At 64.1% G+C, this 115,343-nt stretch carries 99 protein-coding genes, 1 tRNA gene, 1 other RNA gene, 1 pseudogene and 1 riboswitch (1 of these 103 running past the window's edge); of the genes and pseudogenes, 28 read left to right on the forward strand and 74 right to left on the reverse strand.

Annotated elements, in window-relative coordinates; genetic code table 11:
* Positions 1-51: 51 nt before the first annotated feature.
* Together J2S71_RS02385 and J2S71_RS02390 are read right to left on the reverse strand one after the other, a co-directional pair.
* Positions 52-549 carry a PTS sugar transporter subunit IIB gene (locus J2S71_RS02385; RefSeq protein WP_021725710.1) on the reverse strand — a complete coding sequence of 166 codons (498 nt, stop codon included), beginning with the start codon at positions 547-549 and terminating at the stop codon, positions 52-54.
* A 73-nt stretch (positions 550-622) separates the two neighbouring features.
* Entirely contained in the window at positions 623-1,045 is a 423-nt protein-coding gene (locus J2S71_RS02390) for a PTS sugar transporter subunit IIA (RefSeq protein WP_021725720.1), read from the reverse strand.
* 334 nt (positions 1,046-1,379) lie between these two features.
* Here J2S71_RS02390 and J2S71_RS02395 point away from each other — a divergent pair, with 334 nt between their 5' ends.
* The 3 genes from J2S71_RS02395 (at position 1,380) to J2S71_RS02405 (ending at position 5,087) form a co-directional block, all read left to right on the forward strand.
* Positions 1,380-2,744 carry a PFL family protein gene (locus J2S71_RS02395; protein ID WP_021725723.1) on the forward strand — a complete coding sequence of 455 codons (1,365 nt, stop codon included), beginning with the start codon at positions 1,380-1,382 and terminating at the stop codon, positions 2,742-2,744.
* 271 nt (positions 2,745-3,015) lie between these two features.
* Positions 3,016-3,999 carry a serine hydrolase gene (locus J2S71_RS02400; RefSeq protein WP_021725742.1) on the forward strand — a complete coding sequence of 328 codons (984 nt, stop codon included), beginning with the start codon at positions 3,016-3,018 and terminating at the stop codon, positions 3,997-3,999.
* 32 nt (positions 4,000-4,031) lie between these two features.
* Entirely contained in the window at positions 4,032-5,087 is a 1,056-nt protein-coding gene (locus tag J2S71_RS02405; RefSeq protein ID WP_307388540.1) for a serine hydrolase, read from the forward strand.
* A gap of 294 nt (positions 5,088-5,381) precedes the next feature.
* Here J2S71_RS02405 and murB read toward each other — a convergent pair whose 3' ends face one another.
* Positions 5,382-6,314, reverse strand: a complete 933-nt coding sequence (gene murB / locus J2S71_RS02410) for a UDP-N-acetylmuramate dehydrogenase (protein ID WP_021725714.1) — start codon at positions 6,312-6,314, stop codon at positions 5,382-5,384.
* Positions 6,315-6,608: 294 nt separating this feature from the next.
* Here murB and J2S71_RS02415 point away from each other — a divergent pair, with 294 nt between their 5' ends.
* The 7 genes from J2S71_RS02415 (at position 6,609) to J2S71_RS02445 (ending at position 16,312) form a co-directional block, all read left to right on the forward strand.
* Positions 6,609-7,724 (forward strand): 5-methyltetrahydropteroyltriglutamate--homocysteine S-methyltransferase, encoded by a 1,116-nt coding sequence (locus J2S71_RS02415; protein ID WP_021725727.1) that lies wholly within the window; start codon positions 6,609-6,611, stop codon positions 7,722-7,724.
* A 450-nt stretch (positions 7,725-8,174) separates the two neighbouring features.
* Positions 8,175-8,322: riboswitch (FMN riboswitch) on the forward strand.
* Between the two features lie 5 nt (positions 8,323-8,327).
* Positions 8,328-8,906 (forward strand): ECF transporter S component, encoded by a 579-nt coding sequence (locus tag J2S71_RS02420; protein WP_307388543.1) that lies wholly within the window; start codon positions 8,328-8,330, stop codon positions 8,904-8,906.
* Between the two features lie 30 nt (positions 8,907-8,936).
* Positions 8,937-10,697 (forward strand): ABC transporter ATP-binding protein, encoded by a 1,761-nt coding sequence (locus tag J2S71_RS02425; RefSeq protein WP_307388546.1) that lies wholly within the window; start codon positions 8,937-8,939, stop codon positions 10,695-10,697.
* Positions 10,697-11,509, forward strand: a complete 813-nt coding sequence (locus J2S71_RS02430; RefSeq protein ID WP_307388548.1) for an energy-coupling factor transporter transmembrane component T family protein — start codon at positions 10,697-10,699, stop codon at positions 11,507-11,509. Before J2S71_RS02425 ends, J2S71_RS02430 begins: the two co-directional genes overlap by 1 nt.
* 194 nt (positions 11,510-11,703) lie before the next feature.
* Complete coding sequence (locus tag J2S71_RS02435; RefSeq protein ID WP_307388550.1) at positions 11,704-15,435, forward strand: phosphoribosylformylglycinamidine synthase; 3,732 nt, start codon at positions 11,704-11,706, stop codon at positions 15,433-15,435.
* A 67-nt stretch (positions 15,436-15,502) separates the two neighbouring features.
* Positions 15,503-16,012: a hypothetical protein gene (locus J2S71_RS02440; RefSeq protein WP_307388552.1), complete on the forward strand. Its 510-nt coding sequence runs from the start codon at positions 15,503-15,505 to the stop codon at positions 16,010-16,012.
* Positions 16,013-16,093: 81 nt separating this feature from the next.
* Positions 16,094-16,312 (forward strand): hypothetical protein, encoded by a 219-nt coding sequence (locus J2S71_RS02445; RefSeq protein ID WP_021725708.1) that lies wholly within the window; start codon positions 16,094-16,096, stop codon positions 16,310-16,312.
* Between the two features lie 127 nt (positions 16,313-16,439).
* Here J2S71_RS02445 and J2S71_RS02450 read toward each other — a convergent pair whose 3' ends face one another.
* The 4 genes from J2S71_RS02450 to yqeB form a co-directional block, all read right to left on the reverse strand.
* Positions 16,440-16,580, reverse strand: coding sequence for a molybdopterin-binding domain-containing protein (locus J2S71_RS02450; RefSeq protein WP_307388553.1), 141 nt, complete (start codon positions 16,578-16,580; stop codon positions 16,440-16,442).
* Position 16,581: 1 nt separating this feature from the next.
* Positions 16,582-16,908 carry a type 2 periplasmic-binding domain-containing protein gene (locus J2S71_RS02455; RefSeq protein ID WP_307388554.1) on the reverse strand — a complete coding sequence of 109 codons (327 nt, stop codon included), beginning with the start codon at positions 16,906-16,908 and terminating at the stop codon, positions 16,582-16,584.
* A gap of 308 nt (positions 16,909-17,216) precedes the next feature.
* Entirely contained in the window at positions 17,217-18,329 is a 1,113-nt protein-coding gene (locus J2S71_RS02460; protein ID WP_307388555.1) for an XdhC family protein, read from the reverse strand.
* Positions 18,330-18,413: 84 nt separating this feature from the next.
* Entirely contained in the window at positions 18,414-19,220 is an 807-nt protein-coding gene (yqeB, locus tag J2S71_RS02465; RefSeq protein WP_040651383.1) for a selenium-dependent molybdenum cofactor biosynthesis protein YqeB, read from the reverse strand.
* 168 nt (positions 19,221-19,388) lie between these two features.
* Between yqeB and yqeC the strand changes: the two genes are divergently transcribed.
* Entirely contained in the window at positions 19,389-20,087 is a 699-nt protein-coding gene (gene yqeC / locus J2S71_RS02470; protein WP_232204439.1) for a selenium cofactor biosynthesis protein YqeC, read from the forward strand.
* Here yqeC and hydA read toward each other — a convergent pair.
* From hydA to ssnA, 10 genes are all read right to left on the reverse strand, one after another.
* Entirely contained in the window at positions 20,077-21,459 is a 1,383-nt protein-coding gene (hydA, locus tag J2S71_RS02475) for a dihydropyrimidinase (protein ID WP_021725755.1), read from the reverse strand. The two genes, yqeC and hydA, sit on opposite strands and share 11 nt — an antisense overlap.
* 1 nt (position 21,460) lies before the next feature.
* Positions 21,461-22,411: an NTP transferase domain-containing protein gene (locus J2S71_RS02480; protein ID WP_198009583.1), complete on the reverse strand. Its 951-nt coding sequence runs from the start codon at positions 22,409-22,411 to the stop codon at positions 21,461-21,463.
* A 73-nt stretch (positions 22,412-22,484) separates the two neighbouring features.
* Positions 22,485-23,426: a carbamate kinase gene (arcC, locus tag J2S71_RS02485; RefSeq protein ID WP_040651400.1), complete on the reverse strand. Its 942-nt coding sequence runs from the start codon at positions 23,424-23,426 to the stop codon at positions 22,485-22,487.
* Between the two features lie 5 nt (positions 23,427-23,431).
* Positions 23,432-24,634: a knotted carbamoyltransferase YgeW gene (ygeW, locus tag J2S71_RS02490; protein ID WP_021725735.1), complete on the reverse strand. Its 1,203-nt coding sequence runs from the start codon at positions 24,632-24,634 to the stop codon at positions 23,432-23,434.
* A 75-nt stretch (positions 24,635-24,709) separates the two neighbouring features.
* Positions 24,710-26,092 (reverse strand): YgeY family selenium metabolism-linked hydrolase, encoded by a 1,383-nt coding sequence (locus tag J2S71_RS02495; RefSeq protein ID WP_021725754.1) that lies wholly within the window; start codon positions 26,090-26,092, stop codon positions 24,710-24,712.
* Positions 26,093-26,331: 239 nt separating this feature from the next.
* Positions 26,332-27,714: a uracil-xanthine permease family protein gene (locus J2S71_RS02500; RefSeq protein ID WP_021725729.1), complete on the reverse strand. Its 1,383-nt coding sequence runs from the start codon at positions 27,712-27,714 to the stop codon at positions 26,332-26,334.
* A gap of 125 nt (positions 27,715-27,839) precedes the next feature.
* Positions 27,840-29,030 (reverse strand): diaminopropionate ammonia-lyase, encoded by a 1,191-nt coding sequence (gene dpaL / locus J2S71_RS02505; protein ID WP_307388562.1) that lies wholly within the window; start codon positions 29,028-29,030, stop codon positions 27,840-27,842.
* Positions 29,031-29,208: 178 nt separating this feature from the next.
* The gene (xdh, locus tag J2S71_RS02510) at positions 29,209-31,992 is read right to left on the reverse strand and encodes a selenium-dependent xanthine dehydrogenase (protein ID WP_040651386.1); all 2,784 of its coding nucleotides are present in this window, start codon (positions 31,990-31,992) and stop codon (positions 29,209-29,211) included.
* Positions 31,993-32,072: 80 nt separating this feature from the next.
* A complete protein-coding gene (gene ygfK / locus J2S71_RS02515; protein WP_307388563.1) occupies positions 32,073-35,063 on the reverse strand; it encodes a putative selenate reductase subunit YgfK in 2,991 nt (996 codons plus the stop codon).
* A 114-nt stretch (positions 35,064-35,177) separates the two neighbouring features.
* Positions 35,178-36,533: a putative aminohydrolase SsnA gene (gene ssnA, locus J2S71_RS02520; RefSeq protein ID WP_307388565.1), complete on the reverse strand. Its 1,356-nt coding sequence runs from the start codon at positions 36,531-36,533 to the stop codon at positions 35,178-35,180.
* Between the two features lie 653 nt (positions 36,534-37,186).
* On the opposite strand from ssnA, the gene J2S71_RS02525 reads away from it, so the two are divergent.
* Positions 37,187-37,837: a helix-turn-helix transcriptional regulator gene (locus J2S71_RS02525; protein WP_021725744.1), complete on the forward strand. Its 651-nt coding sequence runs from the start codon at positions 37,187-37,189 to the stop codon at positions 37,835-37,837.
* A gap of 118 nt (positions 37,838-37,955) precedes the next feature.
* Here the strand turns inward: J2S71_RS02525 and J2S71_RS02530 are convergent, their stop codons facing one another.
* On the reverse strand, positions 37,956-38,120 hold the full coding sequence (locus tag J2S71_RS02530; RefSeq protein ID WP_156900999.1) for a hypothetical protein: 165 nt from the start codon (positions 38,118-38,120) through the stop codon (positions 37,956-37,958).
* On the opposite strand from J2S71_RS02530, the gene J2S71_RS02535 reads away from it, so the two are divergent.
* On the forward strand, positions 38,121-38,297 hold the full coding sequence (locus J2S71_RS02535; protein ID WP_307388568.1) for a M20/M25/M40 family metallo-hydrolase: 177 nt from the start codon (positions 38,121-38,123) through the stop codon (positions 38,295-38,297).
* Between the two features lie 61 nt (positions 38,298-38,358).
* Here J2S71_RS02535 and J2S71_RS02540 read toward each other — a convergent pair whose 3' ends face one another.
* From J2S71_RS02540 to modA, 7 genes are read right to left on the reverse strand one after another with little or no spacing between them, the layout of a single operon-like run.
* A complete protein-coding gene (locus J2S71_RS02540) occupies positions 38,359-38,898 on the reverse strand; it encodes a MogA/MoaB family molybdenum cofactor biosynthesis protein (RefSeq protein WP_307388570.1) in 540 nt (179 codons plus the stop codon).
* Positions 38,899-38,903: 5 nt separating this feature from the next.
* Positions 38,904-39,977 carry a molybdopterin-binding protein gene (locus J2S71_RS02545; RefSeq protein WP_307388571.1) on the reverse strand — a complete coding sequence of 358 codons (1,074 nt, stop codon included), beginning with the start codon at positions 39,975-39,977 and terminating at the stop codon, positions 38,904-38,906.
* A complete protein-coding gene (moaC, locus tag J2S71_RS12225) occupies positions 39,974-40,936 on the reverse strand; it encodes a cyclic pyranopterin monophosphate synthase MoaC (RefSeq protein ID WP_370873200.1) in 963 nt (320 codons plus the stop codon). The genes J2S71_RS02545 and moaC overlap by 4 nt, the downstream gene beginning before the upstream one ends.
* 3 nt (positions 40,937-40,939) lie before the next feature.
* A complete protein-coding gene (gene moaA / locus J2S71_RS02560; protein WP_307388572.1) occupies positions 40,940-41,887 on the reverse strand; it encodes a GTP 3',8-cyclase MoaA in 948 nt (315 codons plus the stop codon).
* Positions 41,880-43,001 carry a sulfate/molybdate ABC transporter ATP-binding protein gene (locus tag J2S71_RS02565; protein WP_307388574.1) on the reverse strand — a complete coding sequence of 374 codons (1,122 nt, stop codon included), beginning with the start codon at positions 42,999-43,001 and terminating at the stop codon, positions 41,880-41,882. Before J2S71_RS02565 ends, moaA begins: the two co-directional genes overlap by 8 nt.
* Complete coding sequence (gene modB, locus J2S71_RS02570) at positions 42,998-43,705, reverse strand: molybdate ABC transporter permease subunit (protein ID WP_307388576.1); 708 nt, start codon at positions 43,703-43,705, stop codon at positions 42,998-43,000. The genes J2S71_RS02565 and modB overlap by 4 nt, the downstream gene beginning before the upstream one ends.
* Entirely contained in the window at positions 43,692-44,579 is an 888-nt protein-coding gene (gene modA / locus J2S71_RS02575; protein ID WP_307388578.1) for a molybdate ABC transporter substrate-binding protein, read from the reverse strand. Before modA ends, modB begins: the two co-directional genes overlap by 14 nt.
* 390 nt (positions 44,580-44,969) lie before the next feature.
* Here modA and galE point away from each other — a divergent pair, with 390 nt between their 5' ends.
* From galE to J2S71_RS02620, 9 genes are all read left to right on the forward strand, one after another.
* Entirely contained in the window at positions 44,970-46,025 is a 1,056-nt protein-coding gene (gene galE, locus J2S71_RS02580; protein WP_021725737.1) for a UDP-glucose 4-epimerase GalE, read from the forward strand.
* Positions 46,026-46,031: 6 nt separating this feature from the next.
* Complete coding sequence (locus tag J2S71_RS02585; protein ID WP_021725716.1) at positions 46,032-47,084, forward strand: polyprenyl synthetase family protein; 1,053 nt, start codon at positions 46,032-46,034, stop codon at positions 47,082-47,084.
* Positions 47,085-47,172: 88 nt separating this feature from the next.
* Positions 47,173-48,504, forward strand: a complete 1,332-nt coding sequence (locus J2S71_RS02590; protein ID WP_307388580.1) for a serpin family protein — start codon at positions 47,173-47,175, stop codon at positions 48,502-48,504.
* Between the two features lie 219 nt (positions 48,505-48,723).
* Complete coding sequence (locus tag J2S71_RS02595; RefSeq protein ID WP_307388581.1) at positions 48,724-49,635, forward strand: peptidoglycan-binding domain-containing protein; 912 nt, start codon at positions 48,724-48,726, stop codon at positions 49,633-49,635.
* Positions 49,636-50,547: 912 nt separating this feature from the next.
* Complete coding sequence (locus J2S71_RS02600) at positions 50,548-51,246, forward strand: hypothetical protein (protein WP_307388583.1); 699 nt, start codon at positions 50,548-50,550, stop codon at positions 51,244-51,246.
* The gene (locus J2S71_RS02605; protein ID WP_307388584.1) at positions 51,222-52,226 is read left to right on the forward strand and encodes an ABC transporter ATP-binding protein; all 1,005 of its coding nucleotides are present in this window, start codon (positions 51,222-51,224) and stop codon (positions 52,224-52,226) included. The genes J2S71_RS02600 and J2S71_RS02605 overlap by 25 nt, the downstream gene beginning before the upstream one ends.
* Positions 52,223-52,963, forward strand: a complete 741-nt coding sequence (locus tag J2S71_RS02610; protein WP_021725706.1) for an ABC transporter permease — start codon at positions 52,223-52,225, stop codon at positions 52,961-52,963. The genes J2S71_RS02605 and J2S71_RS02610 overlap by 4 nt, the downstream gene beginning before the upstream one ends.
* A gap of 122 nt (positions 52,964-53,085) precedes the next feature.
* Positions 53,086-53,754 carry a hypothetical protein gene (locus J2S71_RS02615; protein ID WP_156901000.1) on the forward strand — a complete coding sequence of 223 codons (669 nt, stop codon included), beginning with the start codon at positions 53,086-53,088 and terminating at the stop codon, positions 53,752-53,754.
* 93 nt (positions 53,755-53,847) lie between these two features.
* A tRNA-Gln gene (locus J2S71_RS02620) sits at positions 53,848-53,922 on the forward strand.
* Between the two features lie 222 nt (positions 53,923-54,144).
* Here J2S71_RS02620 and J2S71_RS02625 read toward each other — a convergent pair.
* Both J2S71_RS02625 and J2S71_RS02630 read right to left on the reverse strand, forming a co-directional pair.
* Positions 54,145-54,963: an HAD hydrolase family protein gene (locus J2S71_RS02625; protein ID WP_307388587.1), complete on the reverse strand. Its 819-nt coding sequence runs from the start codon at positions 54,961-54,963 to the stop codon at positions 54,145-54,147.
* Positions 54,964-55,076: 113 nt separating this feature from the next.
* A complete protein-coding gene (locus J2S71_RS02630) occupies positions 55,077-56,690 on the reverse strand; it encodes an alpha-glucoside-specific PTS transporter subunit IIBC (protein WP_021725036.1) in 1,614 nt (537 codons plus the stop codon).
* A gap of 291 nt (positions 56,691-56,981) precedes the next feature.
* Between J2S71_RS02630 and J2S71_RS02635 the strand changes: the two genes are divergently transcribed.
* The gene (locus tag J2S71_RS02635; protein WP_021725048.1) at positions 56,982-57,701 is read left to right on the forward strand and encodes a GntR family transcriptional regulator; all 720 of its coding nucleotides are present in this window, start codon (positions 56,982-56,984) and stop codon (positions 57,699-57,701) included.
* A 183-nt stretch (positions 57,702-57,884) separates the two neighbouring features.
* Here the strand turns inward: J2S71_RS02635 and J2S71_RS02640 are convergent, their stop codons facing one another.
* The 4 genes from J2S71_RS02640 to J2S71_RS02655 all read right to left on the reverse strand — a co-directional run bounded on the left by J2S71_RS02640 (position 57,885) and on the right by J2S71_RS02655 (position 61,742).
* Positions 57,885-58,226: a PTS sugar transporter subunit IIA gene (locus J2S71_RS02640; protein WP_307388589.1), complete on the reverse strand. Its 342-nt coding sequence runs from the start codon at positions 58,224-58,226 to the stop codon at positions 57,885-57,887.
* Between the two features lie 81 nt (positions 58,227-58,307).
* Positions 58,308-58,610 carry a PTS sugar transporter subunit IIB gene (locus J2S71_RS02645; protein ID WP_021725053.1) on the reverse strand — a complete coding sequence of 101 codons (303 nt, stop codon included), beginning with the start codon at positions 58,608-58,610 and terminating at the stop codon, positions 58,308-58,310.
* Positions 58,611-58,826: 216 nt separating this feature from the next.
* Positions 58,827-60,296, reverse strand: coding sequence for a PTS sugar transporter subunit IIC (locus J2S71_RS02650; RefSeq protein WP_021725039.1), 1,470 nt, complete (start codon positions 60,294-60,296; stop codon positions 58,827-58,829).
* 39 nt (positions 60,297-60,335) lie between these two features.
* Positions 60,336-61,742 (reverse strand): glycoside hydrolase family 1 protein, encoded by a 1,407-nt coding sequence (locus J2S71_RS02655; protein ID WP_021725041.1) that lies wholly within the window; start codon positions 61,740-61,742, stop codon positions 60,336-60,338.
* A gap of 223 nt (positions 61,743-61,965) precedes the next feature.
* Here J2S71_RS02655 and J2S71_RS02660 point away from each other — a divergent pair, with 223 nt between their 5' ends.
* On the forward strand, positions 61,966-62,685 hold the full coding sequence (locus J2S71_RS02660; RefSeq protein WP_021725033.1) for a GntR family transcriptional regulator: 720 nt from the start codon (positions 61,966-61,968) through the stop codon (positions 62,683-62,685).
* Between the two features lie 20 nt (positions 62,686-62,705).
* On the opposite strand, the gene J2S71_RS02665 is transcribed toward J2S71_RS02660, so the two are convergent.
* Together J2S71_RS02665 and malQ are read right to left on the reverse strand one after the other, a co-directional pair.
* Positions 62,706-64,964 carry a glycogen/starch/alpha-glucan phosphorylase gene (locus J2S71_RS02665; RefSeq protein ID WP_307388593.1) on the reverse strand — a complete coding sequence of 753 codons (2,259 nt, stop codon included), beginning with the start codon at positions 64,962-64,964 and terminating at the stop codon, positions 62,706-62,708.
* A 56-nt stretch (positions 64,965-65,020) separates the two neighbouring features.
* Complete coding sequence (gene malQ, locus J2S71_RS02670; protein WP_307388594.1) at positions 65,021-66,526, reverse strand: 4-alpha-glucanotransferase; 1,506 nt, start codon at positions 66,524-66,526, stop codon at positions 65,021-65,023.
* A 277-nt stretch (positions 66,527-66,803) separates the two neighbouring features.
* Here malQ and glmU point away from each other — a divergent pair, with 277 nt between their 5' ends.
* The 3 genes from glmU to J2S71_RS02685 all read left to right on the forward strand — a co-directional run bounded on the left by glmU (position 66,804) and on the right by J2S71_RS02685 (position 70,698).
* Positions 66,804-68,192 (forward strand): bifunctional UDP-N-acetylglucosamine diphosphorylase/glucosamine-1-phosphate N-acetyltransferase GlmU, encoded by a 1,389-nt coding sequence (gene glmU, locus J2S71_RS02675; RefSeq protein WP_307388596.1) that lies wholly within the window; start codon positions 66,804-66,806, stop codon positions 68,190-68,192.
* Between the two features lie 5 nt (positions 68,193-68,197).
* Positions 68,198-69,193, forward strand: a complete 996-nt coding sequence (locus J2S71_RS02680; protein WP_021725050.1) for a ribose-phosphate diphosphokinase — start codon at positions 68,198-68,200, stop codon at positions 69,191-69,193.
* 428 nt (positions 69,194-69,621) lie between these two features.
* Complete coding sequence (locus J2S71_RS02685; RefSeq protein ID WP_307388598.1) at positions 69,622-70,698, forward strand: zinc-ribbon domain-containing protein; 1,077 nt, start codon at positions 69,622-69,624, stop codon at positions 70,696-70,698.
* Between the two features lie 188 nt (positions 70,699-70,886).
* Here the strand turns inward: J2S71_RS02685 and ssrA are convergent.
* The 24 genes from ssrA to J2S71_RS02805 all read right to left on the reverse strand — a co-directional run bounded on the left by ssrA (position 70,887) and on the right by J2S71_RS02805 (position 93,030).
* Positions 70,887-71,256, reverse strand: a transfer-messenger RNA (tmRNA) gene (gene ssrA, locus J2S71_RS02690).
* A gap of 77 nt (positions 71,257-71,333) precedes the next feature.
* Positions 71,334-72,044 (reverse strand): YoaK family protein, encoded by a 711-nt coding sequence (locus tag J2S71_RS02695; protein ID WP_021725056.1) that lies wholly within the window; start codon positions 72,042-72,044, stop codon positions 71,334-71,336.
* Positions 72,045-72,627: 583 nt separating this feature from the next.
* A complete protein-coding gene (locus tag J2S71_RS02700) occupies positions 72,628-73,305 on the reverse strand; it encodes a DUF421 domain-containing protein (protein WP_307388600.1) in 678 nt (225 codons plus the stop codon).
* A 1-nt stretch (position 73,306) separates the two neighbouring features.
* On the reverse strand, positions 73,307-73,756 hold the full coding sequence (locus tag J2S71_RS02705; protein WP_021725055.1) for a DUF3290 domain-containing protein: 450 nt from the start codon (positions 73,754-73,756) through the stop codon (positions 73,307-73,309).
* Positions 73,757-74,257: 501 nt separating this feature from the next.
* Complete coding sequence (locus J2S71_RS02710; RefSeq protein ID WP_021725059.1) at positions 74,258-74,398, reverse strand: rubredoxin-like domain-containing protein; 141 nt, start codon at positions 74,396-74,398, stop codon at positions 74,258-74,260.
* Between the two features lie 124 nt (positions 74,399-74,522).
* The gene (gene smpB, locus J2S71_RS02715) at positions 74,523-75,014 is read right to left on the reverse strand and encodes an SsrA-binding protein SmpB (RefSeq protein ID WP_021725043.1); all 492 of its coding nucleotides are present in this window, start codon (positions 75,012-75,014) and stop codon (positions 74,523-74,525) included.
* A complete protein-coding gene (locus J2S71_RS02720) occupies positions 74,998-75,861 on the reverse strand; it encodes a tetratricopeptide repeat protein (RefSeq protein WP_307388605.1) in 864 nt (287 codons plus the stop codon). Before J2S71_RS02720 ends, smpB begins: the two co-directional genes overlap by 17 nt.
* A gap of 39 nt (positions 75,862-75,900) precedes the next feature.
* Positions 75,901-77,946, reverse strand: a complete 2,046-nt coding sequence (gene rnr / locus J2S71_RS02725) for a ribonuclease R (RefSeq protein WP_307388607.1) — start codon at positions 77,944-77,946, stop codon at positions 75,901-75,903.
* 107 nt (positions 77,947-78,053) lie between these two features.
* On the reverse strand, positions 78,054-78,977 hold the full coding sequence (gene ftsX / locus J2S71_RS02730) for a permease-like cell division protein FtsX (protein WP_040650755.1): 924 nt from the start codon (positions 78,975-78,977) through the stop codon (positions 78,054-78,056).
* A complete protein-coding gene (gene ftsE, locus J2S71_RS02735; protein ID WP_307388610.1) occupies positions 78,964-80,055 on the reverse strand; it encodes a cell division ATP-binding protein FtsE in 1,092 nt (363 codons plus the stop codon). Before ftsE ends, ftsX begins: the two co-directional genes overlap by 14 nt.
* Before the next feature lie 218 nt (positions 80,056-80,273).
* A complete protein-coding gene (locus tag J2S71_RS02740) occupies positions 80,274-81,077 on the reverse strand; it encodes a hypothetical protein (RefSeq protein ID WP_307388612.1) in 804 nt (267 codons plus the stop codon).
* Positions 81,077-81,814 (reverse strand): hypothetical protein, encoded by a 738-nt coding sequence (locus J2S71_RS02745; protein WP_307388613.1) that lies wholly within the window; start codon positions 81,812-81,814, stop codon positions 81,077-81,079. Before J2S71_RS02745 ends, J2S71_RS02740 begins: the two co-directional genes overlap by 1 nt.
* Positions 81,814-82,548 carry an ABC transporter ATP-binding protein gene (locus tag J2S71_RS02750; RefSeq protein WP_307388616.1) on the reverse strand — a complete coding sequence of 245 codons (735 nt, stop codon included), beginning with the start codon at positions 82,546-82,548 and terminating at the stop codon, positions 81,814-81,816. The genes J2S71_RS02745 and J2S71_RS02750 overlap by 1 nt, the downstream gene beginning before the upstream one ends.
* A gap of 24 nt (positions 82,549-82,572) precedes the next feature.
* The gene (locus J2S71_RS02755) at positions 82,573-83,550 is read right to left on the reverse strand and encodes a helix-turn-helix domain-containing protein (protein WP_307388617.1); all 978 of its coding nucleotides are present in this window, start codon (positions 83,548-83,550) and stop codon (positions 82,573-82,575) included.
* Between the two features lie 399 nt (positions 83,551-83,949).
* On the reverse strand, positions 83,950-84,888 hold the full coding sequence (locus tag J2S71_RS02760; RefSeq protein WP_307388618.1) for a transketolase family protein: 939 nt from the start codon (positions 84,886-84,888) through the stop codon (positions 83,950-83,952).
* Positions 84,889-84,890: 2 nt separating this feature from the next.
* Positions 84,891-85,712 carry a transketolase gene (locus J2S71_RS02765; RefSeq protein ID WP_307388620.1) on the reverse strand — a complete coding sequence of 274 codons (822 nt, stop codon included), beginning with the start codon at positions 85,710-85,712 and terminating at the stop codon, positions 84,891-84,893.
* A 40-nt stretch (positions 85,713-85,752) separates the two neighbouring features.
* Positions 85,753-86,436, reverse strand: a complete 684-nt coding sequence (locus J2S71_RS02770; RefSeq protein ID WP_307388622.1) for a transaldolase family protein — start codon at positions 86,434-86,436, stop codon at positions 85,753-85,755.
* Between the two features lie 52 nt (positions 86,437-86,488).
* On the reverse strand, positions 86,489-87,349 hold the full coding sequence (locus J2S71_RS02775) for an L-ribulose-5-phosphate 3-epimerase (protein WP_307388624.1): 861 nt from the start codon (positions 87,347-87,349) through the stop codon (positions 86,489-86,491).
* 95 nt (positions 87,350-87,444) lie between these two features.
* Positions 87,445-88,158, reverse strand: coding sequence for an L-ribulose-5-phosphate 4-epimerase (locus J2S71_RS02780; protein WP_307388626.1), 714 nt, complete (start codon positions 88,156-88,158; stop codon positions 87,445-87,447).
* Between the two features lie 12 nt (positions 88,159-88,170).
* Complete coding sequence (ulaG, locus tag J2S71_RS02785; RefSeq protein ID WP_307388627.1) at positions 88,171-89,289, reverse strand: L-ascorbate 6-phosphate lactonase; 1,119 nt, start codon at positions 89,287-89,289, stop codon at positions 88,171-88,173.
* Positions 89,290-89,361: 72 nt separating this feature from the next.
* Positions 89,362-90,420: a hypothetical protein gene (locus J2S71_RS02790; protein ID WP_307388629.1), complete on the reverse strand. Its 1,059-nt coding sequence runs from the start codon at positions 90,418-90,420 to the stop codon at positions 89,362-89,364.
* Positions 90,421-90,449: 29 nt separating this feature from the next.
* On the reverse strand, positions 90,450-90,761 hold the full coding sequence (locus tag J2S71_RS02795) for a PTS sugar transporter subunit IIB (RefSeq protein WP_040650826.1): 312 nt from the start codon (positions 90,759-90,761) through the stop codon (positions 90,450-90,452).
* Between the two features lie 120 nt (positions 90,762-90,881).
* Positions 90,882-92,531 carry a PTS sugar transporter subunit IIC gene (locus J2S71_RS02800; protein ID WP_307388632.1) on the reverse strand — a complete coding sequence of 550 codons (1,650 nt, stop codon included), beginning with the start codon at positions 92,529-92,531 and terminating at the stop codon, positions 90,882-90,884.
* Positions 92,532-92,565: 34 nt separating this feature from the next.
* Positions 92,566-93,030: a PTS sugar transporter subunit IIA gene (locus tag J2S71_RS02805; RefSeq protein WP_021725141.1), complete on the reverse strand. Its 465-nt coding sequence runs from the start codon at positions 93,028-93,030 to the stop codon at positions 92,566-92,568.
* A gap of 297 nt (positions 93,031-93,327) precedes the next feature.
* Here J2S71_RS02805 and J2S71_RS02810 point away from each other — a divergent pair, with 297 nt between their 5' ends.
* Positions 93,328-94,101, forward strand: a complete 774-nt coding sequence (locus tag J2S71_RS02810) for a DeoR/GlpR family DNA-binding transcription regulator (RefSeq protein WP_307388633.1) — start codon at positions 93,328-93,330, stop codon at positions 94,099-94,101.
* Positions 94,102-94,169: 68 nt separating this feature from the next.
* Here J2S71_RS02810 and J2S71_RS02815 read toward each other — a convergent pair whose 3' ends face one another.
* The 17 genes and pseudogenes from J2S71_RS02815 to mfd all read right to left on the reverse strand — a co-directional run.
* Entirely contained in the window at positions 94,170-94,475 is a 306-nt protein-coding gene (locus tag J2S71_RS02815; RefSeq protein ID WP_021725129.1) for a PTS sugar transporter subunit IIB, read from the reverse strand.
* 145 nt (positions 94,476-94,620) lie between these two features.
* On the reverse strand, positions 94,621-94,806 hold the full coding sequence (locus J2S71_RS02820) for a PTS sugar transporter subunit IIA (RefSeq protein ID WP_051332867.1): 186 nt from the start codon (positions 94,804-94,806) through the stop codon (positions 94,621-94,623).
* Positions 94,807-94,988: 182 nt separating this feature from the next.
* Entirely contained in the window at positions 94,989-97,499 is a 2,511-nt protein-coding gene (locus J2S71_RS02825; RefSeq protein WP_307388636.1) for a phosphoketolase family protein, read from the reverse strand.
* Between the two features lie 197 nt (positions 97,500-97,696).
* A complete protein-coding gene (locus tag J2S71_RS02830; protein WP_307388638.1) occupies positions 97,697-98,572 on the reverse strand; it encodes a YitT family protein in 876 nt (291 codons plus the stop codon).
* Positions 98,565-99,680, reverse strand: coding sequence for a peptide chain release factor 2 (prfB, locus tag J2S71_RS02835; protein WP_307388640.1), 1,116 nt, complete (start codon positions 99,678-99,680; stop codon positions 98,565-98,567). Before prfB ends, J2S71_RS02830 begins: the two co-directional genes overlap by 8 nt.
* A complete protein-coding gene (gene secA / locus J2S71_RS02840; protein WP_307388642.1) occupies positions 99,681-102,458 on the reverse strand; it encodes a preprotein translocase subunit SecA in 2,778 nt (925 codons plus the stop codon).
* A gap of 158 nt (positions 102,459-102,616) precedes the next feature.
* Positions 102,617-105,625: an AfsR/SARP family transcriptional regulator gene (locus J2S71_RS02845; protein ID WP_307388643.1), complete on the reverse strand. Its 3,009-nt coding sequence runs from the start codon at positions 105,623-105,625 to the stop codon at positions 102,617-102,619.
* A gap of 311 nt (positions 105,626-105,936) precedes the next feature.
* The gene (locus J2S71_RS02850) at positions 105,937-106,656 is read right to left on the reverse strand and encodes a GntR family transcriptional regulator (RefSeq protein ID WP_040650817.1); all 720 of its coding nucleotides are present in this window, start codon (positions 106,654-106,656) and stop codon (positions 105,937-105,939) included.
* An 86-nt stretch (positions 106,657-106,742) separates the two neighbouring features.
* On the reverse strand, positions 106,743-107,393 hold the full coding sequence (locus tag J2S71_RS02855) for an HAD family hydrolase (protein WP_307388645.1): 651 nt from the start codon (positions 107,391-107,393) through the stop codon (positions 106,743-106,745).
* A gap of 76 nt (positions 107,394-107,469) precedes the next feature.
* Positions 107,470-108,453 carry an SIS domain-containing protein gene (locus J2S71_RS02860; protein WP_307388647.1) on the reverse strand — a complete coding sequence of 328 codons (984 nt, stop codon included), beginning with the start codon at positions 108,451-108,453 and terminating at the stop codon, positions 107,470-107,472.
* A gap of 49 nt (positions 108,454-108,502) precedes the next feature.
* Positions 108,503-109,360 carry a PTS system mannose/fructose/sorbose family transporter subunit IID gene (locus J2S71_RS02865; protein WP_021725135.1) on the reverse strand — a complete coding sequence of 286 codons (858 nt, stop codon included), beginning with the start codon at positions 109,358-109,360 and terminating at the stop codon, positions 108,503-108,505.
* Between the two features lie 13 nt (positions 109,361-109,373).
* Positions 109,374-110,183, reverse strand: coding sequence for a PTS mannose/fructose/sorbose/N-acetylgalactosamine transporter subunit IIC (locus J2S71_RS02870; RefSeq protein ID WP_307388649.1), 810 nt, complete (start codon positions 110,181-110,183; stop codon positions 109,374-109,376).
* A 53-nt stretch (positions 110,184-110,236) separates the two neighbouring features.
* Entirely contained in the window at positions 110,237-111,154 is a 918-nt protein-coding gene (locus J2S71_RS02875) for a PTS sugar transporter subunit IIAB (RefSeq protein ID WP_307388651.1), read from the reverse strand.
* A 126-nt stretch (positions 111,155-111,280) separates the two neighbouring features.
* The gene (locus tag J2S71_RS02880; RefSeq protein ID WP_021725125.1) at positions 111,281-112,261 is read right to left on the reverse strand and encodes an SIS domain protein; all 981 of its coding nucleotides are present in this window, start codon (positions 112,259-112,261) and stop codon (positions 111,281-111,283) included.
* A 226-nt stretch (positions 112,262-112,487) separates the two neighbouring features.
* Positions 112,488-112,769: pseudogene (locus J2S71_RS02885) on the reverse strand (type II toxin-antitoxin system RelE/ParE family toxin); the annotation flags it as partial.
* Between the two features lie 26 nt (positions 112,770-112,795).
* The gene (locus tag J2S71_RS02890; protein ID WP_307388653.1) at positions 112,796-113,068 is read right to left on the reverse strand and encodes a type II toxin-antitoxin system Phd/YefM family antitoxin; all 273 of its coding nucleotides are present in this window, start codon (positions 113,066-113,068) and stop codon (positions 112,796-112,798) included.
* Positions 113,069-113,156: 88 nt separating this feature from the next.
* Positions 113,157-115,343 carry the 3' portion of a transcription-repair coupling factor gene (gene mfd / locus J2S71_RS02895; RefSeq protein ID WP_307388654.1) on the reverse strand. It continues 1,272 nt past the right edge of the window, so the window shows 2,187 of its 3,459 coding nt (coding positions 1,273-3,459); its start codon lies off the right edge, out of view; it ends in the stop codon at positions 113,157-113,159.

The raw sequence follows: 115,343 nt of genomic DNA on the forward strand, positions 1-115,343 counted from the left end.
ACCACCTTTCTCATTGTCACTCCCACACGGGACGTGCGGGAACACGCCTGCTTAGCGAAGGTCGAAGCGATCGCGGAACTTGGGCCACTCGCCGATGGAGTTGTCGGTGAGCAGGGAGAAGTCCACCGTGTAGCCCGCCTTGGAGATGTCCTCGAGCGCCTGGGCCTCCTCGGGGGTTATGGACTGGTTGTTACCCAGCTTGACGGCGCCGGGACGGTCGTTGCACGGCCCGATGACGACACGTTTGACGTCGGAGGGCACGAAGCCGAAATCGATGAGGATCTTCCTCATATCAAGCGGGTTCTTGGTGATCAGGAAGTAGCGGGTCTTGCTGGAGAGGACCTTCTCCATGCTCTCCTTGAAGTGCGCGAGCGTCCAGATGAAGGTCTTCTTGTCGGGAGCCGCACCCTTGTAGGCCGCCTTGAGCACCGGGTTGGTCGCCGCAGCGTCATTGACGGCGATGATGCCGTCGCAGGGGTACTCGAGAGCCCAGCGCGTCACCGTCTGGCCGTGGATCATGCGATCGTCCACGCGTACGAAAGAGATCATGTCATTCCTTTCTCCTGTTGCCTATGATGTGCCTGATACGGTGAATGCACCAGACAGCCGTGCCAAGGTGCGCCTAGAGGTCGTCCTCGTCATCATCGAGGTCGAGCACGAACTCGCGGATGGCAGTCCGCCCCTCGTTGATGATGCTCTCCTTGAGGGTGGCGTCGTCCTCGTCCGACTCGAGGGCCGCCGTGATGAGCATGGGTACGTTGGCCCCGCCAAACACCGTGGTGTTGGCGATATGGCCCGTCTCGGTGAGGACGTTCATCGCATTGGTAAGCGGCGAGCCGCCAATGAGGTCGCCAAACAGGAAGATGGTGTCATCCGTATCGATCCTGGAGATGGTCTCCTTGAGCTTTGCCGTATAGGCATCCGCGCCCATCCCATCCTCCATGCCGCAGCCGAGGACGTCATCCCGACTGCCTACCAGCATGCTCACCACGCTCTGAAGGCCTGAGGCAAACGTACCATGACTCACGATCAGAAGATACCGCATGCAAAACCTCCCAAGACGATGTCTGCGGCGATACCGCACGCGCACACCTGCACCATGGGGCAAGCCGATGCTGCGACACGCCAACGCTCGCACAATATGGCTAAATTATGGACGATTTGCTAAGGTTGTGTGTGCACGCCGCTGAGTGAGCCGTGAACGGTCATCACTCGCACCTCAAGGGAACCCTCGGACAGAGACATGAGACGTATGATACCATTGCTTTTTCCACACATCGCTACACCTCTGTCACGGCTCGCACGATCCGTCCGCAGGCACGCCCTGCCACCATACTAGAATCATAGGCAGCGAGCGGATTCGACAGCGGAGGACGAGCATGGCCATCACCCCCGAAGAGATAGCCGAGACCCACTCGATGGTCTCCCAGCGCAACCTTGACCTGCGCACCATCACCATGGGTATCTCACTGTGTGGCTGTGCGGACGAGGATATGGGCCGCATGTGCACGAAGGTGTACGACCGCATCACGCACACGGCGGAGCATCTGGTGGAGGTGGCGGGTACCCTCGAGCGCGAGTACGGCATCCCCATCGCCAACAGGCGCGTTTCCGTGACGCCCATCGCCCAAATTGCAGCCACCTGTTCCGACGAAGACCTCACGCCACTTGCCCATGCCATGGACCGTGCGGCCGAGACCCTGGGCGTCGACTTCATGGGTGGCTTCTCGGCCCTCGTGCAGAAGGGCATGGGCAGTGCCGACCGCCGGCTCATCGACGCCATCCCCGAGGCCGTGGCCTCAACCGACCGCGTGTGCGCCAGCGTCAACGTAGCCAGTCTGCGCGCTGGCATCAACATGGATGCCGTGCTGCTCATGGCCCAGAGGATGATCGATGCCGCCAGGCTCACCACCGACGTCGACTGCTATGGAGCCGCCAAGCTCGTGGTGTTCGCCAACATGGTCGAGGATTCCCCCTTCATGGCGGGTGCCACCCACGGCTCCGGCGAGGCGGATGCCGTCATCAATGTGGGCGTCTCAGGTCCCGGTGTCATGGCCGCAGCGCTCGAGCAGCTGCCGCGGACGGCCAGCCTCATGGAGGTCGCCGAGAGGATCAAGGAGACCGCCTTCAAGATCACCCGCGCGGGCGAGCTCATGAGCCGCGAGGCGGCCCGCCGCCTGGGCGTGGAGAAGGGCATCGTGGACCTCTCGCTGGCACCCACCCCCGCTGCTGGTGACTCCGTGGCCAGGATCCTGGAGATCATCGGCGTGGGCGAGTGCGGCGGTCCCGGCACCACCTGCGCCCTCGCCCTGCTCAACGACTGCGTCAAGAAGGGCGGTGTCATGGCCAGCTCCAGCGTGGGAGGCCTCTCGGGCGCGTTCATCCCCGTCTCGGAGGATGCGGGCATGATCCACGCGGCCGAGGACGGTGCGCTCTCCCTGGAGAAGCTCGAGGCCATGACCTGCGTGTGCTCCGTGGGCCTGGACATGATCGCCGTCCCCGGCGACACCCCCGTAGAGGCCATCGCCGGCATCATCGCCGACGAGATGGCCATCGGCGTCATCAACGCCAAGACCACGGCCGTGCGCCTCATTCCCGCCATCGGCAAGCAGGAGGGCGAAACCCTGGAGTTTGGTGGCCTCTTCGGCTCCGCCCCCGTGATGCCCGTCAACCGATTTGCCGGCAGCGTGCTCGCCCACCGCGGCGGGCACTTCCCCGCTCCGCTCAACTCGCTCAAAAACTAGCGGACAGCTCTTGGGGAGGGCACCGTCACAGCAGCATCACGGGAACCGTCGCTCGGGGCGGAGGTTGGCCCAGAACGCGCAGCTGCGCCAGCGCGAGCGGCGTCGTCCCCCAGGGTGGCAACGCCCCCGCGGAAGCGCCTCTCGCGCACCGCGCCCGAACCGGCACCCCACGCGCCCGCAGCACGCTGGCCACACCCCGCGACAACGCGGCCGCGCCCCTCTGCCCCGGACCCTACGGTATGGCCAGCGCGTCCTGCGCCATGGCATGCGCATGCCATGGCCGGAAAGGGCCCTGGTCTTCCTGGTTACCCTCGTCCTGGCGCTCGGCGTGGGCGCCGGCGTCAGGCGCTGCTTGGCACAACCTACGGACTATGGTCCGGATGTCATAACTCCCACGGACAGCGTGACAGATGGCACGGCCCCAGACGATCAGGGCGCTGCGACCGATGCGGCATCAAACGCCCCCACCTCCCTCACCGCCGAGGCGGATGGCGGCGCCCTCGTGCTCTCTGGGGATGTCGGCAGCCGCACGGTCGACGACCTCTCTGCCGTCGTGCAGGAACTGGACGCCCTGCAGGATGGGGGCATCCAGGCAGGCGTGGCGGTGACGTCACTCGACGGCAGCATCACCCTCACCTACCAACAGGATCAGAGCTTCTATGCGGCCAGCACCATCAAGGCGCCCTATGTCTGTGCCGTGCTCGAGGAGGACCTTCCCGCCGGAACGACAAGCATGGCATCGCTGCGCGATGCCATGAGCTCCATGCTCCTCTACTCGGACAACGACTCCTATAGGCAGCTGCGTGACAGCTATGGCGATGACGTGTTCCTCACCTGGCTGCAACGGCACGACGTCACAGCGGGAACCTATGGCTCGCTGTCGGACTACGCCCGCGACCACTACCCCTTCAGCACGCCCGAACAGCTCACGCAGATGTGGCAGGCCGTCTGGGCCTTCGTGTCAGGCGACGCACAGGGCGCCTCGTACCTGAAGGACCTCCTCGCACGCAGGGAGGAGAGTCCCATCGCCAACGCATTGGGACCCCAGACCGAGACCTACTCCAAGGCGGGCTGGTATCCCGAGACCGACGGCAGCGACGCCGCCCCCGCCTCAAACGACGCGGGCGTCGTGATCCATGGCAGTGCCTCGACGTCCTACGTCATCTCCGTCATGTCCACCGCACCCTCCGAGCTCGATAGGCTCGAAGGGCTCATCTCGGCAATCGATCACCTCATGGACGCAGATGGCGCCTAGACACCGCCATCATCATCGAAGGGGGCATGGGCATGACGGATCAGGCTGACCGCGCGCACTACAAGGGCGGCAGGCGCACCGCTCCTGGACAGACCGGCCACGGGTGTCCCCGTGCCATCGCAGTGGCCCTGATGGCGACCCTCGTCATTGCCTCCACCTGGTGGGGCGTCTCGCACATACCGAGCCAAGGGGGACCAGCCCAGCCTGCCGCACAGGAGACGCAGGTGGATGCCGGCGCCCCGGCTGCCACCGAGGAGGCACCCGAGGGGGAGACGTCCTCCGTACCGGCCGTACCAGAGGAGCCACCCGTGGAGGCCCGAGGCCTGAGGGACGCCATCCAGATGGAGGGAACACCCGACTCGCTGCCCTCGTCCCAGGGGTACGCCAAGCTCACACGGGCCATTGGCGCCCTGGAGGACCAGGGCCACGGCGTGGGCGTCTACCTCTGCGACCTCTCGAGTGGGGCCACCGTCACCTACCGCAAGGACGTGCGTTTCTATCCCGCGAGCTCCTTCAAGGGTCCCTTTGCCGTCGCCCTCTACGAGATGCTCGTGGACACGGGCCAGGTGAGCTCGGGCGACATCGACGACCTCGTAAGCTCCATGATCGTCAACTCCGACAACAACGCCTACACGACCCTGCGCAAGCGTTACGGCATGCAGATGTTTGGCTCGTGGCTCAAGAGCTTTGGCTTTGACCCCTCAGACTACGGCGGGCAGCACACCTACCGCGTCTACAACTACCCCTACACCACGCCGGACGAGTTCGCACGCATGTGGGCGCACATGTATGCCTACCTCTCCTCGGAAAGCCCCTCGGCCAGCTACCTCTCATCCCTCTTCGAGCAGCGCAGCGTCTCGGCCATTTCCAACGCCGTGGGCGACAACTACAGAAGCTGGGGCAAGGCCGGCTGGTATCCGCATGCCGAGAGGGATGGGGCGACGGCCGCAACCGTCGATGCCGGCATCGTCTTCTCCGATACGGGTACCTACCTGGTGGTTGCCATGTGCGACGCCCCTGAGGACTTCGACGCCCTCACGCAGGTGTGCTCGGCGCTTGACGCAACGCACGACGCCATGGTGGCATAGCGAGGCGCCCACCCAGGGGGGTCCCAGCACACGGATCCAGGACGCCTGCGGGGACTCGTGCCGAACCCGTTTTTGCCCAAGCGGTGGGCGCTGATGCGCGTTTGGGCCCCAAGTGCGCGATGGCATACGCCAAAGTCGGTCCTCTGAGAGGCCATATCCCAGGACAAATGACACATTGCAAGGATAAGGGGTGCCATATGGGGGCACGACGAGCCCAAACGGGCGTATGCCATCGCGCACTTGGGGCCCAAACGCGCATCGGGCGCACGAAGTCAGCCTCGCCCACGCCGGGTGTCAGCCCAAAAAGCGCACCTCGGGCTCCAGACGCACGCCAAACTGGCGCTCGACCTCGTCCTGCACGTGCTCGATGACCGCATGGACATCGGCCGCCGTGGCGCCACCATTGTTGACCACGAAGCCCGCATGCTTGGTGGACACGCCCGCGCCGCCCACGGTGTAGCCCCTGAGCCCCGCATCGGTGACGAGCTTGCCGACAAAGTGCCCCTTGGGCCGCTTGAAGGTGGAGCCGGCACTGGGGAGCTCGAGCGGTTGCCTCTCCTCGCGACGCTGTGTGAGCTCATCCATCCGCGCACGAATCGCCCCACGCTCCCCCTCACGCAGCTTGAAGGTGGCCGAGAGCGTCACCAGTCCATCCGTGCGGACGCGGCTCGTGCGGTAGCCCAGGGCAAGCTCGTCGGCCACAAGGGTCTGCTGGGTGCCGTCCGACATGAGGCAGCGCACCGACTCCAGCACGTCGGCTATGCAGCCATCGTAGGCCCCCGCGTTCATGAAGCAGGCACCACCCACCGAGCCAGGAATACCGCAGGCAAACTCCAGTCCCGTGAGACCCAGCTCGCAGGCCATCTCGGAGGCCTCGCACAGCTGCACACCCGCCTGACAGGTAAGGCGATCACCGTCGGAGGTGACATTTACCAGCCCCTCCACACACGACACGATCACGCCATGGTACCCCTCATCCGCCACGAGCAGGTCGCTGCCACAGCCCAGCACGAAGTGGGGAACGTCCGCAGCGACGCAGGCAGCGATGACATCCCTGACCTCGTCCGCGTCATCCGGCATCACGAAGAGGTCCGCGGGGCCACCGATCCTGAACGTGGTGTGCTCGCTCATGGGCTCCCGCTCGCGAACGTTCTCCTCGCCCACGATGCTCCGTAGCCTCCAGGTGAGATCCTGCATGACGCTTGACGCAAGCGTGCTCTCGAGCATGCCCTGGTCACTCTCCCTTGTCCGACATAGGCGCAGCCACAGTGACAAGTCGCTACACGGCTGCCAAGTATACCAGCTAGGGTGCTGGGATTCTCAGAGGGACGCACGAGGCGACCAAGACCCCGTTGCCTGTGGCCCATGCCTATGATGCGAGCTCATGCGCGGGTTATATCCAACGGTTATGGCCACATATAGCATTTGGGTAACGCCCCGCGAGGGGAAGCACCCCTATACTCTTCAATCAGCAGCTGTGACACACGCGACTATGGCAGGACGAAGAGCGGGAGGTTTGGCATGGCGGGTCTACACGCGCCCTTCAGGTTTGACTATGTGGGAAGCTTCCTGAGGCCGGAGGCCCTCAAGAGGGCCCGCGCCGACTTCACGGCAGGCTCCATCACGGCCGAGGAACTCACGGCTGTCGAGGACGATGCGATACGCGACCTTGTCGCCAAGCAGAAGGCAGCCGGCTATCACGTGATAACGGACGGCGAGTTCCGGCGCAGCTACTGGCACCTCGACTTCATGTGGGGGCTCGAGGGCATCGAGCACATCGAACTCGACCATGGCTATCGGTTCCATGGCGAGGAGACGACACACGGATCCGCTCGCGTGACGGGCAGAATCGGTGGTGCGGACCATCCGTTCGTCAGGCACTACCAGTTCATGCGCCAGTTCGAGGAGGAGGGGGTCATAGCCAAGCAGACCCTGCCCGCACCGGCCCAGACGCTGGCGGAGCTGTTCCGCGAGGACAACGGGACGCAGACCACGCGAGTCTACCCCGACCTTGACGAGCTGATCCGTGACGTCGCCATCGCGTACCGCATGGTCATCCGCGACCTCTATGACGCGGGATGCCGCACCGTCCAACTTGACGACTGCACCTGGGGCATGATTGTGGACGCCTCGTACTGGAAGCATAGGGAGGGAGCCGGCCTCACCGTGGAGAACGAGGCCGAAAGGTATCTGCGCATCAACAACCTTGCCCTTGAGGGCCTGCCTGACGACCTGACCGTCACCACCCACATCTGCCGCGGCAACTATCACTCCACCTACGCGTGCGAAGGCTCCTATGACGCCGTCGCCCCCTATGTGTTCGCCCGCGAGAACGTTGATGCGCTCTACCTCGAGTACGATGACGAGCGCTCCGGTGGCTTCGAACCCCTGGCCCAGGTGCCGCCTGACAAGAAGGTCGTGCTTGGCCTCATCACCACCAAGAGCCCCGTCCTCGAGGACAGGGACGCCGTCATCCGCCGCATCCACGAGGCAGAGCGCTACGTCCCCCTGGACCGGCTCTACCTGAGCCCGCAGTGTGGGTTTGCCTCCTGCGAGATCGGCAACAAGCTCACCGAGGAACAGCAGTGGGCAAAGCTCGCCCTCGTGAGACAGATCGCCCAGGAGGTCTGGGGATAGCCACCGACATGGAAGTGAGACATGGAAGTGAGACTCCAGTCACGCCATCGTGGTCGCCATGTGCCATCGTGTGATCATGATGGCGCGAGAGGATGACATGACCACGGGATCGACTTCTGCTGTATGCGCGTGACCGAATGGTACGTACCCGTGATGGAGCTGGACAAGAACAGGATCGGCCTGTCCGGGACGGCAGCTGCGACGTCATAAACCTGGGGTGCACTCCCGAGGATGTCACGGCCCTTCGCCTGAGCCTGCCTGTGAGCTGCCCGGCGCCAGCTTCCGATTGGCATCGTAGGCCCCATCCTCGGCACATGCGCTCCTGCGCCATCCCATGTCGACGGTCGATGACGTGGGCGGGCTCCACCAGGAACCCCCATTGGCGTATGCGGCGCTGACTTTTTTGCCGCGCACGTCAATGCATCCGACTAGCAGGGGTATAGTGGGAGACATCAGTTTCAGGGCGGGGTGAGAGTCCCCACTGGCGGTAAGTGGCCGCACGCCGTGAGCCACGAGTCCGCGCACCGCGATGAAAAGAGCGGTTGACCTGGTGAGAGTCCAGGACCAACGGTCATAGTCCGGATGAGAGAAACGGAGGCCATCATGGCACGACCCACCACGCGTCACGACACCCACTCCACCACGAGCCAGTCGCACGGCTGGTCGACCAAGCGCATCGCCGTCACGGCACTGTTCTGCGCGCTCATGGCCATCTCGACGCTCCTCATCGAGATCCCCCTCCTGCCAGCCGTGCCCTGGCTCAAGTACGACCCCTCGGGCGTCTTTGGCCTCGTCGGGGGCTTTGCCTTTGGGCCCGCCACGGGGGCGGTCATCTCCATCATCCCGTACCTCCTGCACATTGCCACCAGCTCAGGCGTCTACGGCACGATCATGGCCATCCTCGCGACGTTCTCGCTCGTCGTGCCCGCATCCCTCATATACAAGCGCGTGCCCACCATGTGGGGAGCCCTGTTGGGCATGCTCGTCGGCGCCATCGTGTGCCTGGCCGCCTGCATCGCGGGCAACCTGATCATCACCCCCCTCTATGCGCACATGACCACCGAGCAGGTCGTGGCCCTCATCGTGCCGGCGCTGCTGCCGTTCAACCTCTTCAAGGTCATCATCAACTGCGCGCTGGCGCTGCTCATCTACAAGCCCGTCTCCAAGGCGTTGGGCAACTAGCCCGCCATCCGCCCCGTGCAAGGACATGCCGTGCAACACCTTGGCCCCATCGCACACCTTGCGCACGTCACCCTCGCCTACGAGGGTGACGTGCGCGCCCTCGATGACGTCTCCCTGGAGGTGCGTGCCGGGGAGCGGCTCTGCGTCCTGGGGGCCAACGGATCGGGAAAGTCCACGCTTGCAGGCGTGCTGGCGGGGCTCATCGCACCCGACGGGGGCTCCGTCGATCTGGTGGGCAGGCGCGTGCTCACGGACGGGGTCCCCGACTATGATGCCTATGTGCAGGCCCGCCGTATGCTGGGCCTGGTGTTCCAGAACCCCGACGACCAGATCGTGACGTCCGTCGTCGACGAGGACGTCGCCTTTGGCCCCGAGAACCTGGGGGTTCCCCCTACCGAGATCGACGTCCGCGTGCGGCGGGAGCTCCATCGCACTGCGATGGAGGCCTATGCCAAGGCTGACCCCACGCGTCTCTCGGGCGGACAGAAGCAACGCGTCGCCATCGCCGGCGCGCTGGCGATGGAGCCGGCCCTGCTCGTGCTGGACGAGCCGGGCGCCCTGCTGGACGTGCGTGGACGCACCTCCATCATGAGGGTCATGGGCAAGCTCAAGGCCCTGGGGACGACCGTGGTACATATCACGCACTTCATGGAGGAGGCCCTCGAGGCGGATCGCGTGATCGTGATGGGCCAGGGACGCATCGTGCTCTCCGGCTCCCCCTCCGAGGTGTTCTCGCACGACGAGGCCATCCGCGCCCTGGGCCTCGAGGAGCCCTGGACCGCACGACTGGCCACGCGCCTCCAGGAGTATGGCACCCGGGTGCGTTGGACGTGCGACGCTCCCTCACTTGAGCGTGACATCGTGGCCACCTGCACGGATGTCAGCGAACCCGCCCCCATGACCCCGCCGGGCCCCGTCGCCCCGCACGGCCCCATCGCCCTTGAGGCGTCTCACGTCTCCTACTCCTACGAGGACGGCGATGCCCGCGCCGACAGGCACGCGGCCCTGGATGACGTCAGCCTCGCCGTCCGCCAGGGCGAGCGCTGCGCCATCATCGGGCAGACGGGTTCGGGCAAGTCGACCCTGCTGCGCCTCCTGTGCGGACTCGAGGTGCCCGACGGTGGCACCGTCAGCGTGGGGGGCGTGGGCACCGCCACCAAGGAGGGGCGTCGCCAGGTGCACCAGCTCGTGGGGTACGTAATGCAGCATCCCGAGCGACAGCTCTTTGCCGAGACCGTTCGCGAGGACGTCTCGTTCGGCCCACGCAACAGGGGTCTTGCGGAGGACGAGGTCGCACGGCGCTGCGAGGGGGCACTGAGGCTCGTGGGACTCGCGGGGCTTGAGGATGCCTCCCCCTTCGAGCTGTCCGGAGGCCAGCGGCGCCTGTGCGCCATCGCCGGCATCCTCGCCATGCGCCCGCGCATCCTGGTGATGGACGAGCCCACGGCCGGCCTCGACCCACGGGGGCGCACGGAGCTCGGTCGCATCCTCGGGAGCCTACACGAGCGGGGCGTGACCATCATCGAGGTCACGCACTCGCGCTTCATTGCCGTGCGCGTGCAGCGCGTCTTCGTGCTCGACCAATCGCATCTGACCATGAGCGGCACGCCACGCCAGGTGTTCTCCTACCCCAACGAGGGGCGGCTCCACGAGGCGGGGCTGGGCCTTCCCACGGCGCTCGAGTGGGCGCGCCGACTGCGAGCCGATGGCGTGCCCTGCACCGAGGCGCCGCTCACGCTCGAGGAGCTCGCGCGGTCCCTTGCGCCCCAGGCACGGAAGGGTGACGCCTGATGGCACTGCGCATCTCCATGGGACAGTACCTGCCAGGAGACTCCCCCCTGCATCGCCTGGACCCACGCGTCAAGCTTGGCGGAACCCTTATCCTCGTCCTCAGCGCGTTTGGCATAGACACGCCCACTCAGCTGCTGCTGGGTCTGGCGGGCATCGTCGCGCTGTTCGCATGCGCGCGCGTGCCGCTGGCAAAGGTGGCCGCCTCCATCAGGCCCGTCGTGGCGATACTGGCATTCCTTGCCGTTTTCAACCTCTTCTTCGTGCAGGAGGGGGAGCCGCTCTGGCGTTGGGGCGTGCTGGGCATCACCACCGGCAGCGTGCGCGTGGCCGTCATCTACAGCCTGAGGCTCGTCATTGCCACGCTCGCCGCGGCGCTCATGCTGCTCACCACCACGCCCACGCAGATCACGGACGCCTGCGACGCCGCGCTCTCGCCCTTGGCCAAGTTGGGGCTCCCCGGCCATGAGCTTGCCATGGTCTTCTCGCTCATGCTGCGCTTCATCCCCACGCTGGCCGACGAGACCCAGGCCATCCTCGATGCGCAGACCATGCGGGGCGCGCCCATCGGGGAGGGTTCCCCCCTTCGGCGCGCACAATCCCTGATCCCGGTGCTCATCGCCCTGCTTGCGAGCTCCGCGCATCACGCCGACGGCCTTGCGTGCGCCCTGGATGCACGCAGCTATGTGGGCGGGGCCACCAGAAGCCACTGGCACCCCATGCGCATGCGCCCCAGGGACTGGCTGGCGCTGGCGCTGCTCGCGGCCTATGTCGTGGCGCTCGTGGCAGCGGGGCTACTCGCCGTCACCTTTTAACGTGTGCGTTTCCGTCATCCTTGCTGACGTTTCCGCAGATGGCGACTGGCTCACCCAACGGAAACGTACACGTTGGCGACACCCTCACCGTAGCTTCCGGTGGCTGATTAATTATGGGTACACGCGGCACAGGTAACCTGGGCGGTCGTATCATGGGCGTGTACGCGCAATCGCCGCTCACCGGAGGGCACGCCATGGTCTCACGCGTCTACGTAGAGAAGAAGCCGGGTTTTGACGTCGAGTCGCAACAGCTGGCACACGAGCTGCGTCACACCCTTGGCATCAGGGGGCTCGAGGGACTGCGCATCATCAATCGCTATGACGTCGAGGGCATCACCAGGGAGCTGTTCGAGCGGTGCGTGCCAACCGTCTTCAGCGAACCACAGTCCGACGTGGCCACCACGCGTCGCCCCGCCGCGGGCGCGGGCGCCAGGGTCTTTGCCGTCGAGTTCCTTCCCGGCCAGTTTGACCAGCGCGCGGACTCCGCCAGCGAGTGCATCCAGCTCATCAGCCAAGGCGAGCGCCCCGCCGTCGCCTCCGCAAGGCTCTACTACCTCACGGGCGACCTCTCCACACAGGACGTCGAGGCCATCAAGCGCTACGTCATCAATCCCGTGGAGGCGCGCGAGGCATCGCTCGCCACGCGCAGGACGCTCAGGGTGGCCTACCCCACGCCCGAGGCGGTGGAGACCATCACGGGCTTCCGCACGCTCACCAAGAGGCAGCTCAAGGCCTTCATCGGCGAGCACGGGCTGGCCATGGACCTCGCGGACGTCACCTTCTGCCAGCGCTACTTCAAGGATGAGCGACGCGACCCGACGATCACCGAGATCAGGATGATTGACACCTACTGGTCGGACCATTGCCGCCACACCACCTTCGGTACCCAGCTTGAGCACGTGCGCATCGACGATTCCCTGGTCGGAGGGGCCTTCGAGCGCTACCTCGCCGTACGCCATGAGCTGGGGCGCGATCAGAGGCCCGTCTGCCTCATGGACATGGGAACCATAGGCGCCAAATACCTCAAGAGGAAGGGCACTCTCAGGAGACTGGACGAGTCCGAGGAGATCAACGCCTGCACCGTCAAGTGCAGGGTGGACGTCAACGGACACGACGAGGACTGGCTCTTCCTCTTCAAGAACGAGACGCACAACCACCCCACCGAGATCGAGCCCTTCGGTGGTGCGGCCACCTGCATCGGCGGCGCCATCCGCGACCCGCTCAGTGGCCGCAGCTATGTGTACCAGGCCATGCGCGTGACCGGCGCGGCAGACCCCACGGTGCCCGTCTCCCAGACGCTCCCCGGCAAGCTCCCCCAGCGCAAGCTCGTGCGCACGGCCGCGATGGGCTACTCAAGCTACGGCAACCAGGTCGGCCTGGCCACGGGTCAGGTGAGCGAGCTCTATCACCCCGGCTACGTGGCCAAGCGCATGGAGATCGGCGCCGTCGTGGGCGCCACGCCCGCCCGCCACGTGCGCCGCGAGCGTCCCGCTCCCGGCGACAGGATCATCCTTTTGGGTGGCCGCACCGGCCGCGACGGCATCGGCGGGGCCACCGGCTCCTCCAAGGCCCACAACGTGGAGTCCCTCGCGAAGGACGGGGCCGAGGTGCAGAAGGGCAACGCCCCCACCGAGCGCAAGCTCCAGCGGCTGTTCCGTCGCGAGGATGCCTGCAGGCTCATCAAGCGCTGCAACGACTTCGGCGCCGGCGGCGTGAGCGTGGCCATCGGCGAGCTGGCCGACGGCCTTTCCATCGACCTCGACAGGGTCCCCAAGAAGTACGAGGGGCTGGATGGCACCGAGCTGGCCATCAGCGAGTCGCAGGAGCGCATGGCCGTGGCGCTCGACCCCACAGACGTGGACGAGTTCATGCGCTATGCGCATGAGGAGAACCTCGAGGCCACCGTGGTCGCCGAGGTCACCGCAGAGCCGCGCCTGCGCATGTCGTGGGGCGGAGCCACCATCTGCGACGTGAGCCGTGAGTTCCTCTCCTCCAACGGAGCGTCCAAGCACCAGGACGTCCATGTGCTCGCGCAGGGCACCTACGAGCCCACATGGCGGGGTGACACCATCGCCCAGAGGATGCGCTCCGTCGTGAGCGACCTCAACGTGGCCTCCAACAAGGGCCTCGCCGAACGCTTCGACTCCACCATCGGCGCGGCGACCGTGCTCATGCCCTTCGGTGGGAGGTACCAGCTCACGCCTCCCATGGCCATGGTCGCCAAGCTCCCCGTCCCCGGCGAGACCACCACGGTCTCCGGCATGGCCTGGGGCTTCAACCCCTACCTCATGAGCGAGAACCAATTCACGGGCGCCTACCTCTCCGTCGTGGAGTCCGTGGCCAAGCTGGCCGCTGCCGGCATCGACCGCAGGTCCATGTACCTCACGTTCCAAGAGTACTTCGAGCGGCTGCGTGACGTCCCCGAACGCTGGGGCAAGCCCACGGCCGCCGTCCTGGGTGCACTCATGGCCCAGCTCGACCTGGGCATCGGTTCCATCGGTGGCAAGGATTCCATGTCCGGCTCCTTCGAGGACCTCGACGTCCCACCCACGCTCGTCTCCATCGCCACGGGCCTGGGCGCACTCGACCGCATCGCCTCGCCCGAGTTCAAGTGCACGGACAGCAAGCTCTGGCTCATCCGGCCCGCATACCAGGCGGATGGCATCACGCCCGAGCCTGCGAGCTTCCTCAAGGTGCTCGACTTCATCCAAGAGCACCTTGGCTATGGCGTGCTGCGCGCCATCTCCACGCCGGGCTATGGCTGCCTCGCCGAGCAGCTCTTCAAGAGTGCCGTGGGCAACCGCATCGGCTTTGGCCTGGCAAACGACGTCGATTCCTCCATCCTCTTCAGGCTCGCCTATGGCAGCTTCGTCATCGAGGTGGACGAGGGGACCTTCATCCCCGTCGACCGCCCTGGCGTCATCGCCACCTTCCTGGGTGGGACCTCCGCCGAGTACCGGATGTGGGCTGGACGCGAGGTCATCGACCTCGCCGAGCTCCAGGAGGCGTGGGAGTCCGGCATCGAGTCGGTCTTCCCCTACCGTGGGCGGGGCGAGGACGTCGAGCCCGTGAGCTTCGATGCCCTGGGACGGGGCGTCGCGCGCAGGGCGCCCGCCGTCAGGACGGCCAGGCCGCGCGTGGTCATTCCCGTGTTCCCCGGCAACAACTGCGAGTACGATTCCGCGGCGGCCTTCGAGCGTGTGGGAGCCGAGGTCACGACCTTCATCGTCAACAACCTCACGCCCGCTGCGGTGGTCGAGAGCACCAAGGCCTTCGTGGGGGAGGTTCAGAAGAGCCAGATCATCATGATTCCCGGCGGCTTCTCCGGTGGTGACGAGCCTGATGGCTCCGCCAAGTTCATCACGGCCTTCTTCCGCGCGCCCGCCGTCACCGAGGCCGTGCGCGACCTGCTCCAGGCACGTGATGGCCTCATGCTGGGCATCTGCAATGGCTTTCAGGCTCTGGTCAAGCTGGGCCTCGTGCCCTATGGCGACATCGTGGACATGACGGACGAGTGCGCCACGCTCACGTTCAACACCATCGGCCGGCACCAGAGCCGACTCGTGAGCACGCGCATCGCCTCCACCCTCTCGCCCTGGCTCTCACGGTGCGAGGTGGGCGACGTGCACTCCATCGCCATCAGCCACGGCGAGGGACGCCTCATGGCGCCCCGGACGCTGCTCGACGAGCTCGTGGCCAATGGCCAGGTTGCCACGCAGTACGTGGACGACGCCGGTCGACCCTCCCAGGACCTCGCCGTCAACCCCAATGGGTCGCTGCGTGCCATCGAGGGCATCACCAGCCCCGACGGACGCGTGCTGGGCAAGATGGGCCACACCGAGCGCTCAACTGCAGGAACCTTCAAGAACGTGTCGGGCAACCACTTCCAGCCCCTCTTCGAGGGCGGCGTGGCCTATTTCGCATAGGGCCTGCACCTCGCTCGAGGAGGGCATATGCTACGCTCGTTCGGTACCACGCGAGCAGGGAGGCATCGTGGCAAAGAAAACGACGGCGAGCACGCCACGCGAGAAGGTCGACTTCAAGGGACAGCTCTTCCTCACCCTCCTCATGTTCCTCGGCATCTTTGGCATCGCCTTCATCCTGCGCTCGCTCCTGCACATGAACGACGTCTACACCGGCATCTTCACGGCCATCATCCTGGCCATCATCGTGTTCTACCTCTTCCGCAAGGCACAGGAGGATCGCTGGCGGCGCGAGAACAATGACGCCGAGAGGACGGTGAACCCCATCATCGAGCGCTATGCCGCGTCGCATGATGCACGCGAGCTGGTACGGTCCTACACCACGTGGAACAGGGGCGCCCACGACCCCGACCTGCGCCTCCAGTTCTCTCAGCTCGTAGTGGAGGCACTCATCCGGGACGGCCACACGAAGGATGCCCGTATGGTCCTTGCCACCATGGAGGAGATTGCCACCACCACGGGCAACGCCAAGAACTTCGCCGGCTACAAGGCGGACGTCCTGTCACGCATCGGTGCGTAGGGCGGCGGCATGCGTTCCGGTGCCGGATGGCCCAATGGGTACACTCACCTCAAGGGAACAAGCCGAGGGGACGGCGGACCTATGCAGAGCACGCTCATCAAGGACACCACGCGCGAGGAGCGCAGGCAGATCGTGCGGCAGGGACTCTCGTGCGGGGATGACACCGGCTGCGACCAGTGCAGCGGCTGCAGTATGGGCATCGGCTCCCTCGAAGCCATGTACCAGCCCTACATCGACGGCAAGCTCGAGCTCGCAGAGGTCAACATGCTGCATGCGGCGCACAGCTACACGCACGGCTGACCGTCGCGACCCGAGCGCACCGCACAATCCACCGGACCACCCCGCAGCATGCGCAGGCCGCAGCCGATGGCACCGAGCACGACCCGGGTGTCCTCGCAGGCAGCCTTGGAACTGCCCAGCAGGTTTATCACAAGCGTGCGGCCCGCGAGGTCAGCCGTTCCACGCGAGAGGCAGCCGTGCGCGTGATGGCCATCGATGCGGCACGCATGGCCTCTGGTATGCCAGGGGCCAGACGCTCGCACACAGCCAGCGTCGCCTCGGGTGTCACATCAGGGGGAGAGAACCCCGTACCGCCCGTCAATCAGCACGAGGACCACATCATCCGTGACCTCAACACGCAGGACGTCCTCGATCGGCGCGGGCCCGTCAGGCACCATGCGGAAGTCGATGACCACATATCCTGCACCCTCAAGCACCTGACACGACGCGGGGCAGATGACACGACCGCACATCTCCTCGGTGGCCTCGTCCACCACGGTCAGCTGGGAGGAGACGGCATCGGTCCGATAGATGATGCCACGGTCCGCCAGACCCTCGGACACCTGGGTGGCACCCTCCTTGACATTGGAGCCGTAGGCGATGCGGCCCCCGCGCAAGGACCGTCTCATCGAGGCCGAGGTGCGCGAGGATCCTCTGCGTGTACTGGCCTACGGGCACATCGGCGTCGCCCATGGCAAGCACGAGCCCCCCGCCTGCAACCGGGCGGCCATGCCCGCGAACCCCCCTATGTCTCTGGGGTTCCCCGCGCCCACGCCCAGGGCAACGCAGTCGCGCCTATCCACACTGAAAGCGTGTGTCATCATGAATGCCCCTCACCCAGTCGTGTCCATCCCTCGAACTCCACTCAAAACGCGCTTACGACATGGCGTCTCGCGCACTTGAGACGCACAGGGCCTCCCTTCCGCTACGCAGTGGCCGTTGGGGCCTGGGAGCTGTGGGAGCGCCCGTCCCCAGGCCTGAGCCCCGCGCGACAGCGAATCATCTGCGCGGCAATCGACACGGCGATCTCCCCTGGCGTGACGGCAAGAATGTCCTCTCCGATGGGCAGCCTCACATCGTCCGCCCATGCGCGCTCCACGCCACGCCGCACCAGGGTGTCCCGGACAAGGGCCGCCTTGCGACGGCTCCCAATGCAGCCCACGTAGGCGGGTCGCGCATGCGCCAACTGTTCCAAGACGTCTATGTCCGCGACATGCCCGTGGGTCATCACCACGGCATAGTCGTTGCGGGCAATGTCCACCTTCTCTGCGATGTGGTGGAAGTCGCCGCACACGACGCCCCGCGCTTGGGGGAAGAGCTCGGGGACGGCCATGTCAGCGCGGTCATCAAAGATGACGACACTGAAGCCGACGCTCGCCAGCACCGGACAGAGCTTCTGGCCAATGTGCCCGCCGCCGAAGACATAGGCGGTGGGATCGACGGTCAACGGCTCACGATAGGCCCGAGTCGCCTCGTCCCATGTGGGCGTCGTCGGGAGCGCCACACCGCCCATGGCCCCCTGCCCGCCGTACGTCCCCAGCGTCATGCGCGGTGCCGTGGCGTCTCCCCACTCCTCGCTCAGAAGCAGGGATCTTCCCCGGGACAGGCCGTCATGCATGCGCGACAGCACGTCGCCGTCCACGGATGGGTCAAGCATGCGCATGCCCACCAACGCATCGCCCCCACAGGCCGTGCCCGTCTTGGCGTGCGTGAACCACTCGAGCGAGCCGTGCTCCCTGCCTGCCAGTATGCCGACGCAGCGTTCCTGGACGACCCGCTCGACAGGGCCGCCACCTATCGTGCCCAGCCACACGCCATCGGGGAGCAGTGCCATTCGGGCGCCAGCGGGGCGCGGGCTTGACCCCCTCGTTGCCAGCACGCTCGCAAGCACGACCGGACGTCCCTGCCCGAGCTCATCCACCAGCCGCCCCACAAAGTACGTGTCGCGCATCGTCCCATGTGAATCCTCCCTCACAAAGCCCACTCCCTCCATGTCATAGGCACCCATGCCTGCCGCCGCGCCATACGTTCCTCCCATGGCCCTGCACGACATCGGTACCCGATCCCAAACCTCGATGGAGGGACCGCCCGTCCGCAAGGCCATCCGCCCTCCCGTGCCACACTACCCCCTGAGCCGTCCCGAGAAGTGCAGAAGCGCCTCCAGCACGCCACCGCCGATGGCACGCGCCTTGTCGGAACAGGAGTGACAGTGATCCGGCCTGCAACGCGGGTCGATGTCACCCACCTTCATGCCACAGGTGACGGGCACGCCCTCCTGCAGGAGCCCCCGCAGCACCCCACCAATCGTCGCGGGCAGCGGCGCTCCCGCCACCGAGGCAATGACATCCCCCCTGCGCACGACATCGCCAATGTGGGCGACGGGCTTGAGGGTGCCATCCACGGGAGCCCGGAGCACACGCTCGACCGTATACCCGCCTATGTCGCCTGGCACACCCGAGTTGGGGATGGGCGACCCGTCGTAGATGACGCGACCAAGGTGATGGCCACGTTTGGTCTCGACGGCGGCATGGCAGTCCGCATCGGGGCCCTCACCCGCAAGGAAGCCGGGACCCACCCCAATGACAATGGGCGCCATCTCCTTGCTGGTCCCCAGGTTGCGCTTGGCAATGATGGCATCCACCACGACGTCGGGCGCAAGGCGGGCGATGCTCTCCCCCTCGGGGTCGACGAGCACGGCGACGATGCCCTGGGCGGCAATCGTGCGCGCCTCCTCGACGCATATGCAGAGCCTGCCGCAAACGTCCTCCACATGCGTCTCGCCCAGTCGGATGGCCTCGCAGAAGCTCACCGTGCGACGCACGGCCGTGGGAAGGGCCATATCGAGCATGATGACGTCACATTCCGCCCTCTGCAGCCGTAGTGCTATGCCCGAGGCAAGGTCCCCCGCTCCCCTGATGACAGCCAGCATGTCGAATCCCTCCCCACCAATCGAACGCATTCTTGCTACAGTCTTCATGCAGTCTCGTATGGCGCCGTACCGGCGTCATATTTTCTGAAACATAACGACGGACACGCGTGCACTATACAAGACTTTTAGTAAGGCTACCTAATGAAATTACATGAAATGCTGCAAGTGGTGCCTGGCATTACGTCTGTGGTCGGTAGCGGTGGCAAGACTGCGCTCTTGGACGCCCTCGCACGCGAGCTGCCGGGGACGGTCATCCTTGCCACATCAACTCACATCCTGCCCTTTGCGGGCATGCCGCTTCTTACGCACCCCTCCGAGCGCGACGTCCGCGACGCCCTCAAGCGCTCCCGGTGCGCCTGTGTGGGGACGCCCACGGAGTCCGGCAGGCTCACCGCACCATGTCTGGACTTTGGCACGCTTGCGCGCTGTGCAACCTACGTGCTCGTGGAGGCGGACGGGTCGCACAGGCTGCCCCTCAAGGCGCATGCGGACTGGGAGCCCGTCTGCCCACCCGATACGGGACGCACGGTTCTCGTCGTCGGCATCTCGGGGCTCGGACGTCCCCTTGACGAGGTCGTGCATCGCCACGAGCTGCTGTGCGGACGCCTCGCGGTTCCGCAGGATGCCATCGCCACCCCGGCGCTCGTCGCCCAAGGCATCGCCTGGGAGCTGGAGCATGGCATCATGCGGCCAGACGTCCTGTTGCTCAACCAGTGCGACACGCCGCGGGACCACGCGCTGGCGTCCCAGCTTGCACGCGAGCTCACAGCGCTCCTGAAAGACAGGAGCATGCCCGTATGTACGACCTGCCTCCCTGCCAGAGGCGCCAGACGTGACAGGGGACGCCAAACGCCCCCTATCTCTTGACGTAGGTACCGGGCACGGAGCCCGTGGGCTCGCCATCCCGGGCAACGAGTACGCCGTTCACATACACTAGGTGAGCCCTACCCCTGCACCTGACGCCCTCATAGGGCGTGTGGTCCACGTTCTGGTGTTGGGTCTTCGCACCGATGACCCACTCCTGACACGGATCCCATACGCAGACATCGGCATCGGAGCCCACGGCAAGGATGCCCTTCCGCGGAAACATGCCGAACACGCGCGCCTGGTTCTCGGACAGGAGCCTCAGGAGCTCGCGAGGGCCAAGCTCGTCCGCAAAGCTCGTGGCGATAAGCCCAGGGCGATGCTCCACGCCAGGGATGCCGTTGGGGATCCTGCGAAAGTCATCCCTGCCACGATCCTTCTGCCCGCACAGGTTAAAGGAGCAGTGGTCGGTGGATATGGTGTCAATCTCGCCCGCAGCTATGGCTGCGCGCAGCGTCGCACGATCCGCTGGCTTGCGCAGTGGGGGACTCATGACGTACTTGGCCCCACCAAAGTCCGGCTCCAGATAGCGCGTCTCATCCAGCAGCAGGTACTGCGGACAGGTCTCCACGTAGATGTTCCTTTGGCCCCGCCGCCTTGCTGACCGGATGACCTCAAGCCCCAGCCTCGTGGAGAGGTGCACCACGTTCACACGGGCATCTCCCGCAAGGTGGGCCAGCATGAGCAGGCGTCCGATGGCCTCGGCCTCACAGACATCCGGCCTGCTCATGGGATGTCCTTCGGGGCCATGGACGCCCGCATCGAACACGCGTCTCTGCAGGGCATCCACCAGCGTCCCGTTCTCGCAATGCACGCAGAGCGTAGCGCCCAGAGGGGCGAGTCCCTCAAGCACCTCGAGCGTCTGGGCGTCATCCAGGCGCAGGTGATCGTAGGCAAGGTACGTCTTGAAGGAGCTCACGCCCGCCTCGCGGATGCCGGGAAGGTCGTCTTTGGTCCGTTCGTTCCAGTCTGCAACGGCCATGTGGAAGGCATAGTTGGTCGTACAGGTGCCATCGGCGCGCCTGTGCCACTCCTCCAGCGCCTGGGGCATGGTCATGCCCTTGTCCTGCGTGGCATAGTCCACGATGGTGGTAGTGCCACCGCAGGCGGCGGCGCGCGTACCCGTCTCAAAGCTGTCGGCCGTCCAGTCCATGCCCGTCCAGGCCTGCATGTGGGTGTGCGCATCGATGAGGCCGGGGAACACCCAGCAGCCGCTCACATCCTGGCAGCTCATGCCCGCGAGCGCCCCCTCGGGCACACCACCGGGAGCGACGGCGGCAATCCTGTCACCCTCCAGGATGAGGTCACCCATGGCCAGCCCATCCGGCAGCACAAGGGTGCCTCCGCGTATCACGGTCCGTGCACCTGTCCCCATGTCACTCATCCCCTTGAAGTCGACTGCCCGTGCCCGAGCCACAAGCTGCATCCCCTCCGCACACGGCATCAACGCGCGCAAGGCCCTCTGGTGTGTCTATGTCCCATAGCTCCTCGGGGCTCGCCGCCTCAACGGTGCGCACCAGATGGCAGAGGACGGGGTTCTCTCTCAGGAGCGCAAGGCCCCCGCAGTCCCCCGAAAGTGCGGAGAGGGCGGGAGACAGCCACCCAGGAAAGAGCACGGGACTTCCCGCCTCCCCCTGCCAGGACAGGCGGATGATGGCATCGGGATGGTGGGCATGCTCGTCAAGCATGCGGGCAACGCTCTGGCGCGCAAGCAGTGGTTGGTCGCCCACCACAAAGAGGTAGCCCGTCCGCCTCCCCAGTGCCCGCATGCCCTCGCGCACCGTGTCGCTCTGGAACGCGCCCCCGTGTATGACGCACCACGCGCCGCGGCCTCCGCACAGAGCGACGACCGCTCGCGAACGCGTGACCACGACCGTCTCGAGACGCGCATCGGCAAGGGCATCGAGCGTATGCTCGAGCATGGGCTTGCCTCCGAGCGGTTCCAGGAGCTTCTGCCTGCCAAAGCGTCGGGCCTGTCCCGAGGCCATGACCACGCAGCCCAGGCGTGGCGTCTCGTCCAAGCCCGCAAAGGCGATGCCCTTAAGACGTGCCCCCTCGGCAGCGACGGCATCGCTCCACAGATGGTAACGGGCAAGAAGGGCCTCCCCCGCCTCCGTGAGCGTCGAGCTGCCCCCCGCCTCGCCTCCCGTTCGGCGCACGAGCAGGGGCGTGGCCGCGCCCGCCTCCGCACGCCTGAGGATGTGCAGTGCCTTGGTATAGCTCATACCCAGGAACCGGGCTGCGGCGGCAAGGCTGCCCTCAGTGTGCACGGCAGCAAGAAGCCGGTAGGGGCCGGGCCCAAAGGCACGGTTCCCTTGCGAATCCATGAGGTATGCGACCGTTCGCGGCGTCACGGCACCTCTCTCTCCCGCGGAGCCTCAGACCACGGCCCCGCACGGCCTATCCGTGCACCCTCGTCCCGGTCTTTCCCGCCATGCCGTCTGCGGCACGGCTCAACTCGGTTATGAGGGCAGACCTCCCGGCGCCGGAGCACGCGAACTCGAGTGCCGCCTGCACCTTGGGGAGCATGGAGCCGGGAGCAAACTCCCCGTCATCAATATAGCGCCGAGCCTCCTCGGGTCCCAGCTCGTCAAGCCACTGCTCATCGGGCATGCCAAAGTGAATCGCAACCTTCTCCACCGCCGTGAGGATGACGAGCGCCTGGGCATCCATCTGCTCGGCAAGGCGCGCCGCCACAAAATCCTTGTCGATGACCGCGGCGGCACCCTTGAGGTGATGTCCCTCCGTGCGATACACGGGAACGCCTCCTCCACCACAGGCAATGGCCACATGATCGGCCGCAACCAACGAGCGGATGGTATCAAGCTCCACGATGGAGCGTGGAAGGGGTGATGCCACCACACGGCGATATCCACGCCCCGCATCCTCCGTCACGTGGTAGCCACGCTCCTCCACCATACGCTCGGCCTCCTCCTCTGTCATGAAGGGGCCAATGGGCTTTGTGGGGTTTTGGAAGGCGGGGTCATCGCGATCGACCTCAACCTGACTCAGCACCGTCGTCACGCCATGGTCGATGCCACGGTCCTCGAACTCCTCGCGGATGGCATTCTGCAGATCATAGCCTATGTATCCTTGGCTCATGGCAACGCACACAGAGAGCGGGCACGGAATGTAGCGCTTGGGGTCAAAACGCGTGAGCTGCGTCATGGCCTCCTGGATCATGCCCACCTGCGGACCGTTGCCATGCACGACGACGACCTCATTGCCCGCCTGCACAAGGTCGGCGATGGCCTTGGCGGTGCCCCGCACCGCCTCCATCTGCTCGGGAAGATTGTCGCCCAGGGCGTTGCCGCCCAAGGCGACCACGACTCTTCGTCCCATGATGCCTACGCCCTCGCCCAACGGCTGCGGCCGCGCTGCTCGAGCTCCTTGAGCATGGCAACGGGGTCCTTTGCCTTCTGCAGGAAGATCATTGCTGCCACGGCGTACGGCTTGTAGCTGGCCTCCTTGTACAGGCCATCGCGGTGGACGTCAAAGACCTCGCTCACAACCTCGCCATGCTCGCAGGAGACGCCCTCGATGTCGGCCGGCAGCGGGTGCATGTAGATGGTGTCCATGCCCTTTGCGGTCTTGGACATGAGCTCGGACGTGCAGTGCCAATCCATGTGCGTGGCGTTCTGGGCGAGAAGCTCCTTCTCCAGGACGTCGATGCCCTCGGAGTCACCGGCAGCATAGAGCTTGGTGCGCTTCTCCATGGCCGCGTAGGGAGCCCAGCTCTTGGGAACCACGATGTCGGCGCCCTCGAAGGCCTCCTCCATGGAGTGGGCCTGGGTGAACGTGGCACCAGACTCCTTGGCGTAGGCGCCAGCCTGCTTGACCAGCTCGGGCATGAGGTCGTAGCCCTCGGGGTGTGCCAGGGTGACGTTCATGCCAAAGCGGGTGAGCAGCATGATGAGCGACTGCGGGCAGGAGAGGGGCTTGCCGTATGAGGGGCTATAGGCCCAGGTGACGGCAACCTTCTTGTCCTTGAGGTTGTCGAGCCCACCAAACTCGTTGATGAGATAGAGCAGGTCGGCCGAGGACTGCGTGGGGTGGTCGGAGTCGGACTGCAGCGAGACGAGCGTGGGACGGTGATCGAGGATGCCGTCGGCGTAGGACTGCGCCACGGACTCGGAGACCTCCTTCATGTACGCGTCGCCCTCGCCGATGAACTTGTCGTCGCGGATGCCGATGACATCGGCCATGAAGCTGATCATCGTGGCGGTCTCGCGCACGGTCTCACCGTGAGCGATCTGCGACTTGGACTCGTCGAGGTCCTGGAGCTGAAGGCCCAGCATGTTGGTGCCCGAGGCAAACGAGAAGCGCGTGCGCGTGGAGTTGTCGCGGAAGTTGGAGACCGCAAGGCCCGAGTCGAAGATGCGCGTGGAGACGTTGCGCTCGCGCAGGTTGCGCAGGGCATCGGCGACCAGGTAGAGCGCACGAAGCTCGTTGGTGGTCTTGTCCCAGGTGTGCAGGAAGTCATTGTTGTACATCTTGGAATGGTCGAGCTCCTCGAGCTGGCCGAGGTAGTTCCGGAACGTGGAGTCCATTCGTTTCCCCTTCTTTGGATGCGAGCGAGGTGGCCTTCCCAGTGACCGCACGGTCTGTGTTTCTGAGGTGCCTGCTTACTTGATGTCGTTGCCCGTCAGGGTGCCGCGATACTCGGTGGCGTCATCGGTGGCCTGGCTGGGGTCGTAGAGGTTCACGGCCGCAACGTAGAGGGCTGCGCAGGTGGAGAGGTCCTGCCTGTAGGTGACCTCGTTGGGGGCGTGGGCCTGGGACTCGGCGCCGGGGCCAAAGCCCACGCACGGGATGCCATAGCGGCCCTGGATGGACACGCAGTTCGTGGAGAAGGTCCACTTGTCGCACAGGGGCCTGCCCTCGCGCTTGTCCATGGACTTGGGGCAGCCGATGCGCTTGTCGCCAAAGAGGGCCTCGTGCGCGTCGACGAGCGCCTTGACGTGGGGCGCACTCTCCTTGTTGATCCACGTGGGGAAGTAGGCCTCGGTCTCGTAGACCTCGCCGGTCCAGCTGGGACGGTCGTACATGTACATGGAGACCTTCACGTCCTCGCCGTACTTCTTGACGGCAGGCAGGTTGCGAACCTCCTCGAGGCAGGACTCGTAGGTCTCGCCAGCGGTCATGCGACGGTCGATGGAGATGGCACAGGAGTCGGCCACGGCGCAGCGCGAGGGGCTGGTGTAGAAGATCTGGGAGACGGTGCAGGTGCCGCGGCCCAGGAAGCGCGCGTCCTCGTAGTGGTCGGGGTTGTACTTGGGGCCGAGCATCTTGGCGAGGCCCCTGATGGAGGTGGACTCGTCTGCGCCGTTGTTGTTGAGGGCGCGGACGTCGTTCACGATGTCGGCCATCTTGTAGATGGCGTTGTCGCCGCGCTCGGGGGCAGACCCATGGCAGGAGACGCCCTTCACGTCCACGCGAATCTCCATGCGGCCACGGTGACCACGGTAGATGCCACCGTCGGTGGGCTCGGTGGAGATGACGAACTCGGGCTTGATGCCGTCCTTGTTGTAGATGTACTGCCAGCACATGCCGTCGCAGTCCTCCTCCTGGACGGTGCCCACGACCATGATCTTGTAGCCCTCGGGGATGAGGTCCATGTCCTTCATCATCTTTGCCGCGTACGTGGCAGCTGCGACGCCGCCCTCCTGGTCGGAGCCGCCACGGCCACCGATGAGCTGGTCGTCCTCGAAGCCCTCATAGGGGTCGAAGTCCCAGTTGTCACGGTTGCCGATGCCCACGGTGTCGATGTGGCCGTCGATGGCGATGATCTTGTCGCCCGTGCCCATGAAGCCCATCACGTTGCCAAGGCCATCGACCTTGACCTCATCGAAGCCGAGCTTCTCCATCTCGGCCTTGATGCAGGCCACGACGTCGCCCTCCTCGCAGGACTCGCTGGGGTGGGAGATCATGGTGCGCAGGAACGCGGTCATGTCCGCGTTGTAGGCACGAGCCGCTTCCTTGATCTTGTCGTAGTCGAGTTCCTTCATTGGGTCCTCCTCAAGACGTCCCATACTAAAAGTATTAATACAAACTTTTTGTTTGGTATATGCATCATGCGCCTTACGCAGGGCAGATTCAAGCGTTACAGGAGAACTCCCTGGCATTGCCCTGAGCGGCTCGCCTTGCGCCCCGAACGGCAGGTCCCTAACGGCAGGGCGGCATGTAGGGTCCGGCAGCGCCCGCCTTGGGCCTTGCAAGGGGCACGCCACACAGACCGCATGGGGATCTACTTCGCACCCAGCTCCTCCTCTTCCCTGACATCTGCACCACGCTCACCGTTGGGGTCTGGCAGTACGAGGTTGAGAGTGATGGCCACGAGCGTGGTGACGACGATGGCAGATCCGCCAAAGATGCTCGTGACCCAAGGGGGCATGTCGGCACCTCCTAGCGACCCCTTGACCATGGAGATGCCCATGCCCAGAGCGACGGACAGGCCAGCAATGCTCGCACGACGGTCGGTAAGCCCACCCTTCGTGAGAATCCTGATGCCCGTCATGGTGATGGTGCCAAAGACGGAGATCGTTGCGCCGCCAATGACGCACATGGGGATAGTGTCCAGCAGGGCGGCGAACTTGGGAATGAGGCCACATGCGATGAGGATGCCCGCCGCGCAGGCGAAGACGCGCCTGTTGACGACCTTGGTCACCGTGGCGATGCCGACGTTCTGGGCGAACGTGGCCGTGGGCAGACCACCAAACAGGGCGCCTATCGTTGAGGCAATGCCCTCACAGAGGATGCCGCCGCGAATCTCCCCCAGCCTTGCCTCGCGACCAAGCGCACCGTTGGCAACGGCAGAGAAGTCGCCGATCATCTCGACGGCGGCAATGATGAACACTGCGCCGAGGGAGACCAGGGCATCCGGCTGAAACTCGATGCCAAAGGGAAGGACCTTGGGCAGCGCTACCCAGGAGGCGTCTCCTAGGCCACCAAAGTTCACCATGCCGAGGGCAAACGACAGCGCATAGCCTACGAGCATGCCAAACAGCAGGGAGCCAAGCCTGAGCACACCCTTGCCAAAATTGCCGAAGATGATGCAGCACACCAGCGTGACCAGGGCGACAACCCAGTTTTGGGCGCTACCGAAGTCGGGGCTGCCCGTTCCTCCTGCCATGTAGCCAACAGCCACGGAGTAGAGCGACAGCCCGATGCAAAAGACCACCGTGCCCGTGACCACGGGTGGGAAGAGACGCTTGATCTGTCTGAGGAACACGCCAAACAGTATGGCCACAAAGCCACCCATAAACTGGGCCCCAATGATGGCGGCAATGCCATACGTGCCACCAATGGTGTTAAGCACAGGAACGAACGCGAAGGAGGCTCCCGTAATGACAGGCAGTCCCGAGCCAATGCGGCCAAAGACGGGATGCGCCTGCAGCAGCGTCACGATGCCCGAAAACAGCATGGCGGACTGAATGAGCAGCGTACGTTCATCCGCCGGCAGGCTGCACGCGGAGCCAACGATGATGGCCGGTGTAATGATGCCCACAATGGCGGCGATAACATGCTGCAACGCGAGGGGGACGAAGAGCCTCGCCGGTGGCTTGCCATCTTGCCAAAACAGCTGACCGGTAGCATCGTCGGCCACCTTCCGCATCTTCTTTTCACTCATGCCGATCCTCTCTCGTGTGTTGGGGGCAGTTGCCAGGCGCAGCCACCAGTAAGTGGCTCGCGTCCTCGGAGGGAGCGGGCTGTAAAGGCTCCCTGCAGCCCAGCCCGTCGTGCCCCCTCCCAGACCTACTCACTTGCGTAGGCCCCGTCCCACACAACCTCGCGGTAGCGGACAGGGTCGGTGTCGCCCTCCGTGGAGAACAGCAGCACCTGGGACCTGAGGCCCAACCCGAGCTCCTCACGCAGCTCGACGTAGGCATCATCCTGCATGATGGTGGCGATCATACCCATGCCCACGGCACCAGACTCGCCCGACGTGATGGCAGGATCCCCTTTGACGGGCGCGGCAAGCATGCGCATACCCTTGGCAGACGACCAGTCTGGGCAGGAGAGAAACGCGGAGACGTGGTTACGCAGAATGTCCCAACTGATCGTGTTGGGCTCGCCGCAGGCAAGGCCGGCCATGATGGTGCTGAGGTCTCCTCCCACGGTGCGTGGCTTGCCATCGGCGGCCCGTGCACCCTGATAGAGGCAGTCTGCCGCACTTGCCTCCATGGTCACGAATGTGGGAGGGTCATCCGGGAAGAGGTTCGTGAAGTAGCCGACGACGGAGCCCGCGAGCGACCCCACGCCCGCCTGCACGAACACGTGGGTGGGACGATTGACCCCAAGCTGCCTCAGCTGTTCGGCCGCCTCACTGGACATGGTGCCATACCCCTGCATGATCCAAGACGGAATCCTCTCGTATCCGTCCCAGGCGGTGTCCTGCACGACGACACCATGCTCCGTCTCGCCCGCCTCCTGTGCGACGAGGCGCACGCAGTCGTCGTAGTTGAGCTCCTCGATTGTAACCTCGGCGCCCTCCTTGGCGATGTTGTCGAAACGTGCCCTTGTCGATCCTCTGGGCATGCGCACCACTGCCCTCTGACCCAGCCTATGCGCCGCCCATGCCACCCCACGGCCATGGTTGCCATCCGTTGCCGTAAAGAAGGTGGCACGACCAAAGTCCTGTGCCAGCTGGCCGGACGTCAGGTAGCCGAAGTCACATTCGCCTATGTCCCTGCCCGTCTCGTCAGCGATGTAGCGTGCCATAGCAAACGAGCCACCCAGCACCTTAAAGGCATTGAGGCCAAAGCGGTAGCTCTCGTCCTTCACATAGAGCCCACCCAATCCCAGGTGCTCCGCCATGCCCGTCAATCTCGCCAGAGGCGTCTCTGAGTACTGCGGGAAGCTCCTGTGGAAGCGCTGAGCCTCTCTTACGCTGCCCAAGTCCATGATGGCAAGTCTCGTGTCCCCACTGCCGGGCATCCTGTTCATGGCCCATTCCATGCGTGGTCTCATGTCTACATCCTTTCCTGCCAGGCACTTGTGGCCTTGCGATTGGTGCCTACAGAGCACTCTGCCTTGCATCCCCTGAAGCGGGGCATAATCCGTTCGTACAGGCACACGCATGAGACGGTCGCACGTTGCCTGCATATGCCTGCCACCACGCCATCTATGACACCGCCCTGCGGGACCTCTTTGCGTAGGGCGTATCGCGCAGGGGCAGCTCGGTGCGCAGCCGGCCATCAAGGCGCCTGTAGGCGTTCTGTAGTGCGCCGGCAGTGGGAATCGAGGAGATCTCTCCAATGCCCTTGCCACCGTATGCCACAGGCAGCAGGTGCTCCCCCTCCACATAGATGGCATGGATGTTGGGGATCTGCGTGGCCCGAAGCAGTCCCAACGTGCCAAAGCGCACCTTGGGGACACAGTCCTTGAGCACGAAGTCCTCCGTGAGCGCATAGCCCATGCTCATGAGCACGCCGCCCTCGATCTGGCCTTGGATGGCGGTGGGGTTTACCACCTTGCCGGAGTCATGCGCCGCATACACGTCGCTCACCTTGCCATCCTCATCGAGCACGGCAACCGTGGTGGCATAGGCATAGCAGATGTGGCTCTTGGGATTGGGCTTGTCGGCCCCCAGCCTATCCGTGGGCTCAAAGTACTCGTAGAAGAACTCACGGCCCTCGAGGGCGGCAAGGTCCTCCACGGGACGCATGGGATGGTGCCCCCTGCCGGCAATGAGCTCATCGGGGTCGGCCGACACGGGTGTACCATCCTCAAGCGTCGCCCTGATGCCATTCCCCTTCGCACGCAGGGGCGTCACGGGAAGTGTCCCGTCCCGCTCGTAGGCAAGCATGGCGTCACGCAGCAGGAAGGCTGCCCCACGCACGGACTCCCCCGTAATGACGGTCTGTCGCGAGCCCGAGGTCGTCCCCGAGTCTGGAGCATACTCCGTGGAGCACTCGCCATTCTCAATGAGGGATCTGGGCAGTCCCACGGCCTCCGCGACGTCCTGCAGGAAGATGGTGTTGCAGCCTTGTCCGACGTCGGACGTGGCCGAATAGATCACCACATGGCCGTGTTCGACCCGAAGCGTACAGCGTCCGGCGTCGGGCAGGCCAACGCCCACGCCCGCGTTCTTCATGGCGCAGGAGATACCGCACCTGTCAGCGTTCCGCTCATAGGCGTCCTTCACCGCCATGAGGGTCTCCTTGAGGGCCGTCGACTCATCGGCAAGCTGACCGTTGGGCAGGGCGTCACCCGGCTCGATCGCATTGCGATAACGCATCTCCCAGGTGCTGATGCCCACCTCGTCCGCAAGCAGGTCCATGAGGCACTCGAGGGCAAACTCGCTCTGACATACGCCAAAGCCCCTGAACGCACCGGCAGGCGGGTTGTTGGTATAGTAGCCAAAGCCCCTGATGTCCGTGTTCTGATACTTGTAGGGGCCTACGGCATGGGTGCAGGCGCGCTCCAACACGGGGCCGCACAGCGAGGCATAGGCACCGGTATCAAAGTTGATTTCGCAATCTAGGCCAGTGAGAATGCCATCCTCGTCGCAGCCAAGCGTAAATGTGGCCTCCATGGCATGGCGCTTGGGGTGGAAGTTGATGGATTCCTGACGGCTCAGCTTACACTTGATGGTGCAGCCAAAGCGCAGGGCCGCTAGGGCGGCCACGTGCTGCACCGTGACGTCCTCCTTACCTCCGAAGCCGCCGCCCACCAGCGCGGTCTCGACCACCACACGCTCTGGGGTGTCATCCCAGCCCAACATGTGGGCAACCTCCTTGCGCGTGTCGTAGGCCCCCTGGTCGGAGCTGATGATTTTGACGCCGTCCTCGTAGGGGAAGGCTATGGCGCACTCGGGCTCCAGGAAGGCGTGCTCCGTGAAGGGCGTCTTGAACGATTTGGTCACGACGTGAGCGGAGTGTGCCAGCGCCACCTTCGCATCCCCGCGTGTCACATGACGACTCTGACACACGTTATCGTGCAATTGCACGATCTTGCCAAAGGCAAGGAAGCTGTCGTGGATGAGCGGTGCCCCCTGAGCCTTGGCCTCTGCGATGCCTCGCACGGGCTCGAGGGGCTCATACGCTACCTTCACAAGCCTCTTAGCCCGCTCAAGCGTCCCCTCATCCTTGGCGACCACGAGACAGATGGCGTCGCCCACACAGCGCGTGATGTCTCCCTCGGCAATGAAGACGTCCCAGTCCTGGATAAGGTGCCCCACCTGGTTGACGGGAACGTCCTTGGCCGTGAGCACGCCCACGACGCCGGGAAGCTCCTCGGCCTCACTCACATCGACGGACAGGACACGAGCGCGAGGATATGTGGATCGAACGGCCGAGGCGTGACACATGTCCGGAAAGTCGAGCTCGTTGTAATCATCAGGATACTTGCCCGTGCCCAACACCTTGCAGCGCACATCCGCCCGAAAGGCCCGCTTGCCCACACCATAGTCGTCACCACGCTCGAGGGACCCGTCAATGGCCTCCTCGCCACGCAGGATCCTAGCGGCCAGCAAGATGCCCTCGATGATCTTCTTGTAACCGGTGCAGCGACAGATGTTTCCCTTGATGGCCTGCTTGACCTCGTCCTCGGTGGGGCTGGGGTTCCTGCGCAAGAGGGCCGACCCGCTCATGACCATTCCCGGGGTGCAGAACCCGCACTGTACGGCACCCACCGTGCCGAAGGCATAGACAAAGGCCTCCCGCTCGTCGTGCGTGAGCCCCTCGACGGTAAGGACTTCGCATCCCTGAAGCTGCTTGGTGGAGATGACGCAGCCCCTCTTGGCGACGCCATCTATGGCAACGGTACAGGTTCCACACGCCCCCTCGCTGCACCCGTCCTTCACGGATGTCAGGTGCAGGTCATCACGCAGGAAGCGCAGGAGTCGCTTGTTCTTTTGAGTCGACACCTTCGTGCCGTTGACGGTGAACGTGTAAGTCTCTGCCATGTTCCCATCCTCTTCTCTCGGTGTCACAGCCACCATGCGGCCGCCCTTCCCATGTCTGCGGGAGGCTCGCACGGCATGCATCAGCTAAGTAGGTACGAATAGGTGTTCCGCACTGCGACGATGGTCTTACGGACCGACTCGGGCAGGCCGCATGAGAGGTCGTCCACATCGAAGGTGCCCTCATCGGCATCCACTCGCACGAGCATACCGCCCTCGGCAGGCAGGAAGCCCTCATTGGTGGAGTCGTCGAAGTCCTCGCGGCTCCAGAAGAGCGTGAGCTTGTCCTTGTACGGGCGACCCTCGGAGTACGGGCAGAACACGGCACAGTTGCCGCACTCGTTGCACATGCCATCCACGTGGACAATCTGGCGCTCGCGCATGCCGGGTACGCGGACGGCCACGTTGGCACGGTTGGGGCAGACCTCGCAGCAGGTCTCGCACACGGTTACGCAGCCAAGGCAGCGCGTGTGGGCAAGCGACTGGACGTCGGCCTCGAGGCTGCCACGCGACACAAGCGACGACTCGTAGCTGAGGTCAACGTTGGACTCCCCCATGCCATCAAAGGAGGCGCCGGAGATGGCACGCGTGACGGTCATGGCATCGGCGATGGCCTTGACCACGGTAGCGGGGCCGCGGCGCGCATCGCCTACGGCAAAGACGTGCGGCACGCTGGTCTCGAGGGAGTCGCTCACCACGGGGCGGCCCTTCCCGTCAAGATCGCAGCCCGTTGCCAGGTAAAGCCCCTGCTCGATACGCTCGCCAACGGCGGTGATGACCGCGGTGGCGGGCACGCTCACGGTCTCGCCCGTAGGCTCGGGGGCGCGACGACCAGAGGCGTCCGGCGCGCCAAGGCGCATGACCTCGCAGGTCAGCACGCCGTTGGCAAGGTCGCCGGGCGAGAGGAGCTCCATGAGCTCCACGCCGTCCTCGAGTGCCATGACGAGCTCTTCCTCGTCGGCGGGCATGTAGCGGCGGGTACGGCGATAGACCAGGCGCAGGTGCTCGACGCCGGGCACGCGCTTGGCGGCACGCGCCACGTCCATGGCCGTGTTGCCACCGCCAATGACCACGACGTCGGTGCCAAGCCGGCATTGCGCAGGATCGTCCCTGAAGTCACGGAGGAAGTCGATGGCGTCGAGCGCCTCGCCGCTGCGGAGCGCCGGACGGCCTGACGCCCAAGCTCCAATGGCCACCACGACATCGCTAAACCCCTGGTCGAGAAGGTCGCGCGCGTTGGTGACCTCGACACCCGTCTTGAACGTGGCGCCATAGGCCGAGCAGAGCTCCACGTCGTGGTCGATGGCCTCGTCAGAGATGCGGAAGCCCGGGATCGCATGGCGCACAATGCCACCGAGCTCACCGGTGCGCTCGAACACGATGACGTCGGCGCCCGCGCGCGAGAGGAACGATGCCGCGGCAAGGCCGGCGGGACCAGCGCCCACAACGGCAACCTTGCGGTCGGTCACGGTGCCACGCGGGGAGAGGGTGGGAAGCACCTCGGCCAGGCCCTTCTCGGCAGCCAGGAGCTTGAACTCGCGGATGTGCACGTGCTCCTCGTAGTAGTTGCGCATGCAGGAGTCGCCGCAGGTATGCGGGCAGATGGTGCCCGTCGTGAAGGGCAGGGCGTTGCGCTCGAGGATGATGCGGAGGGCGTCGGCATAGCGGCCCTCCCCACAGGCGCGCAGGTAGCCCGGGATGTCCTGCTCGATGGGGCAATCCTCGCGGCAGGGTGCCGTGAAGCAGTCGATGAGCGGCAGGTCGTGGCCCACGTGGCGCTCGGGCATGGGCTTGACGGGCTTACGGTAGCGGGGATTGGTGAGGGCGTCGTCCACGATGGCGGAAACCTTGGCGAGGTCAACGCGCGAGAACGGGGCGTCATCGATGCCGGAGAGAGACTCGTCAACCTGGACCAGGCGCTGGTAGCCACCCGGCTTGAGCAGCGTTGTCGCCATGGTGACCGGCCAGATGCCGGCGTCGACGAGCGCGCGGACGTTCAGCGCGTCCGCGCCGCCGGAGAAGGAGATGCGCAGGTGGCCCTCGAACTCGTCGGCGATGCGCTTGGCAAGCGAGATGGTGAGCGGGTAGAGCGAGCGGCCGGACATGTACATCTCGTCGCTGGGAAGCTCAAAGCGGGTGACGTCAACGGGGAAGGTGTTGGTGAGCTTGACGCCAAACTCCACGCCGCACTCGGCTGCCAGGGCGATAAGGCGCCGGAGCATGGGTACGGCATCTGCCCATTGCAGATCCTCGTTGAAGTGGTGCTCGTCGAAGACGATGTAATCGAAGCCCAGCGAGTCCAGGGTCTTGCGGGCATACTCGTAGCCCAGAAGCGTGGGGTTGCACTTGATGTAGGTGTTCAGGCCCTTCTCGGCGATGAGGTGCGTCGCGATGCGCTCGATCTCTGCGGGCGGGCAACCGTGAAGCGTGGACTCGGTAACCGAGCGGGACACATGCGGCGAGATGGAGTCGACAAAGGCGGCGTCAACGTTCTGGAAGCGATCGAGGTTGGCCTTGGCCCAGGCAATGGCCTCCTGGAAGACGGGGGTGTCTGAGGCATTCTTCATGCTGTCGATGTAGGTGTCGACCTTCTCGCCCTTGATGCCCTCAAGGTCGTAGCCAACCGACATGTTGAAGACAAAGCCATCCGGGCCGCCCAAGTCGAACTCGCGCGCGAGGAGCTTGCAGGCAACCCAGGCCTTGACGTACTCATCAAAGGCATCGGGTACGGTGAGCTCGGTGGACCACTCGCAGTTGTAGCCCTCATCGGCTGCGAGGATGCAGGGCTTGTTCACGCAGGCGGAAAGTTCGGCACCATCCATCTTCTGGATGGTCTTGAGCTCGAAGAAGCGGGCACCGGTAACGTAGGAGGCGATGATGTTCTGGGCAAGCTGGGTGTTGGGGCCCGCCGCCGGCCCAACGGGCGACTCGACCCTCTCGCCAAAGATGGGACGGGCATGACCGCCGAGCTTGGCAAGGCGAGACTCGCCAAAGACGGTTCCCTGGGCCTTCTTCTCGGTTAGGATCCAGTCCATGAGCTGGTCGAACGGAATGGGGCGCATGATGTCGCTCATTGCGATTCCTCTCCAGAAACGCATTTCCGTGGGGACGTGAGGCGCGCGCGGCGCCACGGGATCCGCGCACGTCATGGCAGTGGCGCCCGAAGGATGCCACTGCCGGAAAGACACCTAGTACTCGCAGCCGTTAAGCTCTCCCCAGAGCCTCTTTGCCTGGTCGAGCACGAAGGCGTCGATCCTTTCCTTGTCAATGTCTGTGAACGTATGGTCGCGGTAGACCACGCGGCCATTCGCGATGGTAGTACGGCAGTCGTGTCCCTCGACGCCAAAGAGGATGTGGCCATCGATGTTCTCCGCACCGATGGGCGTAGGCGCGGGGTAGTCGAACACGGCAACGTCCGCCGCGGCACCGGGCGCAAGCACGCCTAGGGGCTTGCCCTGCGGCTTGGTTGCAAAGTACACGTTCGCGGCCTCGGCATTGTTCTTGAAGAGCATGGTCATGGCCTCACCCCAGGCCACGTTGGGCAGCGCGGAGTTGAGGCGCTGCAGCGGCACGAAGGCCTTGAGGGACTGAAGCATGTCGTGGGTGTAGGCATCGGTTCCCATGGTCACGGTGATGCCGCGCTTGAAGAACTCGAGCACCGGCGCGGTGCCCACGGCGTTGTTGGCATTGGACTGCGGGTTGTTGACGATCTTGGTATGGGTCTCGGCACATACGTCCATGTCGGCCGGGGTGATGTGGATGCAGTGGCCGAGCATGGTCCTCTCGCCCAGGATGCCATGGTCAAGGAGACGGTGGATCGAGGTGCAGCCGTGCCTCTGGGCGGAGTCATAGACGTCATCCATGCCCTCGCACACGTGGATGTGGAAGCCGGTGAGGCCGTTGTTGGCCTCTGCCATACGGTCGAGCGTCTCGTCCGACAGTGTGAAGAGGGCGTGCCCGCCGAACATGGCGGCAATCATGTCAGAGTCCTGGTTGGCAGCCCAGCGGGCAAAGTCGGCGTTCTCTTGGATGGACTCGGCGAGCTTCTCCTTGCCATCACGGTCTGAGACCTCGTAGCACAGGCAGGCACGCATGCCCATCTCCTGCGCGACGTCCTTGATGGCAAAGAGGGACCCGGGGATCTGGCAGAAGCTCGCGTGGTGGTCAAAGATGGTGGTCACGCCATTGCGGAACGACTCCATCATGGTCACGTATGCGCAGGCGCGCGTGCCCTCAAGTGTGAGGTGGCGATCGATGTTCCACCACTGCTGCTCGAGGTTCTCGAGGAAGTTGGTGGGATTGCACCCCCTGATGGCGAGGCCGCGCGCCAGTCCGGAATAGATATGGGTGTGGCAGTTGATGAGACCGGGCATGATGAGGCCGCCATGGGCGTCAATGAACGCGGCCGTGGGATAGGCGGCGTCCATCTCCGCACGCGTGCCAACGGCCACGATCTTGTCGCGGTCGATGACAACGGCACCGTCCTCGACGAAGGGCTTCTCGGGATCCCTGGTTACGACCCGACCGTTTCCAACAAGTAGCATAGGGCCTCTCCTCCTTGCCACATGCCGCAGATCAGCTACGGCCCAACCTGTGTTCGCCGCGGCCCTCTCATGCCGTGACGGCCGGGCGTTACGCGAACGCGACTGCACCACATGGGCACCCGACTACCCAGTTGCAAATGAAGCGCAGGTACAGGGCATTCCCCCCATGACCTCTCCCTGTGAATCACCCATCTGGCGATTCCTCGCACATCTTGTAATAGAACCTGACAAACATTTTGCTTCAAAATTGCGTCTACCGCATCGCGGTCTGTAAAACATCGGCGTACGGTCGATTGCCGGTGTGGGCGGTAACGTTATATTTTTCGATGTACAACGTTGGCTCAAAGCGTCCATCGCAAGACACGTTGCTTGGCTGAATCCAATTTCTAACTGGATTTGTTCTCGGCAATACGAAGACGGCATTGGCACCGTCAAGCGGCGGTGCCAATGCCGCCCATCCTATCACGTGCGTCTTCCTCTTAGGTCTTTGTCAGATAATGACTCGCCCTTACATTTCGTTAGGATTTAGGTGCTAGTATGTGCTAGATGCTGACCTCCCCGTCCGTGCGTGACCGTACCTCACGGCTTGATTCGACACGCCGAAAGGGTGTGCGGCCGATGGACGAGACTCGTCATGGAGGGATCAAGGACATATGAAGAAGTCAGAGGTCGAGTTCCTCTCTCGCCTTGCAAGGGGCATCGCTGCGCAGTTTGGAAGCAACTGCGAGGTTGTCGTCCACGACCTTGAGGCCAAAGACCCTGACAGCACCATCGTGGCAATAGAGAATGGCCAGGTCTCGGGCAGAAAGCTCGGCGACGGCCCATCGAACGTGGTCCTCAAGGCCCTGAGCTCCGACCCCGATAGGCTCCAGGATCGCTTTGCCTACCACACACGTACCGAGGACGGACGCGAACTGCGGTCGAGCACGGTGTTCTTTCGCGATGAGACCGGCAAGCCGGTGGCCATCTTCGCCATCAACTATGACTCCACGCCCATCATGGCGCTCCAGAACATGCTCAAGGACTTCACCTCGCTTGCCAGTACTGCCTCGGACGAGCCAGACGTAATCCCCCACAACGTGAACGACCTTCTCGATGAGCTCATCGACCAGAGCGTGCGCGTGGTGGGCAAGCCCGTGGCACTCATGACCAGAGATGACAAGGTCAAGGCAATAGGCTTTCTCAACGATTCCGGCGCTTTTCTCATTACCAAGGCCGGGCAGAAGGTCTGCAACTGCTTTGGCATCTCAAAGTACACGCTGTACAGCTACATGGACGAGGCCAAGTCACACGAGAAGGAGTAGACGCATGCGTGCGCAGCGCCGCACCGATGACGAGGCGACGGAGCTCACAGCACGGCTCATGGGTATGGAGAGCACGGATCCCGGAGCCCTTGAGGGCACCGTCGAGCAGTTTGTTCGCTCATGACTGAAGGGGCGTCGCAAGCAGGCGGTCAGCCTTGCCGGTACCATACGCATCGAGGAGCTCGAGGCGCCACCTGATCGCCGTCGCGTTCGAGCGGTGGTCCCCGCCGCCGGGCCTAGCGATGTCGCATCTGCGCCAGCGGACCTCACGCTTCTCTGTCACATGGACACCGTCCGCGTTGGTGCAGGCTGGCGCGATGGCACGCCGGCCCTCTCGCCCACCCTGCGCGACGGCGAGCTCGTTGGCCGTGGCTCGTGCGACATGAAGGGTGGCCTGGCCTGCGCACTGTTAGCGTTCACGGACGCGCTTGCCGAGGTGGACACGCAACCAACGCTGTAAGGGGATGCCGGGCAAAAGATGCGCAGGCGGCGCAGCCAAGAAAAGCCAGGCCGCCTGCGTCCTAGTGCCCTTCTGCCGCGCAGTCCGCCTGCCCGCCACGCAGCATCTTGATCCCGTGCGCGATGGGCCCGATGACTGCGGAGACGTTCTCAATTGCGGCCTTGGGGCTCCCCGGCAGGTTCACCACAAGCGTGCGGTCCAGGATGCCAGCCACCTCGCGCGAGAGGCAAGCATGCGGCGTGATGGCCATCGAGGCGGCACGCATGGCCTCGGGGATCCCTGGTGCCATGCGCGTGCACACGGCCGCAGTTGCCTCGGGCGTCACGTCGCGTGGCGAGAAGCCCGTGCCACCCGTGGTGAGGACGAGCGCCGCGTCCCGCTCTGCCGCCGCCCTGATGGCCGCCTCTATCTGTGGCTGCTCATCGGGCACCACGCGCGTTGCCACCACGCGGTAGCCCCTCTCGCCGAGAAGCGCTACGAGCGCCGGTCCAGAGGCGTCCTCGCGCTCTTTGCGCGAGCAGCGGTCGCTCACGGTAATCACAACTGCCGTGTAGGCCTCACTTGCTGTAGCCTGCTGCTTGTCTGTCTCGCTATGGCTCATGGCTCCTACTTTCCAAACGGGCACACGGGGAAGGTGCAGGGCTCGCAATGCAGGCACAGGCCGCCCTCGCCCAGTTGCACAACGTCGCGTCGGCGCACTTCCACGCCGGCCGCAATGCGAGGCAGCACCAGGTCAAAGACCGTGGCAGCACTGTACATGACGCAGCCCGGCAGACCCACCACGGGAACCGCGCGCGGCTCGCCAGCAGCATCGCTCTCGTCAAAGTAGCCCACGAGAAGCATCGCGCCCGGCAGGACCGGCGCGCCATAGGTCACGATGCGCGCACCCGCACGCTTGATGGCGCCGGGGGTGTTGTCATCTGGGTCAACGCTCATGCCACCCGTGCACACAACCATGTCGACCCCGGTCTCGCGCGCCTCGCCTATGGCCGCCACCAGCGCGTCCATATCGTCGCCGGGCGTGGCGTGCCAGGTCGTCTTGATGCCAAAGCGTGCGAGCTTGGCCTCCACCACAGGGGTGAAGCGGTCCTCGATAAGGCCCTTGGCCACCTCGGATCCCGTGGCGATAATGGCCGCCGTCCCCAGGCGCCACGGCTCCACGCACATGAGCGGGCCCATCCTCCCGATGTCTGCCGCACGCTCTGCCGCCTCGACCACAGACTCCCTCACGACCAGCGGGACCACGCGTGTGCCAGCAAGGTCGTCGCCTGCGGATACGGCAAAGCCGCCCTTGCGCGTGGCGATCATGACCTCCTCGCAGCCGTTTACCGCCACAAGGCGCTCCGAGTCGACAAGATAGACGCCGTCATGCGCGGCCTTGATGCCGATCTTGCCCTCGCGGGGCTCGCCCGACGCCACGCAGCCCGGACCTAGGCAGAGCGCGGCCATACGCCGGGCGGCATCGTCCTCGTGGAGCATGCCGGGTCCGGCCTCCCACACGTAGAGGTGCTCCTTGCCCATGGAGAGCAGCACCGGCACATCCTCGGCCGTGACCACGTGGCCCTTCTTGAAGCGAGGTCCCTTGTAGCGCGGCGAGCCCCTGCCGTCACCGGGCAGAATCTGGGTCATGTCGTGGCACAGCACGTGCCCGATGGCGTCCTCGGTCTTAACAAGCCTCATGCCAGCTCGCCCTCTCCCATCACGCGAACCTCGTCACCGGCGCGCACGGCTCCACCGCGCGTCACCACGCAGAAGACGCCGTCGGTGGGCATCACGCACATGCCCGTAAGGCGCCGTATCTCGCAATCGTTGTGGCAGGCCTTGCCGATCTGCGTCACCACCATGCGGGCGGGGCCCACGGCAAGCGTGGTGCCCACGGGCAGGCTCTTGACGTCGATCCCCTGCGTGAGCACGTTCTCGGCAAAATCCCCCGGCGCAAGCTCGATGCCCTTGGCGCGCATGAGGTCCACGGACTCGTTGGCGAGAAGGCTCACCTGGCGGTGCCAGCCGCCAGCGTGAGCGTCGCCCTCGATACCCTTGCCCACCTTGAGCTCGATAGCGTCAACGGCCTGCTTGCGCGTGCCCTTCTTCTCGGATATGCAGGTGGCAACCACGGTGCCGTGCGGCAGAGACGCCGTGTCAGCCTCCGTTGCTGCCGCGGGATCGTCGCCCGCGGCCCGCACGAAGTGCCCGGATTTGCCGCCGTCCTTCTCAAGCAGGCGCACCCCGGTGATGACCATGTCGCGCTGGTGCGCCTTACACATGTCGTAGATCGTGAGACCCGTGACCGAGGCGGCCGTGAGCGCCTCCATCTCGACGCCCGTCTCGCCACAGCAGCGCGTGGTTGCCGTGAAGGCGATGCCGCCCTTCTCGTATGAGAACGACACGTCGACGCCCGTGAGCTGGATGGGGTGGCACATGGGCACCAGCTCCCAGCAGCGCTTTGCGGCCATGATGCCCGCCACCTGTGCCACGGCGAGCACGTCACCCTTGCTGATGCCGCCTGTGCGCACCAGCTCCAGCGTATCGGGCCGCATGAGGACCCTGCCCGCTGCGCAGGCGACCCTCTGCGTCTTTGGCTTGGCGGACACGTCCACCATGCGGGCGCGCCCCTCCCCGTCGAAGTGCGTGAGCCCCATGGCTCAGCCCCCTATCTCGTTCATGGGTCGTGCGGAGTCGCTCGCACGACCGTCGTCCATCCTGTGTCCCCGCGGCTTTGACGCGATGCCGCCTCGCATGGCCTCCACCAGCTCCTGGCCGGTAAGCCCGCGAAGGTCGACCTCGACCGAGGAGTGAAGGCACGGCTTCAGGCGACCGTCCGCCGTCACGCGGATGCGGTCGCAGCTCGAGCAGAACCTGTGCGTCACGGATCGTATGAGCCCAACGTTACCACGCCAGCCGGGGGCATGGTACAGCTCCGAGACGCCCTCCTTGCCAACGGAGGCAAGCTCGGGCACGGCATCTAGTACCGCATCGGCAGAGACGAAGCATCCCTTGGACCACCGGGCGCACGCTCCCATGCGCATGAGCTCGATGAAGCGCACTGTAAGGTCGTGGTCGCACGCGAGAAGCGCCATGGTACGAAGCTCGTCGTCGTTCACGCCGCCCACGAGCACGCAGTTGACTTTGGTGTTCGAGAAGCCCGCTTCATGCGCAGCCTCGAGCCCCGCAAGCGCGTCCACAAGCGAGTCCCGCCGCGTGATGCGCGCGTAGCGCTCGGCATTGAGCGTGTCGAGGCTCACGTTGAGACGGGTGAGCCTCGCAGCTCGCAGGTCTTTCGCCACGGGTGCAAGCAGCGTGGCGTTGGTGGTCATGTCCACCTCTTCGATGCCAGGAACAGCGGCGACCATGCCCACGAGGTCCACGATGCCGCGCCTCACCAGGGGCTCGCCGCCCGTGAGACGCACCTTTTGCACACCCAGGGACGCCGCTGCGGCAACAATGCCGCGCATCTCCTCGAACGAGAGGATGTCGGCGCGCGACAGCATGGGCACGCCATGCTCGGGCATGCAGTAGATGCAGCGGCAGTTGCAGCGGTCCGTTACGGAGAGGCGCAGGTAGCGTATGTCACGGCCAAAGTCGTCATGCATGAGGCGCGTCCTCCGTGGCGACCTTGGCGTTGCCAGCCTCCTGCGAAGCGGCTCCAAAGACGAGCGGCATGACCTTCTCGGGAGCAATGCCAAGCGTGACCTGGGTCGGGTTTCCCAGACTGGCCCACATGTCCTTGTCGCACTCATAGCGCAGCAGCGCGCCCGCAGGGGTCCTTGCCATCACGATGGTTGAGAACGTGGAGTCAATCACACGATCCACCTCGCAAGGGATTGCGTTTGGTCCGGGGTGCAGGCCCGACATGGTGGTGAAGTAGTGCGCACGGATTCCCACGTGGGAGACGCCTCTGGAACAGGGTAGTGACGTGGCAAGCGTGACGCCCCAGTCATCGCAGGCAAGCGCGCCGGCCTCGCCCGCCACGTGCGCACGGCTCACGTTCTTGCAGCCGCTGATCAGGGCCGCCGCCACGCTGGCGGGGGCACCGAAGAGCGAGTGCACGCTCACCTTGGCGTCAGAGCGGCCGTGGTCAAGCACGCAGACCGTATCGCACATGCGATAGACCTCGTCGCGGTTGTGCGAGACGTACACCGCACCGCCCGGGAACCCGCGTAGGACGTCTGCCAGCTCAAGCTCAAGCTGCCAGCGCAGATAGCCGTCAAGCGCCGAGAAGGGCTCGTCCAAGAGGACGAGCTCTGGGTCGCTCGCAAGGATGCGTGCCATGGCGCAGCGCTGCTGCTGCCCGCCAGAGAGCTCGCGCGGGCGATGGCGCTCGAGGCCATCCAGGCGCATGGCCGCCATCTCGCGCCTCGCGCGAGCAAGGCGCTCCTCCCTCGTGGCGCCAAAGGCACCGGAGAGCACGTTCTGCTCGACCGTCATGGTTGGGAAGAGGGCATAGCTCTGGAAGAGGTAGCCCACGTGGCGCCTCTGCGGTGGGAGGTCTACCTTTGCCTCGCTGTCAAAGAGCGTGCGTCCACCCAGCACGATGCGGCCGGCGTCTGGCCGCTCGATGCCCGCAATGCACCTGAGCGTCATGGACTTGCCACAGCCCGATGGCCCCAGAAGGGCCATGATCTCTTCCGGCCGCTCCAGGGAGAACGAGACGCCCAGCGTAAAGCCACGCAGGCGCTTCTCGATGTCGACTTCCAAGACCGTCATGATGCCGCCTCCGCTCGCGCCGCGACCGAGCGCTGATGACCCTCAAAGAGGTTGAGGGCGAGCAGCACCACAGCGCTTATCGCAAGGTTCACAAGGACCCACTGGAAGGCCTGCGCGTCATCTCCCGTGCGCCACAGCTGGTAGACCGTCGTGGAGATGGTGGCCGTGGACCCCGGCGTGTAGCCGGCAATCATGGAGGTGGCGCCATACTCGCCCAGCGCGCGGGCGAAGGCCAGAACGGAGCCAGCGATGATCCCCTGCCTGCAGCAGGGCATCTTCACGCGCCAGAACACCCAGGCATTCGACTTGCCCAGCGTGCGCGCAGCGTTGGCGAGGCTCTGGTCAAAGCTCTCGAAGGCGCCACGCGCCGTGCGGTACATGAGCGGGAAGCTCACGACCACAGTGGCGAAGATGGCCGAGTACCACGTCATGGTGAGCTTGATGCCAAGGGTGGAGAGCACCCAGGCGCCCACGGGACGCCTGGGACCGAGAAGCATCAGCAGCATGTATCCCACGACGGTGGGCGGCAGCACCAGGGGAAGGGTGAGGACGACGTCGAGCACGCCCTTCACCACGCGGTGAGCATGGGCCACCACATCTGCGAGCCACACGCCGAGGAGAAACACCACCACCGTCGAGGTGGCGGCAATCCTCAGCGAGTTAAGGAGTGGGTACCAGTCCATGGCAAGGCTATGCCTCGGCAAGCGTTGTGAAGCCGACCTTCTCGAAGCAATCGCTTGCGTCCTTCGTCTTGAGGAAGTCGAGGAAGGACTTGGCAAGGTCGGGCTCGGGCGCTGCCTTCGTGGCTGCTGCGGGATAGACCACGCGGCCGCACATCTCCTCGGTGGCCTCGTCGACCATCGTGAGGCTGGCGGAGGTGGCATCGGTCTTGTAGATGACGCCACAGTCGACGGTGGCCTCAAAGATCTGCGAGCTGACCTCCTTCACATTGCTGCCGTAGGTGATGCAGCCGGCGTTGGCAAGCTCCGTCTCGTCGAGGTTGTAGTATGCAAGGATCCTCTGGGTGTACTGGCCCACGGGGACGTCTGAGTTGCCCATGCAGAGAAGGACATCGTGTGCCTGGAGCTTGGATGCCATGTCATCGAAGTTCTGGACGGCCTTGGGGTTGCCGTCGGGCACGCAGAGCGTGACCTTGTTCTCGAGGATGTCGAAGCGGGTGGCGTGGTCGATGCAGTCGAGGCCCTCGTCGTTGCCGGATGCGGCCTGGGCATCGAGCTGGTTCATCTGCTTCTGGCCCGCAGAGATGAAGGCGTCGCAGTCTGCACCCTCCTGGATCTGCTTCTTGAGGGTGCCCGAGGAATCAAAGTCGAAGCTGATGTCCACGCCATCGTTGGCGGTCTTGAAGAGGCCGCCGGCCTCGGTGAGCGACTCGGTGAGCGATGCGGCCGCAAAGACGGTGAGCGTCCTTGCCTCTGCCGCAGACGTCGTATCCGTTGTGGCCGAGCTGGTCGACTGAGCGGACTGCGACTGCGTGCCTCCGCATGCCGCCAGCCCGAGGCCTGCCGCGACGACTGCCACCGACACAAACGAACGCCTGGTAACGCTTGTTCCTGCCATGATGCCTTCCCTTCCCTCGGTGTAGTGCCTGCCTGGGGTGCATCTCTGAGGCGATGCCTTCTTGCGTGCCGCCCATGTGGTGCCTGTGGACTTCACCGCCAAGAACGCGAGGCCTTGCTAACGCCGGAGAATGATCGCCCCGCGTCAGCAGCCTGCCCACGAACGGCGTTCTTGCTTACAAACTATAACGCCGTTCAAACAAAAAGTTTGGGAAAGGTGGCAGACGGAGAAGTTGCGGCGCAGGCGGTGGGGCCATAGCAGGGCGGGGTGAACGACAGTTCCTGAAGCCACCTTGGCAAACCCCACGATGCGAACACATCGGCAACGTATACTGTCTTCCTGGCTTACTTACTGCGAGGTACCTTGGCAAGAGACTCGAGAGGAAAACCCATGAGCGAAGCAAGAGACCCCCAGAACACCTGCGTGCTCGTCACCGGCGGCGCCGGCTTCATCGGCAGCCACACCGTGGTCGAACTTTTGCAGGACGGCTACAAGGTAGTCATCGTTGACAATCTCTCCAATGCCTCCGAGAAGGTCCTCGACCGCATCAGGACCATCGTGGGCGACGCGGCGGCCACCAACCTCACCTTCTACCGCACCGACGTCAGTGACCGCGGGGCCATGAGCGCCGTCTTCGACGAGAACCACATCGACCGCGTCATTCACTTCGCCGGCTTCAAGGCCGTGGGCGAGAGCGTCGAGAAGCCCATCGAGTACTACCGCAACAACCTGGGCACCACCCTCACCCTGGTGGACGTGATGCGCGACCACGGATGCAAGGACATCATCTTCTCCAGCTCCGCCACCGTCTACGGCGTGCCCGACAGCCTGCCGCTCACCGAGGAGAGCCCCAAGAAGCCCGCTACCAACCCCTATGGCTGGACCAAGTGGATGATCGAGCAGATCCTCTGCGACCTCCATACGGCCGACCCAACCTGGAACGTCGTGCTGCTGCGCTACTTCAACCCCATCGGCGCGCATCCCTCCGGGCTCATGGGCGAGGACCCCAAGGGCATCCCCAACAACCTGCTGCCCTACGTGGCGCAGGTTGCCGTGGGCAAGCGCGAGTACGTCCGCGTGTACGGCGACGACTACGACACGCCGGATGGCACGGGCGTGCGCGACTACATCCATGTATGCGACCTGGGCAGCGGCCACGCCGCCGCCCTCAAGTGGATGCGCGGCCGCACGGGCGTGGAGACCTTCAACCTGGGTACCGGCAGGGGCACCAGCGTGCTGGAGATCGTGAGGGCCTTCTCCCGTGCCTGCGGCAGGGAGCTGCCCTACCGGATCGAGCCGCGCCGCGCCGGTGACGTGGATGCCAACTACGCCGACTGCTCCAAGGCGAAGCGCGAGATGGGCTGGGAGGCCCGCTACGCCATAGACGACATGTGCCGTGACGGCTGGATGTGGCAGTCACAGAACCCCAACGGCTACGAGGGCTAGGCATCGATGGCTGGTCAGGACGGCACGGCTGGTACCTTCTTGGCGTACCTCGCCGAGAGACGCCCCGTCATGGAGGCGTACCTCGTCGAGCATGCGGCAGCGCCGCTGCCCGACGAGACGTTCGCCGCGGGCGAGCTCGGCCGCTACCTCTATGCCCCGCTCGCCCGCTTCACGGCGTCCGGCGGAAAGCGCACGCGGCCCGCCCTCGTGCTGCTCGGCTGCGAGGCGGTGGGTGGCGAGACGGCCAGGGCGCTCCCAAGTGCGGCGGCCATCGAGCTCTTCCAATCCGCCGCCCTCATCCACGACGACATCGCCGACGAGGGGGAGCTGCGTCGCGGCGAGCCCTGCGTCCATGTGCGTGAGGGCGTGGGCGTGGCGATCAACATCGGTGACCTCGGCATCGTGCGCACCTTCGCGGGCGTGCTCGAGGACGGGGGGCTGGATGGCGCGACCAAGCTGCGTGTGCTCGACGAGCTCGCGCAGATGGAGCAGCGCACCGTGGAGGGGCAGGCGCTCGACCTCGGCTGGGCGCGCGACGGCCGCTGGGACATCACGACCGACGACTACCTCACGATGGCCGCGCACAAGACGGCCTTCTACTCCGCGGCGTCCCCACTCTCCATCGGGGCCCTCTGCGGCGGGGGCACGAACGAGCAGGTGGAGGCGCTGGGCTCCTTTGGCATGGATGCGGGCCTGGCATTCCAGCTCCAGGACGACCTGCTCAACCTCGTGGGCGACGGTGAGGCGCAGGGCAAGGACTTCCGCAGTGACATCACCGAGGGCAAGCGCACCATGATCGTCACCTGGGCCCTCGAGCACCTGGAGGACGACAGGAAAGACGAGCTCGTCTCGATTCTCTCGGCTCACGCCACGGACGCTGCGACGCTGGCCCGTGCGGTGGAGCTCATGCGCGCGGTCGGCGCCATCGATGCCGTGGACTCCTATGCCCGTGGCCTTGCGAGCCACGCAAAGGGCGCGTTGGACGGCATCGAGCTTGCAGGCACCACCCGCCTGATACTTGCGTCCATGGCGGACTTCTTCGTGGAGCGTGCCACATGAGCGCAACTCGCACTCGGCGATCGTCCCCCCGTCCTACCAGCGGGCTCTTTCGGGTAGAGTGATGTCGTGTCTCGAGAGGGGAGTTACCATGGAACGTCTCATCGAACGTCGCGGCGCCCTGGCTCTTCTCGGTCTGCCCGTCGCGCTGTCCCTGGGGTCATCCCTCGCAAGCTGCGGCTTGCACCTGCCCCCCTCGCTCACGGCGACGGACCTCACGGCAGCTGTGGAGGGTTCCGCACCCCCGCGCTCGCCCATCGGCGACATACTCACGGATACGGACGCCGTGCGCGCCGCCTACGGCTTCACGACCCACCTGCTGCAGGGCCGTTGCGAGACAGAGCCAGAGGGGAGCGTGCTCGTCTCTCCCCTTTCGGCGCTCTTCGCCCTCGCGCTGGCCGAGAACGGTGCCGCCGGCGAGACCCTCTCCCAGATGGAGGAGGCGACCGGTATGGATGTGCAAGGCCTCACGTCCTATCTTGGGGCCTACCTCAAAAGGATTGGCGGAGAGTCCCTCCATGACACGCGGGAGACGGGCGACCCGCTCGCGCTCAAGAGCGCCAACTCGATCTGGCTGCGCGACTCGGGCGGCCTCAGCGTACGCGACAGCTACCTCTCGACCTGCAAGGGCAGCCTTGCCGCGCAGGTCTTCTCCGCGCCGTTCGACGAGACGACGAGGGCCGACATCAACTCCTGGACCAGCTCGAAGACGGATGGCATGATCAAGGAGGTCGTGGGTGAGATTCCCGATGGGGCCCAGCTGTACCTCATCAACGCCCTCGCCCTCGACAGCGCCTGGTCCGACCCCTACGGGGACGACGACGTCCAGGACGACACCTTCACGACCGAGGACGGCACGGAGCAGAGCGTGCGAATGATGCGCTCGCACGAGGTCTGCTACCTCGAGGGTGACCCCGCCGAGGGCTTCGTGAAGCCCTATGAGAACCACGACCTGGCGTTCGTGGCGCTGCTGCCCAAGACAGACGTCGGAATCGGCGGGCTCGTGGGCTCCCTCGATGGCGAGTCCCTGCGCGAGCTCATCGCCCATGCCGTGCCGGGCGTCGAGGTCGACGCGGGACTGCCGAAGTTCACGGTACGCCACCAGGCCCTCCTCAACGACCAGCTGAAATCGATGGGCATGCTGGACGCCTTCGATGCCAGCCTCGCGGACTTCTCGCCCCTGGGAGCGACACCGGCTGGCAACCTCGCCATCGACAGCGTCATCCAGAAGACCTTCATCGACGTGAACGAGCGGGGTACGAAGGCCGCGGCGGCGACCTCGATAGGGATGAGTTCCACAGCCGCAGCCCCCTTTGAGCCAGAAGTCAGGGAGGTCGTGCTGGACCGCCCCTTCGCCTACCTGATCATCGACCACCAGACCACGACGCCACTCTTCGCGGGAGTCGTCACGAGCGTGGCGTAGGGCGAGCCGGCCCAGCGGTGCGCCGGTCCGCGGCTCGTCGCCTCTCGATGCCGCCGCGGACGGTGACGTCAACCATGGGAGGATGGCGCGCCCGACCATGCGGACGAGGGTGGGCCGAATGCCCTGGCCCCTCGCACCGCACGCCCCGCTTGCGTATACTTTTCTGGAGGCACCACCAATGGTGGCGACGCACCTGAGGCACGACGGGAGAGGCACGATATGGATTCCATTAGGGAAGGCGCGACGGGCGCCGCGGTCGAGGACATTCAGGATCGCCTCACGTCCCTTGGCTACGAGATCGACGAAGGGGAGCGCGCCCAGGGCACCTTTGGCCCCTCCACCGCCAAGGCCGTCGCCACGTTCCGCCTCGACCACGACCTGAGCCTCTCCGACGAGATGGACTCCGCCAGCTGGATGGCCCTCGTCGATGAGTGCTACCAGCTGGGGGATCGCACGCTGTACCTGCGTCTCCCCAACTTCCATGGCAACGACGTCAAGCAGCTCCAGGAGCGCCTCAACATCCTGGGCTTCTCGTGCGGCCAGCCCGATGGCTACTATGGCGTGCATACCGAGGCTGCCGTGAAGCAGTTCCAGGAGAGTCAGGGCGCCCTGTCCGACGGCATGGCCTTCCAGGACACCTTTGCCGACATCGAGCGCTTGCACCACGTGTGGGCCGGCAAGCCCGCCGTCGGCCCACACCCCACAGGGGGCATGGGATTCGCCCGTGCCGCCGACGTGCTCGACCGCACCAAGGTTGCCATCACGGCAGAGGATCCCATCTCGCGCAACGTTGCCGGGCGCATCTGGAACCTCGCCTCGGCCACCAGCGACAAGAGCAAGCTCGAGCTCGTTGACCGGGAGGAGGAGGCCGCCGGCGACAGCCGTGCCGTGCTCGTGCTGGCCGCCTCACCCCTGCCCAAGCACAGCACGCAGGCGAACCTCTCCATCGACGACGTCGACACGCTGCCGCAGCGTCTGCGCACCACCTGCGAGGGCACACGGGGGGACGTGCCCGTCGTGCGTCTGGAGCTGCCCTGCGGCCCCAACTACAACGGGACCTTCACCACGGGGGACGCACAGACCTTTGCCGTGATGCTGCTCGATGCCATCTGCTCGGCCTTTGCCGTGTGATGGGCAGCAAGCGAATTCTAACGGCACAAATAGCCTGACGCTCTCCCACATGGCTCTTGTCAACGACGAGATGGCGCACCCTGACGGGAATGTGGTCTTCCGCCTCTTGGTTCTTTTGGTTGGGGGGGCATCGTAGAGCCCTTAGATATTCGGATGTCCATGCACATATCACATGATGGACGCTTAATTTTTTTTGAAAAGGGCTATTTAACTGGGAGCTCTATCTTCCACCACGTAAAAAATAAAGTGCTGGCCCAATTGATTCTAAAAAATAAACGCTTCTAAAAAATTTAATGGACATCTTCCTAAGAATATGTTACTAATATAGTAGCCTATAGGGGCACGTAACGACAACCGCGTTATAAGGAGTAAGAATGGCTAGTACTATTTCTCGTATCCTCGATATGCTTGACAATAACAGGGGTCAGATTTATTCGGCATTCATGATGACATGGAATCACTAGGGAAACGCATGTCAATCTTCAATCATCTTGACGAGTTCGCGACGGCACTATCGGAAGAGGAGTTCTCGCCAGCACTGCCCGAGCGCCTAGCCGTCACAAAACAGCTATTAGCTTCTGAGTCCCCATCTCTGCGCTCAGTGGCAGCTCCGAGATATGTGACGGATCTAGGCGTGAGGCGTTCAAGTGACGCTGAACGCTTTTACGACATACACTGCAATCTTGCCAAGATTACGCCCCTGTCCAAAGAGCAGCTGTACACATACCTTTCGGCAATCCCTACCGAACACCTTCATTTTCATCTAGATGCGTGCATATTGATGTTTGGTGCCTCTTGTGCCTGCGCCGACTATATAACGCAGGCACAAGAGGAGCTATTGGCACAGGGCTCTTACACGACTCTCCTCTATTGCGGAGAAATACTGGCAGCAGTTAGCAATACGAATGCGTTGTGTTTTTTGATAGGGCTTCTGCGATGGCGTCATCGCAGTCGGACGCTTACGAAGCCCAACACCGCGCCGCTACTTTTGAGACGAAGCGACTGGGAAAGACGCAGGATAGTCACCATCGGCTCATATGTGCCAAAAGGAAGTATCTGAATGGCGATAATAATGACCTTGATCTTGCCCTACTGCTAAACCTTGATGCTCTCAATCTCTGGGACGATGGCATAGATACCTCAGTGATTTTAGAATCCTTGCGCATTGCCGCAGAGAAGGCCAAGGCTGTCTTCACCTCCTCTTGTGAGACGCAGTACACAATTTCCGTCGCGCTACGCTACTACAATCAGATTTGCATCAATATCGCTCAAGTATTCGCACGGGATAAGAAGTATGACCGAGCAGTTAAGACTCTCACCCAGTGTCTCGACAATTGCTGTGCCGCGGCATCAGAGTATATGCCGGAAATCCTCGGTGAACTCTCCTACTTTGAATATCTTAACCAGGATTACCTACTGTCTATACAGTATGCCAATTTGGCATTCATGGCATTCAGGCAAATTGGCGGGATAGTCGCGATGGAACGCACGAGACAGGTGGCGGTCGGATCGCTTATGCGACTCGGCCATGCTCGGCATGCGGCTAAAATTGCGTCAGACATTGACACCGACCCACTTGGACTTTCATGGAAACCAGAGCTGATTTCCTAAACACCTCACTACCACTTGAGCTGCATCGCCTAGCCCGCGTGCTAGGCAAGGAGAGGTTCCCCGCACTTAAGGACGTCTCACTACGCATTAATCCAGGCACCATCCATGCTCTACTCGGTCCCAACGGGGCCGGTAAGACCACGACTATCAAGGTCTGCGCCGGACTGCTGTTTCCCAGTTCCGGAACGGCCCTAGTAGGTGGTGTTGACGTCGCACAGCGCCCCGAGGAGGCCCGTAGACGGAGCGGGCTCGTGTTTGGGGGGGAGCTGGGCTTCTACCCACGCGCAACTGCCCGTGACAACCTATTGTATTTTGCGGACATCGCTGGTGTTCCCACACGCGAGCGCGACAAGCGGGTCAATGAGGCGCTGGAGCGCGTAGGATTGTCCAATAGGGCAAATGCCAAAGTGGAAGCACTCTCACATGGCATGGTCCAGCGATTGCATCTCGCGCGAGCCATCTGCCCCAAGCCACCTCTCCTGCTCCTCGATGAGCCCACCTCGGGACTCGACCCAGAGGTCTCCCTCAGAATACGTACCCTCATCCGCACACTGGCAGACGAGGGTACGGGCATCCTCCTTACGAGCCACCTCATGGGCGAGGTCGAAGAACTCGCTGATGTCATTTCTCTCATTGGGGATGGGCGTGTGACGTTCACGGGTTCCGCCTCAGATATCGCCCGCAAAGCCCACATCTCAGCTGTTACCACAGCAACCTTCAGCGCACGGGAATGGGAGCGGTTGGGAGACGTTGAGGGAGCACTCAATGGACGCGCCTCTGCCGTCTGGAAGGCCCATGCAAGCTCTTGGATCCTTACGTTGCTGTGGCACACGCTCGAGAGATCCTACACGCAGATGCAGGCTTACTTTGCCTCCGTCTGCGCCGAACGTGGGGTCACGCCGCCCGATGATACCCTCACCAGGGCTCCGAGCCTGGAGGAGTCGTACCTCTCGCTGGCCGATGGATTGGCACGGCAATGAGGTGGTTGCGCGTGTGCTGGTTCAACCTGAGGCAGTTTTGTGCAGTGAGCCACTTCGCACAGACCATGGTCCTTGTAACAACGACTACCACACTCGTGCAGTGGCTCGGCATACGTGTTTGGGGCGGAAACGCCACTGTCGCTTGTATGCGGGCAGCAATGATTGGCATGTGGACCACATCAGTCTTCTCAGCCGGCCTCTTGGGCTTCGAACGCCATAAGGGCACCCTCGTCCACCTGGTATCAGACAGTCGCCACACCCTCGCCACACTTGCCCTGGTGGTGCTCTCAGCTGCCACCTTTGGTCTCGTCTCTTTTCCAGCCGCCTGGATTGCTTGGGCGCTTCTCTCCCATATAGTCGTGCCGCTTCCGAATGTTGGACTCGTGTTGCTGTTCTGGCTCGCATGCTCATCGGTGTCACTCGTAATTGCAAGCCTGTTTGTCCTCACACCCAATGCCATCGCCTACGAGGGGCTGCTCCTAGCTCCCGTCATGCTCGTTTCAGGCCTCCTATGGCCGCTCGCCGACATGCCTGCGCGCATGGCCGACGTCCTGCGCCTCGCCATTCCTCTCGCGGCGCCGGTCGAGGCCCTTCTCAGCACTGCCACTGAGGTGCCCATCCCTCTATCAGTCCTCTTGGGACTCATATCCAGCCTAAGCTGGATTGTGCTCGCCTGGGTCCTTGGGCGACTCGCCCTTAGACGTGCGCTCGTATCGGGCACCCTCGAGGTGATGTAGGCATGGGTGGCCCCAAGGAAGCCTCACGCGTCTCACCGTGCTCACGAATCGTAACTGCGGTACGGGTATCATGGTCGGCCTCGGTATCGTTCGCCTCATTCGGTACCACCCTCACGGCACTCGTGGCACTTCCCCTCTTTGACGTCCTCTTCGCCACCGGCATGGGCAGAGCCCTCGCAAGCGATGACATCCTACGCGCGGCCTTCTCCTCCGCAGTGGCCTCAGTGGCCCTTGGCGTCGCTGGTGGCGTTGTGAATGCCGTCGTCGCAGCACATGGTCGGGGTGTCCTAGCGCTTGTGCTCACCGCACGGCGATTCGACCCCATCTTCTGGATCGCCGTGGGCGTGGCGCCAATCGCGACGTCACTTATCACTGGCCTCGTGACCATAGGTGGCATAGCCCTCTTCACGGGTACCATCGGATCGACCATGGCGGCCGACGCCGCGGTGCTGGGCCTTGTCGCGCTTGTGATCGGCTGGCTCTTGGGACTGTTCGCAGCCGGCATCTCCATCATGGCAACGAATCCCTACCTGGGCGCTACGATACTCAGTGCAACGTTTCCCGTACTGATTGGCGTCATCGTCCCCACGAGCCTCTATCCTGAGTGGTTGGTGGCCCCGTCTCTCGTAACACCACTCGCGCGCTCCCTCTCCTGCCTTGGTTATGGGATACCCGCTGGCACGATGATTGTAGATCTTGCGCTAGCAGGGGCATGGGCCTTCGTGGGGCTTGCCTGGACGCGCATGGCTGTGGCGCGCATGCGGAGAGGGTATGGGCACCTGCTACCCTGAGCGCGACAAACCATTGTGGAACTTATCATCATACCCGTCGTTGCCATCTCGCATCACCGCACGTTCGTCTGGTAGAATCTCTTCGGGCATATTTGGGGCATCGTCCAGTGGTCAGGACACGGGTTTTTGGTGCCTGGAACCTAGGTTCGAATCCTAGTGCCCCAGCCACGAAGGAGAAGGGGCGGCTGGCACAAGGCCGGTCGCCCCTGAGTTTCCTGCTCCACCCGTGTGGGTGCCTTTCTCCCGTGGGGGGCTCACAAAACAGCAGGTCGCCGAAAGTTCGTCCGGGAGAAAGGCACCCACACGCAACAAAGGGCACCCACAGACAGGGAGGGCCGCACCCACCGGACAGCTGGCCATGGAGGCTCGGCCCGCCTCACGCGAGGGTCATCAAATGAGTCCGAAATGTTCGAGGCCCGTGGCGACCCCATCTGCGGACACGGAGTCGGTGACATAGGTGGCCCGGCGCTTCACCTCGGGAATCGCATTGCCCATGGCGACGGCAACATCGACCTCGCCAAAGAGTGCCAGGTCGTTCTCGGAATCACCGAAGCCGTAGGTGGTGCCGGCACGCTCGCCCAATGCCGCGAGGGCACACGCGATGCCCACCCGCTTCGTATTGCCGGCAAGCCCCACCTCGGAGTTGCCCATCTCGAGCCTGCTGGCCGTGAGACGGGCTCCCAACAGTGGGTCCTCCATGAGCTCATCTGCGGCGGTGGTGCGCACCACGAGCTTGTATGCGCGGCCGTCCGGAATATGCCCGAGCGCCTCGGGCATAGTCTGGGGAGTCCCCTCGCGCTTGCCCAAGGCACCGCCACGCACCTCGACGGCACCGAGCACCGACTCGATCAAGGCGCCGTACCCACCCGCTGCCAGGTGCCGGTCAACCGCCTCAAGCAGATCCATGGGGAAGGGCTCGTCGCGCAGGACCTCCCCTCCCATCCGCACATATCCGCCCGCGAGGCACACCATGCCACTGAACGGCAACGCGGCCAGGTCGGGATGGATGCCCTCGGGGGAGCGGCCCGTGCAGAGGAAGGCATGGTGTCCCTTACCCACCAGGGCACGGATGGCATTCGCCACGCGGGGGCTGGGCGTGGGCGAGAGGCCCCGTTCCCACTCGGGCAGGGCATCCCGCCTGGCGGGATCGGTCCATCCCAGCGTACCGTCTATGTCGAAGAAGACCGTTGCCTGTTCCGATGGGGACATTGCCCCTCCCTTCTTGCGTGGTGTCATGGAACCGCCTGCCACCAGGGGCAGGATGCCTGCCACCGCACCCGACGGCAGGCGTCGGGTCCACGCGAACCACAAGCCTATCGTAGCTACTCGTTGCCGACCAACCTGTCGAACCGCTCGCGCACCTGGGTGACGGTAAGCCCGATGATGACCTGCATGGCCTTGCCGTTCTTGGAGATGCCCATGGTACCGATGGACTTGAAGTCCTTGTCATCGGCAACCTTGGTCTCGTCCTTGACGTTGACACGCAGGCGAGTCACGCAGTTGGTGACATCCACGATGTTGTCCACGCCACCCAGGAGGTCGAGGATGTTCGCCGCGAGAACCATCTTCTCGTCGCTCGTGTCAAGCGCGGGCGCGTCATCCGGATCCTCGGACCCGACGGACTGCGCCATGCCGTGCGCCTTGCGGAACTCCTTCTTCGAACCAAACTTGATCTCCTCGTCATCCTCGCGGCCCGGGGTCTTGAAGTCGAACCTGAGGATGAGGAAGCGGAAGACGAAGAAGTAGATGGCCGTAAACGCCAGGCCGATGGGAATGATGGCCAGGTAGGTCATGCCGTGCGAGGCACCCAGCGGAATGAAGTTAAACGATGACATCTCGATGAGCCCACCGGAGAAGACGCCCACGACGCCCACAAGGTTCATGCAGGTGGAGAGCAGCGCCGCAAGGAACGCATGCACGACGAACAGGGGCGGCGCTATGAACAGGAAGGTGAACTCGATGGGCTCGGTCACGCCACACAGGATGGCCGTGATGGTGATCGGGATCAGGAGGGCAAGGAGCTTCTTGCGGTTCTTGGGCTTGGCGGTAGCGTAGAAGGCGCCGGCGATGCCGGGCACGCCGAAGATCTTCGACCAGCCCGTCGCGGTGATGGCGCCCCAAGGGGCCAGGGTCTTGAGCGCATCAGTGGAGGCCGCGAGCTGCGGGAGGTCCTTGGCCCAGGCGGCATAGATGCCACCGTTCACGACGACGTTGTCATAATAGAATGGGGCATAGAGCAGGTGATGCAGGCCAAAGGGGATGAGCAGGCGCTCGAGGAACACGAAGACGGTCACTCCCGCCGTGCCGGCGGAGATGATGAGGCCCTGGAAGACGTGCATACCCATCTGGACCTTGGGCCAGACGAGCACGGAGAGAACCGCGCAGGGAATCATGACGAGGAACGCAACCATGTACACGAAGGTGGATCCGGAGAACACGCCGAGCCACTCGGGAAGCTCGGTGTCAAAGAACCTGTTGTGCAGGGCGATGACGACGCCGGAGATGATGAGGGCGCCCACCATGCCCATGTCGAGCGTCTTGATGCCACCGATCATGGCGAGGCCGGAGGCATTGCCAACCTCGGCCGTGAAGTCGACACCAAGCTGCGGGCCCCATGCCGTGAGGATCGCGTTGATGAAGTAGTTGAAGGTCAGGTAGGAGACGAGTACTTCCATGCAGCAGCGCCCACTCTGCTTCTTGGCAAGGCCGATGGGCAATGCCACCGCAAACAGGAGTGGCAACTGGTTGAAGACGGTCCACCCACCCGCGAGTATGACACTCCAGACGTTGTGCCAGGCAGTGCCTTCCGCGGCGATGGGCCCCATGATCACCTCGGTGGTACATAGGGTCCCGATGCCAACGATCACACCCGCAAACGCAAAGAGGAGCACGGGCGTGAACATCGCACCACCAAACTTCTGAATCTTCTGCATCATGGCGCTATCCCTTTCATTTGGACCGCAGATTCGAAGCAACACAAAAAGAGGCCTCAGTCTCCAATCTTGTTTAAACAAGTATAGCATATAGTTCTCATCTTGTTCAAACAAGATGAGACTCTTTTTTTGCGGAAGGGGCCGAGTCTGGATTTGATGCAGATTAGGGAAGGCATCGGATGCTTGGGCCTATGGGACGCCCCTCTCATGACACAATGCCTTGCAAGGACATGGATGACGAGGGCACCCGCGCGGCTTGCTGCGTCACGTTGGGCAGGCTGGGTAGGAGGACTCATGCCAAGGGCACTATTCGACGGCATCTATCATGACCTGCGATCGAAGGTCGAAAGCGGGCTGTATGCCTATCAGTCGTTCCTACCCTCGGAGAGCGACCTCGTGGGCGTGTACGGCTGCTCCCGCAACACCATCAGGCGTGCCCTGAGGATGCTCTCTGACGAGGGCTTCGTGCAGCCCCTGCATGGCAAGGGCGTGCGCGTCATCTGGCGCACATCCCCCCGCGATGTCATTGGCTCGCTCGACGGGCTCCAGTCCTTTGCTGAGTATGCGCACCACAACAGGATGGAGCCCACGACGGTGGTGCGAACGTTCGAGCACGTCACCTGCGACGAGACACTGGCCCGCTACTCGGGGTTTGCCGTCGGTACGCGGCTTATCCACATGGTGCGCACCCGCAGCCTTGATGGCTTCCCCTGCCAGGTCGATCGTGACTACCTCCTGGAGGAGGTGGCCGAGGGACTGACCAGGGAGATCGCGGAGAGCTCGACGTACCGTTACCTCGAGGAGATACGGGGCATGAGAATCCTGACCAGCAGGCGCCAGGTCACCGTGGAGCTCGCATCCGAGGAGGATCGGCGCTACCTGCGCCTTGATCCCTACAACTGCGTCGCCGTCATCGAGAGTCACACCTTCAATTCCGATGGGCTCATGTTCGAGTTCTCGCGCGTGGAGAACCATCCCGACACGTTCCGCTACTGCGCGATATCGAAGCGCTAGCCATGTGCACGCCCCCACTGGGGCGGGAGGAGCTGGGAGAGGTCCTTGAATGGTGGGAGTGATAGCCCAAACGGTGCCATTCGAGGGTCATGCACCAGGGTCAGGGTGGGGCACACCGAGGCCGACAGCTACGCGACCCATGGGGCGCATGACGCCCCATGGGTCAGTGCAGGGGCGCCCGGGCTATCTCCCGGCACCGATCCTCTCGTAGACGTCGATGAGATCCTCGGCGATGATGCGGAATGACTCGGCCTGCATGAGCTGGTCCTCCGCGTGGACAAGGATGAGTGAGAAGGTCACGTTCCCATTGTCGATGGCAGACTGTTGGAGAAGCGACAGGTGCGCGGCGTGGCCGTCGTCGAAGTCCTTGGTGCCGCTTTCGACGAGCGCCTTGGCACCCTCGATGTCGCCCTCCTTGGCCTTCTGGATGGCCTCGATGTACTGGGACTTTGCCGAACCCACGGTGGCAATGATCTGGAACGCCGCCTCCTGGGTTGTCTCGAGGCTCTTTTCTTCGGTGGCCATTCTGTCCCTTTCTGCGCACTGCCGCGCCTGTTGGTCATCGTGGGGTTGTCGTGCCTTGGCGTCCTCTCCTGGCGCCGGACCCTACTCGCCCATAAGCTTCATGGCGTCATCGAGGATCTTCTTGGCGTTCATTCGTCCGTAGTCAGCCATCGCGATAACGAAGACGGGCGTGTCGCCGGCGGCCTTGACGGCCTCCTTTTGCGCATAGGCGATCTGGGGACCGAGGAGCAGGCAGTCGGCCTGGTCGACCATCTCGAGCGCCTTGTTCAGCGGGTTGGCCTTGATCTGGACGTCCAGGCCCTGTGCCTGGGCCTCCCTCTGCATCTTCTGGACGAGCAGGCTGGTGGACATGCCGGCGTTGCAAGCGAGCAGAATGGTCCTCATGGTTGGTCTCCCTCCTTGTTTGGCCCCGCCGCCCTCGCAACGGGGCAACTTCCCTGTCACTCTCGGTGGAGCGCCATGCCCTGCGGCGGTGTTCGGCACTCCCCGTGCGCCTCACCTTCAAGCGCAATGCGTGAGGCTCGGTGCTCCGGTGGCCGGCGCGAGCCATGGTACGACCCCGCACCGGCCGGGAGCGTCATGGCAGGACGTAGCCCCTCGCTAGGCCTCGGCGTTGGCGAGCTCGGCCTGTCTGGCCTGGGCGCGCTCGGAGACCCTCATGAACGGCAGATAGATGAGCATGCCGAGCACAAACTCGATGACCTGCCAGATGACGGCGGCCACGCCGGCGACACCACCACCCACGGCAAGGAAGCCGGAGATGAAGACCGGGGTGGTCCAGGGGACCATGACCACGCAGGGGGCAAGGACGCCCAGGGTGGTGAGCAGGTAGGTCAGGCCGATGAACAGATCGGGGACGAGCACGAACGGGATCATGAGGGGCAGGTTGTACACGACGGGGTAACCGTAGATGACGGGCTCGTTGATGTTGAAGATGCCAGGCAGGACGGCAAGCTTTGCGATGTCCTTCGATGCCTTGCTCCTGGAGAACAGAAAGGTGTCGGCAAGGAGCATGAGCGTGCAGCCAGAGCCGCCGATGAGGGCGAAGGTGTTGACGATCTGCATGTTCATGTAGTGGTCCGGGGGGATGGCCTCGCCGGCGGCGAACAGAGCCATGTTCTCGGTGATGATGATGGTGAGGATGGGCTCGGCAAGCACGCCTGAGATCGTGGACTGGTGGATGCCGAGGCAGAAAAGCAGGTTGGCAAGGGTGTAGACCAGGATGATGAACCAGGGGCCCGCGTTCACGAAGCCCTTGAGTGGGGCGGCGACGCAGGTGTTGACAAGCGTCATGAGGTCGGTCGCCCAGAGGCCGTGGAGCAGGGCGGCGGCAAGGCCAAAGATCGCAAGCGTGATGAGCATGGGGATCATGGTGTTGAAGGAGTCCGCGACCGCGGGCGGGATCCCCTCGCCCAGGCTCACGCGGAGCCTCTCGTTCTGGGAGAACTTGATGAGCACGGTAGTGGCCATGAGGCCGATGACAATGGCGCCAAACAGGCCGTTGGTACCAGTGTAGGTCTTGGTGAACACGTTGGACACGCTGCTGGAGCCAACGGAGGAGACCTCGTAGCCCTCGGGGATGGCAAGGCCCTTCTCGACATCCTCGCGGCTCACGGTGTAGGGATCGGCCTTGGCGTCGGTCACGCTCTTGTAGGTGAGCTCGGTGAAGTCCTGGATGGATGCTGCGGCACCGCTGACGGTCTGCGGCATCATGATGCACAGGGCGGCGATGCCGATGACCACGCAGGCGATGGCATTCTCGAAGCGCTTGTTCTTGGCGAGGCAGTACCCTATGATGCCCGCAAGCACCACGGTTGCCACGCCGAGTGTGCCCTGGGTGATGGCGTTGCCCCAGTACTGGGCAGTTGCAAGCGCGTCGCCCGCAAGGAACAGCGGGAACGCCACGTTGTTGATGAGCACCGCAATGCCGGCCAGGATGTAGATGGGCATGACGGTCGCAAACGCGTCGCGCAGACTCCTCAGATGGACCTGGTTGCCAACCCTGGCAGAGAACTCCGCGAAGCCGTCGAGGAACGATTTCCTCTCGCCTTGGACGCCGTCTTCTGTCATTGCGCTCCCCTTTCCTCGTTTTGCGTTACCGAGAAGTGCCTAGCCGACCACGTGGGTCGTCGCCACCTTCCTAAGCCAGGCGGCAGACTTCTTGAGCCGCCTCCTATACCCGTCCTCGAGGTCCACCTCGACGAAGCCATAGCGGTTCTTGAAGGCGTTCGCCCATGACCAGTTGTCTATCACGGCCCAGTAGTGGTAGCCGCGGCACTTGGCCCCATCTTGGATCGCGCGGGCGGCCCACCCCAGGTGGCGGCGGACGAAGTCGACGCGGTAGTCGTCCTGGATGACACCGCTCTCGTCCTTCTCGAGGTCCTCGCGCTCGATGCCAATGCCGTTCTCGGAGACGAACCACTCGAGGCTTGGGTACTCGTCGCGGGCCTTCATGGCAAAGTCATAGAGGCCCTTGGGATAGATCTCCCAGCCACGGCTCCTGTTCATCTCGGCCTCTGGCCAGACGTAGGGATCCGCGAACCTGGGAACGCCATTCTCGTAGGTGCCCTGGGCGGGAGCCTGCACGCGTTCGGGATGGTAGTAGTTGCATCCCAGCCAGTCGACCTTGCCATCGGCGAGGATGAGTTTGTCCTCCGGGCGAGCAGGCAGCTCGACGCTGCGGGAGGAAAGCGTCCGGATGACGTCCTCGGGCAGCTCGCCCTTGGTCACGAGGTCGAGCCACCAGCGATTGCACACGCCGTCCGTCATGCGAACGGCCTCGAGGTCCGCCTTGCTGGGGTTCTCGCGCGTGTAAGGCGGCGTGAAGCAGCTGATGAGCCCGATCCGCGAGCCATCGAGAAGGCAGCCTTCGGCCTTGGCCGCGCGGTACTCGCGGACGGCAAGTGCATGTGCCAGCGAGATGTTGTACTGGACCGCACGGGCGCGGGCGTAGTTCCTGATGAACGGGTACCACGCACCGTTGGTGTAGCGCTGGTCGGGCTCGACGATGGGCTCGTTGAGTGTAAACCAGTAGCGGATCTCCCTGCCAAAGGCACGGAACGCCTTGCCCGCGTAGCGCGCGTAGGCCTCGGTCACCTCGCGGTTCTCCCATCCTCCGCGCCTGAACAGGTACGTGGGCATGTCGAAATGGTAGAGGTTCACGAACATCTCGATGCCCACCGCGCGGGCGTCCGCGAAGAGCTCATGGTAGTACTTCTCGCCCTCGGGGTTGATGTTGCCGTCCGCGTCGAGCAGGCGACTCCACTGGATGGACGTACGGACCGAAGTGAGCCCCAGGGACTTGAGGAGCACCAGATCCTCGTGGCGGCGGTTCGTGAAGTCATTCCCCGCGTAGGATCCCACACGGTTGTGGAAGTCCTCAATCCTGAGGTCGGACCAGGTGTCCCATAGGTTCTCGAGCTTGCCGCCGTCGCGCCAGTGCCCCTCAGTCTGCGGGCCGGACATTGCAGCGCCAAAGAAGAAGTCGTCAGGTAACTTGTAGGCCTGCCGTTCCACTGTTCGCCCCCTCCCTTCCGGCTCTGACCGAACATCGATCCCATTTCTTACATGTACTGTAATTAATCTCACATGTCAGAATATATATTCATACCTGTCCTATATGTCAGATATATAGGCTTACCTTAAACGGTAGGTATTTAGCGATGTGCGGCTCTCCAGGACACCCGGAACGGGTACCCGGTCTACAGTTGGCGCAGCTGCTATCGAGAGGGGCAAGAGCGTGCTCAAGTATCAGACTGTCATCGACGACCTGCACCTGGCCATAAGGAATGGGACGTACCCGGCCTATTCCCAGCTCCCCTCGGTAAGCAGGCTGTGCGAGCGGTACGGGGTGAGCAAGATCACCATCAACAAGGCCTTGGGCGCACTCGAGGCCCAAGGGCTCATATCGCGCCGGCGGGGATCCGGCTCATTCGTGAAGAAGATAGAGGCCTCCAGCGGCACCCCCGACACAAGCGACACATCCGGCCAGATGATGGGCTTCCTCACCGAGCACCGGGCACGCGGCGAGTCCGTGAGAACCGAGGTTTACGACTTCTCCGTGGTGCGCCCACCGCACCACGTGGCGGAGGCGCTTGACGTGGACGACGACTCATTCACCTACCACGTATGCCGCATGAGGTGCGCAAACGACAAGCCACTCGTCATCGAGTACACCTATATGCCCATCGACGTGATCACGGACCTCAGGCTCAGGAACGTGCAGGCCTCCATCTACACGTTCATCGAGCAGGACCTTGGCCTCAAGATTGCCAGCGCGCACCGCACCATCCGCGCCGTGATGCCCTCGGCCGAGGAACGCAGGTGGCTGGGCATCCCCGAAGGCGAGCCACTCCTCGAGGTCGAGCAGGTAGGCTACCTCGATGACGGCAGACCGTTCGAGTACTCCATCTCACGCCACACCCACGACTACGAGTTCCACTCTATCTCGACGAGATAGGGCACACGCAGCGGGGCGATCTAGCCCAGATGCCAGATGTCGCCATTGTACTGGGCGATGGTGCGGTCCGACGAGAACGTGCCGGCATGGGCAATGTTGACAAGCTCCTTCCTCGCCCAGGCCCCGCGGTCCTCGAAGTCGCGGTAGACGGCCTCCTTGACCTGGATGTACTCCTCGAGGTCAAGGAGGGCCATGAACCAGTCCTTGCCTGCCACGTCATCATGCAGGCGCCGCAGACGCTCGGCAGATCCCATCGCCATGAAGTGGGGGTTGGTCATGAAGTCAACGAGGAGCTTGATGCCTGGGCGACGATAGTAGGACCTGGCATCGTAGGAGCCCTCGGCATAGAGGCGCTCGACCTCCTCGCTCGAGGCACCAAAGGTGTAGATGTTCCCCTCGCCCACGAGGTCGGCGATCTCGACGTTCGCCCCATCGAGGGTGCACAGCGTGACGGCACCATTGAGCATGAACTTCATGTTGGAGGTGCCGCTGGCCTCCTTGGATGCCAGCGAGATCTGCTCCGAGATGTCCGCGGCCGGGATGAGGTGCTCGGCCGCAGTGACGTTGTAGTTCTCGACCATGAGGACCTGCAGATGGGGGGCGACGTCGGGATCGTTGGCAATCCACGTCGAGAGCGTCAGGATCAGATGGATGATGTCCTGCGCAATGGTGTACGCAGGGGCCGCCTTGCCACCAAACACGATGGTAATGGGACGTGGGGGCACGTTGCCATTCTTGATGTCGAGGTACTTCCATATGATGTAGAGTGCGAGCATCTGCTGGCGCTTATATTCGTGGATGCGCTTGACCTGCACGTCAATGATGGCATCCTCGGGTATGTGCGCCCCCTGGTTCTCCAGCATGAACGCGCGCATACGGCCCTTGGCATCGGCCTTGACGTCAGCCAAGGCCGACAGCACGTCCTGGTCATCGGCGTGGTCGAGGAGTCCCGTCAGGTCACCGGTCGTGCGCCATTCGCTGCCCAGCGTCGTATCGAGAAGATGCGCAAGGGGAGGGTTGCACCCCATGACCCAGCGGCGGAAGGTGATGCCGTTGGTCTTATTGTTGAACTTCTCGGGGTAGATCCTATAGAAGCTGGAGAGCTCGGACTCCTCGAGAATCTTGGTGTGCAGGGCAGCGACGCCGTTGACGCTGATGCCGTAGTGGATGGCAAGGTGTGCCATGTGGACGACGCCATCCTGGATGATCTGGACCGCAGGGTCGTCGTAGTTCTTGGCGATGCGCGCATCAAGCTTGCGGATGATTGAGGCAATCTGTGGCGAGACGCGTTCGATGAAGGCAAGGGGCCACTTCTCGAGCGCCTCGGCCAGGATGGTGTGGTTGGTGTAGGCGACCATCCTCGACACGATGTTCACGGCCTCGTCGAACGCCATGTCGTGCTCCTCCTCGAGGAGCCTGATGAGCTCGGGGATGACCATGGTGGGATGCGTGTCGTTGATCTGCACGACGGCATAGTCCGCCAGATCGTGCAGGTTGCTGCCCCGCTCGACGGCCTCAGCCAGGATGAGCTGGGCGGCGTTGCTCACCATGAAGTACTGCTGATAGACGCGCAGCAGGCGCCCGTCCTCGTCAGAGTCGTCGGGATAGAGGAACAGCGTGAGGTTGCGCCTCACCTCCCGCTTGTCGAACTCGATGGAGTCGTGGGGCACAAGCGTATCGTCCACGCCGACCAGGTCAAAGAGGCGCAGGCGGTTCTTGGTCTTTCGCCCATAGCCCAGGACATCGATGGTGTAGAGCTTGGACGTGACGGTGAAGTCAGCGAACGGGACCTGGAAGGCCTCCCTGCCGCCGACGAGGACGTCCTCCTCGCCCAACCATGCGTCGGGAAGCGCTAGCTGTTGGTTCTGCACGAACTTCTGGCGGAACAGCCCGAAGTGATAGTTGAGGCCTATGCCGTCTCCGGGCAGACCAAGGGTTGCAATCGAGTCGAGGAAGCATGCCGCAAGCCTGCCCAGGCCACCGTTGCCCAAGGAGGGCTCGACCTCACACTCCTCCACCTCGCTCAGGCTGAGTCCCGCATCCTCGAGCTGGGCCTTAACGTCCTCGTACAGCCCGAGGTTGATGAGGTTGTTCGTCAGCAGCTTGCCAAGCAGGAACTCGGCGGAGATGTAGTACAGGCGCCTCTTGCCCGCGGTGGGGGCAAGCGCGGCGGAGCGCTCCTTGACGAGGTCCTGGAGCATGCTGCAGGCCTGTTGGTTGCTCAGATCGGCGAGTGGCCTACCGTAGGCGGATAGGGCGAGATCGTTGAGGCGTGTCATGTTCTCTCTCTTTCCTCTCGTATGGGTGCCTGTGCGAGCATGGGCGGACAGTCCGTCTACTGCGGCAGCACGGGAGCGGGCGCGCCGGGGACCCTGAAGTACGTCTGGGTCATGCGTACGAGACCCTCCTCGATCTCGCGCGTGATGGCCCCCTCCCGCATGCGCCATTCCCAGTTGCCCCCTAGGACCGACGGGATGTTCGTGCGTGCCTCGTCACCAAGGTCAAGCAGGTCCTGCATGGTATAGATGCACGTGTCGCTCACGGAGGCAGCGATCGCACGGTCCATGGCCGCGCCCACGGACTCGCCGGGCATGCGGTGCGTGTAACGGTCAGCCTGCTCGCGTTGGCGGGCGGTTGCCGCACCCTCATACCAGCCACGGGCGGTCTGGTTGTCATGCGTGCCCACATAGGCCACCGTGTTGGGTGCGTAGTGGTGGGGCAGGTAGTACGAGTCGTTATGACCGTCAAAGGCAAATTGGAGGATCTTCATGCCTGGAAAGCCCGTCGCATCGCGCAGCGCGATGACCTCGGGCGTGAGGAAGCCCAGGTCCTCCGCAATGATGGGCAGGTCGCCCAGGCGCCCCTTGAGCTCGTCGAAGAGGGCGATGCCGGGACCCTTTTCCCAGGAGCCCGAGGTGGCGGTGGGAGACCCGAAGGGCACGCTCCAGTAGGACTCGACGCCCCGAAAGTGATCTAGGCGGACGACATCGTACATCCTCAGGCTCGCGCCCATGCGCTCGACCCACCAGGAGTAGTGATCGCGCGCCATGCCCTCCCAGTCATAGATGGGGTTGCCCCAGTACTGTCCGGTTGGTGAGAACGTGTCGGGCGGGGTTCCCGCCACGCTGAGGGGGTCACCCGCGGCGTCAAGGCTGAAGAGCTGTGGTTCGGACCACATCTCGACGGAATCGCGTGCGACGTAGATGGGCAGGTCACCAATGATGAGGACGCCATGCTCGTTGGCGTACCTCTTGAGCCTGTCCCACTGCCTGAAGAAGAGGTACTGGGTCATCTCATGATAGTGATAGCGCTCGGGCCGCTGCCCGGCAAGCTGGGCAGACGCCGCGCCCCGCAGACGGTACTCCTTGGGCCACTCGTAGCACGGGGCGAGACCGAACTCCTCCTTGACGGTCATGAACTCGCAGTATGCGGGCAGCCACGAGTCATGCCGCGAGACAAAGGACGCGTAGTCAGACGGGGGGTTCTCGACAAACCCCCTCACGGCATGCTCGAGCACGTCCCGGCGCACCGAGAAGAGCCGCGCATAGTCGATGCGCCCAGGATCATCGCCGCAGTCGATGCCATCGACGTCCCTGCGCGCGAGGTAGCCAAGGTCCACCAGCTCGTCGAGGTCGATGAAGTAGGGATTGCCCGCATAGGCGCTGAACGACTGGTAGGGGGAGTCCCCATAGCCTGTGGTGGTAAGCGGAAGGATCTGCCAGTACCTCTGCGAGCAGCGCCCCAAGAAGTCGACGAACTCATACGCAGAAGGTCCGAAGGAACCGATCCCATGGGCACCGGGCAAGGCCGACACGGGCATCAACACTCCACTCGCACGCACAGCATCCTCCTCATCGGTTGTCGGACGAGGGCCCACCGCCCTCTGCCGCGGGTCCTGTCCCCTCTGAAGGATAGCACACTTTCCAACTTGTTTATACAAGTCGGAAAGGTTTGTCACACCCGCGCCCTTCGCTCGTGCCCCACTGGGACGGTGGCACGGACAGGACGTAGGCACCATGCATTCGGAACCCCGCGGGGGTCACGGAGCGCTATCATGCATAGTATCTGGGTGGCCCATCAGGGATACATCCGAGACACCGGCGATGCTTGGAGGCACCATGTCACTCACCGCGATCGTCCTCGCCGCTGGCGAGGGAACGCGCATGAAGTCCCGCCACCCCAAAGTCATGCATAAGGTTCTTGATCGCCCACTGGTCTGGTGGGCGATTCGCTCTGCACGCGAGGCAGGGGCAACCCGCATCGTCCTGGTGGTAGGCAGCGGTGCCGCGGAGGTGCGCTCCTACTTCGGGGATGACGCGGACATCGAGTTCGTGGAACAGGCGGAGCGCCTGGGCACGGGGCATGCCGTCCGGGTGGTCAAAGACGCCCTCGGGGGCTTCACCGGTCCCGTGGTCGTGCTCAACGGCGACCTGCCGCTCGTGCGCCCAAAGACCATCTCCGCCCTGGTCGACGCCACGCGCGCCAGCCACAGCGCCTGTGCCGTCCTCACGATGACGCCGCCCGACACCACGGGCTACGGTCGCGTCGTTATCGAGGAAGGCCAGGTCAAGGCCATCATCGAGCACAAGGACTGCACGCCTGCGCAGCGCGAGGGGCTCAGGGAGTGCAACGCCGGCGCCTACTGCTTCTGCGGCGGGAGGCTCACCGACAACATAGACCGGATCGGCAACGACAACGTCCAGGGCGAGTACTACCTCACGGACATGGTCGGCATCTACGTGGGCATGGGCGAGCCCGTCTCGGCCGTCCACTGCGAGGACTACGCAGAGCTCTTGGGCGTGAACGACCGCGTCCAGCTCGCCCAGGTCACCAAGGTCATGCAACGGCGCATCAACGAGGGCCTCATGCACGCAGGCGTCGCGATGCTCGACCCCGACCAGGTGTGGGTGGGGCCAGACGCCACGATCGGCCGTGACTGCGTCCTGCTCCCCCAGACCATCATCTGGGGGAGGACGACGGTGGGCGAGGCATGCACCATCGGCCCCAACAGCCGCCTCGTGAGCGCCCGCGTGGGCGAGCGCTGTCTGGTCGACGAGAGCATCATCGTGGATTCCGCCATCGACGACGATGTCAGCTGCGGGCCGCGCGCCTACCTGCGTGGTGGCACGCACTTCCACGACGGCTCCAAGGCCGGCACCCACGTGGAGATCAAGGGATCCGAGGTCGGCGAGGGCTCCAAGGTGCCGCACCTCTCCTACATCGGCGACGCCCGCATGGGTCGCGGCGTCAACATCGGTGGTGGGTCGATAACCTGCAACTACGATGGCAAGCACAAGAGCCACACGGAGATCGGCGACCACGTGTTCGTGGGCTCCGACACCATGCTCGTGGCTCCCGTCACCATTGGCGACAACGCGCTCATTGGCGCAAGCTCGTGCATCACCAGAGACGTCCCGGCGGGAGCCCTCGCGCTGGAACGTTCCCGGCAGTTCGTCCAAGAGGGATGGGCCGACGCGTACTGGCAGAGGCTAGAGGAAGAGGATTAGGCCATATGTTCGAGAACCTGAGCAAGCCCCGTACCTACCAGAAGGAAATCAAGCTCTACACCGGCACCAGCAACCCCGCCCTCGCACAGCGCATCGCCGACATCCTCCACCTCGAGCTGCAGGGTCTCAAGCTCGAGAAGTTCGCCAACGGCGAGATCTATGCCCGCTTCCTGGAGTCCGTCCGCGGTGACGAGGTGTTCTTCATCCAGTCCATCGTGGGCCAGAACATCAACGACGCCCTCATGGAGACCCTCATCGTGGCCGACGCCGCCAATCGTGCCTCCGCCGAGCGCTTCACCGCCGTCATCCCCCACTACGGGTACGCACGCCAGGATCGCAAGGCATCCTCCCGCGAGCCCATCACCGCGCGTCTCGTGGCCAACCTCCTCGAGGCCGCCGGTGTCGACCGTGTGATCACGCTCGACCTCCACTCCGGCCAGATCCAGGGCTTCTTCGACATCCCCGTCACGCACCTCACGGCCCTCTACCAGTTTGGCGACTACTTCAAGCAGAAGCCCTTCGACTGGGGCAACACCGTGGTGGTCTCGCCCGACATGGGGCGCGCCAAGGTGGCCAAGAAGCTCAGCGACTATCTGGGCTGCGAGGTCGCCATCGCGCACAAGAGCCGTCCCAAGCACAATGCCGCCGAGGTCATGGGCATCATCGGCGACATCGTGGGCAAGACCTGCATCATCAACGACGACATGATCGACACCGCCGGCACACTCGTGGGCTCCATCACCAAGCTCAAGGAGATGGGCGCCGGTAACATCTATGTTTCGGCCACGCATGGCATCTTCTCGGGCGAAGCCATCCAGCGCCTGGAGAGCTCTCCCATCGTGGAGTGTGTGGTCACCGATGCCATCCCCTGCGAGGTCGCCAACACGCCCGGATCAAAGATCAAGCAGATCTCCATCGCCGGGGCGCTCGCCCTCTGCATCTACAACGTGTACACCGACCACCCCGTCTCCGAGAGTTCCTACGGCAACTCGGAGATGTAGCCCCGTGGGCCTCGCCGAGGCATGAGGTGCCGACGGCGAGGCGCGCCCCATCCCCGCTGGTCCCAGACGATCCGTGACACCGTGGCGATGGGCGCGTTCGCCTCATCTCGTCAAGCCCCTCCGTCATTGCCACAAGCACGTAGGGGTGTGCCCCGTAGACCTAGGGCGGCAGTCACCTCCTGAGCGTGCTGCCCTGGCAGACACCTGGAGCCATCGGAGGCCCTGTGCCCCACGATCGTTGGCCCAGCGACGGCCAAGGCCACGCCTACGCCCGCTGCCAGGACGAGGACCCAGTGCCGACGCCCCTGTCTCCGCCCCGGCCGCCTGTCCTTAGCCACCCATCACTCCGATACGATAGAATCATGGCCACTCATACGGTACCGTATGGTCCCACGCGAGATCAGCCGATCCCATCCGAAGGTGTGCACATGACTGCTGCAAGGTTCTGCCCAAACTGCGGAGAGCCCATCGAACCCGGGGCAAAGTTCTGCATCAGCTGTGGCATGTCCGTCGCCGACATGAGTGGAGAGCCCAAGGGCGAGATCGAAGGTACGCCCGCGGATGCCGATGAGGCGCAGGCCATGCCCCCTGCCCAAGACACGGGGCCGCAGGAGGTGCCTCCCGTCGGGGCGGACGATGCCAATGGGGCCGGGGGCGAGCACACCGACCCCTCCGAGGACACCGTCGTGTTCCCCCCGCAGGAAGGTGCGCCGGACGTCACACAGCGCATCCCGGTGGCGATAGACGCCCCCGAGGGCGTTCCGCATGCCGCGTTCGACAGCACGGCGGCGGCCTCGCCGATCCCCGCACGGCCCACCATCGGCTCGAGTGCCGATCCACGCACGCCCACCGGTGGCCAAGAGCCCCGGCACTCCAGCACCATCGCCTTTTCCGTCATCATCACCGCGGCGCTCGTCATCGTGGGCTGCCTTGTGTACCTGCTTGTCGCGGCACCACGGCAGCGTGCCGCCCAACAGGCGCAGAGCGAGCGGCAGACCAGCGACGCTTCCTCGGGCAACGACACATCGAACCAGACCACCAAGGGCGACGACGGGAGGAGCGCCGAACGGGAGCAGAAGTTCCACGACGCCCTGGTGGGCTACTACAACGACCTGCCCAACTACGACTCCCGCATCAAGAGCGTTGCCAGCACCTTCAACAGCGACTACCTCTCGGCAAGCATGAGCACGCGCCGCAATGACGCAAAGGCCTGCAGCGACCTCAAGGACGAGATCCAGAGCAAGGTCAGGGAGGTCACCAACCTCGACCAACCCGATGGCACTGCCTACAAGGAGCAATACGACCTCATCCTGCGCTGCTACCGCGACCACCTGGAACGTGTGAGCTGCATTGACAAGGCCTGGGGCATCGACCTCGGCTATGCCAATCCCAGCGACCACAGGGACGAGATCACACGGCCCATCGATGAGGCCAACATGCCCGGCACCGACAAGAACGCGGCCATGGACGATTACCAGAGGACCTACCCCCAAATCTCATTGTAGCCGGCACGGCATGCGATGTGGGTACCTGCGGCTGTGGGTAAAAGGCCCCGCCCGAGGATGTCCTCGGACGGGGCCTTACGGTCGTTCCGCTGGCATATGGGGATGTCTCTCGCAGCCACCAGCTGCTGCGAACCCCTAGACAAGCGCGGACTCGTCTCCCGTGAGGAAGAGTCCGACGCCTACGCTTTTGGTGGAGGTGCGGAGAATCGAACTCCGGTCCAAAGCAGATCCCTGGCAGGTGTCTCCAAGCTCAGTCACGTGTCCCATCTCGAACGCATCGTGTCCCGTGACCCACAGTCAGCGTCCCAGCTGGTTCAGTCTTGACGCGCGGCATACCAGCCACGTCCGTGCGCGCATCCCCCTCGGATGACGTCACCCCGGAAGCGGGAGAAACCCCCGGTTAGACGGCCGCTACAGTAAGTTAAGCGGCAAGAGCCAGCTGAGGCTCATAAGAATCAGTGTCGTCAATTCAGTTTGACGGTACCCCTGTTTAACGTGGCGAGGAGACCACGGCTTGCTGCCCGCCTCAGACCTACCCTGTCGAAACCAGTCACCCCCCTGAGGCATGTGGGGCTCTATCACCATGCGACTGTCAAACAACACGCCAGCCATGCCACCGGCAACGGGATTCTACCCTATCGCCGCGCCTTGATACGTCGCGCTGCAATCTTCCTGTCCTCTCGCCCACGCTTCTCTCGGTCGACGAACATGATGCCAAAGGCCACCGCAAGCAGCACCGGGCTCACGAGAATCATCCGTGGGCCCAAGGGCGCAATGAGCCAGTTACCCAACACGGCGCCCAGCACGAAGCTCACGATCACAAAGTAGTAGAGCAGGCCTGTCTCCAGATGGCGTCGCTCGCGCGTGTGCGCATAGGTCACCATGGACTGCATGCCGCTCCGTAGGTTGCCGATGCACATGGTGGTGGCAAAGGCGTTGCCGTGGAGCTTGCGGAACGACTGCACCTGCATGCCACAAGCCAGCGAGGTCAGGCTGTTAGCCAACAGGTTGAGGCTCTCGGGCAGGGCGGCCACAATGCAGAGCAGCGCAATCTCCACGGCTAGGGCGACCTGACGCCAGTGCAGGTGGCGCGGCCGAAAGATGAGCTTGGTGTTGTGCGCCAGCACGATGCCCAATGCAAAGAACAGCACGGGAAACAGGTAATGGATGCACCGTCCCCAGTCGCCCTGCGAGAGGTTGACGCCCAAAAGCAGCATGTTGCCGGTCTGCGCGTTGGCGAAGACCTTGCCACGCACCAGATAGGAGTACGCATCCATCACACCGCCAGACAGTGACAGGAAGAGGGCGAGCTCTACCGACTCCGATGCCTGTGTGGCGCGGTTCATAGGGAACTCCTGTTGTCTCGGGAACAAAGACTCTGCCATTGTAGGCATAAGTGATAACGTGCGTACGAGGGGGCATGGTCTGGAGGGCAGCGTCTCATGGCGTCCCCGCGATTGGCTACGTGGCCGACCGCCGCCCCTCCCCGGGCAAAGATCCCCAGTACCGACTGCTGGGCCACACCTACCTCAATCGGTGAGCGCCCAAGGACAAGGGCGGGCATGTCTCTCGCCTAGGCACCTGATGGGAGGAGCCAGCACGGGGCGCAGGTCGTCGGGGCCGTCGACATCAACCCCAAGGTGATCGGCATGAACGCGCGCGTCACTAATGAGATCTGTCTGGGAGATCCTTGCAAGACATCTGCCAATAGGCTCAAGACCGTGGCGCGCCATCCGGTGGGAAGGTCGCAAGGGCGCAAGTCTCAAGAAGGACATGCCAGGAATCTGGCACCAGGGAAAGGGCATGTGACAGGGGTGCATCCGGGCGTTGTGATGGCTTCTGTCAGCATGACCGCATTCTACGTCCTCGCCTCTCCTGTCTGGAGGCAGAAAGAACGTGGGTCCACTTTTCGACGACGCTGACGGTAGTCTAACGGGGGGCTCTCTTGAAAGCCGCTCGTGGCGGGTTATGGGGGAACGGCACGACCTCAAGCTCCCCATCCACGAACTCCCCGAGGAAGACCTGCTTCGCCGAAGAATACCCTTGCTCTTTCAGTTGCCGATCAATCCAGGTGCCGTCCCTGCCTGCAAGCCTCAGTCCGTCTTCCACCAGACGGCCGTCGGTGATGAGTGGGAGGAGAGACCCCCGGCTCTGGGTGTCGTGCGTCCTGACGGTCAGCTTGCCATTGGTCTCCATTATGGCAGCCTCCACATCGCGGATGCCAGCGATATCTTCCTCGCGCAGACGTCGACTGAGCTGCTCGGCCGTAAGGCCTACCTTCGCGCAGCGCGAGACGTCAAGCTGGCCTGCGGAGACGATGAGCTCTGGCCGGCTAGCGATGACCTTCCTGAAGACCTTGCTGCTTTCCGCAAGGACTTTCACCACTATGACCACCAATGACCAGGTGAGCAGAATGATCAAGAACTGAAGAACGGTGATGGACTGGTTGTAGATGACCCCGCCGATGATGCCTCCGAGCACGTAATTCTGAATCTGGTTGAGTGGGGTGTTGAGAGAGAACTCGTACTTTCCGAGGATGTTGATCTGAAGGATCATCACGAGCATGCCGAGTGCAAACTTGACGGCCGTCAGCACGTAGAAGCTCATCTCAGCGCCCACCATTCACATAGACGTTATGGTCAATGATATGCGTTCGTTCCAGAGTGTATGAGTTGTTGTCCACGTTCAGGTGGACGAGGTAGTCCTCCTCGTTGAAGCGCACGATGATGCCATCCCTCAGAGAGGTCGAGTTGACCAGCACCTCGCTCGGTGCGACCCCCTGATCTATGGCGACACCCTTGATAAAGCTCACGAGGAGTTGTGACTGAGACATCTGGTTGCTTATCTGCAGGTATTGCTCTGTCTGGACCCCTATCAGGACCAACGAGAGAACGAGGGCCCCTATGCCCACGTCTCGCCAGCGTGTCCTCATCCTGTTGCGCATGTATAGGAAGCTGAAGACAAGGCCACACGACAACAACGCAAGAATCAGCACCACGCGAATGATGGAATCCATCGACTGATGGGAGGTAATGTAGTCAATGGTGTAGAAGTTCACTTGGGCTCCTGATCGTTGGCAGATATGAGACGCCCAGCATATCACTCAAGTGCACTGCTGCATACGGGAGGCATTCGCGAGGTTCTGACGATGATCACTTAAGAGGAGGCCGCCTGTGTACCCCTCGTGGTGGCCATGTGCTGCCCTTCCCCCACGGCTCCTCGAGGGGGCGAGGCCTCAGTATCGCGGCACCTCCCTGGCCGACAACGAGCATCGTTTTTGGCCCGCATGGATGATCGCCTGATCCACGGTGGGACCGTCTCCGTTATCACCCCTGCGCCCTGTCGGCCGACCGCGTCCTCGTCGCTGATGACATCGCCGCAGCCGACATGCCCAACGCCCGTGCGCTCAATGCGGCACTCCCCCTGGCTTCACCCTGATCCAGGGCCACCAACCACGGCCCCTTTGCTCAGGACTCCTTAACAAGACACGCCAAAACAGGCAGGGGCCACGGCGAATGCCAGGGCCCCTGCCTGTGCCATGCTGCAAAATGGGAGGTGACTAGTCCTCCACGAGTTCGAACTGGTCGGGACCCACGCCGCACACGGGACATACGAAGTCCTCGGGAAGCTCGGGCGTATCCACCTCGACCTCATAGCCGCAAACGGTGCACCGGAACTTGTACGTCTTCTTATCAGCCATGGTACTTCCTCTCTCTGGATTCATGCGGACCTGTGGCCCGACGCAGCGCCTCACCCCCTGTGAGGTCTGACCAAATGATACCCTGCCAACTACACTTTATTGCAGACCGTCCGGAGAATCCTTCTCAAAACGAGCGGCTGCGCTCCTTCAGCGCACGCTGAATCTCGCGGTCGGAATCCCGCTTGGCCATGTCACGCCGCTTATCGTAGAGCTTCTTGCCCTTGCCGAGGCCCACGCACAGCTTCACGCGGTTGTGCTCGTCAAAGTACAGCTCGAGCGGCACGAGGGCGTTGCCCTTGGTACGCAGCCTCTGGTCTATGAGGGCGATCTGGCGCCGGTGCATGAGCAGCCTGCGGCGTCGGTCGGGATCGACGTTCCACACGCCACCGTTGGAGTAGGGATGGATGTGCATGCCCACCAGATAGACCTGTCCCTGGCGGATGATGCAGAACGAGTCGCTGATCTGACAGGGGCGCTCTCGGATGCTCTTGACCTCGGTTCCGGTCAGCTCGATGCCAGCCTCCCAGGTCTCGCCGATCTCATAGTCGTGCCGCGCCACCCGGTTCTTCGAGATGGTCCTCTTCTGGCGTCCGCCCTGCCTACCCTGCCGCGCCATCCGGATCCCCCTCCATATCCTCGTCCTCGCTGCGGATGAGCTGCATGAGGGCGAGGGCCGCCTCCTCGCCCACGAGGTCGCGCGCACGCATGGTGAGCGTGGTGGCAAGGTTGCGGTCGCCCGCCTGGGCAGCGTCGGTCGCGCACATCAACAGGCAGATGGCGATCTCCGCATTGGCGCCATCGGGCAGGCCCTCTGCCCCCAGAAGGTCACGCGCCTCCTCGTCGCTCACCAGGTCCGGATCGTGATCGGTGCCAGCGGCCTGGTCGAGGGCGGCCCCTAGGCGGGAGTCCTCAGCATCCAGCCGCCGTGCCATGCGCAGGGCGGACGCGGCAACCTTGGGCTTCTCGCAGGCTGTGAAGTACTCGGCAAAGGTGAGGAAGGCACGCACCAGGTGTTCCGGCCTGCTCGCACGCTCGAACACCGTGAACGTGAGGGCCAGGTACTCCTGCATGTCCCCTGCGCGACGGTAGAGCTCCGCCAGGTTCAGACGGTACTCACACGCCATGGGGTTCCACCGAATGGCCTGCTTGAGCGCCTCGATGGCGGTGTCGTAGTCGCCCTCGTGCGTACAGGCGAGGGCGAGGTCGCCATACAGTCGCGAGATGGGCTCCCCCACGTCCCGCAGCTCACGGGGATCGTCCTCCACGCGACGATAGGCCAGGCGGTCAAAGATGGTGGGAAAGCTGAACCACTGCACCTCATCGGTGGTGGGACAGTTGCGGTCGACGTACTCCTCGACATCCTCTGCCAGCCGTGCGAGAAGGGCCCGTGCGGCACCCGCCTCGCCCTGCAGGAGGTACCCCTCGGCCCGCATGATCTCCTCGTGCATGTCCGACTGTCCCACGCGCACTCCCTTGTGCGGCACCAAGCGCTTCCATCCTCCTTAGCTTACCCGCTTGGGGCGCTTTGCAGCCCCGTGCGCGAGCGTGAAGTCTATCTGTCCGCGCAGGGGAGTCGCCCCCGTTACGGTGACGGCGATGCGCCTGCCCACACGCCATGTATGACCGCTCTCCTCGCCTGTCAGCGTCAGGCGGGCCTCGTCATAGGCAAAGTACTCGTCGCCCAGATCGCGCACAGGCACCAGTCCCTCGGCGCAGCTGTCATCCAGCATGACGAAGAGCCCATAGCGCTCGCACCCCGTGACCACCCCCGAGAAGCTCTCCCCCACCCTGCGCGCGAAGAGCTCGGCCATCTTGACCTTCTGGGAGTCACGCTCCGCCGCGTCGGCCACGCGCTCTCGCTCGGAACTCGTGCGGCACAGCTGGGGAAGCTCGCGCACGATCGCCCGAGCCACCCTGCCGCCCAGGACCCCGTCCATGAGGGAGCCCAGGGTGCGATGCACCAGCACGTCAGGGTAGCGTCTGATGGGCGACGTGAAGTGGCAGTACGCCTGTGCCGCCAGGGCATAGTGCCCCTCGTTATGTGGCAGATAGACTGCCCGCTTCTGTGCACGAAGCAGCAGCGAGTTCACCAACACCTCGGCAGGGGTGCCCGCCGCCTCCGCAAGCACGCGCTGGAGGGCCTGGGGATCGCCCGTCACAAGCTCCCGCCCCGCCTTCCCCGGCAGGCCCAGTTCCTGCAGGATGGGCACGGCAGCCTTCAGATGATCCGGCGATGGCCGCTCGTGCACGCGGTAGGCACAGGGTATGTCGCGGTCGGCCAGCATCCGGGCAACGCTCTCGTTGGCCATGAGCATGGCCTCCTCGATGAGGGCCGTGGCGCGGGTGCGCTCACGCACCACCACACCCGTGGGGTGTCCCGCATCGTCGAGCGTCACCTTGGCCTCGCGCGTGGCAAAGTCGACGGCACCGCGATCGTGACGGATGCGCTGACGCAGGCGTGCCACCTCGTCCAGCACGCGGATGGCGTCGGCAACCCCTTGCGCCCAGGCACGCTCACAGGGCAGGGCGCCCGCCTCCAGCGTCCCCGCCAGCAGGGCGTCGGCCTGGTCGTAGGAGAGCCGCGCCTTCGATCTGATGAGCGATCGGCAGGGGTCGGCGCTCAGGATGGCACCCTGGGCATTCAGGCGCAGCAGCACGCCCATGGTCAGGCGATCCTCGCCCGGACGCAGCGAGCACACGTCGTTGCACAGGCGCTCGGGCAGCATGGGGATCACGCGATCCGCCAGGTATACGGAGCAGCCCCGCCGTTTGGCCTCGTCGTCTATCGGGCTGCCCCAGGCCACATAGTGGCTCACGTCGGCGATGTGCACCTCGACCTCGTAGCCGCCATGCTCCAGCCGACGTGCCGCCACGGCGTCGTCGAAGTCGCGGGCATCGGCGGGATCGATCGTCAGCACACAGCGCTCGCGCAGGTCGCGACGGTGCGCATCGGCAAGGGCCGCGGGCACATCCACGCACAGCGTCTCCGCCTGCGCGAGCGCCGCCTCGGGGAATGCCAGGGGCAGGTCGTGACTGGCCATGACGGTCTCCATCGCCAGATCGATGCCGGCCCCCGAGCCCAGACGACGCTCGATGGTCACGATGCCGGCGCTTCCCCGTGCGGGATACTCCAGAATGCGGGCCAGCACCACGTCTCCCGTGACCACGCCCCTATCCCGCGCGCTGGTGTCCTCGGGCAGCACGAAGAAGTCCCTGCGGATGCGCGCGTCCAGGGGCACCACCACGCCCAGGGGGTCCGCAACGTCATAGGTTCCCAGAAAGGTGGTCGTCGCATGCTGCAGCACGCCCTGCACGACGGCAAGGCGGGCGCCCCCATGACGCGTGACGAGGCTCACCTGCACCTCGTCTCCGTTCATGGCCTGGCGGACGCCGCCACGCGCCACGACAAAGCTGCCCTCGGGCGTGCTCACGGTGGCGGTTCCCGACGCACGCATGCGTATGGTGCCCGTCAGCAGCGTCCTGCGCCTACGGACCCCGCCGGTGCCCTTCCTCCTTGTGGAGCCATGCGGCCTTCGCGCGCGCCCCATACGTGCCTCCCTGCTGGCGCACCCATCCCCGTGGGATGTGCGGCCCTGACCAAGGGGGCGGCGCAGCCGTGAACTGCGCCGCCCCCTTCCCTGCCCTGTGAGGATCCCTATACCTTGAGATAGCGCCTCATGGCGATGGCCGAGCCAAACAGGCCCAGCACCAAGCCCACCACAAGCAGGGCAACGTACGTCCCGACAAGCGTGAGGATGGGGATCTCGAAGGAGAGGAACGAGAGGCTCTCCTGCAGGCGTGGCAGGAAGACGCTCACGCCCACCTGAAGCACGATGATGGAAAGCACCGCTCCGATGATAGCCTCGAGCATGCCCTCGGCCAGGAAGGGACCGCGTATGAAGCCGTTGGAGGCGCCCACCAGACGCATGATGGCAATCTCGCGACGGCGTGCCGAGATGGCAAGGCGAATCGTGTTGTTGATGAACACGAACGCGATGAAGGCGAGTAGCACGACGAGCACCACGGTGCCCACACGCACGAAGGACGTGAGGTTGAGGAGCTTCTTGACCGTGTCGCGGCTGTACTGGATGGACTGCGTCACGTCGGCCTTGTCGGCGATCTGCTGGAAATCGGCATCCTCCGCAAGCTGGTTGGCGACACCCTCCACCTGGTTGGGATTGGAGAGACTGATGACCAGCGACGCCGGTAGGGGATTGTTGCCGTCGAGGGCGCTCACGACGCCGTCGACCGTCTGGTCGCCCATCTTCTGGCGATAGCTCTCGAGCGCCTGGTCCTTGCTCTTGAAATCGACGCTCTGCACATTGTCCCATCCCGAGATCTTCTCCCTCAGGGCATCGATGTCCGCCTGCGAGGCGTCATCGGAGAGGAAGGCCTGGATGGTCACCTGATCCTCCACGTCGCTCACCTGGCGGGCCAGGATGACGGACGCGAGGGAGAACAGGCCGATCACGAACAGGGACAGGAAGATGGTGACGATGGCACCCAGGACGGTCGACCAGTTGCGGTGGAAATGACGCCCCGCTTCGCGCATGGAGTAGCCGAAGTTAGAGAACACCATAGTTGCCGTAGCCTCCCCTCTCTTGGTCACGCACGATGTGGCCGGCCTCGAGGGCAATGACGCGCTTGCGCATGGAGTCGACCATCTCGCGGTCGTGCGTCGCCATGACCACGGTGGTGCCCGTACGGTTGATGCGATCCAGGAGCTTCATGATGCCCAGGGAGATGGCAGGGTCCAGGTTGCCGGTGGGCTCGTCGCACACCAAAAGCGGCGGGCGGTTGACCATGGCACGGGCAACGGAGACGCGCTGCTGCTCGCCGCCGGAGAGCTGGTCTGGGTAGTTGTCCATCTTCTCGGCCAGGCCCACGAGGCGTAGCACCTCGGGCACCTGGGCCTTGATGACGGAGCGGGGCTTGCCGATGCACTCGAGGGCGAAGGACACGTTCTCGTAGACCGTCTTGTCTGGCAGGAGCTTGAAGTCCTGATAGACGGTACCGATCTGACGACGCAGATAGGGAACCTTGCGGTTGCGGAGTCGTGTGAGCTCCTGGCCCGCCACCATCACCTTGCCGCTGGTCGCGCGCAGCTCGCGCGTGAGCAGCCTGAGGAAGGTGGACTTGCCGGAACCCGAGTGACCGACGACGAAGACGAACTCGCCGGGGTAGATGTCGAGGCTCACGTCCTCGAGCGCGGGCTTGTTGGGCTGGGCTGGGTAGATGTGTGTTACGTTTCTGAGCGAAATGGTGGGGGTGCCGCTGCGATCCACCGCAGGCGCGTCACTGTTGGCCAAAGGCGCAAAGACGCTCGTGAAACCAGGCTGTGCCGTGATGTCATCCGAATCGTCGGCAACGGCAAGGTCGGTGCCGTCGGCGTCTGATTCCTCATCCTGGGTGGACGTTGCGTCCACGGGCTCGTCCGCGGTGCTCGGCCTGTCGGCAGCAGAGCTCGCCTTCCACCTCGCCGCAGAGGGGAGGTCGGCCATGGCGGCCTCTACCTCTGCATCCGACACGTCGACGGCATCGGCCTTGGAGGTGGCCTCATCCTGCTGGCTCGGCTCCTCGTCCTGCTGTCGAGCCTCTGCCTGCTGGCTTGGCTTCTCGTCCCCCTGTCGCTCGCTGCTGCGAAAGTGGTTAGCCACACGTGCTCCTTTTCTCCGTAGCGAAAACTGACAGATACGATTCTTATTGTATCAAAGCAGCTGTAAGGCTCTACGGCCTGCACGTCAACCACAGAATGCCCCCAGGATCGGCCCTTGCTCCTGGGGAAGTCGGGTTCACCCATCCTGCCGATGTCGCGGCACCCAGACACGAGAAGGCCTGCCCGCGCATGACTATCCCCCAGGCCCTTCGATTGCCCCTAACTCAGCTCGCATCCGCGAAGGACAAGCCAGGACCCCCCTAGCAGAGAGGCGACCCAAGACGCAGCGAACCCCTCGCCCAAAGCTACGTCTGCATAGGACAAGCTGCGCTCAGAGAGCCGCCTCATGAACACTATTGGATGTGCCATGGCCAGAGGACACGAAGCTCCCCCCTGCACGAGCGTCATCATGATCGCGACAAGAGAGAAGAGCACCATTATCATGGTGATAGTTGCCTTGGCAGGCTCTTGTGCGAGCAACGCGATGAAGACGACAAGGAAAACGAAAACCGCAAGCGGAATGGCACAAGCCAGGATGTCACCAAAGATGTCCCATCCAGACCCTATGGTCTCATTGTAAGGGCCCATCACGCTCTCGCAGACGCGACAACCAAGCACACAGAGGGCAATCGACTCGAAGACAAATACGGCGCTCACGAGTACCAGCGAAGCATATATGTTGGCTCGGCTGCGTCCGGCACAAACCGCCGATCCAATTATTCTGGTTGAGAAACGATCGCTTACGCATGCCGTGGACATCAACACTCCGACGGAGACAGGAACGATGCCAATACCCGAGGCAAGACCGGACACCATGGGCGACCCAACGGTCTGTGGAAGGCGTATGGCCGCAATGACGCCAACGGCCATCGACGACACCGCACAGACAAGGAGAGACAATCCGTACTCTTTGACCGCAATGCGGCCCCATGTGCTCATGACATCCCTCCAAAAAAACAGTGAGCGCCCACACCCTCCGTGACACCATCTCCTCTCATCAGACACCAGGCGTGGGTCGTACATCACTCTCGCCTCTTCACGGCAGCCATGGATCCCGCCATGCAGGCGCACAGCCACACGACGCCGACAAGGCATGAGAGGGTCTCGGGCACCTGTCCCGAACTGGCCCAATCAAGTGCCATGAGGGGTAGCCACGACAGGGCGGGCGTAGCCACGAGACCCCCCATGGACAATAGCCACTGAGTCCCGATTATTCCGCCAACGCAGGCCAGGGTGGCCCTCACCCGCCCCGTGAGGACCGCGACAAGCCCCGACACCGAGGCACACGCGAGCACCGACGACACAACCGCCAACGCATAGGGCAGAAAGGAGGAGGCGTCAAACTGCCTGCCACCCCACCCAACCGAACCCCACCCGCCATTGAGTAGGCAGCAGAGCAACGCATAGGCTACGGGAAAGGCCAGCGTGAGAACGAGCTCCGCCAGGTAGAGCACGACGAGCTTGGCGAGGAGCATCTGGGAGCGCGAGGCCCCGCTGACGACATAGGACTGGAAGGTCCGATGCTCAAAGTCTTGCGCGAGAGAGGAGCCGCCAGACAGCGCAACGACCAGGACGACGCAGCCCACCCTCACAGCAACCGTTGCTTTGACCAAGGCATCAAAACCCTTGAGAGAGTAGTAGTCTCCCCCCATATACATGAACTGGAAGAGGGCCACGATGGTCGCGAGCACGAACAGGAACTGTCCCTCGTGGACAACCCTATACAGTTCCGCCCTCGCCAGGCGCCCCACGACGCCCATCAGCCCCGCACCCCCGTGACTCGAGACAGGAAATAGTCCTCCAGGGATTCGCGGGAACCACACATCTGCGTAAGCTCATCGTGGGTGTGCTCCTCCAGCACCCTGCCGCCGTCCATGAGCACGAAGTCATCCGCCAGTTGGTGCAGTTCGGAGAGTATGTGGCTGGAGACGAGCAGGGTCACTCCTTGCTGGTCACAGAGTGTGCGTAGCAAGGTACGCACGTCCGTCATACCAACCGGGTCAAGGCCATTGGTGGGTTCGTCGAGAATGAGCAGGCGCGGGTTGCCCACGAGGGCCAGGGCTATGCCCAGTCGCTGGCGGGTGCCCAGGGAGAGGTGACGCGCGCGCCTGTCGCGGACGTTGGAAAGGCCAACCAGCTCGAGGCATCGGAGAATCTCGTCCCTGTCATAGCAGCCCTTCTGCAGCGCCCGCATGGTCATGTTCTCAATGACCGTCAGCCGTGCGTACACGGCCGGACCCTCGATGAGGCACCCCATCCTCGCGCGACATCGACAGAGCTCGCTCTCGCCGGTTTGCCCAAATATGGATATGCACCCCGATGTGGGATGGGACATGCCACATATGATGCGCATGAGCGTGGTCTTGCCCGCACCGTTCCGGCCGATGAGACCATAGACCTTCCCATGCTCAAGGCTAAGGTTCACATGGTCGAGCGCCTGGATGTCGCGGAAGCGCTTCGAGACGTCTCTCACCTCAAGAACCAGCTCGCCCATGAATGCCCCTCCTGTGCCATGAGTCTACTTGCCCTCGTCATGCGAATACTCTTGCACCTCACTCCGCACGGCCTTGTTGTAGTGCTGCGTCGACATGAGCCGTCCTCGCTGGTATGACGCCACTCCCAGAAAGACTGAAACCGCCAAGAGAATCCAAGTCAGTCCCGAAAGTGGCCACCAGAGGCTTGGCATCCAATCACCCACATACGAGCATACGAATGCCGCGCAGAACATAACAAAGGAAATTGAGTAGGTGATCGTCTGGCCAATATGTGCCTCATGCCTTTGCTCCAAGGTATGGAACTCAGCAATCTGACCATGGGATTCCATCATTTCATGGCGCTCGAGATGTGCCATGCGAAGCAGCAGCCCAGCGGCGGCCACCGTCAGCATCCACAGCACGAACGCGAGCGCCCTGGAGACGCCAAGTCCAACGCACAGGAAGGCCACGCCAAGGCCCAGAACGGGCACCGCACATCCAGACGCCAGAAGCAGGCAACGCCTTGTGGCATAGCGCTCATAGGCACGGGCCGCCGTGCCTTGGTAACTCGTGTCCTCGATGCTCCCCCACTCAGACGAACCCGCCTCTCCATCACCAGCAGGCACGTCGGGAGGGGGCTCAAGACACCTTGGCCGAAAAGTCGCGGAGGCGCTGCCATATACCAGCTCGTCCATCGTGCAGCCAAACAGGTCGCACAGGCGAGCCATCCTCTCCAGGTCGGGGCGACTCTTGCCCGACTCCCACTTGGCGACGGACTGGCGACTGATGCCGAGCTCCTCGGCAAGCGCGGCCTGGCTCAGTCCTCGCACGGCCCTTCTCGCTTGGATATTGTCCCCTATCGCGCCCATATCCCTCTCTAAGCCCGTTGTGCCACGGTCTCTTCTGGCCTCTCCAATGTGGTCAGACATGCTCCCGTCCATCTCCCTGATGAGTCTTGGCCTCTTGAGCCACTCCCGCAACCAACCATGGGTTGCTTTTTTGCTCCCGGCAGTGACAACCATCGGTTGTCACTGCCGTTTACCAGGCATTCTTTATCATAACCATTCCGGTGCGCACATCGTTTGACTGTGCCAGGAGGGCATACAGCCGGGTGACCCCATCACCCGGCTGTCGTTATCTCAAGGATAGGCCACCCCAGCGTGCGTCTGGGAGACAGACAAGTGGGGTCGTGAATGAGTTCACGTACGGATTCAAGGGGCAGCCATCCGAACGGGGGCGTTCCCACAGCCCACGGTGATGCGCCATCCAGCACATGGACGGCAGACTCGTGGCCATGCGTCAGGTTGTTCTGACGCACCTGTCGAGGACTCGCCCGCACGGTGGACACAATGAGGGTTCGGCCAGCCCCGGAGCAACCTTCCAGGGCTGGTCGAACTGGACCTTCTAGCAGAAAGAGCTGCCTATCGCACGAACTCCTCGACGGCATGCTGGATGCCCGCCGCGTCCAGGCCATACTTGGCCAGGAGCTCCAACGCGGGGCCGGACTCGCCGAAGACGTCCTGGATGCCCAGCTTCCTCACGGGTACGGGCCGTGCCTCGGCGAGGGCCGCGCACACGGCGTCGCCCAGCCCGCCGATCACGGAGTGCTCCTCCACCGTGACGACCCGACCGGTCCTCGCGGCCGAGGCGACCACGAGGCCCTCGTCCAGGGGCTTGACGGTGTGGAGGTTGAGCACCTCGGCGCTCACGCCCTGGGTGGCGAGCGCCTCGGCCGCCTCCAGCGCCGCGGAGACCATGAGCCCGCAGGCCACGATGGTGACGTCCGTCCCCGCACGCTCCACGACGCCGCGACCCAGCTCGAAGCGGTAGCCGGCCCCATGGAGCCGTGGTGCGGCAAGGCGGCCGAGGCGGAGGTACACAGGACCGTCCGCCTCATAGGCGGCCCTGACGGCGGCCCGCGCCTCCGCGTCGTCGGACGGCACGACCACCGTCATGCCCGGGATGGCGCGCATGAGGGCGATGTCCTCGTTGCACTGGTGCGTGGCGCCGTCCTCGCCCACGGAGATTCCCGCGTGCGTGGCGCCGATGACCACGTGCAGGTGGGAATAGCCGATGGAGTTGCGCACCTGCTCGAAGGCACGGCCGGCGGCAAACATGGCGAACGTACTGGCGAACACCCTGTGCCCCGTCGCGGCGATGCCCGCGGCGATGCCCATGAGGTTCTGCTCCGCTATGCCCACGTCGAAGAAGCGGTCAGGGAAGGCCCTCTTGAACATGCCCGTCTTGGTCGCGGCGGCGAGATCGGCATCGAGCACCACGAAGTCGTCGTGCTCGTGGCCCAGCTCGACGAGGGCGTTGCCGTAGCTCTCGCGGGTGGCCATCCTCTGTGCGTCTGCCATCACTAGGCCTCCTTCGAGAGCTCGGCCATCGCCTGGGCGAACTCGTCGTCGTTGGGGGCCTTGCCATGCCAGCCCACCTGATCCTCCATGAACGAGACTCCCTTGCCCTTGACCGTGCGCATCACGATGCAGGTGGGGGCGCCCTTGGTCGAGCGCGCCTCCTGGAAGGCGGGTCGCAGCTGGCCGGGGTCACTGCCGTCGGCCACCTCGACCACATGGAACCTGAACGCGCGGAACTTGTCCGCGATGGGCTGGGCGGAGTTGACCTCCTCGATGGTGCCATCTATCTGGAGGTTGTTGTTGTCCACGATGAGGCAGAGGTTGTCCAGCTGGTGGTTGCCGGCGAACATGGCCGCCTCCCACACCTGCCCCTCCTCGATCTCCCCGTCGCCCAGCAGGCTATAGACGCGGTAGGCGTCACCCCAGTGCTTGGCGGCCAGTGCCATGCCCACGGCCGTCGAGACTCCCTGGCCCAGTGAGCCCGTGCTCATGTCCACCCCGGGCGTGTCGTGCATGTTGGGATGGCCCTGCAGGTATGAGCCCACGTGTCGCAGCGTCAGGAGGTCCTCCTTGGGGAAGAAGCCCCGCTCGGCAAGCGTGGCGTACAGCCCGGGCGCGCAGTGGCCCTTTGACAGGACGAAGCGGTCGCGGCCGGGGTCGTGCGGGTTGCCGGGATCGACATGCATCTCCTCGAAGTACAGGTATGCGAGGACATCCGCCGCAGAGAGCGAGCCACCGGGGTGGCCTGACCTGGCCGCGTGGGTACCTGCGATGATGCCCTTGCGGATCTCGTTCGCATGCCTCTTGATCTCTGCGTTGTCCATGGGAGGACTCGTTCCTTTCTCGCGGAAGCGGGCGGATCGCCTACTGGGCGTCGAGGACCTTCTGCCAGTCCCTGTCGAAGCTGGCACGGCCCTGGTCGGTGAGCGGGTGCCTCACGGCCTTCCTGAGCGCGGCAAGGGGCACCGTGGCGATGTCGGCGCCGAGGAGGGCGGCCTGGGTGATGTGGTTGGGGGTGCGGACGGACGCCGTGATGATCTCCACCCGGCCGTCGACGTTCCTCCCCGCCCAGTCGTAGTTCTTGACGGCCCGTACGACGCTGGCGAGCTGCCCGATGCCGTCCTCGGCAATGTCGTCGAAGCGGCCGACGAAGGGGCTGACGTAGCGGGCGCCGGCGTTGGCCGCGAGCAGCGCCTGCGTGGGCGAGAAGACGAGCGTCATGTTGACGCGGATGCCCTCGGCGGCCACGGTGTGGCAGGCGGTGAGGGCCTCCTCGCAGATGGGGAGCTTCACGACGATGTTGGGGGCGAGCTTGGAGAGGCGACGGGCGTCGGCGACCATGTCCTCGATGGTCTTGGCCTGGGACTCGGCGGAGACGGGCAGGCCCTCGCAGACCTCGCAGATCCTGACCATGTGGCCCTCGAAGTCGGCGAGCCTGCCACCGGTCTTGGCGTAGAGGCTCGGGTTGGTGGTGACGCCGGCGAGGACGCCCCAGCCCTCGGCCTCCCTGATCTCGTCGAGGTCGGCGGTGTCGATGAAGAACTTCATGATGGCTCCTTTCCAGATGTCCGCTCGTGCGCGGACACGCGATACCTTGACGTTAGCCGAGACGCCCAAGCGCCTCCTCGATCTTCCCGCGAACGAACACGGATGCGTGGGCAACGTCATCCTTCCAGCTCGCGGAGCCCAGATACCACATTTCGCACACATAGCGACGGACCCCCTGGGGCACGAGTTGGGTCAGGGCACCCTCGTAGTCCGTCGTGCCCTCGCCAAACAGCATGTCACGGTACTGGCCGGCCCTGGTCGCCTTCATGTGGGCCGCAAAGATGTGCCCCGCGCCCGTCGCGATGTCGTCGGCGACGGGCCTGCCGTAGAGCAGCGACGCGTTGGTGAGGTTGCCCACGTCGGGATAGACGCCCAGGAAGGGGCTGTCGATCTCGCTGACGTACCTCATGGCCTTCTCGACCGTGTCCATGAACGGGGTCTCCATGGTCTCGAAGCCCATGACCACGCCCGCCTTGGCGGCCATCTCGCAGGCCTTGGCCAGGTTCTCCCGGAAGCACCCCTCGGAGCCGTCCCAGGCGTCCTCCTCGTAGTAGGCGTCATAGCCGGCGAGCTGGATGATGTGCAGGCCGAGGTCACACGCCAGTTCAAGCGCCTTGTCCATCATGACGAGGCCATATGCGCGCTTCTTGGGGTCCTTGGCGCCAAGGGGCCACTTGCGATGTCCCGAGAGGCACAGGGATCCCAGGGGCACGCCCGCGTTGCGCATGGCCTGGACGACGTCCGCGCGCTCACGGGCCGTCCAGTCCAGCCGGGCCTGGCGGGCATCGGACTCGTCCACCGAGATCTCCATGTAGTCAAAGCCGCTGTCTGCGGCAAGGCGCAGACGCTCCTCCCAGGTGAGGTCCGAAGGCGTCGCCTTCTCATAGAGCCCCAGCTCGTACGCTTTGCTCATATACGCTCCTCCCGAATGCAGGGTGCTGGTCTCGTCTGGAAAGGCCAGCGCCTGCGTCCTCGCTCGGTTTCGACAGAGAGCGGCAGGATGGTCTGCTACTTCCCCTGCCCGTAGTAGGCATGGGGCCCATGCTTGCGGAGGTAGTGCTTGTCAAGCAGGTACTGTGGGGCAAGGGCGTCAGCGGCAGGCTTGTCGGCGGCGCCACAGAGCAGCTCGGTGTCGCGGGCCATCTTTGCCACCTCCTCGATCACCACGGCATGGTACACGGCCTGTGCCGCATCCTTGCCCCACGAGAAGGGGCCGTGGTTGCGCACGAGGCAGCCGGGCTGGGCCACCGGATCCGCATCCGCAAAGCCCTCGACGATGACCTTGCCCGTATCGAGCTCGTAGGCTTCCTCGATCTCCTCCTGGGTGAGCCCCCGCATGCAGGGGACCTCGCCGTAGAAGTAGTCGGCCTGCGTGGTCCCATAGCAGGGGATGGAACGGCCGGCCTGTGCCCATGCGACGGCGGCCGCCGAGTGGGTATGGACGATGCCGCCGATCGAGTCCCAAGCCCTGTACAGGTACGCATGGGTGGGCGTGTCCGACGACGGGTTGAGGTCACCCTCCACCACCGTGCCGTCGAGGTCACAGACGACCATGTTCTCGGGAGCGAGCTCCCCGTAGTCGACGCCGGACGGCTTAATGACGAAGAGGCCCTTGTCGCGATCGACCGCAGAGGCGTTGCCCCAGGTGAAGACCACCAGCCCATGCTTGGGCAGATCCATGTTGGCCTCGTAGGCCCTCTCGCGAAGTTCCTTGAGCATCATGTGCGTCACCCCTTAGAGAACCGAACGGAACGGGACGTTAGGCTCGTGGTCGAAGCAGTCATGGAAGCCACGATCGTACATGTACTCCCTCTTGTCCTTGTCCAGCGGGTAGGTGTAGTCCCCGCCCGGCTGCCAGTAGTAGGGGTGGAAGGTGTAGCCCAGACGGTTCTTGCGCATCTGGTACAGGACCTCGATCTCGCGCTGGTCGGCCATGAAGTTGGTCCAGACGTCCCAGTGGATGGGAATGACGACCTTGGCCTGCAGGGCCTCCGCCATGCGCAGGATGTCGGTGGCCTCCATCTTGTCCTGGATGCCCACGGGGTTGCAGCCATAGGAGCCAAAGCACACGTCGACGCCGCCGTACTCCCTCATGACGTCCTTGCCGTGCTTGGCGAAGTAGATGGAGTAGTGGGAGTCGCCGCTGTGGTAGATGTTGCCGCCCGGGGTCACGAGGAGGTAGTTGACGGCCTTCTCGTCCATGTCGGTCGGGCACGTGCCCGCCAGGTCCTCGCGGTCGGGGCCGGTGGAGTCGGTGGTGACGATGCAGGTACGATCGAAGGAGTCCATGCAGACGATGGTCATGTCCTTGATCTTGAACGTGTCGCCGGGCTTGACGACGCGGATGCGATCCTCGGGCACGCCCCACGCGCGCCAGAAGTCGGCGGACTTCTCGGGACCGATGAGGGGCACGGGAATCTCGTTGCCGCTCTCGTCGGTGGTGGTCATGCCCGACTGGATGACGTGGGCGGCCCACTCCTTGGACATATGGTCCTGGTGATAGTGCGTCGCCAGGACGGCATCCACATGGGTGAACGCGAAGGGGTCGAAGACGTAGGGGATGTTGCGCAGGTTGGGTTGCATGGCCCGGACGCCGGCCATGTTGGCCATCTGATGGCCGACCTTCATGAGGCCGTTGCCGTGGGTGCGCTTCCCATTGCCGGTCCACAGGTCGATGGTGATGTTGGCGTCGCCGGGCGTCTTGACCCACATGCCGGTGCAGCCGAGCCACCACATCTTGACGTTGCCCTTGGGCACCGTGCAGTTCTCGATGTCCTCGTTGAGCCATGTCCCCCACTCGGGGAACGTGCTCATGATCCACCCCTCACGGGTGACCTCGTCGATCGCAGACATTCGAACCTCCCTTGGTTGGTGAGCTGTCGATACCCCGCCCAGGGGCGGGGCCGTGGTACCGCGCGCGTGATGCTACTTCGCGAGCACCGTGTAGAGCGCGACCTCGTCGGTCTCGCGGTTGGCGGAGATGATGTGGCTCGATCCGCCCTCCTCGAAGACCCAGACGTTCGCGGGCCCGCAGTCGTGGTCGATGACCTCGACCCCGTACGCCCCGTCCTCCCAGTAGACGCGCAGCAGGTCGCGGCCGCCCCTGCGGTTGCCCATGACGGCACACGGGCTACCGGTGAGCTCGCCCGCCCAGATGGCATGCAGGAAGCCGCGCCTCTGGGGGTCCTCCCACACCTTCTCGTACTGGCCCTCGTGCTCGGTCTCGTGCCACACGGAGAGCGTGTCCCCATGGAAGCGTGAGATGGTCACGATCTCGTCCCGTCCGTCGCCGTCGAGGTCGACCGGCGTCATGTCACTCGTGGGATCCATGATCAGGCAGGTTATCTGCCAGCCGGCACCGTCCCGTGCGGGAGGCACGTAGCGGAAGACGCCGGCGGCGGTGCCCACGAGGGCAAAGGACGCGTTCGGCGCGGTGTAGAAGCCGTGGTTCTGAAGCTGGCACCCGGCCAGGCGGGTGAGCTTGAGCTGATGCGTCTCGTCGAACTGCTCGAGCCTCTCGGGCAGCCTGGCGATGTACACCGCCCCAGGCGCCTTCCAGTCGTCCCTGAACGCGCGACAGGCCGACTTGATGGTGCACGCGACGAGCCAGTCCTGTCCGTCCGCCCCCTTGAGCACGCCAAAGCGGTGCACGTAGGGCAGGTCGCAGAGGACGGAGCGCCTCCAGGGGCCGTCCGCCTGGCGCGTGTAGGTGACGATCTTCGCGTCATCGGCCCCGAAGTTGGGAGAGAAGAACTTGTAGGTGGCCATGAGCTGGTCGCTGCGGCCGGGGGCCTGCATGACCGTCATGACGCCACCGGGGCCGTCGCAGACGTCCCCCTCGGCGGTCCCGTCGAGCCTGAAGCGCCTGATGGGGCCCTCCTTCTCGGTCGCGACGACGAAGCCGTCGAAGTCGTCGCCATGGAGCATGCCGATCGCATACGGCTTGGCCATGTCGGCCGCTATGACCTTCTTGGTGTACTTCATGGTGCCTCATGTCTCCCTCAGGGCTCGTGCTACTTTGAGAACTTCTTGTCCAGCCCGGCCTCGACGAACCTCTCCTCGATCTCCTTATCGGACAGGACGTTCTTCAGGGGGATGCAGATGACCTTGCCGGAGTCCGCCGCAGACTTGAACATGTTCTCGAAGTTGCGGGGGAAGCATGCGACGTCATACTGCGTCGCCGTGGAGGTGCCCTCGGCAAGCGCACAGTGATGGACCTCGGAGACGTCCATGCCCAGCTTCTTGGCGACGCGCTCTATGGTGAGCTGCATCATGAGCGAGGTGCCGGAGCCGTTGGCGCACGCACACAGAATCTTTGCTGCCATCATTCGTCCTTTCCTTGGGGGCGGCGACCGCGCCGCCGCCCGCTCTCCTACGCTATGGGGCCGACGCCCGGCGAGGTGAGCCGGCCCCACATCTCACAGACAGTCAGACGCACCCCACCCCTACTTGGCGGCGGCCGCGTCTATGGCCTTCCTCTCGGCAGCATCACGATACTCGCAATACCTGTCGTAATCCTCGACCTCGAGGAAGTAGGTGCTGTCGCCGTTCTCGTCCTTGGGGGCAGCCCTGTACTGGAGCTGCGGGATGACGATGAGGATGAGGGCGACGACGGCGACGCCGATCCAGCCGAGGTACCTCATGATGACCGTGAAGACAGGCCAGATGGTCGCCCAGTCGAACATGCCAAGGTAGCCACCGAAGGCGTACATCTGAACCCAGGACGCGATGGCCGCGGAGCCAAAGACCTGCAGCAGGCCACAGATGAACGGCGCGATCAGGCACGCCTTGAGGCCGCCCTTGTTGTTGGCGTACACGCCGAGGACGGCGTTATCGAAGAACAGGGGGATGAAGCCTGCGACCACCACGACGGGGCTGTGCATGACGAGCAGGGCGCCGATGGCGATGAACTGGCCCACGGCACCGGCCATGAAGCCGAGGGTGACCGCATTGGTGCTGCCGAAGCCAAAGGTGACGGCGCAGTCGACGCCAGGCACGGAGCCCTTGAGGAGCTTGGTGGAGATGCCCTGGAAGGACACGGTCAGCTCGGCGACGAACGTGCGGACGCCGAGCTGGAGGATCGTCAGGTACACGGCGAACTGGAAGCAGTTGTACAGGATGTAGAAGACGAAGTCCTGGCCTGGCTTGAGAGCGGCGCTACCCGTCAGCAGGTAGGCCTTGTCCGTCTGGGCGGCATCAGAGAGCCTGATCAGGAAGTCGGGGCCGATGACGATGAGGATGATGCCGAAGAAGAACGTCATCAACAGCGCCGTGGAGACCATGTTCTCGTTGAAGATCGAGAGCCAGCCCGGCAGCTCGATGTCCTCGAGCTTCCTGTCAAAGGCGGAGGGCTTCCTTGAGGCGCCGGCCTTCTCGAGGCGCTCGCGCCTGGCGGCGTCGCGGCGGCCCAGCCATCCCGCAAACTTGGAAGCAAAGAATATGCCGAACATCTGCTGGTGGCCAATGGCGAAGCCGGCACCCTCGGTAAGCTCCTGGGTCGGGCCGATCGTGAGGTTGGAGCCGACCGCCCAGTACAGGCCCAGCAGGATGGTCATGACGACGAGCGCGGGGACGCTCATGAGGTTGGGGAAGCAGAACATGATGAGCCAGAGCGCGGTCGCCGCCTGTTGCACCTGGACGTTGCCCGTCGTGAAGATGGCGCGCAGCTTGGTCTGCCTCTTGAGGGCCACCAGCAGGATGTTCAGGATGTAGGCAAAGAGCAGCAGCAGCATGTACTGAGAGACGTCGGCACCCTGCAGGAACTGCACGTTCGCAAGCGAGAAGTCCCCGGCCTGCGCCGCCTTCACGCCCGCGTCGACCGCATTGTTGCCAAAGTACGGGTCGATGACCATGGCGCTCAGGCCAAAGCGCTGGCTGAGGCCAACGGTGATGGGCCTGAACGAGTTGACCAGACCGGCCGAACCCACCGAAAGGATCATGTAGCCGACGGAGGCCTTGATGAAGCCCGCCAGGACCTCATACCAGCTCTTCCCAAGCAGCGCATACCCGATGACCACGATGAGGCCGATGATCCAGGCAGGCTGTGACAGGATGGTACTGGAGAACCACGTGACCACAGACATCAGAACGTCCATATCCTCTCCTTACAGAATGAGATGGGGGAGATGATCACTCGTCTCCCACAAGTTTGTCGATCTCGAGCAGCTCCTCAGGGCTCTCGATCTTGGAGAGCTTCTCGACGACCTCCTCGTTGGACATGACGGCCGCAAGGTGCTGCATGTTCGTGAGATGCGAGGCGGCATCGACGTCGCTGAGTGTGAAGAAGATCTGTGCCGTGGTATCGGGGTCGTCCTTGGCCCCAAAGTGCACCGGCTGCTTGACGCGCATGAAGCTGATGGCCTCGCGGTTGGTGCCCACGGCGCCCTCGACCGCATGCGGCATCGCGACACCCGGAATCAGCACGATGTACGGACCGTGCTTCTCGACGTTCCTGATGAGGCAGTCCGCATACACCTCCTCGACGGAGCCATCCGCAACCAGGGGCTTGATGCCCTCGCGGAGCGCGTCGCGCCATGTGAGGGGTCCATCAACGAGGTTGTAGTGCCTCAGCTCGTACAGTTGGCTCAGTAGCATTTCGTTCACCTCCCCCGCTGCGTTCAAAAGGGCAGCCACGGAACCTTGCGTTCCCTCCTGCTGCTATGATAAGATAAGTGTGCGAAATGGTTGCAAATTGTTTTCTATTCGTCTGTTCAAAAAGTACGTTTAGAACTATTATTATATTCGTTCGTTACTATTTAGCCTCCTGCACCAGGAAGGGCAGGGAAAGGCGCACCGCATTCGAGAATGAACGTTCAAAGTCGTATGTTTTGGCTCCGAGGCCGAATGGTATGCTTTTACAGGTGAATGGCCACGGAACGAGAGAAGCGAACAATGTCCTCCCGCACAAGCCTCGTTGACGGTCGACATGCAGAGATCCTGGACTTCCTCAGCGGCAACGGTAGGGTCAAGGTCTCCGAACTTGCCGAACGCTTTGGCGTCTCCCCGCTTACCATGCGTCGCGACCTCGACTTCCTGGGGTCGAAGCGCCTCGTGCGCCGCACGCATGGCTACGCCGAGCTGGTTGACCCGCTGGGCAGCCCCATCAGCTCGACCGCCATCCTCGCCAAGCGCAGCATCGCCGAATATGCGGCGGGTCTCATCGAGGATGGCGACACCGTCTTCATCAACACGAGCTCCACGGCGCTGTTGGCCATCGAGCACATCACGGCCCAGAACGTGACCGTCGTCACCAACAATGGGCGGGCGCTGCAGCTCTCCTCCCCCGCCTCCGTCTCGATCATCCTCACGGGCGGCGAGATCCGCCAGCCCAAGTGGTCGATGTCGGGTGAGTTTGCCCTTGCGAGCATCAATCGCGTCAATGCGGCCAAGGCCATCCTGGGGTGTTCGGGACTTTCGGCGAAGCGCGGGCTCACGACCCTGGTGTCGCACGAGACGAGCATCAACTCGCTCATGCTCGAGCACTCCGACAGGCGCATCATCGTAGCGGACGGCACCAAGATCGGCGTGAACTCCAGCTTCAGGTATGGCAATCCAGAGCAGGTGGACGTGCTCGTCACCGATGGCAGCGCCGATGCGGACGAGATGGCGCGCCTCGAGGCCGCAGGCGTACGCGAGGCACGCTACGCCTGCGGTGAGGGCGTCTAGGCGTATGGGAGCACCTGCGGGACGTCCCCCCCCGGCCGCCCCGCAGGTGTCACGGGAGGGTGGGCGCGCTACTGGTCGGCGCCCACGGCCTCCAGGAAACTCTGGAGCTTATCCTTGATCTCCTGCTTGTTCACGATGTCGCGGATGCCCAGGGCATGCGCGACGCCTGCGTGGGCCTCAAGGTCCTCGGCGAGGTCGCTCATGGTGATGACGAGGTCGCCAGCGAAGGAGTCGATGTCGGCGATGGTGCCCGTACGCGTCTCGATCGGGTAGCCCTCCTCGCTGATGACCTGGTCGCACTTTATCTTGAGCATCTGGGAGGATGCGACGCCCGCCCTGCAGCAGACGAGCGCCTGATACGTGTTGGAAGACACTGGTGGCTCCTTTCCATGTCGCGGACGGCGTCCACGACGTCGTGTGCGCTTTCCGCCTCGTCAAGCGCGGCGAGGAAGCTGGGATGTGAGAGCAGCTCCACGAGTGAGGAGAGTACCTCCAGATTCCCCACGGACGTTGGGGCGCTCAAGGGAAAAGATAGCGCACCGGATCGTTGTCCGTGCTACCGAAGGCCACGGGCCCGTCGAGTGTGGTGATGCCGATGGCCTCCCCATGGGCACCGCACTCGGACCGCGCATGGGGAATCGCCACGCGCGGCGTGATGACGATGTAGGGCCCCTGCTCCTCGACACCAGCGATGACGTCATCCACGTAGCCTTGGCTGACCTCCTCTGCGACGCGGAGGGGGCGAATGACCGGCGCACGGCATCGCGCCAGTCCCTGGCGAATACCGCCAGCTGGACGTGGCTGGGCCTCAAGAGGTCGGATGCCATATGCGCCCCCCTCTGGCAGCCCCATCCGGCATCCCGGAGGGGGCGTCACGCCGGCGTCACCTACTCGTCGTTGTCGCCGCCCGTGGATGACATCGCGGCCGCGGAGTTGTCCTGCTGTCCCACGACGTCGCGCCACACCCACTCGGTGAACCGTGGGTGGTCGTAGCCGTGGTCCACCGCGAACTGGAACGCCTCGTCGCGGAAGGCGAGCCAGTCGGCGATCCGCTTGGCATACCTCTCGCCGTCCACCAGCTCCAAGGCGTGCGCGGCGAGCGCCCAGCGATCCATCTCGTTGAGCCGCAGCATGTCGAAGGGCGTGGTCGTGGAGCCCTCCTCCCTATAGCCGTGCACATGGAAGTCGTCGTGGCCGGGACGGTCATAGATCAGGCCATGGATCGTGTGCGCGTAGGCATGGAAGGCGAAGAGCACGGGCACGCCTGTGCCGAACAGCTCCCTGAAGCGCTGGTCACTCACGGCCTGGTCGTTCTCGGCGGCGTTCTGGATGGCGAGCGGCTTGACCACGTTGACGAACCTGACCTTGATCCCCAGGTCCTGGAGGGCGTCGGACGCCGCGAGCAGCTCGAGCGTGGGCACGTCGCCGCAGCAGGCGAGCACGATGTCGGGCGTCTCGCCGGCCGTGACGCTGCCGGCCCACTCCCACTCGGCCACACCCTCCCTGAACTCCTCCTCCGCCTCGCCTATCGAGAGGAACGTGGGTGCCGGCTGCTTGCCCGCGAAGATGGCATTGATGCAGTTGGTCGACTGGTAGGCCGCCTGGCCGCACACGAGCAGCATGTTGGCGTCGCAGGGGTAGTAGATGTTGACCACGTGGTCGTTGTGGAAGTTCTTGTTGAGCAGCAGGTCGACGAAGCCGGGATCCTGGTGGGAGAAGCCGTTGTGGTCCTGGCGCCAGACATGGCTCGTGAGCAGGATGTTGAGGCCGGCGATGGGGGCGCGCCAGGGGATGTGGCGCACGGTGGCCTCGAGCCACTTGGCATGCTGGTTGACCATGGAGTCGATCACATGGATGAACGACTCGTAGGAGCTCCACACGCCATGGCGCCCCGTGAGCACGAAGCCCTCCAGCAGGCCCTCGCACTGATGCTCGGAGAGCTGCTCGATGACGGAGCCCGAGGCGGAGAGGTAGGAGTCGTTCTCGGGGTCGGCGCCAAAGCCCGCGTCCCATTGCTTGTCCGTGAGGTGATACACGGACTGCAGGCGGTTGGAGGCCGTCTCGTCGGGACCGAAGACGCGGAACTTGGTGAGGTTGAGCTTCATGACGTCGCGCGTGTAGTCGCCAAAGACGCGCGTGGCCTCCGTGGTGCCATAGCCATGACCCCTCTCGTCGACGGGGATCTCGTAGTCGTGGATGTCGGGCAACGTGAGGTCATGGCGCAGCAGGCCCCCATTGGCGTTGGGGTTGGCCCCCAGGCGCAGGCCCCCCTGGGGCATGAACTCCGTGACCTCGGGGCGCAGGGACCCGCCCTCGTCCCAGAGCTCCTCGGGCCCGTATGACCTGAGCCAGCTGCGCAGCACGCGGAAGTGCTCGTGCGTGTCCTTGGCCGAGACCAGCGGCACCTGGTGGGCGCGCCAGCTCCCCTGCGTCTTCTTGCCGTCGATGTACGTGGGGCACGTCCAGCCCTTGGGCGTCTTGAAGACGATCATGGGGTAGGCCGGGCGCTCGGCGTTGCCGGCAAGCGCGTAGCGCTTGATGTCGCAGATCTCATCGAAGACCCACTCGAGCAGGGCGGCAAAGCGACGGTGGATCGAGAGCTGCGGCTCGTCATCGAAGCCCGCCACGAAGGTATAGGGGTGGTAGCCCATGCCGCGGAAGAACTCGTTGCGCTCCTCGTCGGAGATGCGCGCGAGGATCGTGGGGTTGGCGATCTTGTAGCCGTTGAGGTGCAGGACGGGCAGGACGATGCCATCGGTGAGCGGGTTCACGAGCTTGTTGGTCTGCCAGGACGTCGCAAGCGGGCCCGTCTCGGCCTCGCCATCGCCCACGACGGCAAACGCCAGGAGGTCGGGGTTGTTGAGCACGGCGCCATAGGCGTGACTCAGGGTGTAGCCCAGCTCGCCACCCTCGTGGATGGACCCAGGGGTCTCGGGGGCAAAGTGGCTGGGGATGCCGCCGGGGTAGGAGAAGCGGCGGAAGAACCTCTGGAGGCCAGCCTCATCATCCGTGATCTTGGGGTAGCGCTCGCGGTAGGTGCCGTCAAGCAGCGCCTGGCTGGTACCCGCCGGCCCACCATGCCCCGGCCCCATGAAGAACACGACGCTCTGGCCATGGTCGTGGATGAAGCGGTTGACATGGCCCATCAGGAAGTTGATGCCGGGCGTGGTGCCCCAGTGCCCCACGAGGCGGTGCTTCACGTCCTCGCGACCGAAGGGCCGTACCTGGCCTGTCCCCTCATCCGTGAAGTCATCGCGCATGAGCGGGTTGCTCCGCAGGTAGATCTGCCCAATCGACAGGTAGTTGGCCGCGCGCCAGTACCTGTCGACCCAGGCGACCTCCTCCTCGGGAACGGGGGCGTCGACCTTCCTCCAAGGGGTACCCAAGTCTTCTGCCATGCCTCTCTCCTATCACCGTGGGCACCGGCCCCATGCTGGTACCCAGAAATGCCTTCTTGGTCGAAGGTGGCGCATGCGGACAGACGGAAGCGTCTTTCCAATGTGTACGTCAATACACTTTAATCGATAAAAACATACAGATCTCCCATTCATCTCAAAAGTTTGGAAGGCGCATGGCACGGATGGGGGTCCGTCGCCTATGTGTCGAGCCCATGGAACCCCTCCCCGAAGGCCTCGTGCACCTCGGAGACCACGACGATGGCGTCGGGGTCGATGTCGGCCACGAGCTCCTTGAGACGGGCCGTCTCGGATCGGCCCAGGACCACCATGAGCACTGGCCGGCGGCTGCCGCTCCACACGCCACGCGCCTGGAGCTCCGTGCAGCCGCGGTCGAGCTTGTAGAGGATGGCGTTGGCGATCTCGGCGTGCCGCTCCGAGATGATGTGGCACATGCGCGCCGTCAGCGGACCCTCCACTACCGTGTCCACCACACGGCCGGCCACAAAGAGGGCAACACCTGCATAGAGGGCGTTGGTGAGCGAGAACACGGGAATGGACACCAGCATGATGGCGCCATCGACGATCATGGTGAGGGCGCCGAGCGATATGCCCGTCCTGCGCGCGACCAGCTGGCACACGATGTCGGTGCCGCCCGTGTTGCCACCGCTCAAGAACACGATGCCAAGGCCCACGCCCACGATGACGCCACCCCAGATGGCGGAGATGAGCAGCTGTCCCTGGGTGGGAAGGGGCACCACGGGCGCCAGGGCGTCCGTGAGGAAGCCCGAGGCGAGGATCCCCAGCACGCTCTGGGCGACATAGCTCACATCGCGCGTGGAGACGTACACATAGAGCAGGAGCACCGCATTCATGGCGATGGTCTGGATGCCCACCGGCAGCGTTATGCCCACCTGGGCAGCAGCCGCGGACGTGATGGTGGCAAGGCCCGTGAGCCCGCCCGCGGCAAGGCCGTTGGGAATCTCGAACATGTCGACGCCCAGGGCGAACACGAAGGATCCCGCGAGTATGAGGAAGACCCTGCGCGCAAGCGAGCGCGCCCCAACCCTAGGCATCGTCGTGCTCCCCCACCGCCCAGCGATGGTATCCCACGATGAACCTGTCGAGGTCACCACCGGAGAGCACGGAGTCGACGTTGCCCGTCTCCACGCCCGTCCGCAGGTCCTTGACCAGCTGGTAGGGATAGAGCACGTAGCTCCTTATCTGGTTGCCGAAGCCGATGTCGTGCTTGGGCCCGCGCAGCTCGTCAAGCTCCGCCTCGCGCCTGGCGAGCTCCTGCTCAAAGAGGCGGCTGCGCAGGATGCTCATCGCAAAGGCCTTGTTCTGGAGCTGGCTCCGCTCGTTCTGGCAGGTGACCACGGTACCCGTGGGAAGATGCGTGATGCGCACGGCGGAATCGGTGGTGTTGACGCCCTGCCCCCCGTGCCCGGTGGCATGGAAGACGTCGACGCGCAGGTCCTTGGGGTCGATGTCCACCTGTACGTCATCGGGGAGCACGGGGAGCACCTCCACGCCCGCAAACGTGGTCTGCCGCCGCTTCTTGAGGTCCGTGGGGGAGATGCGCACCAGGCGGTGCACGCCCCGCTCGCCACGCAGCATGCCGTAGGCGTTCTTGCCCGAGACGGTGAAGGTGGCACGGTCGAGGCCGATGACCTCGGCGGCCGGCGCGTCGTTGACCGTGACCTTCCACCCCCGGCGGTCGCAGTAGGCCAGGTACATGTGGAAGAGCATCCCGCACCAGTCCTGGGCCTCGAGGCCCCCCTGCCCCGGCGTGATGGTCACGATGGCGTCGCCATGATCGAACTCGTCGGTAAACCAACTGGCAAGCTCAAGGTCGGAGAGGTCGTCCTCCAGACGCCTCATCTGCCGTGCCGCCTCGTCGAGCAGGGAGTCGTCACCCGCCTCCTGTGCCAGCTCGAACGCCGCCTGCACGTCCTCCAGGCCCGCACGTGCTGCCTCGATGCGGGCGATGTCCTCCCTGGCCTGGGTGAGCTCGCCCATCGCCTTGCTCGCGCTGGCGGCATCGTCCCAGAAGTCCGGGCGCGCACTCTGTGCCTCGAGCTCCCTCACGCGCACGCGCCTCTCGTCGAGGTGGAGGTAGCCTTCCACCCGGTCGATACGCTCGCGCATCCCCTCGATGCGAGCCTCGCTGACCTCTTCCATCTAGCGGTTCCTACCGTGACAGTTCTTGAACTTCTTGCCACTGCCACAGGGGCAGGGGTCGTTGCGTCCGACGTTGGCATAGGGGTCGGGGTCATCGGCCTTGCGGTAGGTCTTCGGCTTGGACGTGGCGGGGGCGGCCTCGGAGCCTCGCCGACCGCCAGCGGCTCCGCGTGAGGCCGGCAGGGAGCCCTGGTCGCCATCGACATCGGCGGGGCCCGAGAACCTCGCACCACGCAGGCCGCCGTCCTCGGACGCGTCCATCTGTGCCTGCACCTGGGGGGCGAGCTCGATGCGCAGGATCGTGCGCAGGAAGTCCTCGTACATGGTGTTCACAAGCTCGGTAAAGGCGGCGTAGGCCTCGGTCTTGTACTCCACGAGCGGGTCGCGCTGGCCAAATCCCCGAAGGCCAATGCCCGTCTTGAGATAGTCCATCTCCTGCAGGTAGGTCATCCACCGCGTGTCGATCACGCGAAGCATCACCTGGGCGGAGAGGGCCTGCATGATCTCGTCGGAGAGGCGTTCGGACTTCTCGCGGTAGCAGGTGCTCACGTAGTCCGTGAAGCGCTCGATGAGGCGTGCCGTGTCCTCGTCGTCGTGCACCTCGGGCACATCGTTCCTGCCCGTGAGCTCGCGCATCCACTTCCGCAGGCCCGTGACGTCCCAGTCCTCCTCGGGGTCTGCACCCTCGGGGCAGAACTCCTGCACACGGCGGCCAACGGTGTCGGCGAGCACCTCTATCACATGGGCGACGAGATCCTTGCCGTCCAGGATCTTGTTGCGCTCCTCATAGATGACCTGGCGCTGCTTGTTCATGACGTCGTCGTAGTCGAGCACGTTCTTGCGCATGGAGAAGTTTATCTCCTCCACCTTGCGCTGTGCGCCCTCGACCGCCCTGGTGACCATCTTCGCCTGGATGGGCACATCCTCGGGCATGTCATAGCGGGACATCATGGCCGCGATCCTGTCCATGCGGTCTCCGCCGAACAGACGCATGAGGTCATCGTCGAGCGCGAGGTAGAACTGGGTCTCGCCAGGATCGCCCTGACGCCCGGAGCGGCCGCGCAGCTGGTTGTCGATGCGTCGCGACTCATGGCGCTCGGTGCCCAGCACGCAGAGGCCACCCACCTCGATCACGTGCTCACGCTCCTCGGCACAGATCCCCTGAGCCTCGTCCAGCGCGGCCTCGTACTCCTCCTCGCTGGGCTCCAGGGGCTCCTCGCCCTCGGCCTCCGGTGCATAGTAGCCTTGCTCGCGCAGGTGCTCGCGCGCGAGCTCCTCAGGGTTGCCCCCCAGAAGGATGTCCGTGCCACGACCGGCCATGTTGGTGGCAATGGTGACGGCGCCCTCACGACCGGCCTGCGCCACGATCTGCGCCTCGCGCTCATGGTGCTTGGCATTGAGGACCTCGTGGGCGATGCCCCGCTTGTCGAGGATGCGCGAGAGCCTCTCGGAACTCTCGATGGAGACCGTGCCAACCAGACAGGGCTGACCGTTCTCGTGACGCTCCTCGACGTCGTCCGCCACGGCATCGAACTTGGCACCGACATTCTGATACACGAGGTCGTCGTGATCGACGCGGATGATGGGCCTGTTGGGAGGGATCACCTGCACCGGCAAGTCATAGATCTCCCGGAACTCGGCATCCTCGGTCATGGCGGTGCCCGTCATGCCGGCGAGCTTCTCGTACAGGCGGAAGTAGTTCTGCAGCGTGATCGTGGCAAGCGTCTGGTTCTCCTCGCGAATGTAGACGCCTTCCTTGGCCTCGATGGCCTGGTGCAGGCCTTCGGAGTAGCGCCTGCCCTCCATGGCGCGCCCCGTGAACTCGTCGACGATCTTCACCTCGCCATCGACGACCATGTACTGCTGGTCGCGATGGAACATGTACTGCGCCTTGAGCGCCTGCTGCAGGTGGTTGACGAGCTGGCCGGACGGATCGGAGTAGATGTCGTCGATGCCCACCCTGCGCTCTATCTTGCGCAGTCCCACCTCCGTGGCGGCGATGGTGTGCTTGGCCTCGTCCAGCTCGTAGTCGACATCGGCCGTAAGGCCGCGCACGGCACGCGCGAAGTCCTTGTAGGTGCTTGCCGACTTGGTGCCGGCACCAGAGATGATGAGGGGGGTGCGTGCCTCGTCGATGAGGATGGAGTCCACCTCATCGACGATGGCATAGTGATGCCCACGCTGGACGCGCATGTCCGCTTGGGTAACCATGTTATCGCGCAGGTAGTCGAAGCCAAACTCGGAGTTGGTCCCATACGTGACGTCCGCCTCATAGGCAGGCCTCTTGAGGTCGGGCCTCATACCATTCTGGATGAGGCCGACCGACATGCCCAGGAACTCATAGATGCCACCCATCCATTCGCTGTCGCGCTTGGCCAGGTAGTCGTTGACCGTCACGATATGCACGCCATCACCCGGAATGGCGTTGAGGTACCCGGCCAACGTGGAGACGAGCGTCTTTCCCTCGCCCGTGCGCATCTCGGCGATCATGCCCTTGTGCAGCGTGATGCCACCGATGAGCTGCACGTCGAAGTGGCGCATGCCCAGCGTGCGCTCGGAGGCCTCACGCACCGTGGCAAAGGCCTCGGGCAACAGGTCGTCGAGCGTCTCGCCGTTCCGATAGCGCTCCCGGAGCTCCCCCGTCATGGACCTCAGCTCGTCGTCGCTCATGTCCCCAAACTCATCGGAGAGATCGTTGATCTGATCGACCGTCTGCTGGAACTCCCGAAGCTGCCTGTCGGCACCACGAGAGAGAAGACGTGTGAAGAGATTGGCCATAGGACGTCCTTTTTTTGCCTCTCGAGGAGGGCCCGTTCCGCCGAACGGGCCACATGCGTATTCCTCGATACTTTATCAATTGGCTTTGGGCTATCCCCTGTACGTCCGCCCTGCCATGAAAACAGCATGTGCTGACCTGAGCCCTCGCCACCGTGCGCCTATGCCTCGAGCGCGTCATCGAACGCCTGGTCCAACATCTTGGAGGCCCTGCGCGTGCCACGGGCGGTCTGTCGCCGATAGGCATCGCGCAGGGCCTCGATCTCCTTGGCCCTGCCCAGCTGCGTGAGGGATGCCACCAGGCAGAGGGCGGCGTCCTCGCGCTGGGGCTCGCCGCCGAGGGCCTCGCGAGACAGCTGCGAGGCGAGATAGGGCCTGCCCTGTCTGAGGGCCGCCCGGCCCCCAGCCGAGAGCGCGCTCACGAGCAGCTCCTTGAGACGATGCGTCCTTCTGCGGGCGATGCCCGTCACGTCATCGAACGCGACAGCGGGTCCGGCGCCGTAGGAGCGCCGCGCGTTGCAGCTGTGTGCAACCGCGCCCCGGTCATCTCCGTCACCCGATATGGAGAGCACGGCCTCTTCCTCGAATTCGTCCACATCGCAGACGACGCAGGACCGGTTGAGGCAGATGGTCCCCTCCGACCTGCTGCTCACAATGGGCTCGAGGCCATCCCGTACGGTTCGCACCGCCCTGCGCACGACGGATATGGACTCGTACAGCCTCTGACGACCCTTCACATAGTCGATGTCACCCCAGATGGCAAGCAAGGCGTCCCGTTTTCGTACCTTGTGCCCCTTGGCAAGCGAAAGGAGCACCAGCAGTTCGCGGGCATGGCGGGCATTGAGCCTGTTCGGATTCACGGGGACGCCGTCGACCTCGAGTGCAAAGCCGCCAAGGATCCTGATGTGGATGTGCCCGTCCTCGTACGCGGCGGCAGGTTCGCCATCGAGCCTCATGATGGCATGGTCAGAGGGAGTCGGTGCCTCGGGCTTCTCGGCTGCGGATCCTGGGGGCCTCGGGGCCGGCTGCGGCGGATGCGGCCTGTCTCCCAGGACGAGCGACCAGGCGGGTGGCAGGGCGTCGTAGAGAAGGCCACCGCCCCTTCCCGAGCAGCCAACCGCAACGTCGAGCGCCCAGACCAGCTCGTGGGGCAGCTGCGATCGATCCAGCTCCTTCAGGCATACGTCGCCCATGTCCATCCCATCCGCGACGCCTAGCAGGCAATGGGTCAGATCGAGCAGCGGGGACGTCCTCGCTCGGGCGTTCCCTTCCACCTCTCCGGCGAGCCATGCGGATAGGGCGCGAGGCGCCTCGCCAAGCTGCAGGCGTGCGGCAACGTCGACGAGCGTCGCCACGTCCTCGAGAAAAGCGACGCACATGCGACGGGCGAGGGTGCGGGCCCGCTCCGCACGCACATGGGCGCGCGCGGGCTTTGCCGACCGCGCATCGGCAATCGCCGCCACGCAGAGCAGGCACGCCTCCGCCAGGACGTCCTGGCAGACGCTCGAGCACGAGATGAGTCGCTCTGCCTGGGGCAGCCGCTCGGCCCCCTTGTAGAGCACCGCAAACGAGTCGCCGATGGCGTCGGCGTAGCACCCCAACCGACCCGGCGAGACGTCATGCACGACACGCTCCGCGCGGCGCACGTCACGCAGGGCGTTCGCATCCTCGGCCCCCACGGCAAACCGCTCCGCAATGCAGAAGTCCAGGCACAGGAGCGCACCGCACAAGGTGTCGACGCTTCGGCGCTGCACGTTGTTCAATAGGAGGGCGTAGGTGTCACGGAAGCGGCCGTCAAACAGATAGGCAAGGACCTTTCGATGGATGGCCAGGGAGCGCACCCGATGGTCGGGCGGCGCCTTGGACACCAGGCGACGGGACCTCCTGCTCTTGGCCCATACGTCCCTGCAGGCGCCCAGCGCCTCCACCAGGTCGAGCGCCTCCGTCTGCCGCGCGCTGAGCCCCGTCAGGTCGCACAGGCGCTCGCGCCCCGCCGCGGCCATCTCAAAGTGGTCACACAGCTCGCGCAGTGCCTGATCAACGAGCACGCTGTCCACGTCTTGGTCCCGCCCCGCCTCGACGGAGATGCGCAGCGCCCTGCCGAGGGCGTCGGCCCTTCCCGCCATGAGGAACTCGATACCCCATGCCTGCCCTATCTCGCACAGCTCCGCCTCATCGGAAAGGATGGCCGTGAGGAGCTCCGCACGCGCAAGCCTACCCTGCGCGCAGAGCGCGCGAACCACGGCGCCCAAAAGATGCTCCCGCGACGCGCACAGCGGCCTCAGCGAGGGAATGCAGAACGCCATCACCTCGTCCTCCCTGCATCCCGCAACGGCAAAGGACTCCCGCAGGGGGTCGATGCCCAAAAGGGGGCACGTGTCATGAAGCCACTGCAGCGCCTCGTCGTCCAGTCGCGGCAGGACCATCGCAAGGTCATCGTAGGTACCCGTGCCCAGGAGCACCATGACGAGCCGCAGCGAGAGCTCCTCGTCGATCAGCGTGTCACGGAGACATCCCCTGACGACATCGCACACGGCCGATGCGTATTTCCCCGGGCATGAGCCCCGCCCAAATCGGCCCTCCCAGGCAAGGTCATCAAAGGTCAGGGCATCCAGAAGGCGCGGAATCCCATACGTGAGCCCCGACCCATACTCATAGTCGGATGCGGCGAGTCCCATCAGGTCATGGCAGTCGAGGTGAATGGCCTCGCGAAGCGCCTCGTAGAGGTCGAGCGCCTCGGGCCTCATGCACGCCATGACCAGACAACCGGCAGTCGTCATCTTGCGCAGGGCGCGCGCCTCTCGCGCGACATCGGCCTCGGAGAGGCTGCCCGACAGGGTCACGCCGACGGCAACCCTCGGCCCGCGCTGGCGCAAGCCAACCACCTCGCGAGAGAGGCGCGTCAGGCGCATGGCGGCACCTTCCTCCCTGCCCGGACCCAGCTCCACGCGCCTGATCGTCGCCCCAGCCTGAGCTTCGAGGAGAAGGACGGAGTCCATCAACGCCGTCTTCTGGAACCCCGGCTCGGCACACACGACGATGAGGCGCGGCTCCTCACCATGCTTCTGGTCGCGCGCGAACCGTGACGCCGAGGCAAGCACGCCGCTCTTCTGTGGAACCAATGCCGTGCCCCGCCCCTGTGACGCAATCGAACGTATCGGATGTGCCATACCCCATCGCCTCCTCACCCATGCCAGCGGCTGGCATGGAACTGCACTGTGCGAACACGTAAGGAACCTATTTATAGACTCGCTTTTATGTCATTGAATTTAAACTGCCGAAAGAACGGCAAGCGGCACCTTAACTAGCACGAGGCGAAGGGCGACAGACGTTAGACCTCCCATCGGCGTCCCCGTCTGCGCGCACCCGGATGGTCGATGCAGCCCCGCGCGGAGTCCCGTCGACACGCACGACGGCGTGGCCGAGTACCTAGCGTGTCTACGGTGTGAATCCGAACCTGTCCCAGCCCCGTTGGGAGGCCTTATGCCAGATCCAATTCGTAGCGACCACCCACGAAGTAGTCGCGGCTGATGCAGACGGGTCTGCCATCCTTGTCTACATAGTACGTCTCACTGTTGAGCATGGGGTCACCAGCGGAAATGCCGAGAAGGGCCGCCTGCTCGGTGGAGGCGCGTCCCGCGTTGACCGTCCACACCGATGTGGAGTGGGGGCGACGCCCAATCAGCCCCTCGATGGCATCGAAGATGGACCGGTTCTCGAGGGGAGCCGTGAGGAGATCGGCCGCCCAGTCATAGGGGATGAGCACACGCTCGTCACCGATGGGAAGGCCATCCGCCATGCGAACGCGCCTGACGAAGAGGAGCAGGGCACCCTTGCCGAGTCCGAAGAACTTCACTTCGTCCGGACGCGCGGGTACAATTTGGCGGTCGACCACGTGCGAGCCCGGCTGTGCTCCGATCTCGGCACAGAGTTCCGTGAAGCTCCGGGTGTCACGCGTCTGCGCAAGGCGACTGCTCAGATGCCGCGTGCCCACAAAGGTCCCGCGCCCTTGCATCTTCATGAGGTAGCCATCTGAGCAGAGATCCTCTATGGCACGGCGAACGGTGATACGGCTTACCGAGTACTTCTGGCTTAGCTCGGCCTCGGAGGGGATCCTGTCGCCCTGCTGATAGCTGCCACTCTTGATGGCCGCCTTGAGATCGTCGTAGATCCTCTGGTAGAGGGGAGTCGTGCTGACCATACCTGCCACCCTCTTCCTCCTTGCAGGACGCGTCTCCGGGGACGCCCCCACTTACACATCTCGGACTCATCTGGTCATGATACTCGTTATTGACGGGGCACACGACCAGACATCGCCAAGGGTACTACATCCATGAGATGGTCGATGATGACGTCGGCCCCCGACTGATTCAGCCTCACGCCCGCCGGAGGCCTCAGGGCGCACACGAGCGCGCCGGAGCGCTTGCCCGCAGCAATGCCAATGGGGGAGTCCTCCACCACGATCGACTGGTCGGCAGACACGCCGAGACCGCCCATGGTGCGCAGGTAGATCTCGGGTGAGGGCTTGAACTCGGAGAAGTCGTAACCGCTCATCGTACAGTCAACGAGACCCTCGAGGTCCAGCGCCACCACGAGCTCGTCCACGAGGGCACGCGGGGACGACGAGCAGATCGCCACCCTGATGCCCCGACGACGCAAGAGGCCAAACGTGGTTGCCGCCTGGGGGTTGGCGACCGCAGCCCACGGCGTGGGGTGTGCCCGGGAGTACTCCTCGTACCCCGCATGGAGTCGCCGGCGGCGACCGGCATCGTCCGGTATGAGCGCCTCCCACATGGCAGCATCATCTGAGCCCGAGAAGTCCGGGACCTCGTCAAGGAAAAGGTCATGCTCCGCAAGGTAGTCTACGCGGCGCTGGTTGTAGAACTGCTCCGTGAACGCAAGCACTCCGTCCATGTCGAAGAGGACCGCCTTGGCCATCGTGCCCTCCCAAGAACGGGGCGGACCATGGCTGCAGCCCGCCCCCACAACGTCTGTCAGGCAAGGGACCCACCCACTAGTAGCTGAGCTTCCACATGTAGCGCCTCAGGGTCAGCGGGTGCTGACGGGCTTCGGCAAGCTGCTCGGCAAAGACGCGCATGACGGCCGTGTGCACGAAGGGGCTGAAGTACGTGGCGACCCTGTCACCCACCATGCCAGACAGGCCATAGTCCTTGGCGTCGATGATGGTGGCCTTGGCACCGAAGCGCTGCATGAAGGTGAGGACGCGGGCGTCCATGGCGCGGGTGGCGCCGTCGGACATGAATAGCAGATAGGGCTTGTCCCTCTCGGTGAGCTCGAAGGGCCCGTGGAAGTATTCGCCGGAGTTGTATGAGCCGGAGTCGAGCCACTGCATCTCGGAGAGGAGGAACATGGAGGTGGAATAGGCGACCTTGGCGCTGGCTCCGGAGCCCAGCACGTAGATGCCCCGCTCGTTCTTGTAGTCCTGGGCAAACTGGTGGGCGGCCCTGCCGGCATGCTCGGCCGCGTCCTCGGAGAGCTCGAAGATCTTGCCAAGGCCGCCAATCATGTCATTGTAGAGGTCGCTGCCCTCCAACTGCTGGAGGAGCTCGACGGCAAGCGCCAGGGCATAGCCCATCTTCTCGACCTTGGCGGCGTAGTTTTCCTCGAAGCCGTGGATGACCACATGGTCGACGCCCTCGGCGAGTGGGGAGCCCGCGACGTGCGTGATGGCGGTGACGGGGGCACTGAGGGCCTTGGCGGTCTTGTTGGCAGCCACGGTCTCGGGGGTGGAGCCGCCCAGTGAGCAGGTGACCACGAAGGTGTTGGGGCCCACCCAGGCAGGCGTGTCATAGTTGAACTCGTTGGACGTGAAGAGCTGGACGTTGAGGGTCTTGGTGTTGTTGGCCAGGAAGTACTTGGCGGGATAGAGCTCGGACATCGAGGCCCCGCAGCCGACGAAGGCAACCGAGTCGATGGCGTGCCTGGACAAGACGTCGGCGACGATGGTCTTGGGCAGAGTGAGGTCGATCTCGTACATGCTGTGATCCTCCTTGGAAGGTCGGTCGTATCTGGAAACCAACTGATGGCTAGGCAAGGACGCCCAGGGCTGAGAGGGCGACGCCGCCCACGATGGCGATGATGAGCAGCCAGCCGCTCCTGACGTCCCTCTTGATGAGCACGTAGAAGAGCATGGTCAGGGCGAGCGGAATCATCTGTGGCATGATGGAGTCGAGGACGTCCTGGAGCACGAGCGTGCCGTCCGCGAAGGTCGCCGGGGTCGTGGCGCCGACGAGTGTGGCTATCATGCCTCCCACCGCCATGAGGCCGACGATGCCGCAGGCGTACATGACCTTCTCCATGGTGTCACCCTGCAGCCTGTCAAGGTACCTCGCGCCACCCTCATAGCCGATCTTCCCGGCAAACCAGGTGATAAGCACCGAGGGGATGATCGAGATGGCCATGGCGAGGATGGGCCCGAGGAACGACCCCTGCTGGGCAAGGGAGACGCCGAGGCCAAAGGCGATGACGCGAATGGTGCCCTGGAAGAACGAGTCGCCAATGCCCGACAGCGGGCCCATGAGCGCCGTCTTCATGGCGTTGATGCTGTCGGGGTCGACGATGCCGGGGGCCTTCGCGTACTCCTCCTCCATAGAGGCCGACAGGCCGAGCACGAACGCGCTGGTCTGCGGGGTGCAGTTGTAGAAGGCCATGTGTCGCTCGTAGGCCTCCTGTTTGCGTTCCAGCTCCTTGGGGTCGTGGTCGGCATTGGGGTAGCAGCGGTCGATGGTGGGCGCGATGCCATAGAGGAAGCCCATGTTCATCTGCCGCTCGTAGTTCCAGGAGTCCTGGATGGCCCAGGAGCGCCAGAAGAACTCGCTCAGCTTCTTGTTCTCAGGCACGTCCGAGGCGGCGAGCGCCTGGCTGTGCGTGGTGGAGTCTGCCATGGTCGTGTCCCCCTTACTCGTCGTCATCTTCGAGCGGATCGTAATCGGCATTGTCGGGTCCCGCTGATACAAGCCGTGCGCTTCCGCCCTCGCGATGTCTCACGCCCAGCAGGATCACGGCGAGACACACGGCGATGAGCGACACGGCGGTGACGGAGAGCCCGAGGTACGAGGCAAGCAGGAAGCCCAGCGCCAAGAATGCGGCCATCTTCCTGTTGAGCATGAGGGAGAGCAGGAGCGCGAGGCCGTAGGCGGTGAGGAGCATGGCGGAGACATTGAGGCCGGTAGAGAGCCACTCGGGAATTAGGTCCACGACCGCTTGGACCGCGTCGGTGCCCAGGAACACGGCAAAGAAGATGGGCACGAAGTACATGAGGGAGTAGAGAATGGTGCCCACGACGATGTGCATGTTGGTGGCCTGCTTGAACCTGCCCTCCGAAATCACGGCATCGGCTCTGTGGGTGAGGATGGCGATGACGGAGCGGAAGACGATGCCCAGCAGCTGGCCCAAGACCGCGATGGGGATGGCGATGGTCATTGCCGTCTCAGCGCTGGCGCCGGTGAGGCAGGCAAAGGCGGAGGCGACAATGCCCCCGAGGACCATATCGGGCGGGACCGCAGCACCAACGGCCACAAGCCCCATGCTCACGAGCTCCGTCGCGGCACCAACGGCAAGACCCGTCGCAGGGTCCCCAAGCACGATGCCCACAAGCGTGGCTCCGATGAGCGGCTGCTCGAAGTTAAGGCGACCAAGCAGGCGCGAGTCGAGCATGCAGAACACGCCGACGAGGCCGACGAGAATCGCACTAACAAGCGAACTCATGTCTTTCTCCTTTCGAGATGCCTTTCCAAGGCGCTCACTGACGGGGAGAGTGCCTAGATGCCATTCAGCTCCACGCGCCTGTACGCGGGGGTCTGCTGCACGTAGATCTTGGTGCCCAGGTCGAGCAGTGCCTGGGTGTCGGCCCGCTCCCTGGCGTCCAGGAACACCGACCCGTCCTTGCCGCCATACTGCCTGGCGCCTTCCCTGTTTGCCGTTGCCCCATAGTTGACCTCGGCAAACCTGTGGCGCTGGGAGAACTCGAGCAGCTCTCGCGTGTTGCCGAAGATGAACATGACCTTGTCGCCCAGGGTGTTGAGCTTATCCATCTTGGAGAGGGCCCGCTCGACGGTAAAGACGTTGAGGCGGACGTTGGCGGGCTTGGCGAGCCTGAGCGCGCCCTTCTTCACCTCATCGTTTGCGGACGCATCGTCCACGACGATGATGCGGTTGACCCCGGTCTTGCCCACCCAGGAGAAGACGACCTGGCCGTGCAGCAGACGATAGTCCAAGCGAACGAGCTCGATTCTGGACGCGCCTCCCCTCCCGGCCGCAGGCGTTGCAACAGGGTTGACGTCGACTTCCTCCTCGGGGTGCGCACAGTCAACGATGCCGCGACGGCCCTCGGCGATAAGGCCGCGCACATCGCTCTCGGCGAGCGGCACATCGCTCATGACGAGCGTAAGGATCAGGGGCATGTTCATGCCCGAGATCACCGTGATGTCCTTGTCCTGGGCCATGAGCTCGACCATTGAGTTGTTGACACTGGAGCCCAGCATGTCCGTGAGGACGTAGACGGCATCATCAGCGGCAAACGACGCCATGAGGCGCTCCACCTCCGCGGTGATGGGCTGCATGTCATCACGCCCGAGCGTGACCGCATGCACGTTGGGAGCCTCCCCCACGATCATGTGGACGGTGTCTAGCGCGCCAAGCGCCAACTCGCCGTGGGATGCAAGGATGATCTGGTTCATAGCTCGTCCCTCCTTTTCATGATGCATCATGACGTTCTAGTCGTTATATATGTATAGTACAGTAGTAACTCCCTGTGCGCAAGAGCAGGGTAAGCGGCGGAGAATCGCAGCCCAGCGGAGAGGGAGTTAGTACTCGACCTTCCACATGTAGCGACGTGTCAGGTAGTCCTTGGAGGTGGTCGCGGAAAGCGCCCGCATGTACACGTTGTTCAGGATGGGCGAGAAGAGCACGTGGTTGAAATATTCCGAAACGGTATCAGGGAGATCGTTGAGGCCTATCTCCTTGCCGTCTAGGATGTAGACCTTCTGGCCACCGTAACGCTTGAGGAAGCTGAGGGCACGCTCATCCGCCGCGCGGCAGCGGCCCACGCTCATCAGCAGGAAGACGGATTTCGCCTTGTCCAGCACCTCAAAGGGCCCGTGGAAGAACTCACAGCAGTTGATGGTGGGCGAGTCGATCTGCAGCATCTCCTCGATGTTACAGATCGAGAAGATGTAGGCCGAGCCATAGGCCGGGCCGGAACCCATGACGTAGATGGTCTTCTCACCGGCAACCTGCTCCGCCCAGCTCTTAGCAAGGGGCTGGGTGTAGGCGACGGCCTTGCGATAGATGGCGTCGACGACGTCGAAGGCCCGCATGGCCACGTCGTAGTCGGCGTAGCCCTCGGTCTTTTGAACCAGGGTCATGGCAAGCTGCAGAGCGATGCTGGAGTTGACGCGCTCGGTACGAGACTCGTCCAGGGCGATGGACTCGTAGGCGATGCGCTGGTCGCAGATGTCGGTGAGCTCGGACTCATTGACGTAGAGTGCGATGGTCGCGGCACCGTGTTCCTTCGCAACCCGGGCCGCCTCGCAGGTCTCCTTGGTGCCGCGCATGGAGCAGATGATGGCGAGCGTGTGCTCATCGAGATAGGCGGGCGGCGCCAGCACGAACTCGTTGCTGGTATAGGTGGCCGAGGGAATCGTCTTCGCCTCGCGCTCCATGAAGTAGTGGGCAGCGTGGAAGCCCCCGAACGACCCACCCGCGGCAACCCAGGCAACGCGCTTGATCTCATGACTGGCAAGCAGCTGGGAGACGACGCTTGCTACCTCTTCCTGAATGGTCATAGCTACCGAACCCCTCTCGACGAGTGAGGAAAGACCTTCCAAGCCTCTCTTGGTTCAGCATAATATCATAGTCGTTATAGATGTTTTGTTATTGTTGAATACATCTGGACGCTCGAAGGGACAGCCGATACGGTCCGCACCGCCCAACACAGACATCAATGGCCACGTCAAGCTGGCGCTTCTGGGACAGCGTGCTGTAAGCGAGCTCCAGCGGTATGACAGCCGTCTATTTTCCGTAGACCTCGTCATGTGTGCCCGTACGCACAAGGATGACCTCGTGCCCCGACAGCCGGTACATCAGTACCCACTTGTCCTTTGGGGGATTTGGTGCCGAGCCCACATGCAAGGAACGATACCCCTCGAGGGCATCGGTCAGGGCATGGGCACGATAGCGTGGACTCAGACTCGTCTCATCGCTCGCAAGTAGGTCGGAGATGGCCGTCTTGAGGGCCTCCATGTTCCAGTGCCGTCTCTTGCAGACCTTCACATCCCGCAGAAAGCGCGGAGTATATGACGCATCATATACGGTCTGCGCTACATGCCGAGGGCCGAGAACAGGCTCTCGGCAGTCTGATAGGTCTTGTGCGAGGAGTCATCCGCAAGCCCATCAGCCTCGTGCATGGCCCAACGCGTCTCAGGCGGAACCCCATCCTCCACAGCCAGCGGCCGGATCTCCACCCAGGGCCTGTTGTTCTTGAACACCGTGACGCTGTGCCCGCTGCGGTTGGCCTGTGCCGTGAGCCTGGAGAAGTGCGTCTTTGCATCCGACATGCCCACGGTGAGCGTCGTCTCAATAGATGCGCTCATGGTTCCCCCTTCATTCGCCTAAAAACAGGTCTGTTTCTAGACCATAGTATAGACCGATATGGCCAAGAAAGATAGTCCGTTCCCGTCCCTACGCCTCGTCATCGCCACCCATCTCCTCGAGCACGCCGAGGGCCGCGGGCAGCAGCTCCTCCCTGCCCGTGTGGAACGGGTACGAGAGCCGCTTACTCTTGGGCTGGTAGATGCCGCGCCGCCCCTTGAACGCGAGCGCCTGCTGGCGCGTGAGCTCCGCGCCCTGGTAGATGAGCCGACCGTTCGTCAGCGAGACCGAGGTCACCCCCAGGCGCTCCGCACGGATGCGGATGCGCGCGCGGTCGAAGAGGTTCCTGCCCGCCAGCGGCAACGCACCGTGGCTGTCCTCCAGCTCCCGCTGCATCGCATCCACGACGGCGAGCTCCGTGGCGGCGGCGAGCCGCCGGTAGGCGAGCACGCGCCGGTCCACCTCGGGCAGGTACTCCTCCGCCAGGTAGAAGTCCGCCGGGAGGTTGATGGTGACCTCGGAGAGCTCCACGTCGCCGCCCTCCCCACGCGCCTCGGCCACGGCCTGGCCCAGCATCTGCGTGAAGAGGTCGAAGCCCACGCTGGAGAGGTTGCCGTGCTGCTCGGCGCCCATGAGGGAGCCGGCACCGCGGATCTCGAGGTCGCGCATGGCGATGCGCATGCCGCTCCCCAGGTCCTGGTACTCGTTGATGGCCGTGAGGCGATCGGTCGCCTCGGGCGTGAGCGGCTGGTCGGCCGGGAACATGAAGTAGGCGTACGCCTGCTGCCGCCCGCGCCCCACGCGACCCTTGAGCTGGTAGAGCTGTGCGAGGCCCAGGCGCTGCGCATCCTCGATGATGAGTGTGTTGGTGTGCGGGTTGTCGATGCCGCTCTCGATGATGGTGGTGGCCACGAGTACGTCGATCTCGTGCTCCGAGAATTGTAGCATCACATCCTCCACCTGAGCGGCACCCATCTTGCCGTGCGCCACGCCGATGCGGGCCTCGGGTGCCGCCTCGCGCACGCGCTCGACGGCGTCCTCGATGGTGTGCACGCGGTTGCTCACGTAGTAGACCTGGCCCCTGCGCTCGATCTCGCTGCGGATGGCGTCGGAGACCACGTCGGGATCCCACTCGCCGACCGTCACCTTCACAGGCAGGCGTCCCGGTGGCGGCGTGAGGATGAGCGACATGTCGCGCACGCCGCTCATGGCCATCTGCATGGTGCGTGGTATGGGCGTGGCGGAGAGCGTGAGCACGTCCACCTGCTCCCGCATGTTCTTGAGCTGCTCCTTGTGCTGCACGCCAAAGCGCTGCTCCTCGTCGATGATCACGAGTCCCAGGTCATGTGGGCTCACGTCTGCGGAGAGCAGGCGGTGCGTGCCGATGAGCACGTCCACCGTGCCCTCGCGGAAGCCCTCGAGCGCGCGGCGCTGCCAGGCGGGCGTCACGAAGCGCGAGAGCACCTTGACGTCAAGGCCAAAGGGGGCAAAGCGCGCATTGAACGTCTCGAAGTGCTGCTGCGCCAGGATCGTCGTGGGACACAGCACCATCACCTGTCGCGCATCCTGGCAGCACTTGAAGGCGGCGCGCAGGGCCACCTCCGTCTTGCCAAAGCCCACGTCACCGCAGAGCAGGCGATCCATGGGTCTCGTTGATTCCATGTCGGCCTTGATGTCCGCGATGGCGGAGGCCTGGTCGGGCGTCAGCCGATAGGGGAAGCTCGCCTCCATCTCGGCCTGGGCCGGTGTGTCGGGCGAACAGGCGTGCCCCCGCACGGCCGAGCGGCGCGTGTAGAGGTCCACCAAGTCGAAGGCGAGCCTCTTGGCGCTCGTGCGCGCCTTGCCCGTGGCACGCGACCAGTCCGCCGTGTTGAGCCGTGTGAGCCTGGGCGCGCTGCCGTCGGGCCCCACATAGCGCGTAACGCGGTCAACCTGCTCCAGAGGCACGAAGAGCTTGTCGCCACCCGCATACTCGAGCAGGAAGTAGTCGCGCTCGCGGCCCCCAACCTCCTGGCGCACGATCCGGGAGAAGAGCGCGATGCCATGGGTGGCGTGCACCACATAGTCACCGGGCTTGAACGGGAACGTGACGGCAGTGGGGTCCACGCGGCGCGAACGCTGGTGGTGCGCGCGGCGTGCCGTGAGATCGGACACCGAGAGCACCGCCAGGCGCGCCGCGGGCACCACGATGCCCGCGGGCACCGGGGCATCGAAGAACGTGACCATGCCCCGCCTGAGGGGGGCGACGTCCCGCCTGGCCGCCTCTGACGCAACGGG

It is taken from the genome of Olsenella profusa DSM 13989, assembly GCF_030811115.1.
Taxonomy (GTDB): Bacteria; Actinomycetota; Coriobacteriia; order Coriobacteriales; family Atopobiaceae; genus Olsenella_F; species Olsenella_F profusa.

Excerpts from the sequence above, each read along its gene's own strand:
- J2S71_RS02385 (WP_021725710.1), bottom strand. The coding sequence starts at position 549 with ATGATCTCTTTCGTACGCGTGGACGATCGCATGATCCACGGCCAGACG.
- J2S71_RS02685 (WP_307388598.1), top strand. The coding sequence starts at position 69,622 with ATGACTGCTGCAAGGTTCTGCCCAAACTGCGGAGAGCCCATCGAACCC.
- moaA (WP_307388572.1), bottom strand. The coding sequence starts at position 41,887 with ATGCATGACGACTTTGGCCGTGACATACGCTACCTGCGCCTCTCCGTA.
- J2S71_RS02480 (WP_198009583.1), bottom strand. The coding sequence starts at position 22,411 with ATGGATTCGCAAGGGAACCGTGCCTTTGGGCCCGGCCCCTACCGGCTT.
- J2S71_RS02710 (WP_021725059.1), bottom strand. The coding sequence starts at position 74,398 with ATGGCTGATAAGAAGACGTACAAGTTCCGGTGCACCGTTTGCGGCTAT.
- ftsX (WP_040650755.1), bottom strand. The coding sequence starts at position 78,977 with ATGGTGTTCTCTAACTTCGGCTACTCCATGCGCGAAGCGGGGCGTCAT.
- J2S71_RS02755 (WP_307388617.1), bottom strand. The coding sequence starts at position 83,550 with ATGGTTGTCACTGCCGGGAGCAAAAAAGCAACCCATGGTTGGTTGCGG.
- J2S71_RS02795 (WP_040650826.1), bottom strand. The coding sequence starts at position 90,761 with ATGGCAGCAAAGATTCTGTGTGCGTGCGCCAACGGCTCCGGCACCTCG.
- J2S71_RS02535 (WP_307388568.1), top strand. The coding sequence starts at position 38,121 with ATGGACACCGTCCGCGTTGGTGCAGGCTGGCGCGATGGCACGCCGGCC.
- arcC (WP_040651400.1), bottom strand. The coding sequence starts at position 23,426 with ATGGGACGAAGAGTCGTGGTCGCCTTGGGCGGCAACGCCCTGGGCGAC.
- J2S71_RS02645 (WP_021725053.1), bottom strand. The coding sequence starts at position 58,610 with ATGAGGACCATTCTGCTCGCTTGCAACGCCGGCATGTCCACCAGCCTG.
- prfB (WP_307388640.1), bottom strand. The coding sequence starts at position 99,680 with ATGGAAGAGGTCAGCGAGGCTCGCATCGAGGGGATGCGCGAGCGTATC.
- J2S71_RS02445 (WP_021725708.1), top strand. The coding sequence starts at position 16,094 with ATGCAGAGCACGCTCATCAAGGACACCACGCGCGAGGAGCGCAGGCAG.
- J2S71_RS02430 (WP_307388548.1), top strand. The coding sequence starts at position 10,697 with ATGGCACTGCGCATCTCCATGGGACAGTACCTGCCAGGAGACTCCCCC.
- J2S71_RS02740 (WP_307388612.1), bottom strand. The coding sequence starts at position 81,077 with ATGTACGACCCACGCCTGGTGTCTGATGAGAGGAGATGGTGTCACGGA.
- J2S71_RS02790 (WP_307388629.1), bottom strand. The coding sequence starts at position 90,420 with ATGAAGTACACCAAGAAGGTCATAGCGGCCGACATGGCCAAGCCGTAT.
- J2S71_RS02890 (WP_307388653.1), bottom strand. The coding sequence starts at position 113,068 with ATGAGCGCATCTATTGAGACGACGCTCACCGTGGGCATGTCGGATGCA.
- J2S71_RS02810 (WP_307388633.1), top strand. The coding sequence starts at position 93,328 with ATGTCCTCCCGCACAAGCCTCGTTGACGGTCGACATGCAGAGATCCTG.
- J2S71_RS02540 (WP_307388570.1), bottom strand. The coding sequence starts at position 38,898 with ATGAGCCATAGCGAGACAGACAAGCAGCAGGCTACAGCAAGTGAGGCC.
- J2S71_RS02390 (WP_021725720.1), bottom strand. The coding sequence starts at position 1,045 with ATGCGGTATCTTCTGATCGTGAGTCATGGTACGTTTGCCTCAGGCCTT.
- J2S71_RS02880 (WP_021725125.1), bottom strand. The coding sequence starts at position 112,261 with ATGACCATTCAGGAAGAGGTAGCAAGCGTCGTCTCCCAGCTGCTTGCC.
- rnr (WP_307388607.1), bottom strand. The coding sequence starts at position 77,946 with ATGGGGCGCGCGCGAAGGCCGCATGGCTCCACAAGGAGGAAGGGCACC.
- J2S71_RS02650 (WP_021725039.1), bottom strand. The coding sequence starts at position 60,296 with ATGACAGAAGACGGCGTCCAAGGCGAGAGGAAATCGTTCCTCGACGGC.
- J2S71_RS02845 (WP_307388643.1), bottom strand. The coding sequence starts at position 105,625 with ATGGCACATCCGATACGTTCGATTGCGTCACAGGGGCGGGGCACGGCA.
- J2S71_RS02625 (WP_307388587.1), bottom strand. The coding sequence starts at position 54,963 with ATGTCCCCATCGGAACAGGCAACGGTCTTCTTCGACATAGACGGTACG.
- J2S71_RS02435 (WP_307388550.1), top strand. The coding sequence starts at position 11,704 with ATGGTCTCACGCGTCTACGTAGAGAAGAAGCCGGGTTTTGACGTCGAG.
- J2S71_RS02775 (WP_307388624.1), bottom strand. The coding sequence starts at position 87,349 with ATGAGCAAAGCGTACGAGCTGGGGCTCTATGAGAAGGCGACGCCTTCG.
- J2S71_RS02855 (WP_307388645.1), bottom strand. The coding sequence starts at position 107,393 with ATGGCCAAGGCGGTCCTCTTCGACATGGACGGAGTGCTTGCGTTCACG.
- J2S71_RS02610 (WP_021725706.1), top strand. The coding sequence starts at position 52,223 with ATGAGGTGGTTGCGCGTGTGCTGGTTCAACCTGAGGCAGTTTTGTGCA.
- J2S71_RS02780 (WP_307388626.1), bottom strand. The coding sequence starts at position 88,158 with ATGATGCTCAAGGAACTTCGCGAGAGGGCCTACGAGGCCAACATGGAT.
- moaC (WP_370873200.1), bottom strand. The coding sequence starts at position 40,936 with ATGGGGCTCACGCACTTCGACGGGGAGGGGCGCGCCCGCATGGTGGAC.
- J2S71_RS02595 (WP_307388581.1), top strand. The coding sequence starts at position 48,724 with ATGGATTCCATTAGGGAAGGCGCGACGGGCGCCGCGGTCGAGGACATT.
- J2S71_RS02695 (WP_021725056.1), bottom strand. The coding sequence starts at position 72,044 with ATGAACCGCGCCACACAGGCATCGGAGTCGGTAGAGCTCGCCCTCTTC.
- J2S71_RS02495 (WP_021725754.1), bottom strand. The coding sequence starts at position 26,092 with ATGAAGGAACTCGACTACGACAAGATCAAGGAAGCGGCTCGTGCCTAC.
- J2S71_RS02750 (WP_307388616.1), bottom strand. The coding sequence starts at position 82,548 with ATGGGCGAGCTGGTTCTTGAGGTGAGAGACGTCTCGAAGCGCTTCCGC.
- J2S71_RS02860 (WP_307388647.1), bottom strand. The coding sequence starts at position 108,453 with ATGTACGAGATCGACCTCACTCTGCCCAAGACCATCGTCGCCGACGTC.
- J2S71_RS02635 (WP_021725048.1), top strand. The coding sequence starts at position 56,982 with ATGCCAAGGGCACTATTCGACGGCATCTATCATGACCTGCGATCGAAG.
- secA (WP_307388642.1), bottom strand. The coding sequence starts at position 102,458 with ATGGCCAATCTCTTCACACGTCTTCTCTCTCGTGGTGCCGACAGGCAG.
- J2S71_RS02640 (WP_307388589.1), bottom strand. The coding sequence starts at position 58,226 with ATGGCCACCGAAGAAAAGAGCCTCGAGACAACCCAGGAGGCGGCGTTC.
- J2S71_RS02830 (WP_307388638.1), bottom strand. The coding sequence starts at position 98,572 with ATGCCTAGGGTTGGGGCGCGCTCGCTTGCGCGCAGGGTCTTCCTCATA.
- J2S71_RS02700 (WP_307388600.1), bottom strand. The coding sequence starts at position 73,305 with ATGAGCTTCTACGTGCTGACGGCCGTCAAGTTTGCACTCGGCATGCTC.
- J2S71_RS02875 (WP_307388651.1), bottom strand. The coding sequence starts at position 111,154 with ATGAACCAGATCATCCTTGCATCCCACGGCGAGTTGGCGCTTGGCGCG.
- ygeW (WP_021725735.1), bottom strand. The coding sequence starts at position 24,634 with ATGGACTCCACGTTCCGGAACTACCTCGGCCAGCTCGAGGAGCTCGAC.
- J2S71_RS02850 (WP_040650817.1), bottom strand. The coding sequence starts at position 106,656 with ATGGTCAGCACGACTCCCCTCTACCAGAGGATCTACGACGATCTCAAG.
- J2S71_RS02585 (WP_021725716.1), top strand. The coding sequence starts at position 46,032 with ATGGCTGGTCAGGACGGCACGGCTGGTACCTTCTTGGCGTACCTCGCC.
- J2S71_RS02825 (WP_307388636.1), bottom strand. The coding sequence starts at position 97,499 with ATGGCAGAAGACTTGGGTACCCCTTGGAGGAAGGTCGACGCCCCCGTT.
- J2S71_RS02800 (WP_307388632.1), bottom strand. The coding sequence starts at position 92,531 with ATGGACGTTCTGATGTCTGTGGTCACGTGGTTCTCCAGTACCATCCTG.
- J2S71_RS02395 (WP_021725723.1), top strand. The coding sequence starts at position 1,380 with ATGGCCATCACCCCCGAAGAGATAGCCGAGACCCACTCGATGGTCTCC.
- J2S71_RS02460 (WP_307388555.1), bottom strand. The coding sequence starts at position 18,329 with ATGGGAGGAACGTATGGCGCGGCGGCAGGCATGGGTGCCTATGACATG.
- J2S71_RS02680 (WP_021725050.1), top strand. The coding sequence starts at position 68,198 with ATGTTCGAGAACCTGAGCAAGCCCCGTACCTACCAGAAGGAAATCAAG.
- J2S71_RS02870 (WP_307388649.1), bottom strand. The coding sequence starts at position 110,183 with ATGAGTTCGCTTGTTAGTGCGATTCTCGTCGGCCTCGTCGGCGTGTTC.
- J2S71_RS02400 (WP_021725742.1), top strand. The coding sequence starts at position 3,016 with ATGCCATGGCCGGAAAGGGCCCTGGTCTTCCTGGTTACCCTCGTCCTG.
- ulaG (WP_307388627.1), bottom strand. The coding sequence starts at position 89,289 with ATGTCTGCGATCGACGAGGTCACCCGTGAGGGGTGGATCATGAGCACG.
- J2S71_RS02760 (WP_307388618.1), bottom strand. The coding sequence starts at position 84,888 with ATGGCAGACGCACAGAGGATGGCCACCCGCGAGAGCTACGGCAACGCC.
- modA (WP_307388578.1), bottom strand. The coding sequence starts at position 44,579 with ATGGCAGGAACAAGCGTTACCAGGCGTTCGTTTGTGTCGGTGGCAGTC.
- J2S71_RS02420 (WP_307388543.1), top strand. The coding sequence starts at position 8,328 with ATGGCACGACCCACCACGCGTCACGACACCCACTCCACCACGAGCCAG.
- glmU (WP_307388596.1), top strand. The coding sequence starts at position 66,804 with ATGTCACTCACCGCGATCGTCCTCGCCGCTGGCGAGGGAACGCGCATG.
- dpaL (WP_307388562.1), bottom strand. The coding sequence starts at position 29,030 with ATGAACAGGATGCCCGGCAGTGGGGACACGAGACTTGCCATCATGGAC.
- J2S71_RS02805 (WP_021725141.1), bottom strand. The coding sequence starts at position 93,030 with ATGCTACTGAGCCAACTGTACGAGCTGAGGCACTACAACCTCGTTGAT.
- J2S71_RS02525 (WP_021725744.1), top strand. The coding sequence starts at position 37,187 with ATGAAGAAGTCAGAGGTCGAGTTCCTCTCTCGCCTTGCAAGGGGCATC.
- yqeB (WP_040651383.1), bottom strand. The coding sequence starts at position 19,220 with ATGCTGGCTGTCATCAGGGGAGCGGGGGACCTTGCCTCGGGCATAGCA.
- murB (WP_021725714.1), bottom strand. The coding sequence starts at position 6,314 with ATGCTCGAGAGCACGCTTGCGTCAAGCGTCATGCAGGATCTCACCTGG.
- J2S71_RS02590 (WP_307388580.1), top strand. The coding sequence starts at position 47,173 with ATGGAACGTCTCATCGAACGTCGCGGCGCCCTGGCTCTTCTCGGTCTG.
- J2S71_RS02565 (WP_307388574.1), bottom strand. The coding sequence starts at position 43,001 with ATGACGGTCTTGGAAGTCGACATCGAGAAGCGCCTGCGTGGCTTTACG.
- J2S71_RS02500 (WP_021725729.1), bottom strand. The coding sequence starts at position 27,714 with ATGAGTGAAAAGAAGATGCGGAAGGTGGCCGACGATGCTACCGGTCAG.
- J2S71_RS02545 (WP_307388571.1), bottom strand. The coding sequence starts at position 39,977 with ATGAGGCTTGTTAAGACCGAGGACGCCATCGGGCACGTGCTGTGCCAC.
- hydA (WP_021725755.1), bottom strand. The coding sequence starts at position 21,459 with ATGGGGACAGGTGCACGGACCGTGATACGCGGAGGCACCCTTGTGCTG.
- ssnA (WP_307388565.1), bottom strand. The coding sequence starts at position 36,533 with ATGCTACTTGTTGGAAACGGTCGGGTCGTAACCAGGGATCCCGAGAAG.
- xdh (WP_040651386.1), bottom strand. The coding sequence starts at position 31,992 with ATGGCAGAGACTTACACGTTCACCGTCAACGGCACGAAGGTGTCGACT.
- J2S71_RS02605 (WP_307388584.1), top strand. The coding sequence starts at position 51,222 with ATGGAAACCAGAGCTGATTTCCTAAACACCTCACTACCACTTGAGCTG.
- J2S71_RS02770 (WP_307388622.1), bottom strand. The coding sequence starts at position 86,436 with ATGAAGTTCTTCATCGACACCGCCGACCTCGACGAGATCAGGGAGGCC.
- J2S71_RS02745 (WP_307388613.1), bottom strand. The coding sequence starts at position 81,814 with ATGGGCGTCGTGGGGCGCCTGGCGAGGGCGGAACTGTATAGGGTTGTC.
- J2S71_RS02665 (WP_307388593.1), bottom strand. The coding sequence starts at position 64,964 with ATGACACGCCTCAACGATCTCGCCCTATCCGCCTACGGTAGGCCACTC.
- J2S71_RS02630 (WP_021725036.1), bottom strand. The coding sequence starts at position 56,690 with ATGATGCAGAAGATTCAGAAGTTTGGTGGTGCGATGTTCACGCCCGTG.
- ygfK (WP_307388563.1), bottom strand. The coding sequence starts at position 35,063 with ATGAGCGACATCATGCGCCCCATTCCGTTCGACCAGCTCATGGACTGG.
- galE (WP_021725737.1), top strand. The coding sequence starts at position 44,970 with ATGAGCGAAGCAAGAGACCCCCAGAACACCTGCGTGCTCGTCACCGGC.
- smpB (WP_021725043.1), bottom strand. The coding sequence starts at position 75,014 with ATGGCGCGGCAGGGTAGGCAGGGCGGACGCCAGAAGAGGACCATCTCG.
- J2S71_RS02405 (WP_307388540.1), top strand. The coding sequence starts at position 4,032 with ATGACGGATCAGGCTGACCGCGCGCACTACAAGGGCGGCAGGCGCACC.
- J2S71_RS02865 (WP_021725135.1), bottom strand. The coding sequence starts at position 109,360 with ATGGCAGACTCCACCACGCACAGCCAGGCGCTCGCCGCCTCGGACGTG.
- J2S71_RS02415 (WP_021725727.1), top strand. The coding sequence starts at position 6,609 with ATGGCGGGTCTACACGCGCCCTTCAGGTTTGACTATGTGGGAAGCTTC.
- J2S71_RS02765 (WP_307388620.1), bottom strand. The coding sequence starts at position 85,712 with ATGGACAACGCAGAGATCAAGAGGCATGCGAACGAGATCCGCAAGGGC.